We start from the raw sequence: 115,062 nt of genomic DNA, 5'->3' as shown, positions 1-115,062 counted from the left end.
ACTTCCAGTCCAAGGAATTCCTGATCCAGGGGTTCTACGACCGGATGACGCACCACCACGCGGCCGACGCCCGGGTGCGCATGCGCGGGGTGACCGACTTCGCGGAGCGCCTGGAGATCACGCTCGCGTCCTGGCTGGACACCGCGGCCGAGTACCACGAATTCGCCGCCCAGTTCTTCCGCACGGCCGCCGACCCGGACAGCTCGCTCAGCCCGTTCTCGAACGAGTCGCACCCGGCCCGCGCCACCGCCGTCGAACTCTTCCGCGACGTGCTGTCCGGCTCCGACCTCGCCCCCAAGCTCGACTCCGAACTCGCCGAGCTGCTCCCCGAACTGCTCTGGCTGCACCTCATGGTCGTCGTCCTCTACTGGGTCTTCGACCGCACCCCCGACACCGCGCGGACCCGCGAGTTCGTGCACCGCTCCACCCCCGTGGCGGCCCGCGTCATCGGCCTGTCCCGCTACCGGGTCTTCCGCCCCGTCGTCCGCGACGCCAAGTCCCTCATCCAGGACTTCATCCTCCCGACGATCGGCCGCACCGCGGTCACACCGTCGAGTCGGCCGACTCCCGATCGGCCGGGGCAGCCGGGGCAGCCGGGCTAGTCGTGGCGGTCGCTTCCGCCGGGTCGGCCGGACCGGCCGGACCGGCCTGCGCCGCCTCGCGGCGCAGCGCCCGCAGGCTCCGCGCGCCGAGGGCCGCGATGGCGGTGCCGAGGAGGAAGGAGACGATCGCGAGCGTGAGGTGGATCCAGAAGTAGGCGGTGGGCGATCCGTGGTCGCCGTCGTGGAAGGCCAGACCGCTGGTGTCCTTCCACAAATTCTTGACAAAGGTGACCCAGACGATCCACGACCACACACCGAAAGCGACCAGGAACCAGGACACGCGCCGACTGAGCTTCATGCGTCCCAGTATGTGCGGGCCCCCCGGTAGGAGGGCCGACGGGGGTGGCCGGTTCCCCGCGCGGGACGTGCGGATCGTCACGGCGGACGGCCCGCACCCGGGGGCGCGGCGGCCGGGAAAGGACATGTACGTTTCCTCGGGTGCCCATGCCTACGACCGCCGCGCGCCGCACCGCGCCGCACCGTTCCGCCCTGGCCGTTCTCGCCGTGTCCGCCGTCGCCGCGCTGCTCGGCGGCACCGTCCTGACGGGGGCCGCGAGCGCGGCTCCGGCCGCCGGCACCAAGCCCGCGCCGAGACCGCCCGAGCACATGTCCACGGTGGGCGGCGACCGGCTGGGCGTGCCGGGCACGCAGGTGGACCCGGGACAGGGCGCGCCCGCGCTGCCCGCGAAGCTGACGGCGAAGTCCTGGATCGTGGCGGACGCCAAGACCGGCGAGATCTACGCCGCGCACAACGCGCACTGGCGGCTCCCCCCGGCCAGCACCCTGAAGATGCTGTTCGCCGACACGGTGCTGCCGAAGTTCCCGAAGAACACCGTGCGCAAGGTGCTGCCGAGCGACCTCCAGGGCATGGGCGAGGGCAGCAGCCTCGTCGGCATCAAGGAGAATCTGACCTACACCGTCCACGACCTGTGGCTCGGTGTCTTCCTGCGCTCGGGCAACGACGCGGTGCACGTGCTGTCCGCCATGAACGGCGGCGTCGCCAAGACCGTCGCGGACATGAACGCGCGGGCCAAGGAGTTGCAGGCGGCCGACACACATGTGGTCACGCCCGATGGCTACGACGAGCGCGGGCAGGTCAGCAGCGCGTACGACCTCACGCTCTTCGCCCGCTCGGGGCTCCAGAACGCCGACTTCCGCGAGTACTGCTCGACGGTGAGCGCGCAGTTCCCCGGCGAGTGGAAGGTCGACAAGAACAAGAAGACCGGCAAGACCACCAAGAAGCGCGAGTCGTTCGGCATCCAGAACACCAACCGGCTGCTCAGCGGCGACTACGGCCTGTCCCCCTACCCCGGCATCGCGGGCGTCAAGAACGGCAACACCACCAACGCGGGCGCCACCTTCACCGGGGTCGCGCAGCGCGACGGCCGTACGCTGCTGGTCACCGTCATGACGCCGAAGGCCGAGCACGACCTGGTCTACCGCGAGGCCGCCTCGCTGCTGGACTGGGGCTTCAAGGCCGCCCCTACGGTCAAGCCGGTCGGCACACTGGTCCCGCCGCTGAGCCAACTGCCGCCGCCGACCGCCACGACGAAGGCGCCCGAGGGCGACAAGGGACCGGCCACCGCCTCCGCCACGGCCGGTTCCTCCCACGACGGCCTGTGGACGGCGCTGGGCGTCGCCGCCGTTTCCCTGCTCGTCCTGGCCGTGGCGTTCATCGTGGTACGGAAGCTCCGCCCGCTGCCGTCCCCGGCCGGCGGTGGTCCTCATCCTGCCCCGCGTCCTGATCCCGCTCCGCGGCCCGGTGCTGACCCTGATCCTGGCCCTGATCCCGATCCCGATCAGGCGTCCGGTCCGGCGTCCGGTCCCGACCGCCGCTCCCGGCGCCGGAAGGGCTGACGGACTCCGGGGCCCGCGTGGCCCCGTGGACCTCGATCACCTCGACGACCTCCACGGTCTCGACACCTTCCACCGGTTCCCCGGCGGCGTCACCGTCCCCGCCGTCCCCGCCGTCCTCGCCGTCCTTCTCGGGCGGCGGCGCGTGCCTGGGCGTCGCCGTCCACGCGGCGCAGTACAGCAGCAGCTTCGCCATGAAGTTGATCCAGAGCAGCAGGGCGACCGGCGTACCGAAGGCGCCGTACACGTTCTTGCCCGCGACGCCCTGGAGGTAGCCGCTGAGCAGCACCTTCAGCAGTTCGAAGCCGACCGCGCCGATGAACGCCGCCTGGACCACGGCGCGGCGCGACGGTTCGACGCCCGGCAGCAGCGTCAGCAGGTAGGTCAGGATCAGGAAGTCGGCCAGGACGGCGATGCAGAAGCCGAGGACGGTCAGCAGCGCGCGGCCGGGGCCGTGGTCGGCGAGCCCGGCCTTGTGGACGGTCCAGTCGACGGCCGCGGTCGCGAAGCCGGAGGCGGCGAGCGAGAGCAGGGCCGCCGCGCCGAGGCCGAGCAGGATGCCGCCGTCGACCAGTTTGGCGACGACGGGGTTGCGCTCCTCGTCGTCCTTGTCCCAGACCGCGCGCAGGCAGTCGCGCAGCGAGCCGACCCAGCCGATACCGGTGAAGAGCAGCGCGGCACCGGCGATCCCGCCGATGGTCCCGGCGTTGGCGACCAGGCCGTTGATGTCGAGCTGGTCGGCGATGCCGGGGATCTGGTCGGAGATCTTGTGCTGGAGGGTGTCGAGCTGATGCTGCGACAGCAGCGCGGCGCCGATCGCCGCGACGACCGCGAGCAGCGGGAAGAGCGAGAGGAAGCTGGTGAAGGTCATCGCGGCGGCCAGCCGCGTCCAGTGGACGGTCTGGAGGTGCGCGAAGGCGCGCCAGCCGTGTGTCCGCATCGCCGCGGCGATGCGCGGGCCGATCCAGGGCAACCTTGTCAACCAGTCCATAACGAGGGGCCTACCCTCCCCCGGCCCGCGCAGTCCCGCGGAACACGAAGGTGCGGGTTCCCCAGAAGCGCAGCGCGGTCGCGAGAGCCATGCCGATCCCCGCGCCCGACACGACATCGGCGCGCGCACTGGCCAGCCCGAGCACGTAGTGCGATACGCCCAGACAGCCCAACTGCACGAGCGCGCCCGCCACGTTCACCGCGAAGAAGACCCCGTACTGCCGCGCCCTGCCGACCGCGGGGGTCCGGCCCCGGTAGGTCCCCAGCGCGTTGCCGAGATACGCCACCGTGCACCCGGCGAGGAACGACAGCGCCTTCGCCCCGATCGGCCCGAACCCGCCGGGGCCGCGCAGCCAGACGAACAGCCCGAGGTCGGCGGCGTACGCGGCGCCGCCCGCGAGGGCGAAGCCGAGGACTTCCGAGCTGAGGCCCCGAGGGGAGCGCGCCCTCACCGGTTGACCGCCGCCAGGACGTAGAGGACGACCCAGGCCAGGGCGATGACGACCAGGGCGCGGTCGCGCAGGACGACGTCCTCGGGGGCGCCCGCGGAGCCCGCGTCGGCGAAGACGGCGTAGCGCAGGACGGAGAGGATGAAGGGGATCATCGAGAGCTGCCGCCAGGGGAGCCAGCCGTTGGGCGAGGCGCCGGTCTCCATCGACCACAGGCAGTAGGCGAGTACGGCGCCGCCCGCGGCGAGCTGCCAGACGAAGCGCAGGTAGCCGGTGGTGTACGCGCCGAGGAGGGCGCGGGAGGCGCCGACCTCGGAGCTCTCCGAGTCCTCGGGCGGCGTGGGGGCCGCCGGGGCGGTGGCGTCCGGCTGGGGTCCGACCGTCGGGGCCGCGGGGGCCGCCGCCGTGGCCCGTTCGGCGAGCCGCGACATCAGGACGAGTTCGGAGTAGCGCTTGGCGGCGACCATGAACAGCGCGCCGAAGCCCGAGGTGATCAGGAACCAGCGGGACAGGTCGATGCCGAGGGCGAGGCCGCCCGCCATGGCGCGCATCAGGAAGCCGGTGGTGACGATGACGAGGTCGACGACCAGCATGTGCTTGAGCCACACGCAGTAGGCGAGCTGCATGACCACGTATCCGGCGAGCAGCCCGGCCGTGTCCGGGTTGCAGAGCACCCCGGCCGCCGCGGGCGCGAGGACCGCGAGGGCGCCGCCCGCGGCGTACGCGACCGGCACCGGGACCTGTCCGCAGGCCACCGGGCGGCGGCACTTGACGGGGTGGGCGCGGTCGGCGTCGGCGTCGCGGGCGTCGTTGATCAGATAGACGGCGGCGGAGCAGCCGGTGAAGAGCACGAAGACGACGGCGAGCTGGAGTACGGCGTGCGCGGACAGCAGGCGCCCGGCGGCCAGCGGCGCGGCCAGCACGAGGACGTTCTTGACCCACTGCCGGGGCCGGGCGGTCCGCACCAGACCGGCGGGCAGGCCCCGTACGGAGACCGGGGGCGGGAAGCGTCCGGCCGAGGGGACGGCGGTCGCCGGTACGTCGTCGATGAGCGCGGCGGTGCGTTCCGTCATGACGGCCGCCCTCCGCGCAGGGCCCAGTTCCGGCCGAGCCGGGCGGTGACGGCGCCGAGCAGCGCGCCGCAGGCCACGTCGCTCGGGTAGTGGACGCCGACGACCATCCGGGACACGCACATGGCGGCGGCGAGCGGCGGGAGCGGCGCGGCGAACGGCGTACGGGGCATCAGTGCCCCGAAGGCGACGACGGCCGCGGCGGCCGAGGTGGCGTGCGAGCTGGGGAAGCTGTGCCGTCCGGCGGTGCGGACCAGCGGTTCGGCGTCCGGCAGCACCGGGCGGGGGCGGCGGACGACCCGTTTGACGCCCATGCTCGCCGCGTGGGCCGCGCCGACCAGTGTGGTGGCGCGCAGCCAGGCGCCGCGGCGGCCGGGGTCGGCGCAGGCGCCGGCGAGACCGGCGGCCAGCCAGACCGCGCCGTGCTCGCCCGCCCAGGACAGCGCGCGGGCCGCGCCCGCGACGCGGGGGTCGGTGCCGCGGCGGCGCAGCGCGGCCAGCAGGTGGTGGTCCGCGCGTTCCGCGGCGGAGTCGGGGTAGCGCACTGGTCGGTACTCCCTCGCAGCGACGGCTCGTGACCCGGGGCCGCCACAGCTGGGCGACCGGCCGCCCCACCTGGGCGAATTGTCGGGTCATCACACTTGGACCCCGAGTGCTTACCGTGCGCGACGGCTCCTCACGCACCACCACTCACCCTTTTCAGTGAGAAAAGCCGCATAACGCACTATTCGTGATCTTTCGCACCACTCAGAGCGCTACGGTCACGGACATGCCTGTACCCTCCGCGACGACCGTCCCCGTCACCGGCGAGGGCCGCACCGCCGCCGACGCCTCGGCCGACCCCACCGACGCCCCCCTCGATCGCGGCTCCGGCCCCGCCGACCTCCCCAGCCGCGTCGGCCCGGTCACCGGCTGGGGCCGCACCGCCCCCACCACCGCCCGCGTCCTGCGCCCCCTGACGTACGAGGCGGCCGTCGCGGCGGTCACCGGCAGCGACGGCCGCGGCGCCATCGCGCGGGGCCTGGGCCGGGCCTACGGGGACGCGGCGCAGAACGCGGGCGGCGCCGTCCTGGACATGACCGGACTCGACCGCGTCCACGAGATCGACGCCGTCAACGGCCTGGTCGTGTGCGACGCGGGCGTCTCGCTGCACCGCCTGATGGAGGTGCTGCTGCCGCTCGGCTGGTTCGTGCCCGTCACGCCCGGCACCCGCTATGTGACGGTCGGCGGCGCGATCGGCGCGGACATCCACGGCAAGAACCACCACGGCTCCGGGTCCTTCTCCCGCCATGTGCGCGCCATCGAACTGCTCACCGGTGACGGCGAGACCCGGCTGGTCACGCCCGAGGACGAGCCGGGCCTGTTCTGGGCGACGGCCGGCGGCATGGGCCTGACCGGCGTCATCCTGGCCGCGACCCTCCAGCTCCTGCCGGTCCAGACGTCGTTGATGACCGTGGACACCGAACGCGCCACCGACCTGGACGACCTGATGGCGCGGCTGACCGCGACCGACGACACGTACCGCTACTCGGTGGCCTGGATCGACCTGCTCGCGCGTGGCGCGAAGACCGGCCGCGCCGTCCTCACCCGCGGCGACCACGCCCCGCTCGACGCGCTGCCCGCCACGTCCCGCGCCCGCCGCGACCCGCTCGCCTTCCGCCCCGGACGGCTGCCCGCCGCCCCGCGCTTCGTCCCCGAGGGCCTGCTCGGCCGCACCAGCGTCGGCCTGTTCAACGAGTTCTGGTACCGCAGGGCCCCGCGCGAGCGGCGCGGCGAACTCCAGCGCCTGTCCGCCTTCTTCCACCCGCTGGACGGGCTGCCGCACTGGAACCGGATCTACGGCCGCAGCGGCTTCGTCCAGTACCAGTTCGTCGTCGGCCACGGCCAGGAGGAGGCGCTGCGGCGCATCGTCGGACGGATCGGCGCCCGCGGCTGCCCGTCCTTCCTCGCCGTGCTCAAGCGCTTCGGCGAGGGCGACCCCGGCTGGCTCTCCTTCCCGATGGCGGGCTGGACCCTCGCCCTCGACATCCCCGCCGCGCTCCCCGGCCTCGGCGCGTTCCTCGACGAGCTGGACGAGGAGGTCGCGGAGGCGGGCGGCCGGGTCTACCTCGCCAAGGACGCGCGGCTGCGGCCCGAACTCCTGGCCCGGATGTACCCGCGCCTCGACGAGTTCCGCACCCTGCGCGCCACGTACGACCCGCGCGGCGTGATCACATCCGACCTCGCCCGCCGCCTGGCCCTCTAGGGCCCGCCGCCACAGCCTCGAAGGAGCTTCCCGTGAAGGACGCGTTCGGCGCCCCCCAGTCCCTGCTGATCCTCGGCGGCACCTCCGAGATCGCGCTGGCCACCGCCCGCCGCCTCATCGCCCGCCGCACCCGTACCGTCTATCTCGCGGGCCGCCCCTCCGAGGCGCTGGACGCCGCCGCGACGCAGTTGCGCGCGCTCGGCGCCGACGTCCACGCGGTCGGCTTCGACGCCCTCGACCCCGCCTCGCACGAGGAGGTCCTCGGCAAGCTCTTCACCGAGGGCGACATCGACATGGTGCTGCTCGCCTTCGGCGTCCTCGGCGACCAGGCCCGCGACGAGCAGGAACCGCTCTCGGCCGTCCACGTCGCCCAGGTCAACTACACCGGCGCCGTCTCCGCCTCCCTGGTCTGCGCGGGCGCCCTCCAGTCGCAGGGCCACGGCTCGCTGGTCGTGCTGTCCTCCGTGGCCGGCGAGCGCGCCCGCCGCGCCAACTTCATCTACGGCAGCAGCAAGGCCGGGCTCGACGCCTTCGCCCAGGGCCTCGGCGACGCCCTGCACGGGGCCGGCGTGCACGTCATGATCGTCCGCCCCGGCTTCGTCCGCACCAAGATGACCGCGGGGCGCGAGGAGGCCCCGCTGGCCACCACCCCCGAGGCCGTCGCGGTCGCCATCGAGACCGGGCTGCGCCGCCGCAGCGAAACGGTCTGGGTGCCCGGCACCCTGCGCGTGGTCATGTCGGCCCTGCGGCACGTCCCGAGGCCGCTCTTCCGCCGCCTGCCGGTCTGACCCGGCACCGGCTCCGCCGCGCGCGCCGTCGGCGGCGGGCGGCCGTGTCGTACGCTCCACAGACGGTGACACCGCGTTCCGGAGGAGGGGGCCAATGGGGGCGACTCCCGCTGACGGGAGAGGACTTCGGGGTCGGCGGCTGCGGTGGCTGACCCCGCCGGTCGTGGCCTTCGCGGTCGTCGTCAGCTCCGTCTTCGCCGTCGCGGGGCTGTCCGGGACCGGTGCCAGGTCGGCCGTGCAGAGCGCGGCCCCGCCCAGGCCCGTGCTCACCCGGGTCGGCGCGTGGACGGCGGCGCTGGCGGGCGGCGGCCGGCGGGTCCACCACCGCACGGTCCGCATGGTCGTGCACCCGACGATCGGCGGGACGGGCGTACGCGTGCGGCTGTCGAACCGGTACGGGACCGGGCCGCTGCCGGTCGGGGCCGTGGACGTGGCCGTCCAGGCGCACGGCGGGGACGCCGTACCCGGCACGCATCACACCGCGACGTTCTCCGGGGCGGGCGCCACGACGATCCCGGCGGGGCGGGACGCGGCGACCGACCCCCTCGCGATGACCGTCAACGCGGACGAGAATCTGCTGGTCAGCGTCTACTTCCCCGGTGACGCGGGCGCGTCGGGGCGGCACTGGCTGGCCGCCGAGACCACGTACTACTCGGCGCCCGGCGACTTCGCCGCCGCCGACAGCACCGCGCACTACCCCGTCTCGAACGGGGTCTGGTACTACCTCAGCGGTCTCGACGTGGAGTCCGCCACCACCCGCGGCACCCTGGTCGCCTTCGGCGACTCCCTCACGGACGGCGCGGGTTCCAGCACGTCGGCCAACGCCCGCTGGCCCGACGTCCTCGCCCGGCGGCTGCGCGACCGGCCGGGCGGCCCGCTCCTCGGCGTCGTGGACGCGGGCCTGAGCGGCAACCGGGTGCTCACCGACACCGGCACCCGCTTCGGCACCAGCGCCCTGCACCGCTTCGCCCACGACGCCCTCGGCCAGCCCGGCGTCACGGCCGTGGTCCTGCTGGAGGGCATCAACGACATCAGCGTCGACCGCGGCCCGCACGGGCACCTCGCCGCGGCCGATCTCATCGACGCCTACCGCACCCTCGTCCGCCAGGCGCACGCGGCGGGCGTACGGATCTACGGCGCGACCCTGCCGCCCTTCCAGGGCTCCCGCCCCTACACCCCCGCCGGTGAGCGGACCCGCGAGACCGTCAACCGCTGGATGCTCGGCGGCCACGCCTTCGACGCCGTCTTCGACCTGTCCGCCGCGCTGCGCGACCCCGCCCGGCCGCACCGCCTGTCCCCCGCCTACGACAGCGGCGACCACCTGCATCCCAACGACGCCGGTTACCGCGCGATGGCGAACGCGATCGATCTCCGTACGCTGACGGCTCCGCTGACGCCGCGCGCGGCGGGCTGAGCGTCCGTACCCCCGCTCACAGGCGGCTGGGGGTCGCCTCGTCCGTCGTGTTCTCCGCGTCCTCCCCGGGCGGGGCGACCTCGCCGAAGCGGGCCAGGGCCAGGGCGCCGACGACCGCGAGGGCGAAGCCCGCGACCGCGACCGGGGCCCAGCCGTGGCGGGTGCGGTCGCCGAGGGCCAGGACGCCGACGAGCGCGGGGCCGACGGTCTCGCCGATGACCATGCCCGCGGTGGCGGCCGTCACCGAGCCGCGCTGGAGGGCGGAGGTCAGCAGCAGGAAGGCGGCTCCGCCGCCGACGAGGAGGCCGTACACGGCCGGGTTGGTGAGCAGCGCCACCGGGGTCATGCCGTCGATGACGCGGACGGCGACCTCGACCACGCCGAAGCCGAGGCCCGCGCCGAGGCCCAGCGCCGCCGCGCGGGAGCGTTCGGGGAGACGGCCGGCCGCCGTGCCCGCCGCGAGGACGGCGAGGGCCGTGGCCAGCGTGCCCCAGCGCAGCGCCGTGCCGCCGTGGTCCGCGCCGGCCCCCTCGCTGCCCGAGGCCATGCCCAGCAGCGCCAGGCCGCCGCACACCGCCGCGACCGCGCCCCACTCGCGCGGCGACAGCCGCGTGTCCAGCAGCCGCGCCGCGGCGACCGCCGTGACGGCCAGGCTCGCCGCCAGGGCCGCGCCCACCGCGTAGATCGGCAGCGACCTCAGCGCGACCAGTTCCAGCGCGAAGCCCACGCCGTCGAGGCCCAGGCCCGCCACGTAGCGCCACTCGCGCAGGGCCCTGCCCAGCAGCCGCGCGTCGACCGCCGAGCCCGAGCCTCCGCCCGGCTCCGCCGCCGCCCGCGCCGCCACCGCTTGCAGCACGGACGCCACCCCGAAACACACGGCCGCGCCCAGCGCACACACCATTCCCAGAAGCACGCCACTGACTCTAGGGCGTCCAGCACCCCGGGCCCCGCCCCGAGCGCTTCCTCCGCCGCGGACGGCGAGCCGTCCCTTCCCACCGGCCGGTGGCCGCAAGCCCCCCGAATCGCCCCTCCGGCCCCGGTGGTGCCCCGCACGCACGTCGTGGCGCGTCGCGCAGTTCCCCGCGCCCCTAAAAAACCGGCCCACCCCCCGGACGAAGGACGACCCACCCCGCCAGGGGCGCGGGGAACTGCGCGGCCAGCCCCCGCCGGGCCGGTAGCCCGAAGCCAACCGAATTGCCCCTCCGGGCCCGGTGGTGACCTGCGGCAGCAATGTGGCTGAGCGCGCAGTTCCCCGCGCCCCTCAAAAGATCGGCCCACCCCCCGACCGAGAGACGACCCGCCCCGTCAGGGGCGCGGGGAACTGCGCGGCCAGCCCCCACCGGCGGGTGGTCCGGAGAGGAGGGAACCGCCCCCGCCGGCGGGAGGGGGGAAGGTCAGGCGGAGAGGACCGTGCGGAGTTGGGTGAGGCCCCAGTCGAGGTCGTCCTTGGAGATGGTGAGCGGCGGCGCCAGCCGAATGGTGCTGCCGTGGGTGTCCTTGGCGAGAACCCCGAGCGCCATGAGCCGCTCGGAGATCTCGCGGCCGGTCCCCACGGCGGGATCGATGTCGACCCCGGCCCACAGCCCGCGCCCGCGCACCTCGGTGACCTTGCCGGAGCCGGTGAGGAGGGCGAGCTCGCGGTGCAGGTGGTCACCGAGTTCGGCGGCGCGCTCCTGGTACTCCCCGGTGCGCAGCATGGCGAGGACTTCGAGCCCGACGGCGCAGGCCAGCGGGTTCCCGCCGAAGGTGGACCCGTGTTCGCCGGGCCGGTAGACGCCGAGGACGTCGCGGGAGGAGACCACGGCCGAGACGGGCACGACGCCGCCGCCGAGCGCCTTGCCGAGGACGTACATGTCGGGGACGACGTCCTCGTGCTCGCAGGCGAAGGTGCGGCCGGTCCTGCCGAGGCCGGACTGGATCTCGTCGGCGATGAAGAGCGCCCCGCGCTCGGCGGTGACCCGGCGCACCCCGGCGAGATAGCCCGGCGGCGGCACGAGGACGCCCGCCTCGCCCTGGATCGGCTCCAGCAGCACGGCGACGGTCTCGTCGTCCACGGCCGCTTCGAGCGCGGCGAGGTCGCCGTAGGGGACGGTCACGAAGCCGGGGGTGTACGGGCCGAAGTCCGCCCGCGCCTCGGGGTCGGTGGAGAAGCTGACGATCGTGGTGGTGCGCCCGTGGAAGTTGCCGGCCGCGACGACGATCCTGGCCCGGCCGTCCGGTACGCCCTTGACCCGGTAGCCCCACTTGCGCGCCGTTTTCACGGCGGTCTCCACCGCTTCGGCGCCGGTGTTCATCGGCAGCACCATCTCCATGCCGCACAGCTCGGCGAGCCGCGTACAGAAGTCCGCGAAGCGGTCGTGGTGGAAGGCGCGGGAGGTCAGCGTGACCCGGTCGAGCTGCGCCTTGGCCGCCGCGATCAGCCGGGGGTTGGCGTGGCCGAAGTTCAGCGCCGAGTAGCCCGCGAGCATGTCGAGGTAGCGGCGGCCCTCGACGTCGGTCATCCACGCGCCTTCGGCCGTGGCGACCACGACGGGGAGCGGGTGGTAATTGTGCGCGCTGTGCGCCTCGGCGGCGGCGATCCGCTCACCGGTGGTGCCGGTGGTACCTGCGGTGCCGGAAGGACCTGCGGTGGTGGTGGTCACGTGCGTTCTCCGTTCGTTGTACGTCGGAGGCCAGGGCGAAGGGGCGGGGTGACGCCCCTTTCTATCGTCGCTCGCCGCGATCACGGCGAAACCTCACCGACGGCGGCCAGTGGTGTCCACCAGGGGTATGGGAGCGGGGTCACCACCTGAGAGAATGATGGACATGGCAACAGATCGCCCGCGCGCGCTTTCCGGTATCCAGCCCACCGCCGGTTCGTTCCACCTGGGGAACTACCTGGGGGCGATCCGCCAGTACGTGGCGCTCCAGGAGACGCACGACGCCTTCTACATGGTGGTCGACCTGCACGCGATCACCGTGCCGCAGGACCCGGCCGAGCTGCGGGCGAACACGCGGCTGGCCGCCGCCCAGCTCCTGGCCGCCGGGCTCGACCCGGACCGCTGCACGCTGTTCATCCAGAGCCATGTGCCCGAGCACGCCCAGCTCGGCTGGGTGATGAACTGCCTGACCGGCTTCGGTGAGGCGTCCCGGATGACGCAGTTCAAGGACAAGTCGGCCAAGCAGGGCGCGGACCGCTCGACGGTCGGCCTGTTCACGTATCCGATCCTCCAGGTCGCGGACATCCTGCTGTACCAGGCGGACGCGGTGCCGGTCGGCGAGGACCAGCGGCAGCACATCGAGCTGACCCGGGACCTGGCGGAGCGGTTCAACACGCGCTTCGGCCCGACCTTCACCATCCCGGCGCCGCACATCGTGCGGGAGGTCGCGAAGATCTACGACCTCCAGGACCCGACGGCCAAGATGAGCAAGTCGGCGGCGTCGCCGAAGGGCCTGGTCAATCTGCTGGACGAGCCGAAGACGTCGGCGAAGAAGTTCCGCAGCGCGGTGACGGACACCGGCACGGTCGTCAAATATGACGAAAGAGACAAGCCGGGCATCAGCAATCTGCTCACGATTCACTCCGCGCTCACCGGTACCGGAATTCCGGAACTCGAGGAGCGGTACGAGGGCAAGGGCTACGGTGCGCTGAAGACCGACCTCGCGGAGATCTTCGTGGAGTGGGTCACACCGTTCCGTGAGCGTACGCAGGAGTATCTGGGGGACCCGGAGACGTTGGACGCAGTGCTGGCGAAGGGTGCCGAGAAGGCGCGCGCCGTGGCGGCGGAGACGCTGGCCGGGGCGTACGACCGGGTCGGGTTCCTGCCCGCCAAGCACTGAGTACGGTACGGGGCGGTACCGAGGACGATTTTTCTGCTCTCGCATGATTGTCCCGCATGATGGCTGTATGACCATGCGGGGTCATCGCGCGGGGGTGACCACGCGGCCGGCTGAACGGGGAAAGGGGTGAGCGCAGTGGGGACCTCCACGACCACCACGATCGGCGTGTCCATCGCGGTCCCGGAGCCGTACGGGCGCCTGCTCCAGGAGCGGCGCGCCGGTTTCGGCGATCCGGCGGCGTACGCGATCCCCACCCACGTCACGCTGCTGCCGCCCACCGAGGTCGACTGCGGCGCGCTTCCGGCGCTGCGCCGCCACCTCGCGCAGGTCGCCGCCGACGGCCGCCCCTTCCTGATGCGGCTGCACGGCACGGACACCTTCCGGCCGCTCTCCCCCGTGGTCTACGTCCGCCTCGCCGACGGCGGCGACGCCTGTGCCCAGCTTCAGGAGCAGGTCCGCTCGGGACCCGTCTCCCGCGAGCTCCAGTTCCCGTACCACCCGCACGTCACGGTCGCCCACGGCATCCCCGACCCCGCCATGGACCTGGCCCAGTCCGAGCTCGCCACCTTCTCCGCCGCCTGGACCGCGATCAGCTTCGCCCTCTACGAGCAGGGCGAGGACGGCGTCTGGCGCAAGATGCGCGAGTACCCCTTCGGCCGTGAGGGCCTCTCGGCCGTCCCGCACCAGCAGTCCGCCAAGGCCGCGACGCGGCTGTAACGGCGCTGCGGGGGCGGCCCGACGGCGACTCCTGCCGCGCTTCGGCCGTGCTTCGGCCGTAAGCCGGCCCCGTCGGTCACATTCGGCCGCTTCCGTGCGACACATCAGCGCACCGCCCACCCACGGGCGGTGCGCTGATTCGTCAGGTCGGGCAGAAAGCCGGGAGTGATCATGGGTACGCGGACATCGGCCGTCGCGTTCACGGAAGCGGTGGCGGCGGAGCGGCTGGAGCGGGCGGCGGAGGCTCTGGTGCTGCACGGCTTCGACGCGGAGATCCTCGACGACGTGGCCGCCGCGCGGGTCCGGGTGGGCGAGCTGATCCCGCCGGGCGCGAGCGTGTTCACCGGGGCCAGCGAGACGCTGCGGCTGTCCGGGATCGAGGAGGACATCAACGGGAGCGGGCGGTACGAGGCGGTCAAGCCGCGCGTGCTGGCCATGGACCGGGCGAGCGAGGCGGACGCGATCCGGCGGGCGCTGGCCGCTCCGGACGTCAGCGTCGGGAGCGTCGCCGCCGTCACCGAGACGGGGTCGCTGGTGATCGCGTCGGGCAGCGGGAGCCAGTTGCCCGGGTACGCGGGCGGGGCGGGGCGCGCGATCTGGGTGGTGGGCGCGCAGAAGGTCGTGCCGGACCTGGAGACGGCACTGCGCCGGGTGGAGGAGCACTGCCTGCCGCTGGAGAGCGCCAGGACCATGGAGGTGCACGGCTGGCCGAGCACCGTGAACCGGCTCCTGGTCCTCAACGCGGAGTACGTGCCGGGGCGCGGCACCGTACTACTGCTCCGCGAGCCCATCGGCTTCTGAGGCACCGCCCGTTGACGGCCGCTCCACGGCCGGTTGACGGCCGGTCCCCTGTCGGTCCACTGGCGCGCGGTATTGCCGACAACGTGTGTGCAAAAGGAGGTGGCGGCCGGGTTTAGGGTGAAGCGGAAACGCTTGGAGGCATGGGCAATTGGCGAATGTGAAACAGGGCCGTTGCATTGTCGGATCGCGCGGGAGCGACCTCGCCAGGGCACAAGTGCGTGAATATCTGGCGCCGTTGAGGGAGCGGTTTCCCGAGGTGACCTTCACGCATCGGGTGATCGTGGAGGGCGGCGACCGCGACCGGCGCTCACCGCTGGCCAACGTGTCGGCGGTGAGCGGCGGTTCGGCGTTCAGCACCGAGCAGGAGGCCGCGCTGGCGCGCGGTGACGTGGATGTGGTCGTCCACTCCCTCAAGGACCTGCCGACGTCGAATCCGCCGGGCCTGACGCTGTTGCCGCCGCCGGGGCGGGAGGACGTGGCCGACGCGCTGTGCGGGGCGACGCTCGCCGGGCTGCCGGAGGGGGCCAGGGTCGGTACGGGGGCGGCCCGCCGGATCGGCCAGCTCCTCGCCGTACGCCCTGACGTGCGGATCGTGCCGATTCGCGGCAACGTACCGCCGCGCCTGGAGAAGCTGGCGACCGAGGGGCTGGACGCGGTCGTGCTGGCCCTGGCGGGTCTGCGCCGCCTCGGTCTCGACGGCGCTGTGAGCGAGGTGCTGCCGCTCGGCCTCTTCCCGCCGAGTCCGGGCCAGGGCGCCCTCGGCATCCAGATCCGCGCGGACGACACCGCCGTACGCGACCTGCTCGCCTGCGCGGGTGACGCCTCCGTCGACGCGCGGGTCCGCGCCGAACGCGCCTTCCTCGCCGAATTGCACGGCGGGTGCAGCGTTCCGGTCGGGGGTTACGCCGAATTGGACCCGGCCGGAAATCTGCGGCTGTTCGGACAGGTCACGTCTCTCGACGGCAGGACGCAGATTTCCGCCACCGTCAGCGGTCCGGCGCAGCGGCCGGAAAGGCTCGGAAGGGAATTGGCCGCGGAACTCGTCGCGCGGGGCGCCCATTCCCTGCTCGACGCGGCGCGCCACCCCGACGCGTGACGCGACTGGCGGCCGTACCGCCGCCCGGCGCGCGACGCGACCCGCGGCCGTACCGCCGCCCGGCGCGTGACCTGACCGGCGGCCGTGCCGCGCCTTACGCGCGGACCGCCGGGGACATCCGGCAGGAGACGCCGATCCGGTTCCAGGCGTTCATGGTGACGCACATGGCCAGGAGGCGGGGGAATTCGTCGGCGTCGAAGAGCCGGGCCGCCTCGTCGAAGACGGCGTCGGGGACGCCGTGGTCACCGAGGTGGGTGACGGCCTCGGCCAGGGCGAGGGCGGCGCGCTCGCGGGCGGTGAAGAAGGGCGTCTCGCGCCAGACGGTGACGCCGTACAGCTTCTGCTCGGTGAGGCCGAGGGCGCGGGCGTCGGCGCTGTGCTTGTCGACGCAGTAGGCGCAGCCGTTGAGCTGGGAGACGCGGACGCGGACGAGTTCGCGGACGGCGGGGTCGAGGCCGCGGGCGGCGGCCTTGTCGAGGGCGGCCATGGCCGCGTAGAAGTCGGGGGCCTTGTCGTTGAGGTCGATCCGGCGCGCGGGCGCGGGAACGGTAGCGGTGTCGTCGGTCGTCGTCATGCCTCCACCGTAGGAGGAAAGTGGCTCCATGCCGTGGTCCACTTGGAGCATGAACGACTGGGCCACTCGCGGTGAGCGCACCGCCGACTACGACCTGCTGCTCGACCTCCCCGCCGCGCGGGCCGCGGCGGGCGGCGGCGCGCGGGCCGGTCTTGAGCGGGCCCTGCGCGAGGCCGTGCGCGACGGCCGCCTCTCCCCCGGTACCCGCCTGCCGTCCAGCCGGGTGCTGGCCGGGGATCTGGGCCTCGCGCGCAACACGGTCGCGGACGCGTACGCGCAGCTCGTCGCCGAGGGGTGGCTGACCGCGCGGCAGGGCTCGGGCACGACGGTGGCGCCGCGCCCGGCCGCGGTCCCCGGCCGGGCGGGGCGCGCCCCCGTGCGCCGTACGCCCGTCACCCCGGTCGAGCTGGTGCCGGACAACGCGACCGGCCTCCCGTACAGCCTGTGGCCCGGCTCGCCCGACCTGTCGTCCTTTCCGCGCGCCGCGTGGTCGGCGGCGGCGCGGCGGGCGCTGGCGGCGGCGCCGAACGAGGCGTTCGGGTACACCGACCCGCGCGGGCGGCCGGAGTTGCGGGCGGCGCTGAGCACGTATCTCGCGCGGGTGCGCGGGGTGCGGACCGACCCGGAGCACCTGATGATCTGCACGGGGTACGTGCAGGGCGTCGGCCTGCTGGCCCGCGCGCTGTACGGCCGGGGCGCCCGCCGGATCGCCGTCGAGGCGCTGGGCTTCCCGGACACCCGAACGCTGCTGCGCACGGCGGGACTTGAGACGGTGCCGCTGGACGTGGACGGCGACGGGGCGCGGGTGGACCGCCTGGACGGCTCGGCGCAGGCGGTGCTGCTGACCCCCGCGCACCAGTTCCCGACCGGTGTGCCGCTGTCCCCCGGGCGCCGGACGGCCGTCACGGGGTGGGCGCGGAGCACCGGCGCGGTGATCCTGGAGGACGACTACGACGGGGAGTTCCGCTACGACCGGCAGCCCGTCGGCGCCCTCCAGGGCCTCGCGCCCGGACACGTCGTGTACGCGGGCACGGCCAGCAAGAGCCTCGCGCCTGGCCTGCGGCTGGCGTGGCTCGCGCTGCCGCCGCACCTGCTGGACGCGGTCGTGCGCGAGAAGCGGATGGCCGACCACCACTCGCCGGTGCTCGACCAGTTGACCCTCGCCGAATTCATCGGATCGGGCGCGTACGACCGCCACGTACGCCGCATGCGCCTGCACTACCGCGCCCGCCGCGACCGCCTGGTGGCGGCCCTGGCCGAACACGCCCCCCACGTCCGCGTCTCCGGCATCGCCGCGGGCCTGCACGCCGTACTCGAACTCCCCCCGGAGACCGGCCCGTTGCAAGCCCTCGTGGACCGCGCCCACGCCCTCGGCCTGGCCCTCAGCGGCCTCCCCGTCTACGGCGCCCCGACCGCCCACGCCCCCACTTCCCTCGTCATCGGCTACGCCACGCCCCCCGACCACGCCTTCTCCGGCGCCCTCTCCCGCCTGTGCGAGGTCCTGGCGCCCGGGTAAGTGGGCCGACGGAGACGGGAGTCGGGGTCAGGCGGAGAGGGTGAGGAGGACTTCGTCGATGTCCTCACCGCGGGCGTTCGCGAAGCCGCGGTCGGTGCCGGTGGGGTGGAAGCCGCATTTGCGCAGGACGCGGATCGAGCCGGGGTTGTCGGCGGCGGCGCGGGCGTGCAGGGGGCGTTCGGGGGCGACGGCGAGGAGTTGGCGGAGGGCGGCGGTGGCGGCGCCGCGACCCCAGAACTCGCGGCCGATCCAGTACGTGACCTCGCGCTCCTCGGGCGGGCCGTAGACGGCGGCGTGGCCGACGACCGTACCGTCGGAGGCGGCGACGACCGTGCGGTTGACGACGCCGGGGGTGGCGCGGACGCGGGCCCAGTGGGCGTGGAAGCGGGCGCTGTCCGACGGGTCCTCGGCGGTGAACGCGGCCATCCGTACCGCCTCGGGGTCCTGCATCTGAACGAAGAAGACGGGCAGGTCCGAGTCGCGTACCTCGCGCAGGATGACGTCCATGGGGCAAACGTAAGGGGCCCCGCACCAGGGCGGGACCCCTTACCGACGGAAAAGAGGCGGGACTCAGATGAGGCCCAGCTCGCGCACGGCGGCGCGCTCCTCTTCCAGCTCCTTCACGGACGCGTCGATGCGCGCGCGGGAGAACTCGTTGATCTCCAGGCCCTGGACGATCTCGAAGGCGCCGTTCTTCGTGGTGACCGGGAAGGACGAGATGAGACCGGCCGGGACGCCGTAGGAGCCGTCGGAGACGATGCCCATGGAGGTCCAGTTGCCCTCCGCGGTGCCGTTGACCCAGGTGTGGACGTGGTCGAGGGCGGCCGACGCGGCGGAGGCGGCGGAGGACGCGCCACGCGCCTCGATGATCGCGGCGCCGCGCTTGGCGACGGTCGGGATGAAGGTGTCGGCCAGCCACTGCTCGTCGTTGACGACCTCGGCGGCGTTCTTGCCCGCGACCTCGGCGTGGAAGATGTCGGGGTACTGGGTCGCCGAGTGGTTGCCCCAGATGGTGAGCCGCTTGATCTCCGAGACCGGCACGCCGGTCTTCTTCGCGAGCTGCGCGACCGCGCGGTTGTGGTCCAGGCGGGTCATCGCGGTGAAGCGCTCGGCCGGTACGTCGGGGGCGGCGGACTGCGCGATGAGCGCGTTGGTGTTCGCCGGGTTGCCGACGACCAGGACCTTGATGTCGTCGGCCGCGTGGTCGTTGATGGCCTTGCCCTGCGGCTTGAAGATGCCGCCGTTGGCCTCCAGCAGGTCGCCGCGCTCCATGCCCTTGGTGCGCGGGCGGGCGCCGACCAGCAGCGCGACGTTCGCGCCGTCGAAGGCCACGTTCGGGTCGTCGGTGATGTCGATGCCCTGGAGGAGCGGGAAGGCGGCGTCGTCCAGCTCCATCGCGGTCCCCTCCGCGGCCTTCAGGCCCTGGGGGATCTCCAGCAGACGGAGCCTCACCGGCACGTCCGCGCCGAGCAGGTGGCCCGAGGCGATGCGGAAGAGGAGGGCGTAGCCGATCTGGCCTGCCGCTCCGGTGACGGTGACGTTGACGGGGGTGCGAGTCATTGCCTTCTCCTGGCCTTTTCCTGCGGGTACCTGGCATTGCCGCCCCGGCAGTGGCCCGAGCGGCCCCGGAACGTGACTCTCTCGTCGTCAAGAGAGCCGTCTGTCAGGCTATCGCGCGGCGGCGCCGCCGGTGACGCGAGGGCGTGTGGCCCCGGTCACCGGGAAGGCCGCCGGGTGACGTTCCCGTGCCGCGCGGGACCCGCGTCCGCGCCTCCGCGCGGTGCGCCGCGGGTCCGCGCGTCTCAGCCCTGGCCGCCCAGGCAGAGGTTGACGACGAGCAGGCCGAGGCACAGGCCGCCGCGGCCGGTGGCGGTCGCGGTCGGGGACGGCGGACCCGTGGGCGTATCCGTAGGAGAAACGGTTCCTCCGGAGGCGGGCGCCGAAGGGGACCCGGAATCGGTCGGTACGGTGCCGGGAGCGCCGCCGCCCGGCGCGCTGCCGGGGCCCGCGCCGTGGGTGGCCGTGGCACCGGGTGTTCCCGGCGGACCGGCGGACGGGGAGCCGTCGCCCGTCATCACCGTCACCGAGGGCTCGGCCGCGGGGGCGGTTCTTCCCGGCGCGCCGCCCGTGCCGGGCGACGTACGTGGCGCCGCGCCCTTCGCTCCCGGCGTCAGCGGCGCGCCCGCCCGGTCGGTCACCGTCGGCGCCGCCTCGGGCGCCGGGGCCCGCCCGGTGCTCGGGCCAGCCGCGAGCAGCACCGTCACCGCCGCGCCGATCGCCAGCACCCCCGCCGTACCGAACAGCAGCGCCCTGCGACGGCGGTTGCCCGGCAGACCCTCCTCCGGGCCCAGCGGGTCCAGCGGATCGGGATGCGGTACGGGTTTGCCCCGGCCCCTGTCGCCGGTGCCGGTCGCGGCCTTCTCCGCCAGTTTCCACAGCGCGCCGACCCGGTCGTAGTCCGCGCCGCTCGCCTGCGCCAGCACCTCCACCGCGTCCAGCGGCGGCAGTTGCCTGCCGTTGAGGTACTTCTCCCACGACTCCGCGGACTGCGCCGTGCGCGCCGCCAGCGCCGGGACCGTCAGGCCGCCGCGGTCCTTCATCCGGCGTAACTGCACGGCCAGCCGCCGCACATCCACCGGAATCCGCTCCGCCAACGGCTCCCACTGCCCCATCGTGCCCCCTATCTCAACGAGTCCCCCGCCGGGGGCAACGCTAGAACGGGTGTCCCCTTGTCGGGTGGACTTTCCGGACAGCGTCCCCGAACTCGTCCGGACCTGCTATTGCCGGGTGCCGGGCCCCGGCCGCCTCCGAGGCCAGCCCTTCGTCCGCGCCACCGCAGTCGCGGCCCAGCGCCCGCCCCGGGGGATGCGCCCCGCCAGGGGCGCGAGGAACTGCGCGGCCAGCCCCCACCGGCCGGTGGTCCGGGGACAACCGAATTGCCCCGCCGGGGCCGGTGGTGACCTAAGCGGAGCGCCCACGCGGCGGCGCCCCCAAAGAACCTGGCCCCGCGTCAGCCCACCGTTCCGGGCTACCGCACCGAGAAGTGGATGATGTCCTCCAGGAACGGAATCCTGATCAGCGGATCCGGCTGCGCCATCAGCGCCAGCAGCACGATCGCGAGACCGAACAGCCCGTACGTGATCACATCAGTGAACCGGCTGCGGACCGCGAGCATGCCGACCGCCGTCACGCCCCAGCGCAGCGCGGCGCCGACCAGCAGCGACGCCCCGATCACGATCGTGCCCGCGCGGAAGGCGCCGGCCGCCGTGACGATCAGCCCGATGGCCGCGCCGCAGATGACCAGCAGGATCGGCCACTGCCGGGCGGGCGCGGGGGCGTCCTTGCCCGCCGCCCGGCCGCCGCCCTCGGGACGCGCGGTGGTCCTGCCGGGCCCGGCCTCGTGCCTGCCGTGCTCCCCGGTGAATCCGGCCGCCTGTCCGAGGGAGTGCCCAGAGGAGTGCCCGGAGGACGAGGGCGCGGGCACCGGCGCCGACGCCGGGCCCGAGCCGTTCTCACGGCCCTCCCCCGGCGTCCGGCCGGTCCCCGGCCCCCCGGCGCCGAAGTCCGCGGCCCCTGCCGCGGGACCCGGATCAGCCGACATCGCCCGCGGCCCGCTCGGACGCCTCCACCACGTTCTGGAGGAGCAGCGCCCGCGTCATCGGGCCGACGCCACCGGGGTTCGGCGAGATCCAGGCGGCCACCTCGGCCACGCCCGGATGCACGTCGCCGACGATCTTGCCGTTCTCGTCGCGGCTCACGCCGACGTCCAGGACGGCCGCGCCCGGCTTCACGTCCTCCGGCTTGATGATGTGCGGCACACCGGCGGCAGCCACGACGATGTCGGCCTGCCGCAGATGCGCGGAGAGGTCACGGGTGCCGGTGTGGCACAAGGTGACCGTCGCGTTCTCCGACTTACGGGTCAGCAGCAGGCCGATCGAGCGGCCCACGGTGATGCCGCGGCCGACCACGACCACGTCGGCGCCGTTGATCTCCACGCCGTGGCGGCGCAGCAGCTCCACGATGCCGTTGGGGGTGCAGGGCAGCGGCCCGGTCTCGTTGAGCACGAGTCGGCCGAGGCTCATCGGGTGCAGCCCGTCCGCGTCCTTGGCCGGGTCCATCAGCTCCAGCACCCGGTTGGTGTCGATGCCCTTGGGGAGCGGGAGCTGCACGATGTAGCCGGTGCAGGCCGGGTCCGCGTTCAGCTCGCGGACGACCGCCTCGATCTCCTCCTGCGTGGCGGTGTCCGGGAGTTCACGCTGGATGGAGCCGATGCCCACCTGCGCGCAGTCGCGGTGCTTGCCCGCGACGTACCACTTGCTGCCCGGGTCGTCGCCGACCAGCAGCGTGCCGAGGCCGGGGGTGATCCCGCGGGCCTTCAGCGCCTTGACGCGTTCGGCGAGTTCGGACTTGATCGCGGCGGCGGTGGCCTTGCCATCGAGAATCTGGGCGGTCATGCCCGCCATTCTCGCGGATCGGACCCGCGCCGGACCAATCCGCCCCCGGCGCGAACCCCGCCTGGGTGTCACCTGAGCGCCGCCTGTGCCGTGCCCGGCGCCCGCCGGCCCCCGCCGACGCCCGGACGGGTGCCTCGACCGGTGCCCCGGCCGCTGCCCCGACCGCCGCACCGTGGAGGCACCGTCCCGACCTCGGTCCGACACCTCTGGTCCCTTGCGCGCCGGGGCACAGGGGCCCCACGATGTGGCCTCGTCCCCCGATTGGGCCAGTACGACGGATATACGACGGATGCGGTCCGGCCGCCGCCGTCCCGACCGGCCCTGTCGTCCCAGCCGCGCGCGTAAGGAAGCAGCACGTGAGCCAACCCCCCGGCCCTCCCGGCCCCGGAAACCCGTACGGCGGACCGTCCCAGCCGCCGCAGCAGCCGCCCTACGCGCAGAACCCGTACGGCCAGGGCGTCCCGCAGCAGCCGGGCCCGTACCAGCAGCAGCCCGGCGGCTACCCCGGATACCCGCAGCAACAGCAGCAGCCCGGCGGCTACGGCTACCCCGGCGGCGGCTACCCGGGCCAGGCGCCGTACGGCTACCCGCAGGGGAACCTGCCGCCCGGCATGCCCCCGCTGGCCGGTTGGGGCGCCCGGCTCGGTGCCACGCTGCTCGACGCGCTGATGTTCAACCTCGTACCGGGCGGCCTGGTCATCGCGGGCTACACCCAGATGTCCGTCAAGCTCGCCGACCGCTGGCAGGACTGCGACGACGCGGGCATCCCCCGCGACGCGTGCCCCAACCCGCACGTCTCCGGCGGTTCCGTCGCGCTGATCCTCATCGGCGGCCTGCTCAGCCTCGTCGCCATGCTCTTCCTCTGCTACCGCGAGGGCAGCACCGGGCAGACCCCCGGCAAGAAGATCGTCGGCATCCGCCTCCTGCGCGAACACGACGGCTCCACCCTCGGCTTCGGCCTCGCCTTCGGCCGCCGCCTGCTCCACGTCCTGGACGGCCTGCCGTGCTACCTCGGGTTCCTCTGGCCGCTGTGGGACGCGAAGAAGCAGACCTTCGCCGACAAGATGGTCCACACCGTGGTCATCAAGGACCAGTCCTGACCGACCCCGCGCTGACGCGGGGCGGCGTGCGCGGGGGGGGCGGGGAACCGCGCGGCCGGCCCCACCGGCCGGTGGTCCGAAGACCACCGGTCCGCCCCGCCGGGGCCGGTGGTGACGTGCGAGCACGTCACGGCCGGGCGCGCGGTCCCCGCGCCCTGTGAAGGATCGGCGTACCGCCAGGGTCCTAGTGGAAGAAGTGCCGCGTCCCCGTCAGGTACATCGTGACTCCCGCCTTGGCCGCCGCCTCGATGACGGCTTCGTCGCGGATGGACCCGCCCGGCTGGACGACGGCGGCGACCCCGGCGGCGGTGAGGACCTCGAGCCCGTCGGGGAACGGGAAGAAGGCGTCGGAGGCGGCGTAGGAGCCGGTGGCGCGCTCGGCCCCGGCGCGCTCGACGGCGAGCCTGGCGGAGTCGACCCGGTTGACCTGCCCCATGCCGACGCCGACCGTGGCGCCGCCCTTCGCGAGAAGAATGGCGTTGGACTTGACGGCGCGGCAGGCGCGCCAGGCGAAGGCCAGTTCGGCGAGCTGGGCCGCCGTCAGCGCGTCCCCGGTGGCGAGGGTCCAGGTCTCGGGGTCGTCGCCCTCGGCCTGGAAGCGGTCCTTGGCCTGGACGAGGAGGCCGCCCTCGATGGGCTTGTACTCGGTGACGGTCTCGGGCCCGTCGGCGCAGCGCAGGACGCGGATGTTCTTCTTGCGCGCGAGGATCTCGACGGCGCCGTCCTCGTACCCGGGCGCGACGATCACCTCGGTGAAGATCTCGGCGACCTGCTCGGCCATGGCCACCGACACGGGCCGGTTGACGGCGATGACGCCGCCGTACGCGGAGACCGGGTCGCAGGCGTGCGCCTTGCGGTGGGCGTCGGCGACGTCCGTGCCGACCGCGATCCCGCACGGGTTGGCGTGCTTGATGATCGCGACGCAGACGCCCTCGTGGTCGTACGCGGCACGGCGGGCGGCGTCGGTGTCGACGTAGTTGTTGTACGACATCTCCTTGCCGTGCAACTGCTCCGCCCCGGCCAGCCCCTTTCCGCTGCCGTCGCTGTAGAGCGCGGCGCCCTGGTGCGGGTTCTCGCCGTAGCGCAGCGTCTGCTGGAGGTCGTACGTCTGCCCGCTGAACTCGGGGAACTCCTCGTTGGACGCATAGCCGTCCAGGAACCAGGAGGCGACGGCCACGTCGTACGCGGCGGTGTGCTGGAACGCCTCGGCGGCGAGCCGCTTGCGGGCAGCGAGGTCGAAGCCGCCGTCGCGGACGGCGGCCAGGACGTCGGCGTACCGGTTCGGGCTGACGACGACGGCGACCGACGGGTGGTTCTTGGCGGCGGCGCGGACCATCGAGGGGCCGCCGATGTCGATCTGCTCGACGCACTCGTCGGGGCTCGCGCCCGAGGCGACGGTCTCCTTGAACGGGTAGAGGTTGACGACGACCAGCTCGAACGGCTCGACACCGAGTTCGGCGAGCTGCCGCTGGTGGTCGGGCAGGCGCAGATCGGCGAGGATGCCCGCGTGGACGCGCGGGTGCAGCGTCTTGACCCGGCCGTCCAGGCACTCGGGGAAGCCGGTCAGCTCCTCGACCTTGGTGACGGGGACGCCCGCGGCGGCGATCTTCGCGGCGGTCGACCCGGTCGACACCAGTTCCACCCCCGCCTCGTGGAGACCGCGGGCCAGGTCTTCGAGACCCGTCTTGTCGTAGACACTGATCAGCGCGCGACGGATGGGCTTATTCACCGACATGAACCTTTCGTCCCTCAATGCGGTAGCCGTGGCGCGCCAGGCGCCCCACGGTCTCGACGAGCAGTCGTCGCTCGACTTCCTTGATGCGCTCGTGGAGCGCGTCCTCCGTGTCGTCCGGCCGGACCTCGACCACGCCCTGGGCGATGACCGGGCCGGTGTCGACGCCGTCGTCGACGAAGTGGACGGTGCACCCGGTCACCTTGGCGCCGTACGCGAGCGCGTCGCGTACGCCGTGGGCGCCGGGGAAACTCGGCAGCAGCGCGGGGTGGGTGTTGATGATCCGGCCGCCGAACCTGGCCAGGAACTCCTTGCCGACGATCTTCATGAAGCCCGCGGAGACGACGAGGTCGGGCGCGTACCGCGCCGTGGCCTCGGCGAGCGCGAGGTCCCAGGCGGCGCGGTCCTCGTGGTCCTTGACGCGGACGACGAAGGTGGGCAGGCCCGCGCGGACGGCGCGGTCCAGGCCCGCGATGCCGTCGCGGTCGGCGCCGACGGCGACCACACGGGCCCCGGCCCCGTACGAGGGATCGGCCTCGATGGCGTCGAGCAGCGCCTGGAGATTGGTCCCCGAACCGGAGACGAGGACGACGAGACGGGCGGGGGTGGAGGCGTGTGCGGGCGCGGCCACTGGCGGTGCTCTCTCGTTTAGAGGATCGTACGAGTCGGAGGCCGATCGGATGACGGGGAACCCTACGAGGCCGCCGACCGTCAGCAACGATACCGGCACTCCCGGCGGCCCCCACGGGACGGGGGAGCGCGCGGACGGTAGCGTCTGCCGGGAGAGCGGCACTTCGCGCGCCCCGCACGCGGGCGTAAGTGACGCATCTGACAGGGATGGCACATCGTCGTACGGTCGTTGCAAGACGTCAGTACACGTCGGTACAAGCCGAAGAAGGAGTCGAGCCCAAGGGGATGGCGCATCACATCATGAGCAGCGGCCGTATTCGTCTCGCGCTGCGCGCGCCCGAGGGCGATCAGCAGGACAATCCCTTCGCGCCGCCGCCGGAGGGCGCGCCCGACCGTCCGTGGCAGCCGCGACAGCAGCCCTCGGACGGTTCGTCGAAGGAGGGCTCGTCGGAGGGCTCGTCGGAAGGCGGCTCCGGGGACAAGCCGGAGGGTCCGCCCCCGCCACCGCACGGCGCGCCCACCGCGTGGGGCCACGGGTGGAGCAATCAGCAGCCCCAGGGCGGACGCCCTGACCCGTTCGGACGCAGGCCGGAGCAGGGCGGCGGTCCCACCGGACCCGCGGGCAGCGGCCCGCGCTTCGACCCCACCGACCCCGCACAGCGGCGGTCGCGCTATTCGCTGGTCTGCGGCGGCTGGGGACTGATCTTCGCCCTCCTGGGCTGGACCCCGGTCGGGCTCCTGCTCGGCGCGCTCGCCCTCTACTGGGGGATCTCCGCGCTCCGCATGAGCCCGCAGGACCGGGCCAAGGCCCGCGCCGAGGCGGCCTCCGCCCTGGCCGACGCCACCCAGACGCCCCGGCCCGCCCCGCCCGCGCCCGGGCCCGACGCCCAGCGCTCCTTCGTCACCGCGGCCTGGAGCGGCATCATCACCAGTGCCGTGACGCTCGCGCTGGTCGTCACCACGTACTCCTTGCAGTACGCCTACCGCGATTACTTCACCTGCAAGAGCGACGCCCTCACCACGCCCGCGTCGCACTCCTGCCAGAATCTCCTCCCCAGCCCCCTCCGCGACTTCCCCGGCCTCCGCTGACCCCCTCCGGGGGGCGGCGCGTGACCCCCGGTCCCGTATCCGCCGAGCGTCCGCCCGGTGGGGGCTTGTCGCGCAGTTCCCCGCGCCCCTACGGGGCTCGACCTCTTCTGCCGGGCGCAGACGAAGGGCCTGCTTTTCAGGGGCGCGGGGAACTGCGCGGCGAGCCCCCACCGGGGGCGCGGGGGAGAACCGGCCCCGGCGGGGCAGACGCTGTGGGTTCTCGGGCTGAAAGCCCGGCGGGGGGCCTACTCGGGCCCGGGGTCCGGCTCGGGCCGGGGGACGACGGGGGCCGGGGCGGCGATCGGAGCAGGCGGCAGCGTCGGCATGGGAGGAACGGCCGGAGGCGGCGGCTCCGCAGGAAGAGGCGGTGGAACCGCAGGCACCGGGACCTCGGCGGACGCCGAAACGGCGCGGGTCGGCCGCAAGGCGGCGACACGGCGCCGCACCGCGGGGCCGCACCGCCCCCAGAGCCCGCGCGCGGCGCGCGCGGTGGCGGCAGGCCAGCCGAGGGGCCGCAGGGCCCGGACCCAACCGGCCCAGGTCCGGGGACGGAAGACCGCGGCCCCGTCCCGGTGCCAGCGCAGCGCCACGGCCCCGGGCGCACCGAGCAGCAGCGTCCAGGCGAGCGCGGCGAGGCCGGCGGCCCACCAGGAGGGGCCGAAGGCGGCGAGGGTGACGGTGCCGAGGGGCCCGCCCGACACGGCGGCGAGCAGCGCGAAGGCGACCCCGGTGACGAGGGCCGCCACCGAGGCCACCGAGGCCGTACGCCGCAGGCTCCACGCGTCGGCGGCGCGCCCCACGGACCGGGCGACGAGAACCCCCGCGCAAACGGGCACGGCGAGGGTGGCCCACCCGACGAACCCCCCGCTCCCCTCGTCCGGCAACGCGGCGAGCAGCGGAAATCCGGGCAGCGTCGGATAGCCGGAGGCCCCGGCGGGAGCGACCGCGCTGCCGACGCCGACGGCGAACCCCGGCCCGAGCGCGTACGAGGCCCCCCAGACGGCGAGGTTGGGGACGAGCGCGACCGCGACGAGCAGGACGGCGAGCTGTCCGGCCGGTGGCGCGCTGAGCTGCGCGAAGGTCCGCCCGGCGGCCCCGGCGTGCCACGCGAGGGCGGCGGCGCCGATGAGCGCGCCGCCGCCGATGACGACGCCCACCGCCGTCCCGGCGGCCCGCAGCGCGACGACGGCCTCCCGGCCGTACGGCCCGACCCGCGCGAGTGACGGCCGCCCGCACCCCGACCACGCCCCGGCGGCGGTCACGGCGGTCGCGAAGAGCGGCACGTAGAGCAGCGCGGCGAGGACGTCGACGCGGAAGGACCCGCCCGCGGCGTACGCGACGGCGCCGGACGCGGCGGCCAGGTATCCGCCGAGCAGCCAGCCCGCGGTGGCGGCCACCGTACGGACGTCGGCCGCGGGCCGCGGGCCGTCCTCGCCCCCGGCCGCCGTGCGGACCGCGGAGGCCGCGGCGCGGAAGAGCAGCCAGCCCGGCAGGGCGGTGAGCAGCAGCGGGGTCACACCGATGGGCGCGGCGGCGCCGGAGAGCGTCTCCGTACGGACCAGGTCGGCGCCCTGGGCCAGCAGCCACAGGGCGGCGCCGACGTGCAGGGCGCCGCCGAGGCCGCTGTCGGGGAAGGGCGAGGCGATCCAGAGCAGGAGGACGACGGCGCCGAGGACGCCGAGGCCGAGCCCGGCGGCGACCGCTCCCCCGGCGAACGCGGTGGCGCGTGCCGCCGCGACCCGCCGGGCAGCGGCCTCGGCGGACAGTGCCGCGATGCGATCGGTCGTATGGGTCACGGCGACCCATGGTGCCAACAACACCCGTTTCGCCCCGGCAGCGGGCGAAAGGTCGTCGTGTCGCACATGATGGGCGCTATGTGTCCTTTTTTCACACTGTCACATGTACGGGTATCCGTACGAGCACGGGTACGGCGTGACGGCTCGGGGTCGCCGCGGTGAGCGCCCGCAGGCGCACCGGCGGGACACAGTCACCGCCCAAGCCCGTACCGGCCAAGCAGAAGCCGACGTCGCGGCAGCGGCAGAAACCGCCGTCGTCCGGCGCGCCCGCACCTGCCGCGGACCCGGCTCCGCCTGAGAGCCCCGCGGGTCCCGCGCCCAAGAGACCGGCGCCCGAGGGGCCGGCCGCGAAGAGCCCGCCGTCCAAGAGCCCCGCGGCGAAGACCCCTCCGCCCACGGCTCCGGCGCGCAAGAGGCCCCCGCGCTCCCCCGCGCCCACCCGTGAGCCGGTCGGTCTGGGCCGCGTGGCGGTCGTCGCCGCGCCCGTCGTGGCACAGGCCCCGCCGGTGCTCCCCGGCCCGAGCCCCGAGGCCGCCTTCGACGCGCTGTACGCGCACTGCGCGGACCCGCTCGTACGCCAGGTCCTGGTCCTGACCGGCAGTCCGCGGCTCGCCGACGACGCCGTGGCCCGCGCCTTCGACCAGGCGTGGCAGCGGTGGCCGGAGGTGGCGCGGGACGCCGATCCGGTCGGCTGGCTGCGCGCGAACGCCTACGCGTTCGCCCTCGCGCCCTGGCAGCGCTGGGTCCCGGCCCACCGCCGCGAACCCGCCGCCCCGGCCGCCCCCGCCCCCTTGGCGGCGGCCCTGCTGCGGCTGCCGCCCGAGCACCGCCGCGCCCTGCTCCTCTACGACGGCCTCGGCCTCGATCTGCCCGGCACCGCCGCCGAGACCGAGTCCAGTACGCCCATCACCGCGGCACGCATCACCCACGCGCGGGCCGCCCTGACCACGGCGCTGCCGGAACTCTCCGAGGACGGCCAGCCCCTGTCCGTGGAACTCGGCGCGCTGCTCGCCGACGAGCAGGACGACGCCGCGCCCGCGCGTACCCGGAAACCGGCCGCCGTACGGGACGCGAGCGAGCGCGGTGTACGGCGGCGTACGGTCGCGGCCTTCGCCCTGACCGCCCTGATCGTGACGGCCACCGTCGTGACCATGGCGGTCGCGCCCGACCACAGCAAGCCGGTGCCGCCCCGGCACGCCCGCGAGGCGGGCCAGAACCGCGCCGACACCCCCGGCGCCCCGGGCCACGCCCCCTCCGACGACCCGGCGCGCGCGGCAGCGGACGCACGCACCGACGTACCCCCGCGCGTCCCGCCCCGCGTCCCCCCGGCCGCACACCGCAACCCCCGCCCCGGCCTACGGGACGTGCACGGGGCACGACTCCGCCCGGACACCGGCAAACCGCCGCTGCCCTGAGGACTTGGCCGCGGGCGCGGTCCGGGCGGGGACGGGCAGCGGCGAACGGCCGCTGGGCCGAGCTCCGTCCGCGCGACGCGGAAACGGCGCGGGTCCGGCCCCTTCCGAGGAAGGGAACCGGACCCGCGCCGTGTGGCGTGCCGAGCCGACCGCAGGTCAGCCGGCCAGGATCGACCGCGCGAGGCGCGCCGTCTCGGACGGCGTCTTGCCGACCTTGACGCCCGCGGCCTCCAGGGCCTCCTTCTTGGCCTGCGCCGTGCCGGAGGAGCCGGAGACGATGGCGCCCGCGTGGCCCATCGTCTTGCCCTCGGGCGCGGTGAAACCGGCGACGTAGCCGACGACCGGCTTCGTCACGTTCTTCTCGATGAAGGCCGCGGCCCGCTCCTCGGCGTCGCCGCCGATCTCGCCGATCATGACGATCAGGTCGGTGTCGGGGTCGGCCTCGAACGCGGCGAGCGCGTCGATGTGCGTGGTGCCGATGATCGGGTCACCGCCGATGCCGACGGCGGACGAGAAGCCGATGTCGCGCAGCTCGTACATCATCTGGTACGTCAGGGTGCCGGACTTGGAGACCAGGCCGATGCGGCCGGGCTTGGTGATGTCGCCCGGAATGATGCCCGCGTTGGACTGGCCGGGGGTGATCAGGCCGGGGCAGTTCGGGCCGATGATCCGGGTCTTGTTGCCCTTGGCCTGGGCGAGCGCCCAGAACGCGGCGGAGTCGTGCACCGCGACGCCCTCGGTGATCACCACGGCGAGCGGGATCTCGGCCTCGATGGCCTCGACCACGGCGTCCTTGGTGAACTTCTCCGGGACGAAGATGACCGTCACGTCCGCGCCGGTGGCCTCGATGGCCTCCTTGACGGAGCCGAAGACCGGGACCTCGCCCTGGTCGAAGGAGACGGTGGTGCCCGCCTTGCGCGGGTTGACGCCGCCGACGATGTTCGTGCCGTCGGCGAGCATGAGCGTGGTGTGCTTCATGCCGGTGGCGCCGGTCATGCCCTGGACGATGACCTTGCTGTCCTTGGTCAGGAAGATAGCCATGGTTGTCGGTGTCCTCGTCCCTTACTTCGCAGCCAGCTCGGCGGCCTTGTCGGCCGCTCCGTCCATGGTGTCCACGCGCTGTACCAGCGGGTGGTTCGCGTCGGACAGGATCTTGCGACCCAGCTCCGCGTTGTTGCCGTCCAGGCGTACGACCAGCGGCTTCGTGACGTTCTCACCCTTGGACTTGAGCAGCTCCAGGGCCTGCACGATGCCGTTGGCGACCTCGTCGCAGGCGGTGATGCCGCCGAAGACGTTGACGAAGACGGACTTGACGTCCGGGTCGCCGAGGATGATCTCCAGGCCGTTGGCCATCACCTCGGCGGACGCGCCGCCGCCGATGTCCAGGAAGTTGGCGGGCTTCACGCCGCCGTGCGCCTCACCGGCGTAGGCGACGACGTCGAGGGTGCTCATGACGAGCCCCGCGCCGTTGCCGATGATGCCGACCTCGCCTTCCAGCTTCACGTAGTTGAGGCCCTTGGCCTTGGCCTTCGCCTCCAGCGGGTTGGCGGCGGCCTTGTCCTCGAGCGCCTCGTGCTCCGGCTGCCGGAACGCGGCGTTCTCGTCGAGCGAGACCTTGCCGTCGAGCGCGACGATCTTGCCCTCGCCGGTCTTGACCAGCGGGTTGACCTCGACCAGCAGGGCGTCTTCCTTGACGAAGACGGTCCAGAGCTGCTGGAGGACGGAGGCGACCTGGTCGGCGATGTCGGCCGGGAACTTCGCGGCGGCGACGATCTCGGCGGCCTTCTCCGGAGTCACACCCTCCAGGGCGTCGACCGGGACCTTGGCCAGCGCGTCCGGGTTCTCCTCGGCGACGACCTCGATCTCGACACCGCCCTCGACGGAGGCCATGGCGAGGAAGGTGCGGTTGGTGCGGTCCAGCAGGAAGGAGACGTAGTACTCCTCCTTGATGTCCGCGGTCTCGGCGAGCATCACCTTGTGGACCGTGTGGCCCTTGATGTCCATGCCCAGGATCGCGTCGGCCTTGGCCACCGCGTCGGCCGGGTCGGCGGCCAGCTTCACGCCACCGGCCTTGCCGCGGCCGCCCACCTTGACCTGAGCCTTGACGACCGCACGGCCGCCCAGTCGCTCCGCCACCTCGCGCGCCGCCTCAGGCGTGTCGATGACTTCACCGGCCAGCACCGGTACACCGTGCTTGGCGAAGAGGTCCCTCGCCTGGTACTCGAACAGGTCCACGCGCGTCCGTCTCCCTTTTCCCTGGTTTCCAGGGTTCCTGGTTTCCCTGGAATTCAGCATTTCGCAAGCTGCTGCCGCCTGATGTGTGCGGCGCTGCGTGCGTTTCTGCCTGATCTGCCTGGGCGTGCCGCTACGGGCAGGGCGACTGCACTGTCACAAGGGAAGCGCACACGGTGACCGAGTACGCGGCATGTCCGTCTCGCAGGTTATCGCCGAGGGCGGTGACGGGCTAAATCGCAGATCACATGTGGGCGGTGAGAACGGTCACAGATCACCGTCCGGGTCCGTTCCCGATCGTCGTTCACGCCTCCGGTATCGGAATCGGGCGTTTCTCGATCGCCGCTGCCATCACATCGGGAAAGAGGTCGGGGGTGCAGGCGAACGCGGGAGCGCCGAGGGCGGCGAGCGCGGCGGCGTGGTCGTGGTCGTAGGCGGGCGCGCCCTCGTCGGACAGCGCGAGCAGCGCCACGAACTGGACGCCGGCCGCCTTCATGGCCGCCACCCGCTTCAGCATCTCGTCGCGGATACCGCCCTCGTAGAGATCGCTGATCAGTACGACGACGGTTTCGGCCGGACGGGTGATCAGGCCCTGGCAGTACGCGAGCGCCCGGTTGATGTCGGTGCCGCCGCCGAGCTGGGTGCCGAACAGCACGTCCACCGGGTCGTCCAGCTCGTCGGTGAGGTCGACGACGGCGGTGTCGAAGACGACGAGCTTGGTGGCGATCGACCGCATCGAGGCCAGGACGGCGCCGAAGACGGACGCGTAGACGACGGAGGCGGCCATCGAACCCGACTGGTCGATGCAGAGGACGACGTCCTTCTTCACCGCCTGGTCGGCGCGGCCGTAACCGATCAGCCGCTCGGGCACGACGGTGCCGTGCTCGGGCAGGTAGTTCTTGAGGTTGGCGCGGATCGTACGGTTCCAGTCGATGTCCCGGTGCCGGGGGCGGCTGACCCGCGCCGAGCGGTCGAGCGCGCCGGTGAGGGTGGCGCGGGTCCGGGTGGCGAGCCGCTTCTCCAGGTCGTCCACGACCTTGCGGACCACCATCCGCGCCGTCTCCTTGGTGGTGTCGGGCATCGCCTTGTTCAGCGACAGCAGCGTGCCGACCAGGTGCACGTCGGCCTCCACGGCCTCCAGCATCTCCGGCTCCAGCAGCAGCGCCGACAGCCCGAGCCGGTCGATCGCGTCCCGCTGCATCACCTGGACGACGGAGCTGGGGAAGTACGTACGGATGTCGCCGAGCCAGCGGGCCACTTGCGGCGCGGAGCCGCCGAGGCCCGCCGAACGGTCCGCCCCGCGCCCCGAGGCGCTGCCCGTGCCGCCGTACAGCGCGCCGAGAGTACGGTCCATCGCCGCGTCCCTGCCGGTCAGTTCGCACCCGGTGCCGTCGGCGCCCCCGCCGCCGAGCACGAGCCGCCAGCGGCGCAGCCGCTCATCGGTGTCAGTCATCTGCCTGGTCCCCCTCGTTGGTCAGCCTGGCGGCGAGATCGGTCGTGGTGGTCGTGCCCAGCAGCAGCCGGACGGTGTGCAGGACGGCGTCGGCGCGGGCCGCGTCGAGGCCGGTGCCGAAGCCGGGCAGGCCCGGGTCCGACGCGGTGGCCGGGCGGCGCGCCGCCGAGGGGCCGCGCCGCACCAACTCCCCCACGCTGCGCCGCACTCCGGTCTCGAAGTCCGCGAAGGTCCGCCGCAGCAGGGGCAGCACGTCGTTGAACGCCGTCGCCGGTACGGCCGCCAGCCAGCCGTCGACCAGCGCCAGCAGCCGCTCGTCGTGCACCAGCAGCATCCCGCCGCCGGACAGGAACCCCTCGATCCACGCGGCCCCCTCCGCGGGCCCCGTCCCCGGCGACAGCGCCAGCCCCATCAGCCGCGCCGCGTCCTCCGCCTCGATCCGCCCGTCGTCCATGAGCAGCCGCGTCGCGGCCCCCCGCAGCAGCCCGGGTATCGCCCCGTCCCGCTCGGCCAACCCCCGCAGCGTCCCCGCCCACCGCTCCCGAAGGTCCCCCCCAGAAACATCCCCCCGCCCCCGCGCGCTGGCCCCGGAGACCAGCGCGGTGCCGGAGGCGGGTGCGGTGCCGGGTGCGGGTGCGGTGCCGGGCGCGGGTGCGGTGCCGGAGGCGGGTGCGGGTGCGGGTGCGTCCGTCTGCGCCGGGCCAACCGCAGGTCCTGGGCCGACCGCAGGGTGCGGGGTCGGGGAGGGGAGGAGGCCGATCGCGCGGTGGACCTCGTCCATGTGGGTGCGCAGCGCCGCCGCGCCGTCGGCGTCGAGGCCGACGCAGGCCGGGGGGAAGCCGACGCAGATACGGGAGGCCAGACCCTCCGCGACCTCGCCGAGGGCGGCGGAGTCGGTGCCGCGGACGTCGCCGTACCGGACGGCACGGACCAGCGCGGGCAGCGCGGCGGCGAGGTGGGAGACGTCGGCGTCGAGCGCGGCGCGGTCGGCGAGGACGCGCATGACGACGGGGAGCGCGTCGGACAGCCCGGCGAGCAGGCACTGTTCGGCGACCGAGGTGACGGCGGCCAGCGCGTCGCTGTGCACGGCGGCGTCCTCGGCCTTGGCCGTGGCGGCCGACCCCACGGTGGTGCCCCAGATCCCGGCCTCGGCGATCCGTACCGCCAGCTCCGGCTCCCAGCGCAGCCGCCACGTCTCACGGAAGGTGCCCTTGCCGTGCCGGGCGACGGCCGGTTCGCCCCAGCCGATGCCGAGCATCGTCAGGCGGTGCAGCAGGCGGCTGCGGCCCGCGTCCATCTCCTTGCGCAGGTCCAGCTCCAGCTCCTTCTCCAGCGCCTCGGGCTTGAGCCGGAGCCTGCGCTGCTCGCGGGCGAGGTCACGGGCGAGCGGCACCGCGGGCGCGTCCGGCGGGACTTCGCCGAGCACGTCGCCGACGACCAGCCGGTCCTGGATCAGCGCGAGCGGCACGTCGGAGCCGTCGCACATCACCGCGCGGACCGCGTCGGTGGTCTCGCCGAGACCGGCCAGCGGGCGGCCCCGCATCGCGGCGAGCGTGTCGGCCAGCCGTACCGCCTCGATGACGTGGGCCGAGGAGACCGGCAGGTCCTCCTCCCTGAGCAGCCCCGCCACCTTCGTCATCCAGCGGGTCACCGGGCGGTCCCGCGCGGTGAACAGGTGCCGGTACCAGCCCGGCGAGTCGATGCCCGCGCCGTAGCCGCTGGCCCTGGCCAGCCGACGGTGGGTCCACGGCACCCAGGTCGTCTCGACCTTCGCCTTGGGCAGGCCCTTGAGGAGCTGCCGGTCGGCGGTGGCCGTCGTCCGCTCCGTGAGGGCGGGCACGTGCCAGGCGCCGCAGACCACCGCCGTCCGCTCGTACGCCTTGCGCGCCTCGCGGACCCGCAGCCGCATGTGGGCCTCGCGCAGCGGGTCCTGGGCGTGGCCGCCGTCGCCGTAGGTCTCGCGGATCGCCGCCATGGCCTCGGCGAGCGCCGCGAAGGGGACGAGCGGGTCGCCGTCGCCGTCGCCGTCCGCCGTGCCGCCGCGGTGCTCGACCGCGTCCTCCCACCAGCGCTCCGGGTCGTCGTACCCGGCGGCCCTGGCGAGGACGGCCAGCGGGTCGATCCGCGCGGCAGCAGCCGCCCCGCCGTCGTCCGTATCCCCTCCGGCCGCCTCCCCCTCGGCGGGCTGCTGCCCTTCCTCTCCTTCTCGCACCGGCCCCCGTACCGGCCCTTCCGCGTCCGGGCCGCCGGCCGCGGCCTCCTCTTCCTCCGCGGCGGCGCGCAGCGCGAGGGTGTGCGCGGCCGGGAGGTCGATGAAGCGGACATCGGCGCCCGCCCGCGCGGCCCACCGGATCGCCACCCACTCGGGCGAGAATTCGGCGAAGGGCCAGAACCCGGCCCGCGCCGGGTCGTCCACCACGTGCGCCAGCAGCGCGACGGGCGGGCGCATCGCGGGGTCGGCGGCCAGCGCGAGCAGCGCGTCGGCCTCCGGCGGCCCCTCGATGAGCACGGCCTGCGGCCGGTACGCGTCGAGCGCGGCCCGCACCGCCCGCGCGGACCCGGGCCCGTGGTGCCGTACTCCGAGCAGTACGAGGTCGTCGCCGTAGTGGCCGCCCGCACCGCCGCGGACGACGGCGGCGGGCACCGCCCCGGCCCGGAGTCCTTCCGCCGTGCGGTCCTCCGGCCCGCTTCCGGCCGCCGTCGCACCGTCCTCCGCGCGACCGGGCGCCGCCGTACCGTCAGCCGTCCGCGTGCCGCCCGCCGCGCGGTCACCCGTCGTCGTGCCGCCGGTGGCGGCGTCCATGACCGTCATGCCGACACCTCGCGGCAGGCGCGGTAGAAGTCCTTCCAGCCGTCCCGCTCGCGGACGACCGTCTCCAGATACTCGTGCCAGATCAGCCGGTCGGCGGCCGGGTCGCGGACGACGGCGCCGAGGATGCCCGCGGCGACGTCACCGGCCCGCAGCACGCCGTCCCCAAAGTGGGCCGCGAGCGCGAGGCCGTTGGTGACCACGGAGATCGCCTCGGCCGTGGAGAGCGTGCCCGAGGGGGACTTGAGCTTGGTGCGGCCGTCCTCGGTGACGCCGCCGCGCAGTTCGCGGAAGACGGTGACGACCCGGCGGATCTCGGTGGCGCCCTCCGGGGCGGCCGGAAGGTCGAGGCCGCGGCCAAGCTGGTCGACCCGGCGGGAGACGATGTCGATCTCGTCCTCGGCGGAGGCGGGCAGCGGCAGCACGACCGTGTTGAAGCGGCGGCGCAGCGCGCTGGAGAGGTCGTTGACCCCGCGGTCGCGGTCGTTGGCGGTCGCGATGAGGTTGAAGCCGCGTACGGCCTGTGTCTCGGCGCCCAACTCCGGTATCGGCAGGGTCTTCTCGGACAGGATCGTGATCAGCGAGTCCTGGACGTCCGCCGGGATGCGGGTCAGCTCCTCGACGCGCGCGAGCCGGCCCTCGGCCATCGCCCGCATGACGGGGCTGGGCACCAGCGCGTCCCTGCTGGGGCCGTTGGTGAGGAGCTGCGCGTAGTTCCACCCGTAGCGGATGGCCTCCTCGGGGGTGCCCGCGGTGCCCTGCACCAGCAGCGTCGAGTCGCCGCTGATCGCGGCGGCGAGGTGTTCCGACACCCAGGTCTTCGCGGTGCCCGGCACGCCGAGCAGCAGCAGCGCCCGGTCGGTGGCGAGCGTGGTCACGGCCACCTCGACGATCCGCCGCGGGCCCACGTACTTCGGTGTGACGACCGTGCCGTCGGGCAGTGTCCCGCCGAGCAGGTAGGTGGCCACGGCCCAGGGCGAGAGATTCCACCGGGCGGGGCGCGGCCGGTCGTCCGCCGCGGCGAGCGCCTTGAGCTCGTCCGCGAACGCGTCCTCCGCGTGCGGCCTCAGGGCCTGCTCGGCGCCGGTGCCGCTGTCGGTCTCGGCACCCGTCGTACCGGTCATGGCTCTCCCCCACTCATCCGTCGGACCCGCGTGGTCCGAGCTGTTCTCCACGATGCACCCGACCACTGACAATCGGTCACAGCGCGCGATCCGCGCAGGTCAGAGCGATTGTCAGTGGGGGGTTCTACCTTCGGGGGCATGGAGACGGAAGCACGGTGGACAGCGGATCAGGTCCTGGCGCTCGCGCCTGACGCCGCATCACGCAAGGCGGGCGCGCGGCTCGCCACACCCGCGCCGTGGTCCGGTGCGGGGACGGCCGGCGGCGCGGTGTGGGGGCTGTGCGCGGGCAGCGGCAGCAAGCCGTACCAGACGGTCGTGGAGGTGAACGGGCCCGCGTACCGGTGCAGTTGCCCGAGCCGGAAATTCCCGTGCAAGCACGCGCTCGGACTGCTGCTGCTGTGGTCCGAGGGCGGGGCGGGGCCGGTCGGCGCGGGGGACGTGCCGGAGTGGGCCGAGCAGTGGATCGACGCCCGGCGGAAGAAGGCCGAGACGGTGGCCGAGACGGCCGCGGTCCGGGCGGAGTCGGGCCCCGCGGACCCGACGGCGGCGCGGCGGCGGGCCGAGCGGCGCGCGGTCCGCGTCGAGGGCGGGGCCGCCGAGCTGGAGCAGCGGCTCACCGACCTGCTGCGCGGCGGGCTCGCGGGCGCGGACCGCGCGGGCTATCAGCAGTGGGACGAGATCGCGGCCCGCATGGTCGACGCGCAGGCGCCGGGACTGGCCACGCGGGTGCGGGAGTTGGGGACGGTGGTCGCGGCGGGCGGCGACTGGCCGTCGCGGATGCTGGAGGAGACGGCGCTGCTGCATCTGCTGGCGCGCGGTTTCCTCGGCCGCCAGGGTCTGCCGGGGCCGCTGGCCGACACGGTCAGGTCGCGGGTCGGATTCACCGTCGACACGGCGGAGTTGCTGGCCGGCCCGACCGTCCGCGGCCACTGGCAGGTCCTCGCGCAGTACGACAGCGCGGACGAGCGGCTGACAACTCGGCGGATCTGGCTGTACGACCGGGAGCCCGGCCGTTTCGCGCTGCTCCTGTCCTTCGGGGCGGTCGGCCGCGCGCCCGAACTGGCCCTGCCGGTGGGCGCGGTGCTCGACGCGGAGCTGGCCTACCACCCGGCGGCGCTGCCGTTGCGGGCTGCGCTCGGCACCCGGCACGGCACGGTCGGCGCGGGAGGCGGCCCCTCCGGCGGCGGTACGGGGGGCGGTACGGGCGGCGGCCCCTCCGGCGGCGGTACGGGCGGCGCACCGGTCGGGACCGGGATCGACGCGGCGCTCGCGTCCTACGGCAGCGCGCTCGCGGACGACCCCTGGCTCGACGCGTGGCCCGTCGTCCTGTCGGGAGTCGTCCCCATACCGGGGCCGAACCGCTGGCAACTGGCGCACAGGGAAGGGCAGGACGCCGTCCCGCTCACCCCGGCCACCACCGGCCTGTGGCGCCTCGCCTCGGTCTCCGGCGGCCACCCGGTCACCGTCTTCGGTGAGTTGGGTCCGACGGGCCTGCGCGCGCTGGCGGTCTGGCCGGACGGCGGGGAGACGGTGCCGCTCTAACCGCGCCGGAAGCGCGGGGAGCCCGGAGCAGGGCCCGGCGTGGAACGCACGGTTTACGGGGGGACGGGTACGGGGGCGCGGGGCGGCCCGCCCGGGGGACGGTGCGCGACTGCGGAGGGGGCAGCCGCGCGCGGGAACCCGGCGGGCCGGACCCGGCCGGAGCAGCGGGATCAGCGGCATCAGCGCAGGGGAAGCGGACGACGCGGAGGAGATCCGCGAGGCGACGTCGTGGAGTGCGAAGGGGGAATGTGATGAGCATCGGTTGGGACGATCTGGTCGGCAGCGCGCTGCTGGGCACCGAGCGGCGGCGGCCCGCGATCGTGGCGGGCGACGCGGACGAGGCGGCGGCGGGGCTGCTGGACGCGGCGGCGGCCGGGGTGGTGCGGCGGCGTGCCGGTGTACGGCCTGGGGTGGCGCGGGAGCGGCCGGAATTGGCGCCGCCCGACACACGACGGCCGCTGCCCGAGGCCGCCCGGCAGCGGCTGGACCGGCTGCTGACGGACCGCACCGGCGGCGGTTCCGGCAACCGGCGGGGGTCGGCGCCGAATCTGGCCGAGCTGCTGCCGCAGTGGCTCGCGGAGGCCAACCTCCTCGGGTACGGGGCGCCGCCCGCTCTGCTGCCCGCACTGCTGGACGCCGCCAGGGCGCGGACGGACCTGCGGACGGACGCGGTGGCGCTGGCGGGACCGCGCGGGCTGTGGCTGGCCGGGCTGAATCCGGACTGGAAGTTCGTGCTGCGATCGGGCCACCGGGGCCTGGCGGCGGCGCCCGAGGACCCGGACGCGGCCGAACGGCTGTGGGAGGAGGGCCTGTTCGCGGAGCGGGTCGCGCTGCTCACCCGGATCAGGCTGGCCGACCCGGCCCGCGCGCTGGCGCTGCTGGTGTCCACCTGGAGCGGCGAGCGGGCCGAGGACCGGCTGATGTTCCTGGACTCGCTGCGGGTGGGCCTGTCGGGGGCCGACGAGCCCTTCCTGGAACAGGCGTTGACCGACCGCAGCCGCAATGTCCGCTCGACGGCGGCCGAGTTGCTGGCCGCGCTGCCCGAGTCGGCGCTGGCCGGGCGGATGGCGGACCGGGCCAGGAGCTGTGTGTCGCTGGGCCCCGACGGCATCACGGTGGAGGCGCCGTACGAGTGCGACGCGGGGATGGAACGGGACGGGGTGGCGCCCAAGCCGCCGAGCGGGCGGGGCGAAAGGGCCTGGTGGCTGGGCCAGTTGGTGGACGCGGCGCCGCTGGCGACCTGGGGCGCGCGGTTCGGCGACCGCGACCCGGAACAGATCATCGCCCTCCCGGTCCTGGACGACTGGCAGGCCGATCTGCACGCCGCCTGGTGCCGGGCGGCGGTACGGCAGCACGACACGGGCTGGGCGCGGGCCCTGCTCGGCCCTCCCCCGGCGCCGTCCTCGCCGGTGGCGGCGGTCGGCGACCCGGCGAAGCTGCTGTCGATCCTGCCGGAGGACGAACGGGCCACGTGGGTGGCGGAGTTCATCGCCACGCACGGGCTGTCCGAGGCGTTCCAGATGCTGGGCGTGTGCGCGGTGCCGTGGTCGGAGCCGCTGGGCCGGGCCGTGGTGGACGCCCTGGACATCGCGCGGGACGCGGGCAGTTACCCGTGGAGCTTCAGCGGCGTGATGGGTCTGGCGGAGCGCTGTCTCGATCCGGCGGCGGCCGACCAGGTCGGAGTGCTCAGCGCGGCGGCCGAGGAGCCGCCGGACGGTTCGCCGGGCGCGGGCGCGTACTGGTCGGAGGCGTTCCAGCGGCTGACGGGCACGCTGCGGCTGCGCGCGGTGATGCTGGCCGAGCTGCGCGGCGAGGCCACCGCCCCCGGGGCGCCGGGGGACGGGGGTGAGTGATCATGCGGACGGTACGGCGGGCGGCCCGCACCGCGGCCCGGGCGCTCCGGGGCCTGGCGCGGCTCGGCGGGCCCGGCGGGCTCGGGCGGACGGGGCGGCGGCGGTCAGGCGCCGGTGGCCTGGTGGACGTTGGCGCGCACCCAGTCCACGGCGGCCGTGGTCGGGGTGCCGGGGGTGAAGATCGCGGCGACGCCGAGTTCCTTGAGGGGCGCGATGTCGGCCTCGGGGATGATGCCGCCGCCGAAGACCTTGATGTCCAGGGCGTCGCGCTCCTTGAGCAGTTCGAGGACCTTCGCGAAGAGCGTCATATGGGCGCCGGACAGGATCGACAGGCCGATCGCGTCGGCGTCCTCCTGGATGGCGGTGTCGACGACCTGCTCGGGCGTCTGGTGCAGGCCGGTGTAGATGACCTCCATACCGGCGTCCCGCAGGGCGCGGGCGATGACCTTGGCCCCGCGATCGTGGCCGTCGAGACCCGGCTTGGCCACCACCACGCGGATCGGACCGGACACTCCCATCACTGCCTCCATGCGTACGGCTCGCGGGCCGGGAATTCGGGGCTGCGGTCGCGGAGAGCGTCCCACAGTGTGAACGAACGTTATCGCCCCGCTCCGCCGCCCGACAGTTTCGCGGGACCCAGGGAGGGGGAAATCACACAGTGGGACACATTCACCACGGGTGGGACCCCGGGAAACGGCTCGTCACGGTGTGGGACACGCCGGAGCCGTCGCTCACCGGTCCGGCCCGCTGTGGAGGAGCCGCTGCCAGGATGCCGTGTTCCCGCGCTCGCAGCCGCAGAGCACGGGGACACGGCCTCCGCTCCGGCCCTCGACAGGGCACGCCGGGCCACCGGGCCGCACGGAGCGTGCCGTGACGGGAGGTGGGCCATGACCGTCGGACCAGCCGATTCGCCGGACGCCACGACACCGGCCGGCACCCCGGCCGCCACCGGCCCTCCGCGGGCCGCGGAGGACCCGCAGGCGGACCGTCCGTCCGCCGGGGCGGCGACGGCCCCGCTGGCCCGGCTGCTGCACGGCGCGGCGCTGGTCAAGGCCACCGCGTTCGACCTGGCGATCCTGGCGGGCCACCTGCTGCTCTACCCCACGGGGATACTCCCCGCGCGGACGGCCGCCCCCTCACCGAAGACACCCGCGATAGGCCGGGCGCCCGGCGGGGCGCTGCGGCTGCCGACCGAGGGCAGGGCCCACCCGCCCGTGGTGATGCTGCACGGCTTCGTGGACAACCGGTCGGTCTTCACCCTGCTGCGCCGCTCCCTGCTGCACCACGGCTGGACACGGGTCGACGCGCTGAACTACTCACCGTTGACCTGTGACATACGCGGAGCGGCCGAGCTGCTGGGGCGGCACGTCGAGCGGATCTGCGCGGAGTCCGGGCACAGCCGGGTCGACCTGGTGGGACACAGCCTGGGCGGACTGATCGCGCGGTACTACGTGCAGCGGCTGGGCGGTGACGCGCGGGTGCGGACGCTGGTCACGCTCGGGACGCCGCACACCGGGACCAGGGTCGTGCCGCTGCTGACGCCGCTGCCGATCGTGCGGCAGATGCGGCCCGGGTCGGCGCTGCTGGAGGAGCTGTCGCAGCCCGCGCGGGGGTGCGGGACGCGCTTTGTGTCGTTCTGGAGCGACCTCGACCAGTTGATGGTCCCGGTGGCCGCGGCGCGCCTCGAACACCCGGATCTTTCGGCGGAGAACATCCGGGTGAGCGGGATCGGCCACCTGGCACTGCCCGTGCACCGGGGTGTGGCCGCCGAGATACGGCAAGCGCTGAGCGGGAAGGAGCTCTGGAGGGGCGCGATCGACGCCGCATAACGGACACGTAACGGTCGAATATCAACCGAACACCGGGCAAGGCGGACGCCAGGTCACCGCAGAAGATTGTCGGCTCCCCGTACGGGGAGCTACAGTCACCGCTAATTCTCCTGCTGCCTAGGCGAAAGAGAAGCTGGCGGTGAACGAACGTCCTGCGTCGGGGTACGCCCCCGACTACGACGCCTACGGGTACGACGCTTATTCCACGGGCGCCTACCAGACCGTCGGCACCACCTTCGCTGACGCCGATCCGCTGTACGGCCACGCGCCCGACGCGACCGGTAGTTACGCGTATGCCCCGCAGCCCCCGCAGTACACACACGGGTACGGCTACGACACCGGTTACGGCTACGACCAGGGGCAGCCGCAGGCCCAGACCCCGGTCCAGCAGCCCCACGTACCGGCGCAGTCCCAGCCCGCCGACGCGTACGACACCGGCACGTACACCTCGTACGACACGGGCACGTACGACACGGGCGTCTACGACACCGGCATGTACGCGGCCGGGACCGGGACGTACGACACCGGGACGTATGACACCGGCGGCTACGCGGCGTACGACCCGTACGCGACGCAGGCCGCGGGGACGTACTACGACACGGGGACGTACGACAGCACGGCGTTCTACCAGCAGCCGTATCAGGAGCCGCAGGCTCCGGCCCAACAGCCGCAGCAGGACTGGGACTCGGGCGCGTATCCGACGTACGGCTACGGGTACGGCTACGACGCCAGCGGCGACACCGGTGTGTACGAGCAGATGGCGCCGGTCCACGAGGAGCCGCAGCCGCACCCGCGGGTCGAGGAGCCGGTGGCGGAACCCGCCGCGACGACGGCCGAGTTCGAGGCGGTCGACGCGGTCGAGCCCGTGACGGCGACGGCGACGGCCGAGGCGGCCCGCGACGACGAGCCCGCCGTGGAGCACGCCTACGCGGACGCGTTCCCGGCGGACGGCGAGCCGGTGGCGCGCAGCCGACGACGAAAGCCCGCCCGGCGGTCGGCGCTGCTGACCGTGGCGGTCCCCTCCGTCGCGGTGATGGGCGTGGCGGCCGTGGGCGCGGCGGCGGTCTCCGGGGTCGGCGTCGCCGAATCCTCGAAGACGCAGGCCGACGGCGGGAGCGCGGCGACGGACGCGAACGCGCCGACGACGCAGTTCGACCGGCAGCTCGCCGGGGTGAGCGCCGACGCGAACGACTTCGCGGACCGCGCGAGCCGGACGCAGGAGCGGATCGACCTCAAGGACCGCGAGGCGGCGGCGAAGAAGGCCAAGGCGGACGCGGCGGCCCGCAAGGAGGCGCTGCGGCCGAAGTTCCTGCTGCCGGTGACGGAGAAGGGCCTCAGCGCGTACTTCGGCCAGGCCGGCGTCAACTGGATGGCGCTGCACACCGGCATCGACTTCCCCGTGTCGGTGGGGACGCCGGTCATGGCGGTCACGGACGGCACCGTCCGCACGCAGTGGAACAGCTCCTACGGCAACATGGCGATCGTCACGGCGGCCGACGGCACGGAGACGTGGTACTGCCACCTCAGCAGTACGAAGATTCGCAGCGGGTCGGTCAAGGCGGGCACCGTCATCGCCTACTCCGGCAACACCGGCAACACCACCGGTCCGCACCTGCACCTCGAGGTGCGGCCCCACGGGGGATCTCCGATCGATCCGCTGCCCTGGCTTCTGGCCCACGGGCTCGACCCCCGCTGACGCCCTGCGGGCGGGCCCACTCGCGACGTCCACCCTGCGCATGACGGTGCGCCCCGTCAGGGGCGCGGCCCCTGTGCGTTCACCCTGCGGGTGGGCTGTGCCCCGTCTGGGGCGCCGGGGGCACCCCCGGCCGGAGGTTGGGGGAGGAACTGCGCGGCCGGCCGCCGCGCTCCCGCAGGTCACCACCCGCCCCGGCGGGGCAGTCCGGTTGTCGCCGGACCACCCGCCGGTGGGGGCTTGTCGCGCAGTTCCCCGCGCCCCTAAAAACCAGGCCCCGCGTGGGAGGGGCTAGAGCTTTTCTACGGGGGCGTAGCGGAGAAGAAGCTGTTTGGGGCGTTCGTCGCCGAAATCGATGGTGGCCTTTTCGTCGCCCGGCTGGCCGGTGACGGAGATGACGGTGCCGAGGCCGAACTGGTCGTGGGTGACGCGGTCGCCGACCTTGAGGGAGATGACGGGGCGGTCACCGGAGGAGCGGCGGGTGGCGAAGCCGCCGGCGGCGCCGGACCGGCCGCGGGCGGTGACGGAGGAGGCCGCGGAGGCGGACTTGGTCATGGGCCCCGAGGACCCCCCGGCGGAGCCGAGCCGCTTCCATTCGATCAGCGTCGGCGGAATCTCCTCCAGGAAGCGCGACGGCGGGTTGTAGGAGGGCTGGCCCCAGGCGCTGCGCATCGTCGAGCGGGTCAGGTAGAGCCGTTCGCGGGCGCGGGTGATGCCGACGTAGGCGAGCCGCCGCTCCTCCTCCAGCTCCTTGACCTGGCCGAGCGCCCGCATGTGCGGGAAGACGCCGTCCTCCATGCCGGTGAGGAACACCACGGGGAATTCCAGGCCCTTGGCGGTGTGCAGGGTCATGAGGGTGATGACGCCGCCGGAGTCGTCCTCGTCGGGGATCTGGTCGGAGTCGGCGACCAGCGCGACCCGTTCCAGGAAGTCGGCGAGGGTGCCCGGCTCGTCCGCGTCCCGCTCCTGCTCGAACTCCAGGGCCACGGCGGCCAGTTCCTGGAGGTTCTCCACGCGGGTCTCGTCCTGCGGGTCGGTGGACGCCTGCAACTCGGCCAGATAGCCCGTGCGTTCCAGGACGGCCTCCAGGACGACCGCGGGGCCTGCGCCGGACTCCACGATGGTGCGCAGCTCCTCCAGGAGGGTGTTGAAGCGCTTGACGGCGTTCGCCGAGCGGGCCGCCATCCCGTACGCCTCGTCCACCCGCCGCAGCGCCTGCGGGAAGGTGATCCGCTCGCGCGCGGCCAGCGCGTCGATCATCGCCTCGGCGCGGTCGCCGATGCCGCGCTTGGGCACGTTGAGGATGCGGCGCAGCGGCACGGTGTCCTCGGGGTTGGACAGCACCCGCAGATACGCCAGGACGTCGCGGACCTCGCGCCGCTCGTAGAAGCGGACGCCGCCGACGACCTTGTAGGGCAGGCCGACGCGGATGAAGACTTCCTCGAAGACACGGGACTGCGCGTTGGTGCGGTAGAAGACGGCGACGTCGCTGGGGCGGGCGTCGCCCGCGTCCGTGAGCCGGTCGATCTCCTCGGCGATGAACTGCGCTTCCTCGTGCTCCTGGTCGGCGACGTAGCCGACGATGACCGGGCCGTCGCCGGACTCGGTCCACAGGTTCTTCGCCCGCCGCCCCGCGTTGCGCTCGATGACGGCGTTGGCGGCCGTGAGGATCGTCTGCGTGGAGCGGTAGTTCTGCTCCAGCAGGATCGTGCGGGCCTGCGGGTAGTCCTCCTCGAACTGGAGGATGTTGCGGATCGTCGCGCCGCGGAAGGCGTAGATCGACTGGTCGGCGTCACCGACCACGCACAGCTCGGCCGCGTCCTCGTCCTGGTCGGTGCCGACCAGCTCGCGGACCAGCGTGTACTGGGCGATGTTGGTGTCCTGGTACTCGTCGACCAGGACGTGCCGGAAGCGCCGCCGGTAGTGCTCGGCGACGTCGGGGAACGCCTGGAGCAGATTGACGGTGGTCATGATGATGTCGTCGAAGTCCAGCGCGTTGGCGTCCCGCAGCCGCGACTGGTACATCGCGTACGCCTCGGCGAGCTTCTTCTCGAAGGGGTTCTCCGCGGTGGCCGCGAAGGTCTCCTCGTCGATCAGCTCGTTCTTCAGATTCGAGATCTTCGCGCTGAACGACTTCGGCGGGTACTGCTTGGGGTCCAGGTCGAGGTCCCGGCAGACCAGCGCCATCAGCCGCTTGGAGTCGGCGGCGTCGTAGATCGAGAACGACGAGGTGAAACCGAGCGACTTGGACTCGCGGCGCAGGATGCGCACGCACGCGCTGTGGAAGGTGGAGACCCACATCACATTGGCGCGCGGGCCGACCAGCTCCTCGACGCGCTCCTTCATCTCGCCCGCGGCCTTGTTGGTGAAGGTGATGGCGAGGATGGAGCCGGGGTGCACGTGCCGGGCGCCGAGCAGATAGGCGATCCGGTGGGTGAGCACCCGGGTCTTGCCGGAGCCCGCGCCCGCGACGATGAGCAGCGGGCCGCCCGCGTGCTCGACGGCGGCGAGCTGCTGCTCGTTGAGCCCTTCCAGGAGCTGCGCGGGGTCGGTGGCGGGCCGCGGCGCGCCGTCACGGTAATACGCGTCCCGCCCGGTGGCCTGCGGCGGCGGTCCGTCGAACCGGCCGCCGAACAGGTCGTCCGGTACGTGCTCGCCGCCGGGGCCCCCGTCCTCCGGGGGCGGCGGAGCGGTGGGGTCGGCGGGCTCGGGGGCCACATGCAGACCGTTCAGGAAGTTGTCGTCAAAGAGGCTGCTCATCGCTCCCCGAGTCTAGAGCCCGGCACCGACAGCCCACGGCCCTTCCCCGCACAGCCCCCGGCCGCCCCCCCCGGCCCCCGTACGACGGCCCCCCGGCGACCCCCCACGGACCCTTCGCCCGGAACCCCGGCCGACACCCCACGACCCCCGCCCGACGGCCGCCTCCGGGGCAACCACGTACCTTTACCCCGTAGTCCCGTTACCACGCACCGTGACAATGGGAAATGATTACGAAAAGGTATCGGGCCTATCGGACACCGCTCTTCCCAGCAGCCCGGAGCGTTGGCTACGGTCTCGCTCCAGCAGCGTCCGGATGGGCGTCCGAAAGGAGTCCGCGCGCCATGGCGACACACCGTAAGGCTCGCGCCGCGATCCTCAGCACCCCCGGCCCGCGTGCGGCCGTGGGGATCACGACGGCCGCGCTGGCCACCGTGACCCTCTTCGCGGAGAGCGCCAGCGCCGAGCCGGCCAAGCCGAAGCAGCCGAGCATCGCCGAGGTGAAGGCGAAGGTCGACGGGCTGACGCACCAGGCCGAGGTCGCCACGGAGAAGTACAACGGCATCAAGGAGTCGACCGACGCGCAGAACGCGAAGGTCAACCGGCTCCTGGAGCAGGCCGCGAAGAAGACGCAGGCGCTGAACGACTCGCGCCGGGTCCTCGGGCAGTACGCCGCCGCGCAGTACCGCACCGGGGGCGACGACTCGACCGGCCGCTACCTGCTGGCCACCGACCCGCAGTCGATGCTCGACCAGGTGCACCTGTCGGACGTGCTCGGCAAGCGGCAGCAGAAGGCCGTCGAGTCGTACCGGGTGCAGCAGGCCGCGGCCACGCAGCAGCGCATCGAGGCGGCCAAGAGCCTGGCGACGCTCACCACCCAGCAGGGCGAACTGCGCACCGCCAAGCGGGATGTGCAGGCCAAACTGGGCGAGGCGCAGAAGCTGCTCAACAGCCTCAACGCGCAGGAGAAGGCGCGGCTCGCGGCGCTGCGGGCCAAGCAGGAGGAAGAGGCGCGCGTCAAGGCCGCCGCCATCGCGGCCAAGGAGAAGGCCGCGGCCGAGGCCGCGGCGAAGGCGGCGAAGGCCGCGAAGGACTCCTCGACGCCGACCGTGCCGAGCACGGGTTCCTCGAAGGCCGACGACGCCATCGCCTTCGCGCGCAAGCAGCTCGGCAAGCCGTACGTGTGGGGCGCGACCGGGCCGACGTCGTACGACTGCTCGGGGCTCACCCAGGCGGCGTGGAAGGCGGCCGGGGTCGATCTGCCGCGCACGACCTGGGACCAGGTGAACGTCGGCACGCGGGTGTCGGAGTCGGATCTCCGGCCGGGCGACCTGATCTTCTTCTACAGCGACATCAGCCACGTCGGCCTCTACATCGGCGGCGGCCAGATGATCCACGCGCCGCACACCGGCACCGTGGTCAAGATCGCCCCGATTACCGAAATGCCGTTCTACGGGGCGGTCCGTCCCGCATAGTCCACCCGGCATAGTCGGACTTGTCCGGACGCCGCCGCGCTCACAAACGGTAAGATCACAAAGCGATTTCGGTCACATTGCAATCCAAACTTCCCAAGGCTCGCACAAGTTGACTACGGTAGCCCGCTAGGTGGTGAGCTTCCCCGTCGGCTGAAGAGCCGACAGCGAATCACCTCCGCTCAATCCGGCCCAGGCCGGAGCCGGGGACCCAACAGCACGTGGGGTGAATCGGAACGGACGCCGCAGCAGGCGTCGGGACCGTAGGGCGACCTTCAGCCCGAACCCGTCAGCTAACCCGGTCGGCGGTATTCGGAAGGAGTCGCCTCCCTTGGCGTCGCACCGCAAGCCGCGCAATCGCATACTGTCCACGGCCGGTCCACGGGCCGCCGTCGGGATCACCACAGCGGCCCTCGCGTCGGTCACCCTGCTCAGCGAGAGCGCCAGCGCGGCGCCCGCGAAGCCCTCGATCACCGAGGTCAAGGCGCAGATCGACCAGCTCAACCAGGACGCCGAGGTAGCGACGCAGCACTTCGACGCCGCCAAGGAGAAGACCGACAACCAGCGGGCCAAGGCCAATCAGCTCCTGGAGCAGGTCGCGCAGAAGACCGCGAAGATGAACGAGACGCGGCGGGTGCTCGGGCAGTACGCCACCGCGCAGTACCGCGACGGCGGCCTCGACCAGACGACGCAGTTGCTGCTGACGGACGACCCCCAGAAGTTCTTCGACCAGTCGCACATGATGGACCGCATCTCCACCACGCAGGAACAGGCGCTGGAGACCTTCAAGGTCCAGCAGGAGCAGGCGTCCATCCAGCGCGCGCAGGCCACCAAGAGCCTCAACGAGCTGACCAGCGCGCAGAACAAGCTCGCGGCGGCGAAGAAGAACGTCCAGACGAAGCTGGCCGCCGCGCAGAAGCTGCTCAACAGCCTCAACGCGCAGGAGCGCGCCAAGCTCGCCGCGATGCGGCCCACCGCCCCGACCAACACCGCGGGCTCCTCGAATTCCTCGAACTCCTCGAACTCCACGGCGAGCAAAGTCAGTTACACCTACAACGGCCCGGCGTCCGGCCGCGCCGCCGCCGCCATCCAGTTCGCGATGTCGCAGCGCGGCAAGCCGTACGGCTCCGGCCGCACCGGCCCCGACGCGTACGACTGCTCCGGGCTCACCCAGGCCGCCTACCGCGCCGCCGGTATCTCCATCGGCCGCACCACGTGGGACCAGGTCAAGGACGGCACGGCGGTCTCGCAGTCCGACCTGCGCCCCGGCGACCTGGTGTTCTTCTACTCCAGCATCAGCCACGTCGGCATGTACATCGGCAACGGCCAGATCGTGCACGCCCCGCACAGCGGCGCGGTCGTCGAGGTCGCCCCGATGAGCTGGATGCCCTTCGCGGCGGCCCGCCGCATCGCCTGAGCCCGCGTCCGCGGAGCCTCAGGATCGCCGGGCTCACAGCCCCGCATAGCACCCCGTGCCCGGTCGGACCTCCCGACCGGGCACTTTGGTCAGCAGGCGCGCGCATATGACCGGGTCACCCGTCGAACGGCGGTCGTTTACGGTCACGGGCCGGTCGAATCGGAGCAGTCCCGGTCTCCTTCCCCTGGCGCACCCCCGGTCAGGTTTAGCGTCGCTCCCCAGGTGACCGATCCCCACAGCCGTCAGGACCGTGGCGGCGCGGTCACCCCCGCCGAAGGTCCGGCGGCGCTCTGCTCCCCCGTGCAGGCGTCGCCGGGCCTCCGCGCGGGCCCGTCGGAGCACTGGAAGGAATGACGGCCGCATGGCCTCCCACAGTCCCGCCTCACACCGCAGAACCTCGGCGGCGCGTACGTCCGCCCGCACGTCGGCGCTCACCGCGACCCGCGCCGCCCTCACCGTGGCGCTCGCGTCCGCCGCCTCCGTGAGCCTGCTCGGCGAATCCGCCCTCGCGGACCCGCGGCCGCAGGCACCGGCCTCGCTCAGCGAGGTGAAGGACCAGGTCGACACGCTCTACCGGCAGGCGGAAGCCGCCACCGAGCAGTACAACGGCGCGAAGGAGCAGGCCGATCAGGCCCGCGCCGCGGTCGCCGATCTGCAGAACGAACTGGCCCGCAAGACCGCGCGGCTGAACGCCACCCGCGACACGATCGGCGCCCTCGCGGCGGCGCAGTACCGCACCGGCTCGCTCGACCCCAGCGTGCAGCTCGCGCTCAGCTCCTCGCCCGACACGTATCTGGACCGGGCCGGGATGCTCAACCGCCTCGACTCGCGGACGGCGACCGCGCTCGCGCAGCTCACCGAGGAGCAGCGGGACGTCACCCGTACCCATGACGCGGCCGACGCGAAACTCGACGCGCTCAAGGAGGCGCAGTCCAAGCTGGCCGCGCGCAAGGCGACCGTGCAGGGCAAGCTGCGGGCGGCGCGGGCGCTGCTCGACCGGCTGACGGCCGCCCAGCGCGCGGCCGTCGAGGCCGCCGACACCCCGTCGTCGGGACCGGCCGCCGCGACCCGCGCCAGCGCCCGTACGCCGCTGCCCGGCGACACGACGCCCGTCGCCGCGCCGTCCTCGCGCGCCGCCCAGGCCGTCGCCTTCGCCTACCGCGCGCTCGGCCTGCCGTACGTCTGGGGCTCCACCGGGCCCCACTCGTACGACTGTTCCGGCCTCACCCAGGCCGCCTGGAGGGCCGCGGGGGTCTCGCTCCCGCGCACCACGTACACCCAGATCAACGCGGGCACCCGGGTCTCCGAGTCCCAGCTCCAACCCGGTGACCTGGTCTTCTTCTACTCCGGAATCAGCCACGTGGGCCTCTACATCGGCAACGGCCAGATGATCCACGCCCCGCACCCGGGCGCCCCGGTCCGTATCGCCCCGATCTCCGAGATGCCCTTCGCGGGAGCCACCCGCCCCACCTGACCGAGGCCGCCCGCCCGCTGAGCCCGGCCGTCGGCCCGTCCGCCCCGCCCACCGGTCCGCACGTCAGATGTTGATACGAAATCCGGACAAGCTCTTCTCCTGACGAACCGCCCGACTCCGGGCAGACTTGCCCCATGACGTCTACGCCGCTGAGCAAGGGTGCGAATGTGCCGGTCGCCGTGCCCGCCGTACGGGCCGAACTGGCCTGGGGAGCGGGCGGCGGGCCCGACGCCGACGCGTCGGCGCTGCTGCTGGCGGGCGGCGGGAAGGTGCGGGACGACGCCGACTTCGTCTTCTACAACCAGCCAGGACACGCGTCGGGGGCCGTACGGCACGCGGGGAAGCGGCAGGCGGCCGTGGTCACCGACACCATCGAGGTGGACCTGGCGCGCGTCGAGCCGGGGATCGAGCGGATCATGCTGTGCGCGTCCGCCGACGGCGGCACCTTCGGCGCGATGACCGGCCTCGGACTGCGGCTGCTGGACGCGGCGTCCGGCGCCGAACTGGCGTACTTCCCGGTCACCGCGACATCCGAGACGGCGCTCGTCGCGGGTGAGCTGTACCGGCGCGGGGACGGCTGGAAATTCCGCGCGATCGGCCAGGGGTACGCCTCGGGCCTCGCGGGGCTCGCCACCGATTTCGGCATCAGCGTGGACGCGGAGGAGGAGGAAGCGGCGCCCGTTCCCGTGACGGCGCCCGCCGCCGCGCCGCCGATGCCCGCCGCGCCCCCGCCGCCCGCGTCCCCGTACGCGGCGCCCTCGCCGTACGGCTCTGCGCCCGCCCAGCCCGCTTCCCCGTACGGCTCTGCGCCCGCGCAGCCCGCTTCCCCGTACGGCTCTGCGTACGGCGCGCAGCCCGCGTCCGGATACGCGTCGGCGCCTGCCCCCGGCTCCGGCGCGCCCTCGCTCGTCAAGGGCGAGGAGCACCTGCCGGTCGACATGCGCAAGCGGCTGTCGCTGCGCAAGGAGCAGGTCGCGGTGAGCCTGCGCAAGCACGGCGCCGACAACGTCCGGGCGCGGGTGATCATCGTGCTGGACGCGTCGGGGTCGATGTCCCACCTGTACTCGCGGCGCGTGGTGCACGACGTGGTGGAGCGGATGGCGGCCGTGGCCGCCGCGCTCGTACCGGACGGCGTCATGCAGGCGTGGACCTTCGCCAGCAACCCGGCGCGGCTGCCCGACCTCGACCTCGGCTCGCTGCCGCAGTGGCTGGAACTGCACGTCCGGGTCGGCGCGATCGGCATCTTCAAGCGCCGCAAGCCGTCTCCGAACGGCCAGGTGGACATGAAGCTGGTCGGCTTCGGCAACGAGGAGCAGAAGGTCATCGCGCAGGTACGGGACTACGTGCGCGGCGAGCCGTCCGCCGCCCCGACCCTCGTGCTCTTCTTCTCCGACGGCGGTGTCTACCGCAACGCGGAGATCGAGCGCGAGCTGCGCGGGGCCGTCGAGGAGCCGCTGTTCTGGCAGTTCGTCGGACTCGGCCAGTCCAACTACGGCGTCCTGGAGCGCTTCGACACCATGACCGGCCGCCGCGTGGACAACGTCGGCTTCTTCGCCGTCGACGACATCGCCAGCCTCTCCGACGCCGAACTGTACGACCGCCTGCTCACCGAGTTCCCGTCCTGGCTGAAGGCCGCGACGGCCGCGGGCATTCTGCGCTGAGCGCGCGCCCGCGGGCATCCTGCGCTGAGCGCGGCGACGGCCGCGGGCATTCTGCACTGAGCGCGCGCCCGCGGCCGTACGCCTCCACCGGTCGCCGGGTCAGTACCGCCCGGCGACGAGCAGCAGCAGCGCGCCGAGGACGGCCAGCCCGGCCGCCGAGGCGAGCGACGCCAGCCAGGCCCGCGTCCACCGCGGCGCCGGTACGGACCCGTCCCCCGAGGTGCCGGTGCCGGGGCCGCCTCCCGGCTCCGCCCACAGGTAGCCGAAGAAACCGGCCCCCGTCACCGCGCACGCCAGCAGCCACGCGGGGCCGCTCGCGCGCCGGTGCCGGGTCACCGCCAGCGTCCGTACGACCACCAGGAGACCGGCGAGCAGCGCCGCCGCCCGCAGCCACGCCCACGGGGTGAGCAGGACGTAGGCGACGGGCACCAGCAGCGTCAGGCCCCCGGCGCCGTAGGAGCTGTCGAAGCTCCGTACGGCGAGGCCGTCGGCCGCGGGTCCCGCCTGCCGCCTGATGTCCGCGGTGAACTCCCCGACGACACCGTTCCGGCCGCCGGGGAAGGGGTTCGCGGGCCGGTAGGTGTACTGCCGTTCGGTCAGCGGCCCGGCGCTCCAGCGGACGGTGATCCCGGCGGAGCCCTGGTCGTCGACCCGTACCGAGTGGGTCCGCCCGGCCTCGATGTCCCGTGCCAGGGCGCCGGTCGACCCGCCGCCCGGCACGATCCGCAGCAGGACGGTGGCGAACGACAGCACCAGCACGGCGAGCAGCGCCCAGCGGGCGGGCCCCCAGAGCCGGTCGAGCCGGGCGGCGGGCCCGGAGCCGTGACCGCCGGAGCCCGGCCCCCCGGGCTCCCCGCCGTCCGGTGCGGCGGGGAGCGTGGCCTGCGGACCGGTGGTCACTCGACGCTCACCGTGACGGACCAGTAGTACTCCTGGTACACGCTCGCTCCTCCGTAGCCCTGCTTGATGTCCGGGACCCCGAAGTGGAAGGCGGACGCGGTGCCGGTGTCGTTGAACGCGGCGAAGGCCACGGTCATGGAGTGGTCCTTCTTGTTCTGGTTGATCACCTGGTACACGAGGTCGTAGCCGCCGGTGAAGGCTTCGGGGACCTTGGTGCCCACGCGCCCCCTGGTGGCCATGCCGCTGAGGTCCTTGGGCAGATTCTTCATCTTCTCCCCGAGGTTCTTCCCGTCGACATAGTCGTCCTGGCCTCCGAGCGCGTCAATGTCGGCCCCGAAGTCGGCGTCCGAGACCGCCCTGGCCAGATTCTTGATGATCTGGAGACTGTGGCCGTTGAACGCCAACTGCTTGGTGAGCAGGCTGTTCGCGTCGAAGGGCACATTGGCGCCCTTGCCGCCGAGCCACAGTTGCAGCAGGTCGGTCCAGGTCAGTTGCGGCGAGTTGCCGCCCATCTGGTTGCAGGCGGCCATGGTGCCGGAGGTCACGGACGCGCCGACCTTGCAGGGGTTGGTGTTCCCGGCGAGGGCGAGGACGTAGTCGCGCAGTTCCTTGGCCAGCGCCGCGTGGACGTTCTTCTCGTTCTTGTCGTCCTTCCAGGTGTTCTGCTGGAGCGCGGCGAGCGCGTTCTGGCAGGCCCGGTCGCAGCCGCCGCTGCCACTGCTGTTGCTGTTGCCGTTGCCTTTGCCGCCGCTGTGGGACGGCCGGTTCCCCGGGTCGCGGTCCGGGTGGTAGACCGAGCCCTTGCCGGGCACGCCGTTGTGGCAGCCGGTGATGACACCGGTCATGCACTCGGGAACGCCCTCGCCGGTCGGGTCGGCGAGCCCGGTGGGATTGTCGGCGGCGTAGACGTAGCCGTTGAGGGTCTGCGCCTTGTCGGTCTGGAGCAGCGGGTCGACGCTGATGAAGCGGCCGGTCGACGGGTCGTACTCGCGGGCGCCGATGTGGACGAGTCCGGTGCCGGTGTCCGCGGGCTTGCCGAGGAAGGTCTTGTCGTCGGGCCACGCCGTCGCGGGCGCGCTGCCGCGGGCGGCGCCGAACGGGTCGGTGTAGCGCTTGGTGACGGCCTGCGTGCCGGCGTCCACCGCGAGGCTGCTGGTGCCGTGGTTGTCGCCCGCGAGCCAGGTCAGAATGGTGGCGCCGGACTGGGTGGAGCGCACCGCGATCGCCGGTCCCCCGGCGCCCGCGGTGTACGTGCGGACCGCCCAGGTGGTGGTCTTCCCGGCGCTGACCTTGCTGTGGATCTCGGTGGCGCCCAGGTAGACGACGCTCTCGCCGTCGCCCGCGGACGCCCGGCGGATCAGCAGGTTGTCACCCGCGTCGTAGAGGTAGTCGGTGACCTTGGCGCCCTCGGTGGTCCTGGTCAGGTCGCCTTCGCTGTTCCAGGCCAGCGTCTGCGAAGTGCCGCTCGGGCCGGGCCGCTTGGTGGTGTCGCCCGCCTCGTCGTAGCCGTACGTGGCGGTCGCCCCGGTGCAGCTCGCCGCCGCTGTGACGGTGGTCAGGGCGTGCGGGTGGGCGGAGTCGTTGTAGCAGGACTGGGCGGTGCTGTCGCCGGTCGCGGTGTGCTGGGTCCGGGTGAGCCGCAGCCCCGCCGGGTTGTAGGTCCAGCCGGTGGAGTACGGGGCCGCGCCGCCGGTCGTGGTGCTCGCGCAGTCGGCGTTGGCGGGCGTCCAGGCGCTGGTCATCCGCTGGTAGCCGTCGTAGCCGAAGCACTGCGTGTCGGCCTGCGCGGTGCCGCCCTGCGTGGTCGGGTCGGCGATCTTGGTGACGTTCCCGGCGTCGTCGTAGCTGTAGTTGAGGTCCTGCGTCATGTACGCGTGGGTCTGGTCGGTGACCGAGGAGCGGGTCAGCCGGCTGGTGCCCTCCTCGTAGACGTTGGTGATGTACGCCTTCTTCACCCCGGACGCAGCGGTGGCCAGGGTGAGTTGCTGCGGTTCGCCGAGCGCGGAGTAGGCGGTGTCCTGGAGGTAGCCGCTGGTGCCGGTGGCGGTCTCGATCTGGCCGGTCGGCGTGTAGCCGTAGCTGACCGACTCCTGCGGCAGGCCGCCGACGGCGGGCTCGGTGGTGTGCTGGAGGCTGCCGTCGACGTTGTAGAAGGCGGAGTAGCTGTAACTGGCCTTCGCCGCACCGGACTTCACCAGCGGGTCGTTGGCGTCGAGGTCGATCTCGCTGCCGGTGACGTGGTAGGCGTCGTCGTACGCGGTGACCTTCTGGGTGTACGCCTTCCCGGCCAGTCCGCCGTCGTAGCGGGTGGAGGTGTCGAGCTGTCCCGCGGCGGCCGTGTCGTACGTCCACGCGGCGATCTTCGTCGCGTCGGTCCTGGCCGTCTCCCACTCGCCGGTCTTGCGGCCGAGCGTGTCGTACTCGAACAGCAGCGTCTTGTGCGTGGAGCCGGTCGTCGTGGCGATCTGGTCGAGCGCGTTGTACGTGGTCGACGTGGCGCCCATGTCCGGGTCGTTCGCGGAGACCTGACGGCCGAACAGGTCGTAGCCCCAGCTCCACTTGGCGTTGTCGGGGCCGGTGGCGGTGGACTGCTTGCCGTCCCTGGTCAGGCCGTACAGGGTGCTGGTGTGCGCGGGCAGCGGGGCGGCGCCGCCGTAGTCCGCGTCGGCGGGCGAGGCGCCCGAGTAGTCGCGGCGCTCGACGGTGCGGCCGAGCGCGTCGGTGATCACACGGGATGCGGTGCCGCCCGGCTGGGCGCTGGTGGCCGTCGAGTCGCCGGTGTACGTCGAGGTGACGGTGACGCCCTTCTGCACGCCGTAGACGAGCAGCTTGTCGGAGGTGGTGCGGCCCGCGCCGTCGAAGGTGATCTCGTGCTGGGTGGGCGCGCCGCCGTATTCGGCGCGGGCGTACGTGCCGCTCGGCGTGTGGTCCTGGTCGAAGATCCCGGCGAAGGTCTCGTACGCCAACCCCCGTGAGTCGTAACGGGTGTCGGTGAGGACCCGGCCGCCCAGCGGGCTCGGCGACTGCGTCTGGAGCGGGCGCAGCAGCGCGTCGTCGATCTGGTAGGTGACCCTGCGGACGTTGTTCGGGCCGAGCGTGGAGGTGCTGACGTACGGCGCCGAGCCGCGCTCCATGCGGTAGCCGTAGACGATGCTGGCGCTGTCGCCCGCCGACTTGACGCGGCCCGGCTGCCACACGCCGGTCAGCCGTCCCAGACCGTCGTAGGTCAGCTCGGTCTTCTTGGTGTTGACGTCGTAGGTGGTGGTCGGCAGGCCGCGCAGACCGTCGTAGAAGGTCGTGGTCTTCTGGCTCTTGGCGTTGGTGATCACCGAACGGGTCGGGACGCCCGCGCCGGTCGGGGTGTAGGTGTTGGACGTCGGGTTGCCCGCGCCGTCCTTGGCGAGGGTCATCCGGCCGAGGGTGTCGTAGGCCGAGGTGCCGGTGGTCTGCCAACTACTGGGGTTGCGGTCGCCGTTGGCGTCCGCGCCCGCCGGGTACGCGGCGGCCCGGCCCTTCCACATCGCGTCGCCCTTGGCCGGGCTCTGGTTCGCGGTCCAGGCCGTCGCGGCCGAACTGTCGTAGACGGTCGCGGTGTCGGCGAGCACATCGCCGCGCGTGGTGCTGTTCGCGGGCAGCGACAGCGACGCGTCGGCGGTGCCGCACGGCTGGCCGACCGTACGGACCCTGGAGGTCAGGGAGTTGATGCCCGCGCTGTCGTTGCGGGCGTACCAGGTGCGGGTGCAGGTCTCGTCGCCGCTCTTGGCGGTGTCGCCCGCGTCGTCGACCGTGACCGGCATGCCGTAGGAGTCGTAGGTGCTGGCCGTGGTGCTGGTGCGCCACTTGGCGGGCACGGTCAGATAGGTGTCGGAGTACGTCTTCGCGGTGCGCACGTAGTACGCCTCGACGTCGGCGTACGACTTGTGCTGCGTGGCGGTCCTGACCGACCACGGGTCGTTGACGGTCGCCGAGACGGGCGTGTCCCCGTTGTAGGTGACCTGTTGGCGCTGGAAGCCCGCGTACTGGTCGGAGTCGGTGAGCGCCGCCGTGGTCAGTCCCGGCACGGTCAGCCCCGCCACGGTGACCGTACGGGTGCCGCCCGCCTTCACCTTGTCGCCGTTCATGCCCTGCATGTAGCGGGTGACGGTCCTGAGCCGGTTGCCCGCGCCGGTCCCGGAGTACGAGGTGACCGTGCCGTAGCCGCGGAAGACCGACCAGGTGCGCTCGTCGTCGGGTGTGAACGGGCTGTCGTTGTAGTGCCAGGCCGGGTCGGTGTAGACGTAACTCTGCTCCAGCGCCTCGTTGTTGCCCGCCGGGTCGGAGGTGGTGACGTCCACGACGCGGTACTTGTGGAACCAGTCGAGCCCGGCGTCCTCGGCGCCGTTGATGTGCCAGTACTGCGGATAGCAGTTCATGGTGTCGCTGTCCTCGGCGGCGGGCATGTGCGAGCCGCGCACGCACTCCGGCGTCGACATCGTGACGCTGGTGACCGCGCCGGTCTCCGAGGTGACCGACTGGATGCGGGGCCGGTGCAGCGGCAGGATGTCGTCGGTGGCGTCGACCCGGTTCGCCAGCATCTGGTAGGTGAACGACACCGGGTCCAGCGGGACCGCGGTGCCGGCCTCGCCGGTCCGCTTGATCGAGTCGAGCACCAGCGTCTGGTCGCTGCTGTCGCCGAGGTCACCGGCGTCCAGGTACTTCTCCGCCAGCGCCCAGGTGTCGACGGGCGTGTACGAGGTCCCCGACAGCACCAGGGCCTGCACCGAGGTGAGGCGCTTGCGGGTGAAGAACGACGGCGCCTGGGCGGCGCAGTCGGTGTCGGACGCGCCGGAGGCGCAGATCGCGTCGAAGGGCACGTCGGGCCAGTTGTGCGCGGTGTCCTTGGTCAGCTTCGAGCAGTCCGAGGCGGTGCAGCGCTCGGTGTAGCCGAAGGTCACCTCGTAGGGCGCGGTGGCGCTGAAGAGCGTGTCGGAGCGCTGCCCGTAGAGGATCTTGTCGAGGTGACCGCCGCGCGTGTAGGAGGCGTTGGCGGTCTTCGAGCCATTCTTCTTGTAGAAGTTGGACTCCGCCGTGTACCAGTACGACTCGGCGTTGCCGTGGGTGTCGACGACGTAGTCGAGGTTCCAGCGCCACGCCTGGTTGTAGGAGCGGTCGGCGAAGGCGCTGCCCTTGGCGTAGCCGGGCTCGCCGGAGTCGTCGCCGAACACCGGGACGGTCCATACGGAGTTGGTGCGCTGTGAGCCCGCGCCGGTGAGCTTGTTGAGGCCGAAGACGTACTGGGTGCCGTCACCGGTCGTCACCGTCCAGTACTCGCCCGCGCCGTCCACGCTGTCTCCCTCGTCGCCGTTGTCGGCGCCCGTGGAGTGGGTGACGGTGGAGGCGTCGTCGTCGGCCAGCCGCCACTTCCCCGTGGTGTCGTCCTTGACCAGCTCCGTGGACTTGCCGTTCAGGACGACCGAGGCGTTGTCGAACTTCCAGCACTGGTCGAAGACCTCGGCGTGCCCGTCCTTGTCGCAACCGCCGTACTGGCGCTCGACGTAGGAGTCGGCGGAGACGGTGAAGCCCTCACCGACCTGCGAGCCCTGGTTGTTGGTCGAGGCGGTGCGGCCGTCGATGCTGCCGGAGTCGTAGGTGAGCGTCACCGCGGGCACCGGGCCCGCGACGGACGGGGCGACCTCCATCGGGTACGACCAGTCGAAGGAGCCGGAGGAGGTGCCCGCCGACCACTTGGAGGACGCCGACAGGGGGGTGGCGCCGTAGTCGCCGCTGCCCTTGGCGGACTCGCCGCTGTCGGCGGTGACGGCGAAGGCGCTCAGGGTGCCGGCGTCGGTACCGGCCGTGGCGGGGGCGTCGTCGGTGGCGTCAGCACCGGCGTCACCACTGGCACCGGCACCGGCATCGGCGCTGACGTCGGCCGAAATCGTCTGCCGGGCAAGGTCGTTGACGGACGAAGGGACCGGGGTCCGGGTCCTGCACCGCGCCTTCTGCGGGGTGGTCAGGGCGCACGCCGGGAGCCGCACCAGGCGCAGGCGGCCGGACCAGTCGCCGCCGTAGGCGGAGGCGAAGGAGGAGTAGTCGACGGAGACGTGGACGCGTGCGCCGGCCGGGCCGGTGTGCGCGGCGGAGGCCGAACTCGCGTCGCGCGCCCGCGGTTTGACGGCGAGCAGCACACCTCGTACGCCTGCCGCGTCCGTCGCGGCCCGGTCCAGGACGGTGACCTCGGAGGTGCCGGACGCGGCGCTCTTGAGGGTGCTGCCCTTGGGCCAGGTCGTGTGCTGCTCGGCGAGCGCGCGCCGCGCGCTCCGGTCGTCGGCCGCCTTGCCCGCCGCGGCCTTCGCGCGGGCCTGCTGCGCGCCGAGGCCCGCGGTGTGCACCGTGCCGTTGCGCGGCGCGGGCAGATCGGGGCGGCCCAGCGGCCCCGGCGCGGCGTGGGCGAGCGGGCTCAGCCCGACCGGCACGGTCAGCGCGGCGGCGAGCGCCACGACGAACAGCTTGGCGCGCCTGCCCGGCAGGTACGCGCGGGCGCGTGCCCGCCGCCCGCGGCCGGCGAATCCCGATCTCACGATGACAACCCCCTGGTGAATGACGGCCGCGGACCGGAGCACCGCGGCACGAGCAGTCCCGACACCGGCCGCGGACGGACATCCCGCCCCGCGGCCGTACAACCCCACGAACGATCACCACGCGCCCGGCCGGGCCGGTCCGTCCCGCCCCGCCCGGCGGCCGTCACCCGCCGACGGCCGCGTCGGCCCGTTCCCGACGCGCCGCCGCCCCGGCCGTGTCGCCGCCGCCGGAGGAGAGGACCATGCGCGAGGCGACGGCCCCGGGCGGGGCGGAAGCCGTGGACGCTTTTGTATTCGCGCGGGAATCCGGACGGGCGGAATCCGGACGGGCAGAATCCGTATAGCCGGAATCCGGAGCGGCGGAATCCGGACGACCGGAATCCGGACGGCCGGAATCCGTAGGTGACGGCAGGGGCGGCACTCCCGGAATGGCTCCCGCCGTCGGCGGTACGGCGGCGCTCTCACGCACCGCACCCGCCGCGCGCGGCCTCAACCGCCCCTCGCGCACGCCGAACAGCCCCGCTCCACCCCGAGCCATTTCCCCCACCCCACGCTCAGCGATACCTACAGCCGCGTATCGAATCACCGGTCGCCGGGTGGTGACTACGAACCCCCGTGTTCGTAAGGATTGGCGCGGAACGGCGAGGCCGGCCGAATAGCGGAGCGCGCCGGAAAGGCATACGTGCCGGGGGCACCTTCCCGGCGGCCGGAATAACCGGTTGGCCGCGGACGGCCGCGCCTCAATACTGTCCCGGTGTTCACCGACGACGACGATGCCGTGCTCTACGACCTGCTCAATCAGTGGGACCCCGAGCGGTCACCCGGCGACCGGTTCTACACCGACCTGGTCATGGCCGCCGACTCCGTTCTCGACGTGGGCTGCGGCACCGGCATGACGCTGCATCACGCGCGGGCGCTGGGCCACCGCGGCCGTCTGGTCGGCCTCGACCCGCACCCCCCGTCCCTGCGCCGGGCCCGGCGCCGTACCGACATCGAGTGGCTCGACGGCCGCGCCGCCGACGCCCCGCCCGGCGCCGGTTTCGACCTGGCGATCATGACGGGGCACGCCTTCCAGTGCCTGCTCACCGACGACGACATCCGCGACTCGCTCGCCGCCGTCCGCGCCGCCCTGCGCCCCGGCGGCCGTTTCGTCTTCGAGACCCGCCACCCCCAGGCCCGCGCCTGGCTGTCCTGGACCCCCGGTCACCCCGTCACGACCACCCACCCCACCGCCGGTCCGCTCCGCGTCTGGCACAGCGTCGACTCCGTCACCCCCGACCTCGTCACCTTCACCACCACCACCGCCGCCCCGGACGGCACCCCCCTCCATACCGACCGCTCCACCCTCCGCTTCCTCTCCGAGCCCGCCCTCGACGCCTTCCTCAGCGCCGCGGGCTTCCGCACCGAGTCCCGCTACGGCGACTGGCCCCGCACCCCGGTCACCCCGGCCAGCCGCGAGATCATCACCGTCGCCCTGGCCTGACCCCCGCCCTTCAGACGGGCCTGGCCGCCAACAGGTAGCCCTGGGGCTGGCGTTCGTCCGGGGCCGGAGCGCGGGTCGTGGTGGCGGTGACGGTGAGGCCGGCGGATTCGGCGAGGGCGGTGATACGGGCGGGGGGATGCCAGTAGACGTCGAGGGAGATGGGGTGGCCGTAGCCGTGGGAGAGGTGGTGGCGGGTGTCGCCGATCTTGTAGGCCACGGCGAGCGGGGCGCCGGGGGCCAGGACGCGGTGGAATTCGGCGAAGACGCGCGGCAGCAGGCGCGGGGGCAGGTGGATGATCGAGTACCAGGCGACGAGGCCGCCGAGGGAGCCGTCCGGGAGGTCCAGGTCGGTCATCGAGCCGACGTCGAAGCGCAGTCCGGGCAGATCGCGGCGGGCCACGGCGACCATCTCGGGCGAGAGGTCGACGCCGAAGACGTCGAGTCCCAGCTCCGCCAGATACCCGGTGATCCGGCCGGGGCCGCATCCGATGTCCGCCACCGGCCGTCCCCGCTGGGCCAGTTCGGCGAACGCCCCCAGCGTCGCGCGGTCCAGGACGCCGGCCGCCAGCGCGTCCCGCAGCAGGTCGGCGTAGCTGTCGGCGACGGTGTCGTAGGCCGCGCGGATGTCCGTCAGGTCGGTGGATTCCGTCATGCGGGCGACCGTATCGCCGCCCTCTGACACCGCTTATCCGACGCTGCCGTCCGTCAGCGACCTGCGGTCACCGCCCGGCGGACCGCCGCGGCGACGGCGGGCGCGTCGTTCCAGGGAGGTCAGGACGGCGGCCAGGAAGGCCAGCGGGATCACCAGGCCGAAGAGCGTCCACCAGGCGGCGGTACGGTCGTCGGCCCGGCCCTGGTAAGGGGTGTCGGACGCGCTGGCGACGAAGGCGACGACGTCCAGCACCCCGGCCAGCAGCAGCAGCGCCCACACGAGGACCAGGCACGCCAGCCACAGCACACGCCCGGGCGTGACGCGACGCTCGCGTGCGGGCTCGCGTACAGGTTCGCGTACGGGCTCTCCTGCGGGCTCGCGGCCAGGTTCGCGTACGGGCTCTCCTGCGGGCTCCGGCATGCGCGCCCGGCTCAGACCAGGCGCCGTGCCGTCGCCCACCGCGTGAGCTCATGGCGGTTGGAGAGCTGGAGCTTGCGCAGGACGGCCGAGACATGGGACTCGACGGTCTTGACCGAGATGAAGAGCTGCTTGGCGATCTCCTTGTACGCGTAGCCGCGCGCGATCAGGCGCAGGACCTCGCGCTCGCGCTGGGTGAGCCGGTCCAGGTCCTCGTCGACCGGCGGGGCGTCGGTGGACGCGAAGGCGTCCAGCACGAAACCGGCCAGCCGCGGGGAGAAGACGGCGTCTCCGTCGCGCACCCGGAAGATCGAGTTGATCAGGTCGGGCCCGGTGATGGTCTTGGTGACATAACCGCGCGCGCCGCCCCGGATGACACCGATGACGTCGTCGGCCGCGTCGGAGACCGAAAGGGCCAGGAAACGCACCGGGTTGTCGGGGTCGGCGGCCAACGGGGCGCAGCGGCGCAGGACTTCGACACCGCCGCCGCCGGGCAGGTGCACGTCGAGGAGGACGACCTCGGGCCGGGTCGCGGTAACGACACTGACCGCCTGGTCGACGTCGGCGGCCTCGCCGACGACCTCGACACCGGTCTCCTCGGTGGCGCCGATCTCCGCCTGGACCCCGGTACGGAACATGCGGTGGTCGTCGACGAGCACCACCCGTACCCGCCGCTCCCCCGCCAAAGGCGCACTCGGTGTGCTCATGCCGCCACCCTCTCCATCTCCAGTTCGACTTCCGTACCGCCGCCGGGTGCGGCCCGCAGCCGGGCCTCGCCGCCGTTGCGCTGCATCCGGCCGATGATCGACTCGCGGACGCCCATGCGGTCGTCCGGCACCTGGTCGAGGTCGAATCCGGGGCCGTGGTCGCGCACGGAGACGAACACCTTGACGCCCTCCACCTCCGCGTAGACCTGAACGGGTCCGCTGCCACCGTACTTGGCCGCGTTCACCATCGCCTCCCGCGCGGCCTGCATCTGCGCCGCCAGCTTCTCGTCCAGCGGGCAGTCGCCGACGCAGACGACCTCGACCGGGACGCCGTGCGCGTCCTCGACCTCGGCGGCGGCGGCGCGTACGCCCTCGGCGACCGTCGTCGGCTCGTCGTCGCGCCCGGTGCCCTCGGGGCGGTAGAGCCAGGCGCGCAGCTCGCGTTCCTGGGCGCGGGCCAGCCGGTTGACCTCGCGGGGTTCGTCGGCGTGCCGCTGGATGAGGGTCAGGGTGTGCAGGACCGAGTCGTGGACGTGGGCGGCGACTTCGGCGCGCTCCTGGGCGCGGATGCGCATCAGCCGCTCCGCCGACAGGTCCTGTGTCATACGGACCAGGTACGGGCCCGCGATCAGGGCGACGCCGACGAGGACGGCGAGCGCGGCCTGGAGGATGCCGCCGAGGTGGCTGCCGGAGCCGCGCACCACGATGAAGCCGGTGACGCCCGCGACGACCAGGGCGACACCGGCCGCCGCGCGGGCCAGCGGCCAGAACCGCTTGCCGTGGCTCATCTCGACCCAGCGGGCCTTGCGGGCGTTGTCGGCCTGCCGCCAGACCAGCGCGACACCGAGGCCGATGACCAGCAGCGGCCACACGGCGCGGTTGGCGGCGCCGAGGTTGAGGTTGTCGATGAGGATGCCCGCGCCGACGGCCAGCGCGATCAGGGCCATGATCTGGCCCTTGTCGGGCCGCTTGCCCGCCAGCCACGAGCGGGCGTCGCGCGGCTCCTTGGCCATGGCGACACCGCCGACGCCGAGCGGTACGAAGAACCAGAAGACGGCGTAGAGGAGCACACCGATGCCGTTGAAGCAGGCGAGCAGCACGAACAGGCCGCGCACCCACAGCACGGGCAGGCCGAAGTGCCCGGCCAGGCCGCGCGCGACGCCGCCGACCATCCGCCCCTCGGAGCTGCGGTAGAGCTTGCGCACCCCGGAGTCCCCCGGCTCGTGCGAGGACAGGGGCGAGGAGAGGAAGGACGCCCCGCTGGGACCGCCGGGACCGCGCGGAGCACCGGGCCCGCCGAGGCCGGGACCACCGGAGCCGCCCAGGCCGGGACCGCCGGGACCGGGGCCGCCCGGCACGCCGGGTCCGCCGGACCCGCCCGGCATACGGGACGCTCCGGGCATGCCGGACGCTCCGGCCGGGCTGCTCGCTGACATACCCCGATCGTCACACGTCCGGGCCGCCCGGGGCATCAGGGTTGTCCCCCCAGGGGTAGGGCAGGGTACGGATCAGGGACGTACCAGGGTCGGGGCCGATGCCGGCCGCCCCCGCGAACCGTCACCATGGTCGTATGACGGACCAGCCACCCGAAGAGCCGAGCGACGTGCCGCGCGACCGGCCGAGTGCACCGCGCGCCGACGACGCCGACGGCAGCGACCTCGGCACCGGCGGCACCGGCGGCCCGGACGGCGACAGCGCCGCGCCCAAGCGGCGGCTGACCCGTGGCCGCGACCACAAAGTCCTCGCGGGCGTGTGCGACGGAGCGGGCCGCTACTTCGACATCGACCCGGTGATCTTCCGCGTGGTGCTGGCCGTCCTCTCCCTCACCGGCGGCATAGGTCTGATCATCTACGGCATGGGCTGGCTGGTCATCCCGCTGGAGGGCGAGCGGCAGAGCGAGGCGCAGCGGCTGCTGTCCGGCCGGATCGAGGGCGCGCCGCTGACCGCCGTGCTGATGGCGCTGGTCGGCTGCGGGCTGTACGCCTCGATGCTGGACAACGGCGACGACCAGGCGTTCTCACTGATCCTGCTGGCCGCGACGACCGGCGCCGTCTACTACTGGGCCCAGGTACGGCGTCGGCAGGCCGCGGGCGAGGCCGCCTCCCCGTCGGGCGCGGCGAGCGCGGTGGTGGACGCGCCGCCCGCCGTGCAGGCGCCGCCGGAGCCCGGCGGCTCCGCGTCCTGGTGGCGCGGCCCGCTGACCAAGGAGCCGTCGTATCTGTGGGGCCCGGACGACGGCCCCTACGGCGACGAGGACAAGGTCGCCTGGCGGGAGCGCAAGCGCGCGGCCCGCAAGAAGGAGAGCTCGTGGGTCTTCGGCCTGACCGTCTTCGTGCTGGTCGTGGCGGCGGGCGCGATCGGCACCGGGGCCGCGGCGCCGTACCAGTCCCCCGCCGTGAGCGTCGAGATCGGCCTGATCGCGGTGCTCGGCGTCTTCGGCCTGGCCTTCGTCGTCGCGTCGTTCGCCGGGCGGGCGCGCGGCGGCACCGTCTTCTTCACCCTGCTGACCCTCGCCGGGCTGATCGCCACCGCGTCGGTGCCGCACGACAACGCCGGGTGGCGCGACACCTGGAGGCCGATGACCGCCGCCGCCGTCCAGCCGACGTACGAACGCGGCAGCGGACAGGGCGTCCTCGACCTGACCGACCTGACGCTCGACGGCAGGACGGTCAACACACGGGTCGACCTGCGCGTCGGCGAAGTGCTGATCAGACTGCCCAAGGACGCGACCGTGCAGCTGACCTACCACGTCGCCGTCGGCGCCATCCGCCTGCCGGAGAAGGACCACGGCGGGCTGAACGTCAACAGCGAAGGGGCCGTGCCGGTCGTCTTCGCCCCGCCCGCGGGCACCATGAACACCGGCACGGTCAACGTCCACGTGCGGATCGGCGCCGGTGACCTGCGGATCGAGCCCGCCACGGCCGGGACCGGTACGGGGACGGCCCCGCTCGCGCCGACCGCGCCCGCCGTACCCGGCGCGCGCCACGTGCCCGTACCCGGCGTGCCCGGCCCGCCCGCAGGACAGGTGAACCGATGAGAAGGCACCGCTTCGAACCCGCCGTCCTGGTCATGGGCCTGGTGCTGCTCTGGCTGACGGCGTGCTTCATCCTCGACGCCTGCCAGGTCTGGGACCTGCGGCCCGAGGACTCCGTCCCGCTCGTCGTCAGCGGTCTGGCCCTGACGGTGGCCACCGCGATCGTCACACAGGTCGTGAGGGCGGTACGGGGGCGCCGGAAGCGCCGCCGCGCGTAGCGGAGCCCGAGCCGTCGGCGGCGTGCGCGCCGGGCCCCGGCACCGCGCCGCCGCCCTTGCCGCGCCGCCGCGCGAGCAGCGCGTCCAGCGACAGATAGGGCGTGCCCGCGAGCACCAGCGGCAGCCAGGCCATCAGATACGCGAGGTCGTTGCCGTAGTAGTACGGCGTCGAGGACCAGCTCACCGTCAGCCACAGGCTGAGCGAGACCAGCGCGCCGCCGAGGGCGGCGACCCGGCCGAGGAGCCCGAACAGCGTGCCGAGCCCCGCCGCTGTCTCACCGAGCGCGATGGCGTACCCGAAGCCGTGCGGCGCCTTTAGCGCGAGGTCGATCATCGCGGGGATCGCCGCGGTGTCGTGGGCGCCGTGCAGGATCTGCACCAGCGAGCCGTTCGCGGAGTCGGTGAAGAAGGTGTCGCTGGTCAGCTTGTCGAGCCCGGCGTAGATGAACGTGACGCCGAGGAAGATCCGCAGCGGCAGCAGTGCGTAGCGACGGGCGGTGTCCCGCCGGACGTCGAGCCGTTCGAGCATCGTGTTCCGCCAATCCCGCCGCCCGTGCGTTCCCTGATGAGAACGATTCTGCCGGTACGGCGCCCTCGGGGGGACATACGTACGCCCGGCGGCTGTCACTCAAGGCGGCGGGCGGAAACCGTGGGACCCGCAGAAAGACCCGCACGTCTCTGGCAGTACGCGGCCCCGCCCCCGATACTCAGGCATCGCACGGACCCGACGGGTGGAGGTATCCGAGTTGCCGTACGACCTGACGATCTACCTGGCCCACCGCGACGACTACGCGGACTTCCTCACCGCGACCGACGAGGAGGCGTCCGTCGTCTGGCACCGCAGGCAGGGCGACCACACCGACAGGGCCGACCTCCTGGAGCGTACGGAGGCCGCGTACGGCAGGACCCAGGCCGCCCTCAATGTGCTGGACATCGAGGGCGGCGGCCCGCTCACCGAGGCGAAGGCCCTGGTCGGCCGCATCCGGTCCTTCTACGACATGGACGAGATCCCGGACAGCGCGTGGGAGGAGTACAAGGCGGCCAGGAGCCGCTACGTCACCGCGGCCCGCGAGAGCCTGGCGGCGCACTGACCGCGCGTCACTCCCACTCGATGGTGCCCGGCGGCTTGCTCGTCACGTCGAGCACCACGCGGTTGACGTCGGCCACCTCGTTGGTGATCCGGGTGGAGATCTTCGCCAGCACCTCGTACGGCAGCCGCGACCAGTCCGCGGTCATGGCGTCCTCGGAGGAGACCGGGCGCAGCACGATCGGGTGGCCGTAGGTGCGGCCGTCGCCCTGGACGCCGACGGAGCGGACGTCGGCGAGCAGCACCACCGGGCACTGCCAGATGTCGCGGTCGAGCCCGGCCGCGGTCAGCTCCTCGCGGGCGATGGCGTCGGCCTCGCGCAGCAGGTCGAGCCGGTCGCGGGTGACCTCGCCGACGATCCGGATGCCGAGCCCGGGGCCGGGGAACGGCTGCCGCTGCACGATCTCCTCGGGCAGGCCCAGCTCCTGGCCGACCATCCGCACCTCGTCCTTGAACAGCTTGCGCAGCGGCTCGACGAGCGTGAACTGGAGGTCTTCGGGCAGGCCGCCGACATTGTGGTGCGACTTGATGTTCGCGGTGCCGGTGCCGCCGCCGGACTCGACCACGTCCGGGTAGAGGGTGCCCTGGACCAGGAACTCCACCGGCTCGTCGCCGGGCGCCTCGGCGACGATCTCCGCCTGCGCCTGCTCGAAGACCCGGATGAACTCCCGGCCGATGATCTTCCGCTTCTGCTCCGGGTCGCTGACCCCGGCGAGCGCGTCCAGGAAGCGGTCGGTGGCGTCCACGACCTTGAGCTGGACGCCGGTCGCGGCCACGAAGTCCTTCTCGACCTGCTCGGTCTCGCCCTTGCGCATCAGTCCGTGGTCGACGTACACGCAGGTGAGCCGGTCACCGATGGCCTTCTGGACGAGGGCGGCGGCGACCGCGGAGTCCACGCCGCCGGACAGCCCGCAGATGGCCCGGCTGCTGCCGACCTGCTCGCGGATCAGCGCGATCTGCTCGTCCACGACATTGACGGTCGTCCACGTCGGCGCGAGGCCCGCGCCGCGGTAGAGGAAGTGCTCCAGGATCTGCTGGCCGTGCGTGGAGTGCAGCACCTCGGGGTGGTACTGGACGCCGTACAGCCGCTTCTCGTCGTTCTCGAACGCGGCGACCGGCACCACGTCGGTGGACGCCGTCACGGCGAAGCCCTCGGGCGCGGCCGAGCAGGCGTCGCCGTGCGACATCCACACCGACTGCTCGGCGGGGGTGCCCTCGAAGAGGGTGGAGCCGGGCTTGGAGACGGCCAGCGCGGTGCGGCCGTACTCCCGCGCCCCGGTGTTGTCGACGGTCCCGCCGAGCGCCGTCGCCATGAGCTGGAAGCCGTAGCACATGCCGAAGACGGGGACGCCCGCCGTGAAGATCGCCGGGTCCAGGGTGGGGGCGCCCGGCTCGTAGACCGAGGACGGGCCGCCGGACAGGATGATCGCGCTCGGCCGCTTCGCCAGCATCTCGCTCACCGGCGTCGTGGAGGGCACGATCTCGCTGTACACCCGGGCCTCACGGACCCGGCGCGCGATCAGTTGCGCGTACTGCGCACCGAAGTCCACGACCAGGACCAGGTCCGGTGTATCCGGTGTGCCCGACGAGGGGGCGGGGGCGACTGGCGTTACCACGGTGTGCCTTCCGGCGGTTCCAACGGGGATAGGACCCGATTCTACCGGGGCGGCGGACTCCCTCCTTCCCCCGGCTTGCCCCGCGGGAGGCGAGGGGGGCACACTGACGCCATGCACACGCGCAGCGTCACGTTTACCTATGGCACCGGCTGGTCCGGCTGCCATGGTCGCGTCGCGTGAGCTGACGAGCGACTTCCCAGGCGCCCCGGGCCGGACGGCCCGGGGCGCCTGTCGTTTCGCTCCCCCGGGACCCGAGGCCCGCGGCGCCGCCCGCCCCTCCCGAGGAGAGCAGACATGACGACCCCGACCCCGACACCTATCTCCGTCCCGGCCCCCATTCCGGCCCCGGCCCCCGCGACCGCGACCGCGGGCACCGAGAGCGCCCCGGACGCCCCGGACACCCACGGCGTCCCGGAGTCCGCGGACGCGGTCATCGCGCGCAAGCGGCGGCGGATCGACGATCTCGACACCCGGATCATCGGCCTGGTCAGGGAACGGATGACCGAGTCGGCCGACATCCAGCGCGCCCGCATGACGTCCGGCGGTCGCCGGGTGAGCCTGAACCGCGAGATGGAGGTGCTGACGCACTACAGCGCGGAGTTGGGGAGGCCGGGCACGTCACTGGCGATGACGCTGCTGGAACTGTGCCGCGGCAAGGTGTGAGCGGCGCGGCCGGAGCGGCCCGCGAGGCGTGACGTTTCGCCCTTTCGAGCGGCATCACCCGTACGGCACGTGACCGGCCCGCGATGGCTTCGTTGGAGGTGGTGTCCGTGCCATCCAGGGGCGGTAACCCAACACCACGCGTGGAACTGGACACCGCCTAGACGCAGCTAGGCGGGGTGTGACCGATGCGATGAGGCGACCGCAGGTGTGCGGTCGCCGTGGGACCTCGTGTCGGTGCTATGTGACCGGACGGCAGGGGACAGCAGCCCGGTCACGACTCAAAGAGGCGGTCGGCTCCGGGGACGCTTGGATCCGGCCGCTCTGCGAGAACCCACATTACTCATGTACGGCTCCCGGCACGGACTTCCCGTCCACGATCGGGTGACACAGCGCGTGCCCGTGCGCACGGGTACGCGTCGGCGCGCGCGGACGCGTCACCCGAACACGTCAGTCACCGCAGTCAGTTCAGGCAGTTCAGCCGGTTCAGCCGGTTCAGCCGCGTCACTCTGCCACGGACCTGGGCGGCACCGCGGGGACCGGCAGCATCGGAAGCCGCAGCGCGCCGAAGGCTCCCTCCGGCACCACCGGGGCGGCGGGCCGTACCGCGGCGATCCTGCGGTAGCCCTCGCCCTGGGCCGGACGCGGGTCCGCCTCGCCCTTGTTGGGCCACAGCGACATCGCGCGCTCCGCCTGCGCGGTGATCGTCAGCGACGGATTGACGCCGAGATTCGCCGAGACGGCCGAACCGTCGACCACATGGATGCCCGGGTGCCCGTAGAGCCGGTGGTACGGGTCGATGACGCCGTGGTCCGCGTCCTCGCCGATCGGGCAGCCGCCCAGGAAGTGCGCGGTCATGGGGCGTTCGGTGGCCTCGCCGACATTGCTGCCCGCGAAGCCGTTGATCTCCTCGGCTATCAACTCCGCGGCCCGCGCGCCCTCCGGGATGTGCGTCGGGTTGGGAGCGCCGTGACCCTGACGGGCCGTCAGCAGCCCTTTGCCCAGGCCCTTGGTCTTGCGGTAGGTGGTCAGCGAATTGTCGCTGGTCTGCATGACCAGGCCGATGATCGTCCGCTCCGACCAGTGGAAGTTGGACAGCGAGCGGAGGCCGACCGCCGGGTGGCGCAGGTAGTTGACGGCGAATTCGGCCCAGCGCGGCACCTTCCCGCCGTACGGCGCCGCCATGATCGACAGATTCCCCATCGCGTTGGAGCCCTTGCCGTAGCGGACCGGCTCGATGTGGGTGTGGTCGTTGGGGTGCACGGACGAGGTGATCGCGACGCCCTTGGTGAAGTCCAGCGCGCGGTCCGGGTGCCGCTTGCGGTAGCGGCGGGTGGAGGTCTGCGCGCCCACCAGCGCCTCGGAGTTGGTACGGGTCAGCTCGCCGAGCTTCGCCGAGATGCCGGGCAGCCGGCCGCCGTCGCGCATCGCGTGCAGCAGCGTCTGCGTCCCGTACGTGCCCGCCGCGACCACGACCTGACGGGCCCTCAGCACCGCCCGCTCGCCCTTCTTGCGCTGGTCGGTGGGGACGGCGGTGACACGGTAGCCGCCCTCGGGGTCCTCGGTGAGGTCGGTGACGGTGGTCATCGGGTGGATGACGGCGCCCGCGCGCTCGGCGAGGTGCAGATAGTTCTCCGTGAGGGTGTTCTTCGCGCCGTGCCGGCAGCCGGTCATGCACTCGCCGCACTCGGTGCAGGCCCGCCGCGCGGGGCCGGTTCCGCCGAAGTACGGGTCGGACACCTCGCCGCCGGGCGCCGCCTTCGACGCGCCGCCCGCGTCCTGGCCGTCGCCGAAGAACACCCCGACCGGCGCGAGGTGGAAGCTGTCGCCGACGCCCATCCGCTCGGCCGCCGCCTTCAGATGCTCGTCCGAGGGGGTGAGCGTGGGGTTGGTGCGCACCCCGAGCATCCGCTGGGCCTGGTCGTAGTACGGCGCCAATTCCTGCTGCCAGTCGGTGATCGCGCCCCACTGCCGGTCCTCGAAGAACGCCTTCGGGGGCACGTACAGGGTGTTGGCGTAGTTCAGCGAGCCGCCGCCGACGCCCGCGCCCGCCAGCACCAGGACGTTGCCGAGGACGTGGATGCGCTGGATGCCGTAGAGGCCGAGCGCGGGCGCCCACAGGTAGTTGCGGACGTCCCAGGAGTTCTTCGGCAGTTCGTCGCGGGCGAAGCGGCGGCCGGCCTCCAGCACGCCGACCCGGTAGCCCTTCTCGGTCAGCCGCAGCGCGGAGACGGAGCCGCCGAAGCCGGAGCCGATGACGACGACGTCGTAGTCGTAGCCGTCTTCCTGTGACACGTGATCCTCCGTGCGTCGGTGCGGGACTCGTCCGGTCCGGTCCGGTCCGGCCGGGTCGGCGGGCAGGGCGTGGGCGGGGCGCGGGCGGCGGGAGAGGGCCGGGCAGCGCGCGGGCGGGCGGGGGTCAGCGCATCCGCAGGGCCTTCATCGCCTTCAGCGAGACGGTGAGGAACTTCGCGTACGTCTCGTCGGTCATGCCGAGCGAGGGCGCCATCGGCAGAAGGCGCTGGGTGGCGACGGTCTGGGCCTCGGTGTGCTTGAGGATGCCCTCGGAGCCGTGCCTGCGGCCGAGCCCGGAGTCCTTCATGCCGCCCATCGGCGCTCGGACGCTGCCGTACGCGGCGGCGTACGCCTCGTTGATGTTGACCGTGCCGGAGCGCAGCCGGGCCGCGATCCGCGCGCCGCGCCGGGTGTCCTTGGTCCACACACTGGCGTTGAGGCCGTAGTCGGTGTCGTTGGCGCGCTCGATCGCCTCCTCCTCGTCGCGGAAGCGGTAGACGGACACGACGGGGCCGAAGGTCTCCTGCGCGCAGACGGCCATCGGGGCCTCGACGCCGTCCAGGATCGTCGGCTCGTAGACGTACGGGCCGATGTCGGGGCGGGCCCGGCCGCCGGCCACCACCGTGGCGCCCTTCTCGCGGGCCTCCTCAACGTGCCGGACGACGGTCTCCAACTGCCGTTCCCCGGCCAGCGATCCCATGCCCGCGCCGTACGCGAGGGCCGTGCCGAGCCTGATCGCCTTCGTGCGCGCGGCGAACTTCTCCAGGAACGCGTCGGCGACCGACTCGTCCACCAGCAACCGCTCGACGGAGACGCAGAGTTGACCGGCGGAGGCGAAGCAGGCGCGGACGGCGCCGTCGGCGGCCTTGTCGAGGTCGGCGTCGCGCAGCACCAACAGGGGGTTCTTGCCGCCGAGTTCGAGGGAGGCGCCGATCAGCCGGGCGGCGGCGCGCTGGGCCACGTCGCGGCCGGTGCGCGTCGAGCCGGTGAAGGACACGTAGTCGGCGTGCTCGACCAGGGCCGGGCCGACGACCGGGCCCTCGCCGATCACGATCTGCCACACGTCGGCGGGCAGTCCCGCCTCGACCAACTGCTCGCGCGCCCACAGCGCGGTCAGCGCGGTCTCGGTGTCCGGCTTCATCACCAGGGCGTTGCCCGCCACGAGTCCGGGCAGCGCGTCGCCGACGGACAGCTCCAGCGGGTAGTTCCAGGGCGCGATCTGGCCGACGACCCCGCGCGGCTGCCGCAGCTCCACGGCCTTGGTCAGCGTCGGGATGGCGCCGGTGTGCCGCTTGGGCTTCAGGTACGCGGGGGCCTTGCGGCCGTAGTGCCGGGCCGCCATCGCGACCACCTGCACCTCTTCGTGCGCGTGCATGCGCGCCTTGCCGGTCTCCACCTGGATCAGGTCGAGCACCTCGGCCTGCCGGGCGAGCACCAGGTCGTGGAAGCGGAGCAGGACCGCGGCGCGCTGCCGTACGGGGGTGGCGGCCCACGCCTTCTGCGCCGTGCGGGCGCGCGCGAACGCCTCCGCGACCTCCTCGGGCGTGGTCTCCGGCAGGTCGGCGAGCTTGTCGCCGGTCAGCGGGGTGTGGCTGGCGGTACGGCCTCCCCCTGCTTGCCAGCGGGGGGACCCCCAGCCGATGACGTCGCGGGTGAGGCGGGCGACCAGATCGGGGGTGACGACGTCCTTCGGGCCGCGCGCCGTGGTGGGCGCGACCGGGTTTCCGTCGGTGGGGCCGTCGGTGGGGCGGCCGTCTGCGGGGGGCGTGCTGCGCTCCAGCGAATCCGTCATGCCGGTGAGATTACGACCGTCCGGCACCGATTGGATACCCGTGAGTAAGTATTTTCCTCGTGATCCGTGCAACTAAGCCAGCAATCGGTGGCGTCATACGGATCTTCGCAGGTCACGAGGGTTGCCCGGAGGGGCAGTGGCGGCAGGTGCCGGGCGCCCTCGGGGCGCGTACGTGTCGGTGGAACATCAGTGCGGACGGAAGGCGGCGCGCGCCGCGTCGAAGGTGTCCCGTGCCCGCTCGACCTGCTCGATCGGCGCCGACAGCCACATGTCGTACATCCGGCCGCCCTCCGTCCAGCACAGGTCGAACGTCCGGCGCGCGCCGTTGCCGTCCGCGAAACCGTCGTACGTGAACTGCCACAGCGCGGCGGGCCGCCCGCGCTGCGTGGTCTCGGTGATCACGCCGTCCCGGTACCCGGGATAGACACTGCCCGCCTGGGGACCGGCCAGATCCTGGTCGCGCAGCACCGCGTACGGGCCGCGCGGGTCGGGCGACTGCTCGCGCTCGCCGAAGCGGAAGGCACGGTCGGGCGACCAGTAGTACACCCGCAGGACGCCGCTGCTGTCGCGCTGCGCGTCGCGTACGTATCCGGCGGGCAGCGCCAGCGAGAAGCCGGTCGGATCGGTGACGCGCTCGTACCCGGCCGGGAGGGCCGGGGCCGTCGGCGGGGGTGTCGTCGGGCTCGGCGTCGTGGGCGGCGGGGTCGTGCCCGTCACCGGCGCCGTGCTCGGCGGGGGCGACGCGGCGCGGGCGCCGCCGTCGTCGTGCCGGACGACCAGCACCGCGGCCAGCGCGCCGCCGCCGACCGCGAGGGCCGCCACGCTCACGGCGGCGGCGAGGACACGGCGCCTGCGGCCCTTCGGGCGGGGGGTCGCCCGCGGCTCGGGCTCCGCGTCACGCGGGGGTTCGGCCGCCGGGACCACCGGTACGTGCTGGGCGGGCGGCGGCTCACCGGTCTCCGCGTACGCCGTCAGCAGCGTCTGCGCCCGCGCCGCGCCCATCCGGCGGCCCGGGTCCCGGTCGAGCAGCGCCGTGACCACCGGCAGCAGCGGCTCCGCCGCCTCGGGCGTCCTGATCGTGTCGATCGCGACCGCGTGCACGATCTCGCCTATCGACTCGCGGTGGAACGGGGACTCGCCGTCCACCGCCGCGCACAGCAGCGCGCCGAGCGACCACAGGTCGGACTCCGGGCCCGCCGCACGGCCCGACATCCGCTCGGGCGAGGTGTACTCCGGCGACCCCACGAAGGACCCGGTCTCGCTGATCGTCGCGCTGCCCGCGACCCGGGCGATTCCGAAGTCCGTCAGCACGACGCGTCCGGTGCCGCGCTCGAGCAGTACGTTCGCCGGTTTCACGTCACGGTGCTGGACCTCGCTCGCGTGCGCCGCCCGCAGCGCGCCCGCCACGGCCGCGCCGATCCGCGCCGCCTCCCGCGGTTCCAGGGGGCCGTCCTGTGCCAGCACGTCCGCCAGCGAACGGCCGTCCACCAGCTCCATCACGATCCACGGGCGGCCGTCCTGCTCCAGCACGTCGTACACGACGATCACATGCGGGTGCCTGATCCTGGCCACGCTGCGCGCTTCGCGCAGTGCCCGGTCCTGGCCGCCCTCGGGCAGGTGCAGCTCCTTGACCGCCACCGGTCGGTGCAGCAGCTCGTCCTCCGCCCGCCACACCGTCCCCATCCCCCCGCGGCCGAGCCGCCCCGTGATGCGGTACCTCCCCGCCACCACATCCCGAGGCTCCGCCTCCGCCGTCCACCCCCCGTCACTCCCCATACCCCCCAGGCTATCCACCCTCCCCACCCCGGCCCACCCTCCAGGGCCCCCTCCCCGAACAGCCCCTCCCCGCAGGGCGTCCGCTCCCAGGGCCTCCTCCCCAGCGCGCCCCCCTTTGCGCAGGGCCTGTCTTCCAGGGGCGCGGGGGGACTTCGCCTAAAGACAAGGCCCGTTCTACCGGCGAGAAGTCGCTCTGAACAGGAAAAATGAGACATTCACGCTGGTCAGTTGGGGTGCGCGCATTGCTGGGTGCGCGTGCGGGATGGCGGTTGGGCGGGGCTTTGGGCGGGAGCTGCCATGGGGCGAGAGATCGGGGCCCGTAAGCTCGCGCGACTCGGGCAGGCTGTGGACCTGCCCGCAATAGCCCGAAGTGGGCCCCGATCTTAGAGGCTCGCCCCATGGTGGCTGCCTAAAGCCCCGATCAGCCGCCCATCAGCCGTAGCTGCTTGAACCGGTGTGCGGTCCGTCGACGGCAGCATCGAGTGCTACAGGCCGAGGCGGTAGAAGACCTTCCCCGCCTTCTGTTCCACGCCCAGTGCCTCGTAGAACGCGAGGGCCGGGGGGTTGTCGGTGTCTGCCGTCCATTCGATCCGGGAGCACGCGGATTCGGCGGCGATCCTCTTCAGCTCAGCCAGCAGCGCACGACCTACGCCGCGACGCTGAGCGCTCTCGCGTACGTAAAGCTCCTTGAGGTACAGCGACGTGTCCGCGCCCGCTGCGGGCCAGAGGAACGTGTAGGACGCGAGCGCGACGACGTTGCCGTCATTCCGGGCGAGGAGAACGGTCGCGGCGGGCCTGGAGGAGAACAGGGCCCGGCGGATCTGCTCGGGATCGGCGGCGGTCGGCTCGCCGCCGTAGTAGTGCTCTATCTCTCCGAGGATCACGGAGATTTCGTCCGTGTCCGCCTCGGTCGCCTCGCTGATCTGCACCGCGCCCGCCCTTTCTCACTCCGAAGGTTGCGCGAGGATCTCACGCAGCGCCTTCACCTCCAGCACTCTTCGAGCCTCCGGCACCCTATCGGCGACATCTCGGGCGCGGCACATGATCAGTGCGGTCCTGTGCTCCTCGGGCAACTCGACCACGGTGTTCATGGCCTGTTCGGCGGCCGAGGCGGGATCGCCCGCAATCGCCGTGCACATGGCCAAGTCCAGCCGGACGAGAGCCCGGTCCGTGTGATCGGAGCATGGGTAGAGATCGAGAGCGCGGGTCAACTCCGCGCTGGCACGGTCGGTGTCTTCAAGGTGCGTCCAGGCGTTCCCGGCGTGGAAGGCCATCTGCGATTCGGAGTAGCTGAACGCGGACTCCTCCCGGTCTTCGTCCGGAAGCCGGTTCAGCGCATCTTGAGCATGAGCCAGCGCCACCGCCGTGGCGTCGGGTCGGGAGAGCAAGGCGTGGGCACGTGCTTCAAGCGGCGCGGCGAGAGCAGGCCCGACGCAAGGGAGGCCACCGGCCCAATGCTGGGCCCGTACAGCCAGTTCGACCGCCCCGTAGAGGTCACCGCTGTAGTAGAGCTGGTACGCCTCCTGCGCGTAGATCCACGAGAGGGTGGCCCGGTCTTCGGCGGACGCCGCTGCGGCACGCCCCGTGCGCCACCAACTCTTCGCTCGCTCGTCTCCCATCTTGAGCAATGTCAGGGCGACGAGACCGGACATACGTGCGGCGGCGATGGTGAGCCGCTTACGTACGCGCTCCGACTGACGCCCCGTCATTAAGAGGCGGAGATCTGCGAAGTCGGTGATCAGATCTGGCAACAGCTCGGACTCCGGACGGTATCGGGTGGCTCTGCCGTGGCGTGCGACCGTCCATTCCACCTCGTCCAGGCTCACACCTGAGAGGGGACCAGCGGCGAAGGCTTCGTGCAGCCCGCGTTGCAAGGAGTCCGCTTGCTCAAGTGACGACGGACCGGACTCCGCTTCGGCCAGGACCACCAGCTCTCCGTGTGCCTCCAACGCCCGATCAAGTGCCGCCGCTGACTGTGCGGTTGGCTTACGCCGACCGTTTTCGAGATCAGACACCTGACTCTTGCTGACACTTGCCAATCGGGCTACGTCTCGAAGCGACCGGCTTCCGCGAAGCCGCTTCAACGCCTGACCGAATGACTCGCTCATGAGTCCTCCGCTGTCCGCCGTGTCCGCAGAGGTGCGGACGAGCGCGGACACGTAACTACTGCACCGGACTTTGCCGACAAGCAACGCTACTCGGGTCAGGACGTGCAAGCCGCGCTCCTGGCGGATTCGCCGTACGACCCCCGCAACCGCGTGAACGGTCCGGGGCGTGGCCAACCTGAGAGAGCAGGCTGACATGCGTGAGTTTAACCGGCGTTCGTTCGTGTGGGTGGGGGCAGTGCGGTGACGTTGACTGTGCCGCCCGCTGCGGAGGGGCGTTCCCTGGTCGTGAAGCGGTGGGCCCACCATCCGAGGTGTGTACCGGTGGCTCGGCATGAGCTGCGGGGGCATTTGGGAGCTTGGGGGATGCCCACGCTCGCCGACCGCGCTGAGGTCGTCCTCTCGGAGTTACTGACCAATTCTCTGCGCCATGCGCGTTCCCCGCAGGGGCGGCTGATCGAGACGCGGTACGAACGCCTCGACGGCGGCGTGCAGATCGAGGTGCATGACGCCAACGAGTCCTGGCCCGTACTCCGGGAGCCGTCGGCGGACGCGGAGTGCGGCCGGGGGCTGGCGCTGGTGGACGCGATTACCGGGGCACGTTGGGGTGTGAGCGCGCGAGAAGGCGTCGGAAAGCGGGTATGGGCGGTGGTCGCGCAGGACGACGCGGACGCCGAGGGCGAGGTGCCGGGCCGGTGAGCGGAATGAAGACCGTCTCCCGTGGCCCTGCCGCCGAAACCGACGTTCCCGCACGCCCTGGCCGGACGTGGGAGATCGCCAGCACGGACAACTGCACCGCTACGGGTTACCTGCCGACCTGGGCCGAGGACGATCCGAGCACGTCCGGCGTATCGCTCGCACGGCTCTTCGTCCTGCTGGGAGACATGTGCCACCAGGCTCACTTCGACGGTCAGCGGATGCGCGTCGCGCATGCCCGCGAACCGGGCGAGGAGTCGGCGGTGTTCAGCGGGACCATCGACTGCACGCCGTACGCCGAAGACACTGCGGGGCGTCTTCCGGTGGCGAACGTCTGGATCGTTGACGACTACTGGGTCAACGGGCTCGATCCGACCGGCCTGGCGACGTTCGCCGCCCAACTGCGCGCTCAGGCCGACTACCTCGACCGCGAGGTATACCCCCTGCTTGTGGCGGCGCGTGCGGAGTGGACCGCCCAGCATGCGGGCCCTCCCAGTCGTCCGCCCAAGCGATGATGTGACCACCGACTCTCGCCGCCGCCTTGAGGTCCTGAGCCTCCTGCCTCTCCGGCGACGACGTCGCGTCCTTCTTCCGGCTCAGACTGCGCACCGCCACCAGACACTTCCCACACCCGTCATAAGCCGTCACCGGCCCCGCCGGAATCCGCGCCCTCCTACCCCGACCACGACCGCGCCCGCCCGCACGGCCCCCGCCGCCGTCATCGCCAGCAATAGCCGTCGCGTACATGCTCTCCATGGTCCGCCTACCCCTCCCGCACGTCACGTGCGTTTTGAGGAATCCCCTCCGGGGAACTGCGCGGCCAGCCACTGGCAGTGGCGCGGGCGAAAATCCCGCCCCAGCGGGGCAGTTCGGTTGTCTCGGGACCACCGGCCGGTGGTGGGTTGCTCGCGCAGTTCCCCGCGCCCCTGACGGGGCGAACCCAACCGCGCAAGGTGAACGGGCCGGGGCGGCGAGCCCTTGGCGTGGGGCGGGCGTCAGCTCGCCGCGTAGGTTTCGACGGCTTTGTCGAAGGCACGCTGGACATCGGCGCGCCGAGCGTCCGGCCCGCTGACGACGACGACGTGGTACGAGCCGTCGATGATGACCGCGAGATTGAGGGCGTAGATCTGCGTGTCGTTGGCGTCGCGGTAGCTGTACTCGCCCTCGGCAGCACTGTGCCCGCGCAGGTCGAGCGTGTGGAGACCGGAGGCGGCGGACCAGGAGGAGCCGCGGAAGGCGGCCAGCTCGGGCTCTTCGAGCTGGTAGGCGAGCGGATCGCTGCCGTGGTCGGAAACCTTGTCACGGCCGGGCACGACGGTGAGCTGGAGGTCGCTGCCGGAGTAACGGACCTGCCCCTGACCGTTCTTGCCGGAGCGCTGCCACCCGGTGTGGACGGCGACGGTGAACCCGGCGGAGTCGGTCCGCATGACGAAGTCGCTGCCGAGGTCCGGCGGCGGCACCGCCGTACTCGGCGGCGGAGCCGGCTTCGTGGTGGCCGGCTTCGTCGTCGGCGCCGCGGTCGTACGAGTGGGCGTCGGCGTCGGCTTCTTGCCGCCGCTGTGCCCGCCCGGCACCTCGGCCGGGACCGTACGGTCGCCGCCCTTGGCCCCGTTGTCCGACGTGTCGCCGTTGCCGGGCATGGCGAGCACCGCGTACGCGACGACGGCCGCGAGCACCACCAGGACCGCGATCAGCAGCCGCACGCCCAGCTTGCGCGGTGCCTCGTCGCCGCCGCGCGGAGGCTTGCGGTAGACGACCTCCTGCTCCTGGTGGATCTGCTCCTGCCGCATCTCGCTGCGCCGCGCCTGCTCGCGCTTGGCCTTGGTGACCCTGGCCTGCTTACCGCGGGCGTGCCTGCGGTGCTGAATCCCGGCGACGTCGGCCTCGGCGGCGGCCTTGCGGCGCCGCCGCCGTACCAACTCGCCCTTGCGGCGCACGATCGGCAATTTGGCCGGATCCGTCGGCACCTGGACCATGTCGAGGCCGAGATCGGGCTCGGGCGCGGAGCGGATCAGCGACCGCAGCCAGCCGCCCAACTCCTCGGCCTCCGGCCGCTCCTCGGGGTCGGGCCGGAGCAGCGACTCGACGATCGGCCGCAGCGCGCCGCACTCCTCGGCGAAGGCGGGCGGCTCGGCGCACACCATCTGCACCAGTTCGGCGGCGCTCTCCTCGGGGAACGGCGGATGCCCCTGCACGGTACGGAAGAGCAGCGAGCCGAGCGCCCACAGGTCGGCGGCCGGGCCGACCGGCGGCGACAGCCGCCAGTTCTCGTGCACCTCGTGCGCCTGCTCCGGCGCCCAGCGCTCGGTGACGGCGCCGATGACGGTGATCCGGTTCTGCCGGGCCCGCTCCTGTTCGAGGGCGGACTCGGGGCCGTGCCACGACTGGTCCTCACCCGCGCCCGACAGGCCGCCGCCCGCGAGGACCTGGATGTGCTGCGGCACGGGGTCGTAGCCGCACAGCGCCTCCTGGGCGGCGCCCGCGGCGAGCCCGGCGAGCATCGCCCGGCCGTCGTCGCAGACCAGCACGGTGCTCGCGGTCACATTGCGGTGCGTCCAGCCGTACGCGTGCACGGCGCGCAGCGCGGTGAGCACGTCGGAGGCGACCTCGGCGGCGCGGTAGGCGTCCAGCGGCCGGTCGGCGAGTAACGCGGCGAGCGGCCGGGCGGACACCAGTTCGCTCGCGATCCAGAGACTGCCGCCCTCGATGAAGATGTCGAAGACCTGGACCAGGCGGGGGTGGTCGGGTATCGCCGCCGCCGCGCGGGCGGCCTCAAGGGCGCGCCGGGCGCTGTCGCTCAGCGCGTCCTGGTCGCCGTAGCCCCGGTCGTCGCCCGGGTCCTCGGCCGTGACGACCTCGGGCAGCAGCACCTGCCGGACCAGGACCTCCTGGCCGCTGTAGGTGTCGAAGGCACGCGTCTCGACCAGTTCGAACTCGTCGGCGGGCGGCCGGGGCAGCCGGTACCGGTCGGCGAGCACGCGGCCCGCGTATTCGTCCACGACGCCCCCTCTCCGGCCCTTCCCGACCCGATGCCATCCGTGCGGGAACCCTCGCCCGCACCCCACCTTGTACCCGAAGCGGTCCGATCCGAACGGAATCCGGCTGCGGACAGTCCACGGCTACTCACAATACGTGCTGCGGAAGGCTCACTTGGCCGGTTTGAAGGTAGCGAAGAAGGTCGTGAGGGCCTTGGTGCTGGTATCGCTGGTCCACGCGTCGGCCGGAGTCGTGAACATGATGGCGTACCCGTGCTTCGGGTCCGTCACCATGCCGCGATTCAGGACGTGTACCTGCTTACCCTTCACGTCCCGCTTGTACTCCCAGTCGGCCGCGTCGTACGAGCGGTACTGCGTCTGGGCCACCTTGAGTTCCTGGTAGCCGGGCATGCCGTTCCGGCCGGACTTGGCGGTCTTCGCCGCGTTCTGCCAGTCCTTGAGCGCGCTCGGCCCCGGCGAATGCGTCCAGTCCACGAGCAACTCGCTGCCGTCCGAGCCCCGGAACTTCGAGCCGCTGCCGTACCCGTTGTCCCCCACGCGCTTCCAGCCGTTGGGCAGGGCTATCGAGAAGCCCTCGGAGTCGTCGTAGCGGTAGAAGCCCGCCGGTACGGCGTCCGAGCCGCCGGTGGCCGGCGGGGACGAGGCGGGGGTGGTCGGCGCGGAGGCCGAACTGCCCGGCGACGACGGCGACTTGCCGTCGTCCGTGCCGCCCTTGCTGTCGTCGTCGTTCTTCGCGCCGGTCGACGCGGACGCGGAGGCCGAGGCCCCGCCCTTCGGCTTCGACGCCGATCCGTTCCCGCCGTCGCCGCCACCGGAGTTGGCGAGCGCTATGCCGATCACCGTGCCCAGCAGGACGATCACGATCGCCGCGGCCACGATGACCATCGTGCGGCGCGGTACGACGTCGGTGAGCGACGCGCGCGGCGGGGCGGGCGGCGGGACGGGGCCGCCGGGCTCAGGGGCGGCGGCCGATGTCGCGGGCTTCGCGGGGATCTTGGCGGCGGCGGCCTTGCGGACCGAGCGCAGTGCGTCGCGGACCCGGGCCTGGTCGGCGGCGGCTTCGCCTCCGGCGGTGGGGGTCCCCCCGCCGGAGGCAGCGGGAGCGTCGGTCGGGGTGGGCTGCGGGTCCACGTTCAGCACGACGGTACGGGCGTCGGAGGTGGGCGGCGCGACCGGGCGTTCGGGGGCGTGCGCGACGGTGGACAGCAGGGCGTACGCGGCGTCGTGGTCGAGGCGTTGGGCCGGGTCCTTGACCAGCAGGCCCTTGATCGCCTCGGCGAGCGGCCCGGCGTTGGTCATCGGCCCGACCGGCTCGGTCATCACGGCGGTCAGGGTGGCGATGGCCGACCCCTTGTCGTAGGGCGGGCGGCCCTCGACCGAGGCGTAGAGCAGCGCGCCGAGCGACCACAGGTCGGCGGGCGGGCCCGGCTTCTGGCCGCGCGCGCGTTCCGGCGAGATGTACGAGGGGGCGCCGACGAGCATGCCGGTGGAGGTGACGGACGGGTCGCCGTCGATCTGGGCGATGCCGAAGTCGCTGAGGACCACGCGCCCGGCGCCGCGGCCCGCGGGGTCCGAACCGCGGTCGGCGAGCAGGACGTTGGAGGGTTTCACGTCGCGGTGCAGGATGCCGGCGTTGTGGGCGGCCTTGAGGACGTCGAGTATGACGAGGCCGACCTCGGCGGCGCGCTTGGGCGTGAGCGGGCCGTCCTCACGGATCGCGTCGGACAGCGAGCGGCCCTCGACCAGCTCCATGACGATCCACGGCCGGTCGTCCTCCTTGACCACGTCGAAGACGGTGATCGCGCCGGTGTTGCGAATCCGCGCGGTGGCCTTGGCCTCGCGCAGGGTCCTGGTGACCAGGCGCTGTTTCTCGTCCTCGTCGACGTTGCCGGGGAAACGCAGCTCTTTGACCGCGACGGTACGGCCCAGCGTCTCGTCGACGGCGCGCCACACCGTGCCCATGCCGCCTTTGCCGAGGACTTCGCCGAGGCGGTACCGGTCGGCGAGCACGCGTCCGTCGGTACTTTCGACCTCGCTCATGGGATCCCTCTGGAGTGCTGGACGTGTAAACACCCATCATCCCCGAACGGGGGACGCGGAAGCGAACCCGGCTTATGGGTTCGATAGCCGGAAACCGGCCACAGCGTTCGTGAACACCGGTCGGTAGGTGTCCCATTCGGCGTCCGGAGCCGACAGGTAGACCGCGTACTCACGACCACCCGGCTTGCCGAATCCGAGGTCGATCGCATGGAACTTGCGGACCGAGCCCTGGAAGGTGAACTCCCACAGCGCGGCGGGCATCCCCAACTGCACGGTGCGGATCATCCGTTCACGGTGGTACTCGTCAACCTGCTCCTGGGTCTGCGGCTCCAGAGTCAGCCAGTGCTCGTACGGGTCGTCGCTGCCGAAGTCCAGCGAGCTGATCTTCAGGCCGATCTTGCCGGTCGGGTCGATGAAGTCGACCTCGTCGCCGTCGTTCTTGACCTGCCGCGTCCAGCCGTCGGGCACCGGCACCGCGTAACCGTGGTCGGCCTCCGTGACCAGGTGGTAGCCGTCGGGGACCGGCGGGGGCGGCGCCGTGGTGCTCGGCGTCGGACCGGCCGAGGACGTGGTGCCGGTGGGCGGTGTGCTGACCGCCGTGGTGGGGCCGGGGCTCGCGTCCGTACCGGAGCCGCCGTTGTGGATGACGGCGAAGGCGGTGCCCGCGGCCACGAGGGCGAGGACGGCGACGCCCGCGATCCACGCTCCGGTACGGCGGCGCGGCCGTTCGGGGCGGTGCGCGCCGGAGTGCGGGCCGGTGTCGGGGCCTGAACCGCCCGCGCCCGTACCGAAACCGGCGGCCGTTCCCGTCCCGGTTCCCGTGGAGTAGGGCGGCGGGGGCCCGAAGGAGTCGGCGTACGGAGGGGAGTGCGCGCCGCCGGGGGGCGGGGCGCCGGGCACCTGGGTCACGGTGGCGGTCCGGCCGTCGCCCGCGGGGTAGGTGAACCGGTCGGTGTCGACCTGCCCGGTGTCGGGTTCTGCCAGCGGAATCCGCAGCAGCCGCTCGGTCTCGGCCGCGGACAGCCGCTCGGCCGGTTCCTTGGCGAGCAGCCCGGCGATCACCTGGGTCAGCGCGCCCGCGTTGGCGGCCGGCAGCACCGGCTCCTCGGCGATGGCGTACGCGGTCTCGATCGCGGTCGGCCGCCGGAAGGGCGACTCGCCCTGGACGGCCTGGTAGAGGGTGGCGCCCAGCGCCCACAGGTCGGCCTCGGGTCCGGGCAGGGCGCCCCTGATCCGCTCGGGCGACAGGAAGTCGATGGAGCCGATGAGTTCGCCGGTCCGGGTGAGGGTGGAGGTGCCGGACGCCTGGGCGATGCCGAAGTCGGTGAGGACCACGCGCCCGCTGCCGTAGCCCTGTTCCGCGGAAGCGCCCTCGACGGGCGCGCCGCCCTCGACGCCGAGCAGGACGTTGCCCGGCTTGACGTCGCGGTGCAGCACTCCGGCGCGGTGCGCGGCCCGCAGCGCGGCGACCATGCCGCGGCCGATCCTGGCGACTTCGGCGACCGGCAGCGGTCCGTGCTTCTTGAGCTGTTCGCCGAGCGTGACCGAAGGGACGTACTCCATGACGATGGACGGCAGTCCCTCGTCGTCCACGACGTCGTGCACGACCACCACGTTGGGGTGGCTGATCCGGGCGGCGGCGCGCGCCTCGCGGCGGGTGCGTTCGAAGAGGGTGGCCAACTCGTCGTCGTGCATGTGCGGCTGGGGCGGGTGCAGCTTCTTCACCGCGACCTGCCGGCCGAGGAGTTCGTCCTCGGCCCGCCACACGGTGCCCATGCCGCCCCGGCCGATGCGTTCGAGCAGCCGGTACCGGCCCGCGACCAACCGCCCCTCGTCGGCCTGTCCCGTCATCTCGCGCCCTTCCGCCCGCTCCCCCGACGCGCGCCGCGTCTCCCCCGAGACGCACCGTGCCTAGAGGGGAACGATATCGGGCGCGCCCAGCCTGGCCGCATCCGCGGTCAGATCATCAGGCTGGAGCTGCGACTCGCGCTCGGCCTCCACGCGCTTCTCGTAGTAGGCCACTTCCTTGTCGATCTGGTCCTTGTCCCAGCCCAGGACGGGTGCCATCAACTCGGCGGCCTCGCGGGCGCTGCGGGTGCCGCGGTCGAAGGTCTCGATCGAGATCCGGGTCCTGCGGGCGAGCACGTCGTCCAGGTGGCGGGCGCTCTCGTACATCGCCGCGTAGACGATCTCGGCCCGCAGGTAGTCGTCGGCCGAGGTCAGCGGGGCGCCCAGCGACGGGTCCTCGGCGATCAGCGCGAGCACCTCCTCGGCGAGCGAGCCGTACCGGTTGAGCAGGTGCTCCACCCGGGCGACGTGCAGTCCGGTGCGGGCGGCGGTGCGGGCGCGGGCGTTCCACAGCGCGTGGTAGCCCTCGGCGCCGACCAGCGGCACATCCTCCGTGCAGCACTCGGCCACCCGGTGGTCCAGGCCGTGCACGGCCTCGTCGACCGCGTCCTTGGCCATCACGCGGTACGTCGTGTACTTGCCGCCCGCGACCACCACGAGTCCCGGCACCGGGTGCGCCACGGTGTGCTCGCGCGAGAGCTTGCTGGTGGCGTCCGACTCCCCGGCCAGCAGCGGACGCAGGCCCGCGTAGACGCCCTGGACGTCGTCCCTGGTCAGCGGGGTGGACAGCACCGAGTTGACGTGTTCGAGCAGGTAGTCGATGTCGGCGCTGGACGCCGCCGGGTGGGCCTTGTCCAGGTCCCAGTCGGTGTCGGTGGTGCCGATGATCCAGTGCCTGCCCCAGGGGATGACGAAGAGCACGCTCTTCTCGGTCCGCAGGATGAGCCCGGTGGTGGAGTGGATCCGGTCCTTGGGGACCACCAGGTGGATGCCCTTGGACGCGCGGACGTGGAACTGGCCGCGCTCGCCGATCAGCGCCTGCGTGTCGTCGGTCCACACCCCGGTGGCGTTGACGATCTGCTTGGCGCGGATCTCGTACTCGCCGCCCTGCTCGCCGTCCTGCACCCGCGCGCCGACGACGCGCTCGCCCTCGCGGAGGAAGCCGATCACCCGCGCCTGGTTGGCGACCTGCGCGCCGTAGGAGGCGGCGGTACGCACCAGGGTGGTGACGAAGCGCGCGTCGTCGACCTGCGCGTCGTAGTACTGGAGCGCGCCGACCAGCGCGTCCTTGCGCAGCGCGGGCGCGACCTGGAGGGCGTGCTTACGGGTGAGGTGGCGGTGCACCGGCAGGCCGCGGCCGTGCGCGGAGGAGACCGACATGGTGTCGTACAGCGCGACGCCGGAGCCCGCGTAGAGCCGCTCCCACGCCTTGTGCTGCAAGGGGTAGAGGAACGGGACCGGCCGCACCAGGTGCGGGGCGAGGCGTTCCAGGAGCAGGCCGCGCTCCTTGAGGGCCTCGCGGACCAGCGCGAAGTCCAGCATCTCCAGGTAGCGCAGGCCGCCGTGGATCAGCTTGCTCGACCGGCTCGACGTGCCGGACGCCCAGTCGCGGGCCTCGACCAGACCGGTGGACAGGCCACGGGTGACGGCGTCCAGCGCTGTTCCCGCGCCGACCACCCCGCCGCCCACGACCAGCAGGTCCAGCTCGTGCTCGGCCATCCGGGCCAGTGCCCCGGCCCGCTCGGCGGGGCCCAGTGTTGACGTACGCATCCGTGTGCCTCCCATGGTGGCGGCGCTCTCGCGTGCCGCCGCGGTGGATAGCCCTCCACTCGATAGTGACCGCCACCGCCGCGAGCGGCCACCCTTGACCCGCCGTCGAGGGGGGTGCCGGGGCGCGCCCGCGGTGCGGCGAGGCGGTGAACGCCCTGCGGGCAGGGCGTCCGGGCCGTCCCTCTCCTACCCGGCGATCCCGTGCCTCTTCTGCCCGTAACCCGGATGACTGCACGGCGCGCCGTGCGGTCATATCAGTCATTTGTCTGGTTAGCCTGATTTAAAGCCATCCGTGGAGCCATCCGTGGAGTCCCCGTGGTGGTCGCAAGGGAGAGGACTGAACCGCATGCCCGCAGACCTCGCAGTGCTCGGACTCGGCCGCACCGGACTTCCCCTCGCCCAGGCGGCGACCGCCGCGGGCGTCGGCGTCATCGGCTACGAACCCGACCCGGCCGCCGCGGCCGACATCAACGCGGGCCGCGTACCGCCGGGCACGCTCGCCGCCGCCGACCTGCGCCGGATGCTCGCGGGCGGCTTCCGCGCGACCGCGGACCCGGCGGTGCTCGGCCGGGTCAGGACCGCCGTGATCTGCGCGCCCACCCCGCTAGGCGAGGACCGCGCCCTGGACCTGACGGCGGTGTCCGCCGCCGCCCGCGCGCTCGCCGGGCACCTGCGCCCGCACACCACCGTCGTCCTGGAGTCGGCGGTCTACCCCGGCACCACCGAGGGGTTCCTGCGCCCGCTGCTGGAGGCCGACGGGCTGCGCGCGGGCCGGGACTTCCACCTCGCCTACTCCCCCAGCCGCCTCGACCCCGGCAACCGGGACTTCCACCTCGCCAACACCCCCAAGGTGATCGGCGGTTGCACCCCCGCCTGCACCGAGGCCGCCGCCGCCTTCTACGGCCGCTTCACCGAACGCATCGTGCGCGCCCGCGGCCCCCGCGAGGCCGAGGCGGTCAACCTGCTGGAGACCAACTACCGGCACGTCAACATCGCCTTCGCCAACGAGATGGCGGTCTTCTGCCACGACCTCGGCGTCGACCTGTGGGACGTGATCCGCTGCGCCGAGACCAAGCCGTTCGGCTTCCAGGCGTTCCGACCGGGACCCGGCGTCGGCGGCCCGGCCGCCGCCCTCGACCCCAACGCCGTCCCGCTCTTCGCCGCCATGCCCGCCCAGGGCCAGGTCCGCATGCTCGGCCACCCGCTGCGGATGGTCGAACTGGCCCAGGAGGTCAACTCCCGCATGCCGCGCTACGTCGTCCAGCGCGCCGCCGCGCTGCTCAACGAGCACGGCAAGTCCCTGCGCGGCGCCCGCGTCCTGCTGCTCGGCGTCACCTACAAGGCCGACCTGGCCTCCCAGGAGGGCGCCCCCGCCCGCGAGATCGGCACCCGGCTCATCGAACTCGGCGCGCAGCTGTGCTACCACGACCCCTACGTACCGCAGTGGCGCGTTCTCGACCGTCCGGTGCCGCGCGCCGACTCCCTGTGGGAGGCCGCCTCCGAGGCCGATCTGACGGTGCTGCTCCAGCACCACCGCACGTACGACCTCCAGGGTCTGGCGGTCAAGGCGCAACTCCTGCTGGACACAAGGGGGGCGACGCCCGCGGGCGCGGCGGCGCGGCTGTAGCGGCCCGCCGCGGCGGGGTTCCCGATCCGCGTGTAGTGGTCATGTAACGACCGGAAGAACAACTTGTCCGATTGTCACCCCCTGCTGCTAGATTTCGGCGTCCATCGTTGAATGCCGTATCCCGGGGGACCCCATGAGCGCCAACTACCCGCCGCCGCAGCAGCCGCAGCAGCCCGGCGGCCAGAATCCGTACGGACCGCCGCCGGGCGCCGGATACGGCTACCCGCAGCAGCCCCAGGCCCCGTACGGCCAGCAGCCCCAGGCGCCCTACGGTCAGCAGCCCCAGCAGCAGTGGGGCGCGCCGCCCGCGCCCGGCGCCTTCAACCCGGCCGCCTACCCGCCGCCGGTGCCGGTCGCCCGCCGCGACAACCCCGGACTCGGCTTCCTGGTCGGCCTGCTGGCCGCGATCGTCGCCGCGCTCGCGTACGGCGGCATCCTGCGCGCGCTGTCCAGCGACGACGGCAGCACCCACGAATTCCGGCTGATGGCGATCGGCGTCGGCGCGCTCGTCGGCCTCGCCGTCGGCAAGGCCGGCGGACGCAACCCGGCCCTGCCGTTCGTGGCCGTCCTGCTCGCACTGTTCGCGGTCGTCTTCGGCGAACTCTTCGGCGGCGCCCTGGTGATCAGCCACTACGTGTCGGGCCAGGGCGGCTCGATGCCGGTCACCGACATCTTCTTCCACCACTTCGGCGACCTGCTCGACTCGTGGAAGCAGGACTTCAGCTTCATGCGCTTCCTCTTCCTCGCCGTCGCCGCGTTCATCTCCTTCGGCGTCGCGAAGCACGCGGGCGACAACTGACGACAACCGCCCCGGCGCGGTGCCGCGTACCGCGCCGTGACGCGACGAGGGGCCGTACCGCCTACGCGGTACGGCCCCTCGTGCGTTCTCCGGCGTGTGCGGTCTAGGTGTATTGATCATGAGCGTTGTTGACGCTCGTGGGTCTTGATCATGGCGAAGACCTCCGGTGTGGTGGAGCTGTCTAGGAACGCACCGCCCGGAGGTCTTCGTGTCTCACCGTAATGCCCGGCTGACCATTCATGGCAGACGGATCCTGGTCGAGCGGGTGCTGTCGGGTCGGCCGGTCGCCCATGTCGCTGCTGAGATGGGCATCTCACGGGCGACCGGGCACAAGTGGGTGGCCCGCTGGCGGGCCGAGGGGGATGCGGGCCTGGCCGACCGCCCCAGCCGGCCGCATTCGACACCGCACCGCACCCCGGCCTCAGTGGAGGCCCGGGTCTGCGAACTGCGCCGGACACGCAAGCTGGGCCCGGCCCGGATCGGGCCGATCCTGGGCCTGCCCGCCTCGACCGTGCACCGCATCCTGAGCCGACACGGCCTTAACCGGCTCGCCTGGATAGACCGGCCCACGGGCCAGCCCATCCGCCGCTACGAACGCTCACGGCCCGGCGAACTCGTCCATGTCGACATCAAGAAACTCGGCAACATCCCCGACGGCGGCGGCTGGCGCACCGTCGGCAGAAGCGCCGGCGCCCGCAATCGGCAAGCAACCACCAGTCAGCGCAAAAGCAGCAAACCGGTCATCGGCTACAGCTACATCCACTCCGCCGTCGACGACCACTCCCGCCTGGCCTACAGCGAGGCCCTGCCCGACGAACGCCAGCACACCGCGATCGCCTTCTGGACCAGAGCCCACGCGTTCTTCACCGCCCACGGCATCACCGTCGAACGCGTCCTGACCGACAACGGCTCCTGCTACAAATCCAAGCTCTTCACCCAGGCTCTGACAGCGGCCGGCATCACCCACAAGCACATCCGCCCCTACCGCCCGCAGACCAACGGCAAGGTCGAACGCTTCAACCGCACCCTGCTCGACGAATGGGCCTACCAACAGCCCTACACCACCAACGACCAGCGCACCGCAGCCCTGGCAGACTTCCTCCACACCTACAACCACCACCGCACCCACACCGCACTCGGCGGCCAGCCACCCATCACCCGCGTCAACAACCCTCCAGGTCAATACATCTAGGGCGTGTCCGTAAAGTCGCGTCGTCCGCCCGGAGGGCGGGGCTGGCGGTGTCTGGTGCGTGCGATCGCAAGGCGGAGGGTCGTCCTCATAGTGGGCCTATTCGGATGAGCCCGACAACGCAGCGAGCGTGCGTGCCAGGCGCCGCCAGCCAGGCGAGACTTTACGGACACGCCCTAGCGGTGGTGGGTCGGGGAGACCGTCACCTCGACGCGCTGGAACTCCTTCAGGTCCGAGTAGCCGGTGGTGGCCATCGAGCGGCGCAGGGCACCGAAGAAGTTCATCGAGCCGTCGGGCGCGTGGGACGGGCCGAGCAGGATCTGCTCGGTGGTGCCCGCGGTGCCGAGGTTCATCCGCTTGCCGCGCGGCAGTTCGGTGTTGACCGCCTCCATGCCCCAGTGGAAACCGCGGCCCGGCGCGTCGGTGGCGCGGGCCAGCGGGGAGCCCATCATCACCGCGTCCGCGCCGCACGCGACCGCCTTGGGCAGGTCACCGCTGGCGCCGAAGCCGCCGTCCGCGATGACGTGCACGTACCGGCCGCCGGACTCGTCCATGTAGTCCCTGCGGGCGGCAGCGACATCGGCCACCGCGGTCGCCATCGGCACCTGGATGCCCAGCACATTGCGCGTGGTGTGCGCGGCGCCGCCGCCGAAGCCGACGAGGACGCCCGCGGCGCCGGTCCGCATCAGGTGCAGCGCCGCCGTGTACGTGGCGCAGCCCCCGACGATCACCGGCACGTCGAGTTCGTAGATGAACTGCTTGAGGTTCAGCGGCTCGTGCGAGCCGGAGACGTGCTCGGCGGAGACCGTGGTGCCGCGGATCACGAACAGGTCGACGCCCGCGTCCACGACCGCCTTCGAGAACTGCGCGGTGCGCTGCGGCGACAGCGCGGCGGCCGTCACGACGCCCGCGTCCCGGACCTCCTTGATCCGCTGCCCGATCAGCTCCTCGCGGATCGGCGCCGCGTAGATCTCCTGGAGGCGGGCCGTCGCCCGGGTGTCGTCCAGCTCCGAGATCTCCGCGAGCAGCGGCTCCGGGTCGTCGTACCGGGTCCACAGCCCTTCGAGGTTCAGCACCCCGAGGCCGCCGAGGTTCCCGATCCTGATCGCCGTCTCCGGCGACACCACCGAGTCCATGGGCGCCGCGAGGAACGGCAGCTCGAAGCGGTACGCGTCGATCTGCCACGCGATCGAGACCTCCTTCGGGTCCCGGGTGCGCCGGCTCGGCACGACGGCGATGTCGTCGAACGAGTACGCCCTGCGGCCTCGCTTGCCCCGACCGATCTCGATCTCTGTCACGTCCTGCGCCTTTCTTTTGACCTGCGGCCCCTCAGTATCCCCGTTCGGCCCGCGGGCGGCCCGTGCCCCGTCGGGGATGCGCCCCCGCGCGCTGCCTCGGCACAGGACCTGTGCCCCGTGGGGGCACGGGGAGAAGAACCGCCCGGGGCCGCGCCCCTTGGAACAACGTCCAGCGCGTGGCGGACGCACAGGGGCCGCGGCCCGGAGGACCAGGGTCCGCGCAAGCGCGGGGTCAGCCGTGGTAGTTGGGGGCCTCTACGGTCATCTGGATGTCGTGGGGGTGGGACTCCTTGAGCCCGGCGGCGGTGATGCGGACGAACCGCCCCTTGGACTCCATCTCGGAGACGGCGGCGGCGCCGACGTAGCCCATGGTCTGCCGGAGACCGCCGATGAGCTGGTGGAGGACGGCGGACAGCGGTCCGCGGTACGGCACCTGGCCCTCGATCCCCTCGGGCACGAGCTTGTCGTCGGAGGAGACCTCGGCCTGGAAGTAGCGGTCCTTGGAGTAGGAGCGGCCCTGGCCGCGGGACTGCATCGCGCCGAGCGACCCCATGCCCCGGTAGGACTTGAACTGCTTGCCGTTGATGAAGAGCAGCTCCCCGGGGGACTCCTCGCACCCGGCGAGCAGGCTGCCGAGCATGACGCTGCTGGCGCCCGCGGCGAGCGCCTTGCCGATGTCGCCGCTGTACTGGAGGCCGCCGTCGCCGATGACCGGCACCCCGGCCTCGATGCACGCCTGCGCGGCCTCGTAGATCGCGGTGACCTGCGGGACGCCGATGCCCGCGACGACGCGGGTGGTGCAGATGGAGCCGGGTCCGACACCGACCTTGACGCCGTCGACACCGGCGTCGATGAGGGCGCGGGCGCCGTCACGGGTGGCGATGTTGCCGCCGACCACGTCGACCCCGCCGACGCTGGACTTGATCTTCGCCATCCAGTTCAGCGCGTTGCTGTTGTGGCCGTGCGAGGTGTCCACGACGAGGAAGTCGACGCCCGCGCCGACCAGCGCCTGGGCGCGGTCCAGCGCCTCGGGGCTGGCGCCGACGGCGGCGCCGACCAGCAGCCGGCCCTCGGAGTCCTTCGCCGCGTTCGGGTACTGCTCGGCCTTGACGAAGTCCTTGACGGTGATGAGCCCGCTGAGCTTGCCGTCGGCGTCGACCAGCGGCAGCTTCTCGATCTTGTGGCGGCGCAGCAGCGCCATCGCGTCGACCCCGGAGATCCCGACCTGGCCGGTGACCAGCGGCATCGGGGTCATGACCTCGCGGACCTGGCGGGAGCGGTCGCTCTCGAAGGCCATGTCGCGGTTGGTGACGATGCCGAGCAGCCGCCCGGACGCGTCGGTGACGGGCACGCCGCTGATCCGGAACTTCGCGCAGAGCGCGTCCGCGTCGGCGAGCGTCGCGTCGGGCCTGACGGTGATCGGGTCGGTGACCATGCCGGACTCGGACCGCTTCACCAGGTCGACCTGGTTGACCTGGTCCTCGATCGACAGATTGCGGTGCAGCACGCCGACGCCGCCCTGGCGGGCCATCGCGATGGCCATCCGGGCCTCGGTGACCTTGTCCATGGCGGCGGACAGCAGCGGGATGTTCACCCGGACGTTGCGGGAGATGAGGGAGGAGGTGTCCACCTGGTTGGGCAGCACCTCTGACGCCCCCGGAAGCAGCAGCACATCGTCATAGGTCAGCCCGAGTGTGGCGAACTTCTCAGCTACTCCGTCGGCGTTCAGCGTCATGACACCTTCCCGAATGGTCTTGCCCGGCGAGTTGTTCAATGGTAGTGGCTTCGCCGCTATTCCCATGACGCCCTCGGCCGGGCCCGTACACCCGTACGGTCACCAGGTGTCGGACCGCGCGGCCGGACCGCGCCGTCGCACCCGGGTGCCGGGCCCGGTGCCGGGCCCGCCCGTCCGTTTCCGCCCGTCCGTTTCCGCGTGTCCTACGCCGAGAGACCCGGCGCGTCCCCGGCTGCGGGCGCCCCCGCCGTCTGTTCCGCGATGGCGCGCAGCCGGCTGAGCGCGCGGTGCTGCGCCACCCGTACGGCCCCCGGCGACATGCCGAGCACCTGGCCGGTCTCCTCGGCGCTCAGCCCGACGGCGACCCGCAGCAGCACCAACTCGCGCAGGTGGTCAGGGAGGTTGTCGAGCAGCTTCTTGGCCCAGGCGGCGTCGCTGTTGAGCAGCGCGCGCTCCTCGGGGCCGAGCGAATCGTCCGGTTTCTCCGGCATCTCGTCGGACGGAACGGCGGTGCTGCCGGGCCCGCGCATGGCGGCCCGTTGCAGATCGGCGACCTTGTGGGCGGCGATGGAGACCACGAAGGCCTCGAACGGCCGCCCCAGGTCGCGGTAGCGGGGCAGGGCGCACAGCACCGCGAGACAGACCTCTTGGGCGAGGTCGTCGACGAAGTGCCGGGCGTCGCCCGGAAGACGGGACAGTTTGGTGCGGCAGTACCGCTCGGCGAGCGGGTGGACATGCGCGAGCAGGTCGTGTGTCGCCTGCTCGTCGCCGTCGACTGCGCGCCGGACAAGGGCACCGATGGCCGGAGTGTCGTCGTCGCGCATCCACCCATGGTGCCTCGCCGCGGCGCGATCCGCGTCATCGCGGCCGTACTTCTGCACCGAAGCGTTATGAGCGGCCGAACCCGACGCTGTCATCTCCGCCATCTGAGGCCCCCGCCGATCCCCGAGGAAGTCCATACGTCAAGCATGCGTCCTCCCCCGGGAAACCGAGGACTTGTGGGCGACTTCGCCGGAACGGCCGCCCTCTCGGGCGTACGACACGACGGCTCAGCGAACCAGGCCCCAGCGGAAGCCGAGCGCCACGGCGTGGGCCCGGTCGGACGCGCCGAGCTTCTTGAACAGCCGCCTGGCGTGCGTCTTCACGGTGTCCTCGGAGAGGAACAGCTCGCGGCCGATCTCGGCGTTGGAGCGTCCGTGGCTCATGCCTTCGAGCACCTGGATCTCGCGGGCGGTGAGGGTGGGCGCGGCGCCCATCTCGGCCGAGCGCAGCCGCCGCGGGGCGAGCCGCCAGGTGGGGTCGGCCAGCGCCTGCGTCACGGTCGCCCGCAGTTCGGCGCGCGAGGCGTCCTTGTGCAGGTAGCCGCGGGCACCGGCGGCGACGGCCAGCGCCACGCCGTCCAGGTCCTCGGCGACCGTGAGCATGATGATCCGGGCGCCGGGGTCAGCCGACAGCAGCCGCCGTACGGTCTCGACGCCGCCGAGGCCGGGCATGCGGACGTCCATCAGGATCAGGTCCGACCGGTCGGCACCCCAGCGGCGGAGGACTTCCTCGCCGTTGGCCGCGGTGGTTACGCGCTCGACACCGGGCACGGTGGCCACCGCGCGGCGCAGGGCCTCTCGGGCGAGCGGGGAGTCGTCGCAGACGAGGACAGAAGTCATGACCGCCCTCCGCAGCTGAACCGCGTCACGTTGTGCCTCCAGGCTGTACGAATGTTCACCGTTGAGGCTGACGGCCTCGGGCACCTGCCCGATTCACTTGTCCGCCAACCGCTTCCGCCAGACTCAACGACCCTCACCCGAAAGAGTTACGAAGTTTGCCGACGGTCATCGGCACTCTACGTGATCATGCGCACACGGATCGCCCAGGCCGCAGGTCAGACGGGTGAGAGAGCCGGTATTTCGGAGGCGGAACGATTCCTCTACGGCCGAGCGGCCCTGCCCGGATGCTGCCGAACGGGTGTTATGCCAGATTTTTCACTGTTTGGACGCTCTTTCGCGCCTTGTGGGCTATTCGCCACTAGATTGGCGATGAGTCATATTTACATCTACTACGACAGTAGATGTACGGTCGAGACGCTGACTCTTCACGGCCTCCCAGACCGACACACACCCTCCGAGGGGATAAGCAATGGCAGACTTCTCCCGCCTTCCCGGCCCCAACGCCGACCTCTGGGACTGGCAGCTCGTGGCCGCCTGCCGAGGCGTCGACAGCTCGCTCTTCTTCCACCCCGAGGGCGAGCGGGGCGCCGCCCGGAGCGCGCGCGAGGCCTCCGCCAAGGAGGTGTGCATGCGCTGTCCCGTACGGGCCGAATGCGCCACCCACGCCCTCGCCGTCCGCGAGCCCTACGGGGTCTGGGGCGGCCTCACCGAGGACGAGCGCGAGGCGATGATGGGCCGCTCGCGGTCGCGGATGCCCTCGGCGGACGCCGAAGCGGGCCGCTCCGAGCGCGAGCCGTCGGACGTGCGCGACGCGACCGACCTGCATGACGCCGACCTGGACGACGCCGACCTGCACGACAGGTCCGAGCTGCACGACGCCGACCTGCACGATTCTGACCTGCACGACGCCGACCTGCACGACGCCGACCTGCACGACGCGTCCGACATCCGCGACGCGTCCCACGTGTGAGCGCGCTTCCGCGAGACGCCAGCAGAATCGTTCCTGCACTCCCGGTGCCGTCGGAACTCCCGGTTCCATCGGCCCCGCCGGGCCCGTCGGCCGCGTCGGCCCCGTCCGCCCTGCCGCGTACGGCACGCGCGGCGCGCCGCCCGCCGGGCCCGGCTGACGGGCGACCGGTGCCCTGAGATCAGCGGGCCGCCGCCTGCGCAAGGCGGCCGAGCATCATGTCCACCGCCGGGACGTTCGCCAGATCGGGCAGCGTGAGGGCCACCACCTCGCGCTGCACGGCCGGACGCACCTCCACCACGGCGACGCCCTTGGGACGTACCGACTCCAGCGCCAGCTCCGGCAGCACCGCGACCCCGAGACCGGCCGCCACCAGGCCGACCACCGCCGGGTAGTCGTCGGTCGCGAAGTCGATCCGCGGGGTGAACCCGGCCCGCTCGCACACCTCCACGAGGTGGCGGCGGCAGCGCGCGCACCCCGCGATCCACTGCTCCTGCTCCAGCTCCGCGATGTCCACCGGGCGCCCGCCGACAGCGAGCGCGTGCCCCTCGGGCACGACGCCGACCAGCCGGTCGGTGAGCAGCGAGCGCACGACGAGGTCGTCCCACGACTCCTCGGCCGGGGTCGGCAGATCCACGTAGCGGAACGCCAGGGTGATGTCGCAGTCGCCCGCGCGCAGCATCTCCACCGAGCGCGGCGGCTCGGCCTCCTCCAGCGACACCTTCGTGCCCGGGTACTGCGCGCGCATCGCCGCGACCGCGCCCGGCACCAGCGTGGAGCTGCCCGAGGGGAACGAGGTGAGGCGTACGCGTCCGGCCCGCAGCCCCGCGATCGCCGCGACCTCCTCCTCGGCCGCCGTCAGCCCGGCCAGGATGCCGACGGCGTGCCTGACCAGCACGTCACCCGCCTCCGTCAGCCGGGTCTCGCGGGCGCCGCGGACCAGCAGCGGGGTGCCCGCGGAGTGCTCCAGCGCCTTCATCTGCTGGCTGACGGCGGGCTGGGTGCAGCCCAGTTCGCGGGCCGCCGCGGAGAACGAACCGGTGCGGGCGACGGCCCGCAGCACCCGGAGATGACGTGCCTCGATCATCCGCCCACCATAAGCGGAACTTAGGGATACCCGACAGATATCGGTAATGGACTTTGAGGCGGGCCCGCGCCACGCTGAGGAGCCATGGACGCCATCGCATTCGGCAGCACAGGCACAGGCAGCGGTACGGGCAGGGGTACGGGCGCGGGCAGGGGTACGGGCGCGGGCACCGGCGGCACCTCGGGGGGCGGCCTCGCCGCGGACCGCCTCATCCGTGCCGAGTATCCGGACCTCGACCCCGCCGCGCCCTACCTCAACACCGCCACCGTCGGGCTGCTCCCGGCCCGCACCGCGGCGGCGCTGCGCGGGGCCGTCGACGAGTGGGCGGCGGGCCGCCCCGACACCGACGCCTTCGAGGCGGCCGTCGTCTCGGCGCGCGCCGCCTACGCCCGGATCGTCGGGGTGGCGGTGGAGCGGGTGGCGCTGGCCAGCACGGTCGCCGAGAGCGTCGGGCTGATCGCGGCGCGGCTGCCGCCCGGCGCCGAAGTGGTCGTCGCCGACCGGGACTTCAGCTCCCTCGTGCAGCCCTTCGCCGCCCGCGAGGACCTGGACCTGCGGATCGTGCCGCTGGACGCGCTCGCCGACGCGGTGCGGCCGGGCACCGCGCTGGTCGCCGTCAGCGCCGTGCAGTCCGCCGACGGCCGGGTCGCCGACCTGCCCGCGATCCGCGCCGCCGCCGCGGCCCACGGCGCCCGTACGCTCCTGGACGGCACCCAGTCCGTCGGCTGGCTCCCGCTGTGCGCCGACGACTACGACTACGTGGTCTGCCACGCCTACAAGTGGCTGCTCAGCCCGCACGGCGCCTGCTTCCTGACCGTGCGCGCGGGCGCCGAGCCGACCCTCTCCCCCGGCTTCGCGGGCTGGTACGCCGCCGACGACCCCTGGGAGTGGTGCTACGGCCCCGTCACCCGGCTGGCCCCCGGCGCCCGCCGCTTCGACGCCCGCCCCGCCTACCTCCCCCTCGTCGGCGCCGCCGCCTCCCTCTCCCTGATCGAGGAGATCGGCGTCCCCGCGATCCACGCCCACGACACCGCCCTCGCCGCCCGCTTCCGCGACGGACTCACCGCCCTCGGCCACACCCCCGTCCCCGGCCCCTCCGCCACCGTCACCGTCGCCCTCCCCCCGACCGCCCCCGCCCGCCTCACCGCCGCCGCCGTCCGCTTCTCCACCCCCACCACCTCCCTCCGCTTCGCCTTCCACCTCTACAACACCCCCTCCGACATCGACCACACCCTCGAATCCCTCGCCTGACGCCTCTCCCGGCGGGGCGCGTCGCGGGGGGAAATCGGTTGGGGGTGGGGGGGTGGGCGTGTTGGGATGGGGGGATGGATCGCGCTTATGTACTCGGGTTGTTCGATGCTCAGATGCGGCGGGACGCTCCGCCGGAGGGGGCGGGGACGCGGGTGGAGCGGGGCGGCGGGGTGGTGCGGCAGGTGGGGGCCGCGATGCACGACTGGAGCGGGGTGCTCTGGTCGGAGCTGGACGAGGACAGCGCGGGCCCCGCGGTCCAGGCGCAGCTCGCGTGGCTGAAGTCGCCCGAGGGGGCGGGCCGGGAGTTCGAGTGGAAGCTCTACTCGCACGACCGGCCGGCCGATCTGGGCGAGCGGCTGCGCGCGGCGGGGTTCGTGCCGGAGGAGCCGGAGACGCTGATGGTCGCGGAGGTCGCGGCGCTGCCCGGCGAGCCCGTCCCGCCGGACGGCGTACGGCTGGTGGAGGTGACCGACGCCGCCGGGGTGGACCTGCTGGCCGCCGTGCACGAGGAGGCGTTCGGTACGGGCGCGGAGCAGTTGCGCGAGCGGCTGCTGGACGCGCTCGCGCAGGCGCCGGACGAGATCGCGCTGGTGCTGGCGATGGCGGGCGACCGGCCGGTCTGCGGGGCCCGCATGGAGATGCCGCCGGGCAAGGACTTCGCGAGCCTGTGGGGCGGCGGGACCGTCACCGAGTGGCGCGGACGCGGCGTCTACCGCGCGCTGATCGCCCACCGGGCCCGTATCGCCGCCGCCCGCGGCTACCGCTACCTCCAGGTCGACGCGATGGACGCCAGCCGCCCCATCCTCCAGCGCCTCGGCTTCAGCGCCCTGAGCGTCACCACCCCGTACCTCTACCAGCCCTGAGAGCGGAGGCGCGCCCCGCATGGGACTGCTGCTGAGCGTCAACATCGGCCACCCGCGCCCCAACCCGTGGAAGCGGCTGCCGGCGACCGGTATCGACAAACGGCCGGTCACCGGCCCGGTACGGGTCACCGCGCCGGGTCCGAAGGGGGACGGCGCGGTCGGTCTGGCCGGTGACCGCGCGCACGACGTCAAGCACCACGGCGGCGCCGACCAGGCCGTCTACGCGTACGCCCGCGAAGACCTCGACCACTGGGGCCGCGAGCTGGGCCGTACCTTCGCCAACGGCTTCTTCGGCGAGAATCTGACCACCTCCGGCATCGACGTCAACGCCTCGCTGATCGGCGAGCGCTGGCGGATCGGCGCGCGCGGACCCCTCCTGGAGGTGTCCTGCCCGCGCATCCCGTGCGCGACCTTCGCGGGCTGGCTCGGCGAGGACCGGTGGCTGCGGCGCTTCACCGACGCGGCGCTGCCGGGCCCGTATCTGCGGGTGATCGAGCCGGGCGAGATCCGCGCGGGGGACCCGGTCGAGGTCGTGCACCGGCCGGACCACGAGGTCACCGTCGCGCTGTCCTTCCGGGCCTTCACCACCGAGCCCGAGCTGCTGCCGCTGCTGACCGGCCTCGACGCCCTCCCCCGCGAGGACCGCGACGCGATCCGCCGCCGCCTCGCCCACGACCCGAAATAGGCTGCCTCCCATGTCCCGAGTGCGCTCCGTGAACGTCGCCCGCCCCCTCGTCGTGCCCTACACCGACGGCGAAGGCGGCCTCACCGGCATCGGGAAGCTCCCGGCGACCGGACCCGTCGCCGTCACGGCGCCCGGACCGCGCGGCGTCGCGGGCGGCGGCCTCGCCGGGGACACCGTCTGCGACCTGCGCTTCCACGGCGGCGACGAACAGGCGGTGTACGCGTACGCCCGCGAGGATCTCGACCGCTGGGAGCGGCGGCTGGGGCGCGAGCTGCCCGACGGCCGCTTCGGCGAGAATCTGACCACCACCGGCATCGACGTCAACGCCGCGCTGATCGGCGAGCGCTGGCGGATCGGCGCCGCGGGGCTCGTCCTCGAAGTGACCTCGCCCCGCATCCCGTGCCGCACCTTCGCCGGGTGGCTGGACGAACGCGGATGGGTCAAGCGGTTCACCCAGGAGGGGCTGCCGGGCCCGTTCCTGCGGGTGATCACACCGGGCGAGGTCCGCGCCGGGGACCCGGTCGAGGTCGTGCACCGGCCGGACCACGAGGTCACCGTCGCCTTCCTCTTCCGGGCGATGACCCTGGAGTCCGAGCTGCTGCCGCGGGTCATGGCCGCGGCCGACACCATGAACCGTACGTATCTGGAGGCGGTCAACAGCCGCTTGAGTCCGGCGCGTTGACGAAGGGTCCGGCGGCGGCCCGTACGCTGCCGGGATGACGACTTCACTGGTCACCGGCGCGACCTCCGGCATCGGAGCGGCCTTCGTACGACGGCTCGCCGCCGACGGACACGCCCTCGTCCTCGTCGCCCGCGACGAACAGCGGCTCGCCGACACCGCGGCCGGGCTGCGCGAGCGGTACGGGGCCGACGTCGAGGTGCTCCCCGCCGACCTCACCACCGACGACGGGATCGCCGCCGTGGAAGCGCGGCTGCGCGACCGGGAACGGCCTGTCGACGTCCTCGTCAACAACGCCGGTTTCGGCAACCACGGCACCTTCCTCGACGCCCCCATGTCCGACGAGCTGCGCATGCTCAAGCTGCACTGCGAGGCCGTGCTGCGCCTCACCGGCGCGGCCGTCGAGACCATGCGCCCGCGGGGGCGCGGGTACGTGATCAACGTCTCGTCCGTCGCGGCCTACATGCCTCGCGGCACGTACGGGGCCAGCAAGGCGTGGATCGTCCACTTCACCGAGGGCGTGGCCGCCGAGACGGCCGGGTCCGGCGTGCGGCTCCTCGCCCTGTGCCCCGGCTTCGTCCGCACCGAATTCCACGCCCGGGCCGGGATGGACGCCTCCCGGCTGCCCTCCTTCGCCTGGCTCGACGCCGATGCCGTGGTCACGGCGGCCCTGCGTGATCTCGCCCGCCGGCGCATTCTCAGCGTGCCCTCCGCCCGCTACAAACTCGCCGTGTCCCTTGCCCGGCACCTTCCTCCCGGCCTCTACGCAGCCGCCTCCACCCGCGCCGGCCGCCGCTTCGACCCCCGCCGGTAGGCCATCCGGCCACGGTTCGCCCTCCAAGGTCGCGCCCCCTACACCCCTGCCCTCCCCACGAGGGCGCCCCCCAGGGTCACGGGTACGCGCGCCGCGCCGACGCAGGGCCTGTTTTTCAGGGGCACGGGTACACGCGCCGGGCCGACGCAGGGCCTGTTTTTAGGGCCGCAGGTACGCGCGCGGCGCCGACGCAGGGCCTGTTTTTAGGGGCGCGGGGAACTGCGCGACCAGCCCCCACCGGGCTTTCAGCCCGAGAACAACAGCGACTGCCCCGCTGGGGCCGGTTTTCACCCGCGCCACCGCGCGGACTGAGCGCGCAGTTCCCCGCGCCCCTAACTACACGGCGTGCCGCCTCGGCAGAAGAACCGCCCCGGGGCCGCGCCCCGAAAAAGATCGGCGTGACGCCCAACGCAAGGAAACCGCCCCGGGGCCGCGCCCCGAAAAAGATCGGCGTGACGCCCCGCGCAAGGGAGCCGTCCGGGGGCGCGTCGCGGGGAAGGCGGTGTGCCGCCTGTCGGGGAGGCGACGTAGGGCGGGGGCGGGGAAAGGGGGCGGCCCCGGCACCCTCGTGAGGGTGCCGGGGCCGCCCCGGTGGAACCGACGGACGTCACTCAGTGGGAGTGACCGTGCCCACCGTGCCCCGCGTCAGCGGGCTCCTCTTCCTTCTTCTCCACGACCAGCGTCTCCGTCGTCAGCAGCAGCGACGCGATCGAGGCCGCGTTCTCCAGCGCGGAGCGCGTGACCTTGACGGGGTCGATGACGCCGGCCTTGACGAGGTCGCCGTACTCACCGGAGGCGGCGTTGAAGCCGTGGTTCTTCTCCAGCTCGGCCACCTTGGCGGTGATGACGTAGCCCTCGAGACCGGCGTTCTCGGCGATCCAGCGCAGCGGCTCGACGGCGGCGCGGCGGACGACGGCGACACCGGTCGCCTCGTCGCCGGTCTTGCCGAGGTTGCCCTCCAGGACCTTGACGGCGTGGACGAGCGCGGAGCCGCCGCCGGAGACGATGCCTTCCTCGACCGCGGCGCGGGTCGCGGAGATGGCGTCCTCCAGACGGTGCTTCTTCTCCTTGAGCTCGACCTCGGTGGCCGCGCCGACCTTGATGACGCAGACGCCGCCGGCGAGCTTGGCCAGGCGCTCCTGGAGCTTCTCGCGGTCCCAGTCCGAGTCGGTGGTGCCGATCTCGGCCTTGATCTGGTTGACGCGGCCCTCGATCTCGGCCTTGTCACCGGCGCCGTCGACGATCGTGGTGTCGTCCTTGGTGACGGTGATGCGGCGGGCGGTGCCGAGCAGGTCGAGACCGGCCTGGTCGAGCTTGAGGCCGACCTCCTCGGCGATGACCGTGGCGCCGGTCAGCGTCGCGATGTCGCCCAGCATGGCCTTGCGGCGGTCACCGAAGCCGGGCGCCTTGACCGCGACGGCGTTGAACGTGCCGCGGATCTTGTTGACGACCAGGGTCGACAGGGCCTCGCCCTCGACGTCCTCGGCGATGATCAGCAGCGGCTTGGACGCGCCGGACTGGATGACCTTCTCCAGCAGCGGCAGCAGGTCCTGGATCGAGGAGATCTTGCCCTGGTGGATGAGGACGTAGGGGTCGTCGAGGACCGCTTCCATCCGCTCCTGGTCGGTGACGAAGTACGGCGACAGGTAGCCCTTGTCGAACGCCATGCCCTCGGTGAAGTCCAGCTCCAGGCCGAAGGTGTTGGACTCCTCGACGGTGATGACACCGTCCTTGCCCACCTTGTCCATCGCCTCGGCGATCAGGTCGCCGACCTGCTTGTCCTGCGCGGACAGCGCGGCGACGGCGGCGATGTCCTCCTTGCCCTCGATCGCGCGGGCGGTGGCGAGCAGCTCCTCGGACACGGCCTTGACGGCGGCGTCGATGCCCTTCTTCAGGGCGGCCGGGGAGGCGCCCGCGGCCACGTTGCGCAGGCCCTCGCGGACCAGGGCCTGGGCCAGCACGGTCGCGGTGGTGGTGCCGTCACCCGCGATGTCGTTGGTCTTGGTCGCCACCTCCTTGACGAGCTGGGCGCCCAGGTTCTCGTAGGCGTCCTCCAGCTCCACCTCACGGGCGATGGTCACGCCGTCGTTGGTGATGGTGGGGGCGCCGAACTTCTTGTCGATGACGACGTTGCGGCCCTTGGGACCGATCGTCACCTTCACGGTGTCGGCGAGCTTGTTGACGCCGCGCTCAAGGGCGCGACGGGCGTCCTCGTCGAACTTCAGGGTCTTGGCCATGCCTGTGAACTACCTCGTCTACTCGTCAAATCACGTCGTCAAGGACGGCAGGAGCAGGCAACGAAACCACCCCGGGCGCCCGGTCCGTAGGACGCGGAAACCCGGGGCGGGATCACTGCTGCGGTAAAAGCGGTGCTTACTTCTCGACGATCGCGAGGACGTCGCGAGCCGAGAGGACGAGGTACTCCTCGCCGTTGTACTTCACCTCGGTGCCGCCGTACTTGCTGTAGAGCACGACGTCGCCCACGGAGACGTCGAGCGGCAGGCGGTTGCCGTCCTCGAAGCGGCCCGGACCGACGGCCAGGACGACGCCCTCCTGGGGCTTCTCCTTGGCGGTGTCCGGGATGACCAGGCCGGAGGCCGTGGTCTGCTCGGCATCCAGCGGCTGGACCACGATGCGGTCCTCGAGCGGCTTGATGGCAACCTTGGTGCTGGCGGTCGTCACGATCCGACCTCCCCCTTCAAAGGGCTCACGGAAGAGTGTCTGTCTGGGTCGGCGACCTGGTAGGCCCGTCGTCGCGGGTGCCGGACCTGCCCGTCGCTGAGTGCTGGCACTCAGCGGTGCCGAGTGCCAGAACCGAGACTAGGACGCGCTTAGCACTCGGTCAAGCGGAGTGCCAGGCGACGCCCTCCAAAGGGGTACCCCTCGGGGGTACCAGGCCCCGTCGTCCGGCGCATGGCGGGCGGGGACAATGGCCGGGTGGACCTCCAAGGATTTGCCGGGCTGCTGTCCGGCGACGGACAGGCGCTGCTCGCGGAGTTGCGGGAGCACAGCCCCGCCGACGAGCTGGCGGCGGCCACCCGGCTGCGGCGTACGTACGACGCCGGGCTGGTGTCGGCGGCGCTGGGGCAGGCGCGGCTGCGGCAGCGGGCCGTGGCGAAATTCGGCGAGGAGGACGCGTACCGGATGTACTTCACGCCGAACGGCGTGGAGCAGTCCACCCGGAAGAGTGTCGCGACGCACCGCGCGGAGCGCTTCAGGGCGCTCGGCGTGCGGCGGCTGGCGGATCTGTGCGGGGGCATCGGCGGGGACGCCCTCGCGCTGGCGCGGGCCGGGATCGAGGTGCTGGCCGTGGACCGGGACCCGTTGGCGTGCGCGGCGGCGCGGGCGAACGCGGCGGCGCTGGGCCTGGCCGACCTGATCGAGGTGCGCTGCGCGGACGTGACGGAGGTGGACACCGCCGGGTTCGACGCGGTGTTCGTGGACCCGGCGCGCCGGACCGGCGGACCGGGCGGGGCCGCGCGCGGCACGTCGATGAGGGGTGGCGGCCGGGCGGCGGGCGGGCGGACCTTCGACCCCGAGGCCTACGCGCCGCCGCTGTCCTGGGCGTTGGCCGCGGCCCGTGCGGTGCCGTTCGCCGCGGTGAAGGTCGCGCCCGGCATTCCGCACGAGGCGGTGCCGCCGGAGGCCGAGGCGGAGTGGGTCTCGGACCGCGGTGACGTGAAGGAGGCGGCGCTGTGGTTCGGCACCGAGCCCGGCTCCGTACGCGCCACGCTGCTGCCCGGCGGGGCCAGTCTGCGCACGGCGGCGCCGCTGCCCGACCCGGAGGTCCGCCCGGTCGGCCGGTATCTGTACGAGCCGGACGGCGCGGTGATCCGCGCGCATCTGGTGGCGGAGGCGGCGGCCCCGCTGGACGGCGGCCTGATCGACGAGACCATCGCGTACGTGACGGCGGACGAGCTGCGGCCGACGCCGTACGCGACGGCGTACGAGATCGGCGATGTGCTGCCGTTCGGGCTGAAGCGGCTCAAGGCGCTGCTGCGGGAGCGCGAGGTCGGCGTGCTGACGGTGAAGAAGCGCGGGTCGGCGGTGGAGCCCGAGGAGGTGCGGCGCCGGGTCAAGCCGCGGGGGCCGCACGCGGCGACCGTGTTCCTGACCCGGGTGGCGGGCGCGCCCTCGATGCTGCTCGGGCGGCCGGTGACCGGGACCTCTCAGACGTAGTCCTCCAACCGGGCCACGGTGAAGCCCTGTTGGGCGATCTGCCGGAGCATGTTCGCGGTCATCCTCGTCATCGACTCGCCCTTGAGCTCACTGGGCCCGCGGAAGTGCGCCAGGATGATGTCGCCGGGGTGGAACATGTGGTCGGGCCGCTGGAACTGCACCTTCTTGATCTGCATCGACTCGCGCCACAGGATGATCGCGCGCAGGCCTCCGCAGGACCGCACGGCCTCCTTGGTGGCGGCGTTGTGGTTGCCGTAGGGCGGGCGGAAGAGGCCGGGCGCGGTGCCGTACTCGTGGGTGAGTTTCGTCTGCTGGCCGCAGATCTCGTGCTTCTGCGCGGCGAGCGACTCGGTGTTCAGGTTGGGGTGGGTCAGGGTGTGGTTCTCGATCGAGTTGCCCAACGCCTGGAGCGGTTTGAAGAAGCCGTAGTCGTTCTGGATGATCGCGTTCGTCAGGAACATGGTGAAGGGGATCTTCAGGTCCTGCATCATCCGCACGAACTTCGGGTCCTTCTCCGCGCCGTCGTCGAAGGTGACGAAGACGATCTTCCGCGTCGTCGGGACGTCGCTGACCACCGGCAGCAGCCCCTTGCCGGTCTTGACCGGCTTCACCGCGGGCGGCGGGGGCGGGTCCGCGAGCACGGGTATGCCCCACTTGCGGAAGGCGGCGGCGCGCTCGGCCTGCGCGGAGCCGGCCGGCGTGGTGGGCTTCCCGGTGCCGCCCGCGCTCGTGGCCGTGCCCGTCGGCGCGGACGGGCCGGGCGTCGAGGCGGACGTCGGGCTGCTGCCCGAGCAGCCCGCGACGAGCAGCAGGCAGGCCGCCGCCAGCAGCGGGAGAGCGGCCCTGCTGCCGGTACGGGCCGGGCGACCGCCGGGGCGGCGACGGGCGCGGGTGGGGACGGGGGTCAGGGGATCGTGGTGCACACCCTGGCTGATGCGACTTTCAGGCGCCGGGTTCCACCGACACCGAGGTGAAGCGCCAGCGGTGCACCTGGCGGCGCACCAACGCCCCGTCCGGGTCGGGCAGTTCCGGCAGTACGGCGTCGTAGGGCGCGTCCCACCACGTGAGGATGAGCACCCGGTCGTCGGGCGCGGTGAGGAATTCGCGGCGGGTCGGCGTGCCGGGGAGCGTACGGGCCTGCTTCCTGGCCCAGTCGAGGAGGTCGGGGCCGCGGCCTTCTGCGGCGGCGGCCTCCCACATCAGCGTGACGGTCATCCGTACAGGTTGTCCTTGCTCAGCTCGTGCACATGGTCGTGGTCGTGCGCGTGGCCCGGCCCGTGGTCGTGTGCGTGCGGGTGCCCGTGGCCCGGCCCGTGGCCGTGCGGGCCGGGGTGGGTGTGGCCGGGCACCGACACCTCCGTGACCGGCAGCGAGGAGTCGGCGGGCAGGTCGAGGGTGGAGGAGGCCCGGCCGCGCGCGACCATCTCGGCGCCGAGGGCCGCGACCATCGCGCCGTTGTCGGTGCACAGGCCGGGGCGCGGCACCCGCAGCCGGATGCCCGCGTCCTCGCAGCGCTCCAACGCCAGTGACCGCAGGCGGGAGTTGGCGGCGACACCGCCGCCGATCATCAGGTGGTCGACGCCGTTGTCCCGGCAGGCGCGGATCGCCTTGCGGGTCAGCACGTCCACCACGGCCTCCTGGAAGGACGCGGCCACATCGGCGATCGGCACGTCCTGGCCGTCCCTGCGCCGGGCCTCGACCCAGCGCGCCACGGCGGTCTTCAGGCCGGAGAAGGAGAAGTCGTAGACCGGGTCGCGCCCGCCGGTCAGGCCGCGCGGGAAGGCGATGGCCCCGGGGTCGCCCTCGCGGGCGTGCCGGTCGATCGCCGGGCCGCCGGGGAAGCCGAGCCCCAGCACCCTGGCGACCTTGTCGAACGCCTCGCCCGCCGCGTCGTCGATGGTCGCGCCCAACGGCCGTACGTCGCTGGTGATGTCGGGCGCGAGCAGCAGCGACGAGTGCCCGCCGGACACCAGCAGCGCCATCGTCGGCTCGGGCAGCGCGCCGTGTTCGAGCTGGTCGACGCAGATGTGCGAGGCCAGGTGGTTGACGCCGTACAGCGGCTTGCCGAGCGCGTACGCGTACGCCTTCGCCGCCGACACCCCGACCAGCAGCGCGCCCGCGAGCCCGGGGCCCGCCGTGACCGCGATGCCGTCCAGGTCGCTCGCGGCGACCCCGGCGTCCTTCAGCGCGCGCTGGATGGTGGGGACCATCGCCTCCAGGTGCGCGCGGCTGGCCACTTCGGGGACCACACCGCCGTACCGGGCGTGCTCGTCGACGCTGGAGGCGACCGCGTCGGCCAGCAGCGTGTGGCCGCGCACGATGCCGACGCCGGTCTCGTCGCACGAGGTCTCGATGCCGAGGACAAGGGGTTCGTCAGCCATGGATCTCAGTTTCCTGTACGGGTGGGAGGCGGGGCGGCCGGGTCGGTTTCGTCGGTCTGCGCGAAGGCGGCGGGGGCGACGGGGGTGGCGGCCGGGTCGGCGAGCCGCATGACGAGGGCGTCCACGTTGCCCGGCTGGTAGTAGCCCTTGCGGAAGCCGATCGGCTCGAAGCCGAAGCGCTGGTAGAGCCGCTGGGCGCGGGTGTTGTCGACCCGTACCTCCAGCAGCACCTCGTGGCACTCGGCGTCGGTGGCGGCGCGCAGCAGCGTGGTGAGCAGCCGGGCGCCGAGCCCGGTGCCCCAGTGGTCGCGGGCGGCGGCGATGGTCTGCACATCACCCGTTCCGGCGATGGCGGCGAGCCCCGCGTAGCCGACGAGCCGTCCCCCGGCGTCCTGCGCGACCACGTAGAAGCGGGTCGCGGCCGGGTGCCGGGCGTCGGCCAGCTCCGACCAGAACATCGCGCGCGACCAGGCGTCCTCGGGGAACAGGTCGTGTTCCAGGGCCAGTACGGCGTCCAGGTCCCACCAGCGCATCTCGCGCAGCGTCACGGCGGTGGCGCTCCCGTGAGCGGCCCCGGTCACTTCGGCAGTACCGCCTTGTACCCGGCGGGCACCTGCGCGTCCGGCCGCCGCAGGTACAGCGGCAGCGGCGGGTCGAAGGGCTCGTCGGCGGCCAGCCGGTACGCGGCCAGCGCCGCGAGCGCGCCCGCCGACTGGTCCTCGGTGCCCTGACGGCGGTCGGTGAAGACCTCCGGGTACAGCGCGGCGCCCGCGCCGACCGACGGCAGGCCGCGTACCGCGTCCGCGATATCGGCCGGGCGGTCCACGGCGGGCTCGGTGGCGCGGTGCCGCGGGTCGTCGTAGCGCGCCCAGTACACCTCTTTGCGGCGGGCGTCGGTGGCCACGGTGAACGGCCCGTCGAGCCCGGCCGCGCCCGCGGCCCAGGCCAGCCCGTCCAGGGTGCACACGCCGTGCACGGGGACGCCCAGCGCGTCCCCGAAGGACGCGGCCGTCACCAGGCCGACGCGCAGCCCGGTGTACGGTCCCGGGCCGACGCCGACCACGACGCCGGTGACGTGGGCGAGCGTACGGTCGGCGGCGACCAGGACCCGGTCGATCGCGGGCATCAGCAACTCGCCGTGCCGGCGCGCGTCGACGACGGTCGACTCGGCGAGGACCCGCTCCCCGTCGTGCAGGGCGGCGGTGACGGCGGGTGTGGCGGTATCGAAGGCAAGCAGCAGCACGTCCCCAAGGGTACGGCGCGCGCCCGTACGGTCGTGGCCGCGGGCGGCGCGGCTGCTACCGTCAACCGGGAGCATGTGCGAACCCCATCCGGAGGACAACCGTGGCGCGGATCAAGTCGAGCACCCTGGTCTCGGGGCTCACTGCGGCTGCCCTGGTCGTCATCGCCGTGCTCGCCGCGCAGGCGGCGGGCTCCGCGCCCGACCAGCCGCCGCAGGCCAGGCCCTCCACCTCGGCCGTGAAGTCGCCCAGCACGAAGCCGACGCCGAAGACGTATCCGCTGCCCGCCGCCTCCGGCACCGGCAGGCGCGTGGTCTACAGCATCTCCGCCAAGCGGGTGTGGCTGGTCGGTGACGCGGAGAAGGTCGACCGCACCTACGCGGTGGTCGCGGGCAATGTGGCGCCGAGCGTGGGGATACACCGCGTCTTCTCGCGGCGCGCCTCCGGCATAGGAGGCGACGGCGCCCAGGTCGAGCACGTGGTGCTCTTCGCGACGACCGACGGGATAAACGTCGGCTTCAGCGCGGCCGCGGACGGGTCGCTGGCGAAGCCCGATCCCTCGAAGCAGACGGCGGCGATCCGCGAGACGCGGCTCGACGGCACGGCGCTGTGGCAGATCGCGACGATCGGCAGCAGTGTTTTCGTCGTGAAGTAGCCGCGCGGAGTAGGCGCGTCGTGAAGTAGCCGCGCTGTGAAGTAGCCGCCCTGTGAAGTAGCCGCGCGTCTCACGCGCCGGTTTCTGCCTCCGGCGCGTCCGTCGTCCTGCCCGTCGCCGTGGTGACCGGCGGGTCCGCCGGCGCGGGCTCCTCGCCGTCGTCCGGCGGGGTCGACAGTGTGCGGGCCGCGGCTCCGGCGGCCAGCAGGGCGCCGACGTTGGGCGGCGGGGTGTCCCGCCGCGGGTCCCGCGTGTCCTGGGTCCGGATCTGGGCCGGCATGTGCGCCTCCCCGAAGAGACGTAGTTAGGGCGCCCTAACCAGGTACCCGCAACCAGCAGACCACGCCCGGCCGCCCTCGCGCAACATCTTGCCGACAGCCTGTCGGAACGGAGGGCGGAGCGGGGGCCGAACGGGGGATCGGAGCGAGGGTCAGGCGCGCAGCGCGGTGAGGTCCTGGCCGGTCCAGCGCGGGCCGACGCCGGTGACGGTCACCTCGCGTACGTCGTCGCCCTCGCCGTCCCCGTCCGCCGGGCCGCCGACCGTACGGGCGATGACGACCTGGAGCCGCGCCTCCGACAGCTCCTCGACCTTGCCGTCGCCCCACTCCACGACGACCACGGACTCGGGGAGCGACACGTCGAGGTCCAGGTCCTCCATCTCGTCCAGGCCGCCGCCCAGGCGGTACGCGTCCACGTGCACCAGCGCGGGACCCGCGGTCAGGGAGGGGTGGACGCGGGCGATCACGAAGGTCGGGGAGGTGACGGCGCCGCGTACGCCCAGACCCTCGCCGAGGCCGCGGGCCAGCGTGGTCTTGCCCGCGCCCAGCTCGCCGCTGAGCAGCACCAGGTCGCCGGGGGCGAGCAGCGCGGCCAGGCGGCGGCCCAGGTCGCGCATCAGGTCGGGGGTGGGGACGGTGATCCCCACGGAGCCCGGTTCGTGCGGTGTCGCGCCGCGCCGCACCGCCTCGTGCTCGGCGGCGTTCTGCGCGGCGGTCTCGTGCGGGGGCGTGGCATCGTGCGGTGTGGCCATGAACGCGAATGTTACGCGTCGGCGGCCGTCGTACGGGTCGACGCCCGCGCCGCCGCCAGGTCGCGCAGCACCTGCGGGACCGGTGCGCGCACCGAGTCCGCGGCCTGCGCGATCAGCAGCGCGAGCGCCGCGTTCACCACCTCGGGGCGCTCCATGATGACCAGGTGCCCCGCGCCCTCCACGATCACCAGTTCGGCGTCCGGCAGCTTCTCGGCGATCTCCGTACTGTGCGCGCTCGGCGTCAACAGGTCCTTGTCCCCCGCCAGTACGAGACCGGGCAGCCCGTCGAGCACCGACAGCGCGTCGCCCTTGTCGTGGTCGGTGAACGCCGGATAGAACTCGGCGACCACGTCGATCGGCGTCGACTCGATCAGCCGCTCGGCGAACCGGCCGACCGCCGGGTCCACGTCGGAGCCGAACGAGTACCGCTTGATGATCCCCGCGAACAGGTCGGCGGTGGCCTGCCGCCCCCGCTCGACCAGATCCGCCTGGCTGCCCAGCGCCCGCAGCACCGCGGGCGCCAGCGCCCGGAACGCCCGCGCGCCCGCGGCGGGCAGCCCCAGCGTCACCGCGGCCAGCTTCCCCGCCGACGTCGAGACGAACGCGACGCCGACGACCCGCTCCTCGACGTACTCGGGGAACTGGTCGGCGAACGCCATCACCGTCATCCCGCCCATCGAGTGCCCGACCAGCACCACCGGGCCCTCGGGCACCGCCGCGTCCAGCACCGCCTTCAGGTCGCGGCCCAGCTGGTCGATGGTGGCGGGCCCGCCCGCCACCTGGTCCCGGCCGCGCTCGCTGCGGCCGTGACTGCGCTGGTCCCAGTACACCGCCCGTACGGTGCCGCGCAGCGCCGCCCGCTGGAAGTGCCAGGAGTCCTGGTTCAGGCAGTACCCGTGCGAGAACACCACCGTCACCGGCTGCGGCGCCTCGGCGCGGCGGCGCAGCCAGCCGCGGCTGCGGCGCGAGGGCGGTGTCTGCGGCTCGGGCTCCGGCGGCGCGACGTCCTCGGTCTCGTAGTACAGCTCCGTGCCGTCCTCCGCCGCGACCGTGCCGGGCTGTCCGCGCAGCGTTCCGTACGGGCCCGCCGAGTCCAGCGCCAGCCGGGCGCGGCGGCGCATCCCGCGGCCGACGGTCACCCGCTCGATCGCCACGCCCGCCGCGGCGCCCGCCGCGACCACCCCGATCGCCGCGCCGACCAGCCCTGCCTTCTCCCACTTCACGCCTTCTGGCACGGTGCTCCATCGCTGTCGCCTGCGCCGGGACCGGCGCCTTCCCCCACGTATACCCGCGGGACCCGCGCGCCGATCACGCCGTGGGACACGGGGCGCCGTCGCTGCCGCCTGTGGTCTCGCCCGCCGAGACCAGGGGGCCGGTCACGCCTACCGGGACGGCGCGCCGTCGCTGGCGCCCACGTATACCCGCGGGACCCGCGCGCCGATACGGGTGACGATCTCGTACGCGATCGTGCCGCACGCCCGCGCCCAGTCCTCGGCGGTCGGCTCGCCCTGGTCGCCGGGGCCGAACAGCACCGCCTCGTCGCCGGGCTCGGCCGCGTCGCCGCCGAGGTCCACCACGAACTGGTCCATCGCGACCCGGCCCGCGACCGTCCGCCACTTGCCCGCGACCAGCACCGGGCCCGCGCCCGAGGCGTGCCGCGGCACGCCGTCCGCGTAGCCCAGCGGCACCAGCGCCAACGTCGTCTCGCCCGGCGTCACGTACTTGTGCCCGTAGCTCACCCCGTGCCCGCCCGGCACCCGCTTCACCGACGCCAGGCGGCCGACGACCGTCATCACCGGCCGCAGCCCGAAGTCCGCGGAACCGCCGATCTCGGGCACCGGCGAGATGCCGTACATCGCCACGCCCGGCCGCACCAGGTCGAAGTGCGCCTCCGGCAGCGTCAGGGTGCCCGGCGAATTCGCGAGGTGCCGCACCTCGGGGGTGAGGCCCGCCGCCTCGGCCTGCGCCAGGGCCTCCTTGAAGACGTTCAGCTCCCGCTCGATGGAGGGGTGGCCCGGTTCGTCGGCGCAGCTGAAGTGCGCCCACACTCCTGTCACCCGGATCAGGCCGTCGCGCTCGGCCGCGCGGGCCCGTGCGACCAGTTCGGGCCACTGGGCGGGCTGGGCGCCGTTGCGGCCGAGGCCCGCGTCGATCTTGAGCTGCACTCTGGCCGGGCGGCCGGCCGCCTCGGCCGCCGCCGTGGCTTCGCGGAGCGCCCACATCGCGCTCACCGTCACGTCGATGTCGGCTTCGACGCACTCCCGCCAGGGTCCTCCGGGGGTCCACAGCCAGCACAGGGTGCGGGCCTTCAGGCCCGCTGCCCGCAGGGTCAGGGCTTCCTCGGGGGTGGCCACGCCGAGCCAGGTCGCTCCGGCCTCGACGGCCGCCTTGGCGCACGGGACCATTCCGTGGCCGTAGGCGTCGGCCTTCACGACGGCCATGAACGCGGCCGTGGGTGCCTTTGCGCGCAGCGCTCTCACGTTTGCTCGCAGCGCGGTCAGGTCCACTTGTGCCCAGCCGCGCATCCGCTTCTCGTCCATTGCGGTCAGTGTCTCAGGTCGGGTGCTGGGCGTGTCTTGCCCGCCCGCCCACCCGTGCGGGTGCTTTCTCCGTCTGCGGGTGCCGCTTGTGCCTGGGTCGGTGCCGGTCCGGGGCACCTCCTCGGGCGACGAACGTGCACCCACTTCGGATACGTCCAGCCCCTTTCCGTTCGTCCCCCTGCGGGGGCACCCCGGCCCGTCCCCTCCCGGTACGTCGGCGTCCGCCCGCCGGTGGGGGTGGCCGGGGAGGGGGTGGGTGGGC

94 protein-coding genes, 3 pseudogenes and 1 riboswitch (1 of these 98 only partly in view) are annotated in these 115,062 nt (G+C 73.0%); of the genes and pseudogenes, 41 read left to right on the top strand and 56 right to left on the bottom strand.

The window, feature by feature from the left end; translation table 11 throughout:
- On the top strand, nt 1-602 hold the 3' portion of the coding sequence (locus ABZX65_RS11430) for a TetR family transcriptional regulator (RefSeq protein WP_355336864.1). 241 nt of this gene lie to the left of the window's left edge; 602 of the gene's 843 nt are visible here — the last part of the coding sequence; the start codon falls outside the window, past its left edge; it ends in the stop codon at nt 600-602.
- Here ABZX65_RS11430 and ABZX65_RS11425 read toward each other — a convergent pair.
- Nucleotides 544-900: a hypothetical protein gene (locus tag ABZX65_RS11425; protein WP_355336863.1), complete on the bottom strand. Its 357-nt coding sequence runs from the start codon at nt 898-900 to the stop codon at nt 544-546. The two genes, ABZX65_RS11430 and ABZX65_RS11425, sit on opposite strands and share 59 nt — an antisense overlap.
- Nucleotides 901-1,046: 146 nt before the next feature.
- Here ABZX65_RS11425 and ABZX65_RS11420 point away from each other — a divergent pair, with 146 nt between their 5' ends.
- On the top strand, nt 1,047-2,459 hold the full coding sequence (locus ABZX65_RS11420; protein ID WP_355336862.1) for a D-alanyl-D-alanine carboxypeptidase: 1,413 nt from the start codon (nt 1,047-1,049) through the stop codon (nt 2,457-2,459).
- A 151-nt stretch (nt 2,460-2,610) separates the two neighbouring features.
- Here the strand turns inward: ABZX65_RS11420 and ABZX65_RS11415 are convergent.
- The 4 genes and pseudogenes from ABZX65_RS11415 to ABZX65_RS11400 form a co-directional block, all read right to left on the bottom strand.
- A pseudogene (locus ABZX65_RS11415) lies at nt 2,611-3,447 on the bottom strand (YihY/virulence factor BrkB family protein); the annotation flags it as partial.
- A gap of 10 nt (nt 3,448-3,457) precedes the next feature.
- Complete coding sequence (locus ABZX65_RS11410) at nt 3,458-3,898, bottom strand: GtrA family protein (protein ID WP_355336861.1); 441 nt, start codon at nt 3,896-3,898, stop codon at nt 3,458-3,460.
- Complete coding sequence (locus tag ABZX65_RS11405; protein WP_355336860.1) at nt 3,895-4,968, bottom strand: decaprenyl-phosphate phosphoribosyltransferase; 1,074 nt, start codon at nt 4,966-4,968, stop codon at nt 3,895-3,897. Before ABZX65_RS11405 ends, ABZX65_RS11410 begins: the two co-directional genes overlap by 4 nt.
- Nucleotides 4,965-5,510, bottom strand: a complete 546-nt coding sequence (locus tag ABZX65_RS11400; RefSeq protein ID WP_355336859.1) for a phosphatase PAP2 family protein — start codon at nt 5,508-5,510, stop codon at nt 4,965-4,967. The genes ABZX65_RS11405 and ABZX65_RS11400 overlap by 4 nt, the downstream gene beginning before the upstream one ends.
- Before the next feature lie 224 nt (nt 5,511-5,734).
- Between ABZX65_RS11400 and ABZX65_RS11395 the strand changes: the two genes are divergently transcribed.
- From ABZX65_RS11395 to ABZX65_RS11385, 3 genes are all read left to right on the top strand, one after another.
- Nucleotides 5,735-7,210 (top strand): FAD-binding oxidoreductase, encoded by a 1,476-nt coding sequence (locus ABZX65_RS11395; protein ID WP_355336858.1) that lies wholly within the window; start codon nt 5,735-5,737, stop codon nt 7,208-7,210.
- A 32-nt stretch (nt 7,211-7,242) separates the two neighbouring features.
- A complete protein-coding gene (locus tag ABZX65_RS11390) occupies nt 7,243-7,998 on the top strand; it encodes a decaprenylphospho-beta-D-erythro-pentofuranosid-2-ulose 2-reductase (protein ID WP_355336857.1) in 756 nt (251 codons plus the stop codon).
- Nucleotides 7,999-8,092: 94 nt separating this feature from the next.
- Entirely contained in the window at nt 8,093-9,412 is a 1,320-nt protein-coding gene (locus ABZX65_RS11385; protein ID WP_355336856.1) for an SGNH/GDSL hydrolase family protein, read from the top strand.
- Nucleotides 9,413-9,428: 16 nt separating this feature from the next.
- Here ABZX65_RS11385 and ABZX65_RS11380 read toward each other — a convergent pair whose 3' ends face one another.
- Both ABZX65_RS11380 and rocD read right to left on the bottom strand, forming a co-directional pair.
- Nucleotides 9,429-10,313, bottom strand: a complete 885-nt coding sequence (locus ABZX65_RS11380) for a hypothetical protein (protein WP_355337201.1) — start codon at nt 10,311-10,313, stop codon at nt 9,429-9,431.
- Nucleotides 10,314-10,806: 493 nt separating this feature from the next.
- Nucleotides 10,807-11,991 carry an ornithine--oxo-acid transaminase gene (gene rocD / locus ABZX65_RS11375; RefSeq protein ID WP_355337199.1) on the bottom strand — a complete coding sequence of 395 codons (1,185 nt, stop codon included), beginning with the start codon at nt 11,989-11,991 and terminating at the stop codon, nt 10,807-10,809.
- A 226-nt stretch (nt 11,992-12,217) separates the two neighbouring features.
- Here rocD and trpS point away from each other — a divergent pair, with 226 nt between their 5' ends.
- The 4 genes from trpS (at nt 12,218) to hemC (ending at nt 15,845) form a co-directional block, all read left to right on the top strand.
- Nucleotides 12,218-13,231, top strand: coding sequence for a tryptophan--tRNA ligase (gene trpS, locus ABZX65_RS11370; RefSeq protein WP_355336855.1), 1,014 nt, complete (start codon nt 12,218-12,220; stop codon nt 13,229-13,231).
- 135 nt (nt 13,232-13,366) lie between these two features.
- Nucleotides 13,367-13,948 (top strand): 2'-5' RNA ligase family protein, encoded by a 582-nt coding sequence (locus ABZX65_RS11365; RefSeq protein WP_355336854.1) that lies wholly within the window; start codon nt 13,367-13,369, stop codon nt 13,946-13,948.
- A 171-nt stretch (nt 13,949-14,119) separates the two neighbouring features.
- Complete coding sequence (locus ABZX65_RS11360) at nt 14,120-14,749, top strand: LUD domain-containing protein (RefSeq protein WP_355336853.1); 630 nt, start codon at nt 14,120-14,122, stop codon at nt 14,747-14,749.
- A gap of 157 nt (nt 14,750-14,906) precedes the next feature.
- The gene (hemC, locus tag ABZX65_RS11355; RefSeq protein ID WP_355337197.1) at nt 14,907-15,845 is read left to right on the top strand and encodes a hydroxymethylbilane synthase; all 939 of its coding nucleotides are present in this window, start codon (nt 14,907-14,909) and stop codon (nt 15,843-15,845) included.
- Between the two features lie 94 nt (nt 15,846-15,939).
- Here hemC and ABZX65_RS11350 read toward each other — a convergent pair whose 3' ends face one another.
- On the bottom strand, nt 15,940-16,419 hold the full coding sequence (locus ABZX65_RS11350) for a carboxymuconolactone decarboxylase family protein (RefSeq protein ID WP_355336852.1): 480 nt from the start codon (nt 16,417-16,419) through the stop codon (nt 15,940-15,942).
- Between the two features lie 28 nt (nt 16,420-16,447).
- On the opposite strand from ABZX65_RS11350, the gene ABZX65_RS11345 reads away from it, so the two are divergent.
- Nucleotides 16,448-17,935, top strand: a complete 1,488-nt coding sequence (locus ABZX65_RS11345) for a PLP-dependent aminotransferase family protein (protein WP_355336851.1) — start codon at nt 16,448-16,450, stop codon at nt 17,933-17,935.
- A 27-nt stretch (nt 17,936-17,962) separates the two neighbouring features.
- Here ABZX65_RS11345 and ABZX65_RS11340 read toward each other — a convergent pair whose 3' ends face one another.
- The 5 genes from ABZX65_RS11340 to ABZX65_RS11320 all read right to left on the bottom strand — a co-directional run bounded on the left by ABZX65_RS11340 (nt 17,963) and on the right by ABZX65_RS11320 (nt 22,389).
- Nucleotides 17,963-18,442 carry a GNAT family N-acetyltransferase gene (locus ABZX65_RS11340; RefSeq protein ID WP_355336850.1) on the bottom strand — a complete coding sequence of 160 codons (480 nt, stop codon included), beginning with the start codon at nt 18,440-18,442 and terminating at the stop codon, nt 17,963-17,965.
- 63 nt (nt 18,443-18,505) lie between these two features.
- Nucleotides 18,506-19,495, bottom strand: coding sequence for a malate dehydrogenase (locus ABZX65_RS11335; protein ID WP_355336849.1), 990 nt, complete (start codon nt 19,493-19,495; stop codon nt 18,506-18,508).
- A gap of 242 nt (nt 19,496-19,737) precedes the next feature.
- Nucleotides 19,738-20,607, bottom strand: coding sequence for a helix-turn-helix domain-containing protein (locus ABZX65_RS11330; RefSeq protein ID WP_355336848.1), 870 nt, complete (start codon nt 20,605-20,607; stop codon nt 19,738-19,740).
- A gap of 356 nt (nt 20,608-20,963) precedes the next feature.
- Entirely contained in the window at nt 20,964-21,536 is a 573-nt protein-coding gene (locus ABZX65_RS11325) for a DUF3017 domain-containing protein (RefSeq protein ID WP_355336847.1), read from the bottom strand.
- A complete protein-coding gene (locus tag ABZX65_RS11320; RefSeq protein WP_188283507.1) occupies nt 21,526-22,389 on the bottom strand; it encodes a bifunctional methylenetetrahydrofolate dehydrogenase/methenyltetrahydrofolate cyclohydrolase in 864 nt (287 codons plus the stop codon). Before ABZX65_RS11320 ends, ABZX65_RS11325 begins: the two co-directional genes overlap by 11 nt.
- 356 nt (nt 22,390-22,745) lie before the next feature.
- On the opposite strand from ABZX65_RS11320, the gene ABZX65_RS11315 reads away from it, so the two are divergent.
- Nucleotides 22,746-23,489 carry an RDD family protein gene (locus tag ABZX65_RS11315; protein WP_355336846.1) on the top strand — a complete coding sequence of 248 codons (744 nt, stop codon included), beginning with the start codon at nt 22,746-22,748 and terminating at the stop codon, nt 23,487-23,489.
- 184 nt (nt 23,490-23,673) lie between these two features.
- Here the strand turns inward: ABZX65_RS11315 and purH are convergent, their stop codons facing one another.
- Both purH and purN read right to left on the bottom strand, forming a co-directional pair.
- On the bottom strand, nt 23,674-25,224 hold the full coding sequence (gene purH / locus ABZX65_RS11310; RefSeq protein WP_355336845.1) for a bifunctional phosphoribosylaminoimidazolecarboxamide formyltransferase/IMP cyclohydrolase: 1,551 nt from the start codon (nt 25,222-25,224) through the stop codon (nt 23,674-23,676).
- Nucleotides 25,211-25,852 (bottom strand): phosphoribosylglycinamide formyltransferase, encoded by a 642-nt coding sequence (gene purN / locus ABZX65_RS11305; RefSeq protein ID WP_355336844.1) that lies wholly within the window; start codon nt 25,850-25,852, stop codon nt 25,211-25,213. The genes purH and purN overlap by 14 nt, the downstream gene beginning before the upstream one ends.
- Before the next feature lie 284 nt (nt 25,853-26,136).
- Here purN and ABZX65_RS11300 point away from each other — a divergent pair, with 284 nt between their 5' ends.
- Nucleotides 26,137-26,940 (top strand): hypothetical protein, encoded by an 804-nt coding sequence (locus ABZX65_RS11300; protein WP_355336843.1) that lies wholly within the window; start codon nt 26,137-26,139, stop codon nt 26,938-26,940.
- A 245-nt stretch (nt 26,941-27,185) separates the two neighbouring features.
- On the opposite strand, the gene ABZX65_RS11295 is transcribed toward ABZX65_RS11300, so the two are convergent.
- A complete protein-coding gene (locus tag ABZX65_RS11295) occupies nt 27,186-28,736 on the bottom strand; it encodes a DUF6350 family protein (RefSeq protein ID WP_355336842.1) in 1,551 nt (516 codons plus the stop codon).
- A gap of 464 nt (nt 28,737-29,200) precedes the next feature.
- On the opposite strand from ABZX65_RS11295, the gene ABZX65_RS11290 reads away from it, so the two are divergent.
- A complete protein-coding gene (locus tag ABZX65_RS11290) occupies nt 29,201-30,151 on the top strand; it encodes an RNA polymerase subunit sigma-70 (protein WP_355336841.1) in 951 nt (316 codons plus the stop codon).
- 156 nt (nt 30,152-30,307) lie between these two features.
- Here the strand turns inward: ABZX65_RS11290 and sucD are convergent, their stop codons facing one another.
- The 5 genes from sucD to ABZX65_RS11265 form a co-directional block, all read right to left on the bottom strand.
- The gene (sucD, locus tag ABZX65_RS11285; protein ID WP_355336840.1) at nt 30,308-31,192 is read right to left on the bottom strand and encodes a succinate--CoA ligase subunit alpha; all 885 of its coding nucleotides are present in this window, start codon (nt 31,190-31,192) and stop codon (nt 30,308-30,310) included.
- Nucleotides 31,193-31,213: 21 nt separating this feature from the next.
- Complete coding sequence (gene sucC / locus ABZX65_RS11280; protein ID WP_355336839.1) at nt 31,214-32,386, bottom strand: ADP-forming succinate--CoA ligase subunit beta; 1,173 nt, start codon at nt 32,384-32,386, stop codon at nt 31,214-31,216.
- Between the two features lie 301 nt (nt 32,387-32,687).
- Nucleotides 32,688-33,836 carry a VWA domain-containing protein gene (locus ABZX65_RS11275; protein WP_355336838.1) on the bottom strand — a complete coding sequence of 383 codons (1,149 nt, stop codon included), beginning with the start codon at nt 33,834-33,836 and terminating at the stop codon, nt 32,688-32,690.
- Nucleotides 33,829-36,648 carry a DUF5682 family protein gene (locus ABZX65_RS11270; RefSeq protein WP_355336837.1) on the bottom strand — a complete coding sequence of 940 codons (2,820 nt, stop codon included), beginning with the start codon at nt 36,646-36,648 and terminating at the stop codon, nt 33,829-33,831. The genes ABZX65_RS11275 and ABZX65_RS11270 overlap by 8 nt, the downstream gene beginning before the upstream one ends.
- Entirely contained in the window at nt 36,645-37,769 is a 1,125-nt protein-coding gene (locus ABZX65_RS11265; RefSeq protein ID WP_355336836.1) for an AAA family ATPase, read from the bottom strand. Before ABZX65_RS11265 ends, ABZX65_RS11270 begins: the two co-directional genes overlap by 4 nt.
- A 138-nt stretch (nt 37,770-37,907) precedes the next feature.
- Between ABZX65_RS11265 and ABZX65_RS11260 the strand changes: the two genes are divergently transcribed.
- Together ABZX65_RS11260 and ABZX65_RS11255 are read left to right on the top strand one after the other, a co-directional pair.
- Nucleotides 37,908-39,311 carry an SWIM zinc finger family protein gene (locus ABZX65_RS11260; protein WP_355336835.1) on the top strand — a complete coding sequence of 468 codons (1,404 nt, stop codon included), beginning with the start codon at nt 37,908-37,910 and terminating at the stop codon, nt 39,309-39,311.
- A gap of 251 nt (nt 39,312-39,562) precedes the next feature.
- Nucleotides 39,563-41,164, top strand: a complete 1,602-nt coding sequence (locus tag ABZX65_RS11255) for a DUF5691 domain-containing protein (RefSeq protein WP_355336834.1) — start codon at nt 39,563-39,565, stop codon at nt 41,162-41,164.
- 104 nt (nt 41,165-41,268) lie between these two features.
- Here ABZX65_RS11255 and ABZX65_RS11250 read toward each other — a convergent pair whose 3' ends face one another.
- On the bottom strand, nt 41,269-41,682 hold the full coding sequence (locus ABZX65_RS11250; protein ID WP_355336833.1) for a cobalamin B12-binding domain-containing protein: 414 nt from the start codon (nt 41,680-41,682) through the stop codon (nt 41,269-41,271).
- Between the two features lie 369 nt (nt 41,683-42,051).
- Here ABZX65_RS11250 and ABZX65_RS11245 point away from each other — a divergent pair, with 369 nt between their 5' ends.
- Together ABZX65_RS11245 and ABZX65_RS11240 are read left to right on the top strand one after the other, a co-directional pair.
- Entirely contained in the window at nt 42,052-42,993 is a 942-nt protein-coding gene (locus ABZX65_RS11245) for an alpha/beta fold hydrolase (RefSeq protein ID WP_355336832.1), read from the top strand.
- Nucleotides 42,994-43,132: 139 nt separating this feature from the next.
- Nucleotides 43,133-44,689 carry a M23 family metallopeptidase gene (locus ABZX65_RS11240; RefSeq protein ID WP_355336831.1) on the top strand — a complete coding sequence of 519 codons (1,557 nt, stop codon included), beginning with the start codon at nt 43,133-43,135 and terminating at the stop codon, nt 44,687-44,689.
- Between the two features lie 288 nt (nt 44,690-44,977).
- On the opposite strand, the gene pcrA is transcribed toward ABZX65_RS11240, so the two are convergent.
- A complete protein-coding gene (gene pcrA, locus ABZX65_RS11235; RefSeq protein ID WP_355336830.1) occupies nt 44,978-47,446 on the bottom strand; it encodes a DNA helicase PcrA in 2,469 nt (822 codons plus the stop codon).
- A 341-nt stretch (nt 47,447-47,787) separates the two neighbouring features.
- Here pcrA and ABZX65_RS11230 point away from each other — a divergent pair, with 341 nt between their 5' ends.
- The 5 genes from ABZX65_RS11230 (at nt 47,788) to ABZX65_RS11210 (ending at nt 53,467) form a co-directional block, all read left to right on the top strand.
- On the top strand, nt 47,788-48,918 hold the full coding sequence (locus ABZX65_RS11230; RefSeq protein WP_355336829.1) for an NlpC/P60 family protein: 1,131 nt from the start codon (nt 47,788-47,790) through the stop codon (nt 48,916-48,918).
- 166 nt (nt 48,919-49,084) lie between these two features.
- Nucleotides 49,085-49,239, top strand: a riboswitch (cyclic di-AMP (ydaO/yuaA leader).
- Between the two features lie 7 nt (nt 49,240-49,246).
- Nucleotides 49,247-50,332, top strand: a complete 1,086-nt coding sequence (locus ABZX65_RS11225; RefSeq protein WP_355336828.1) for an NlpC/P60 family protein — start codon at nt 49,247-49,249, stop codon at nt 50,330-50,332.
- A gap of 222 nt (nt 50,333-50,554) precedes the next feature.
- Nucleotides 50,555-50,686, top strand: a complete 132-nt coding sequence (locus ABZX65_RS11220; RefSeq protein WP_355336827.1) for a hypothetical protein — start codon at nt 50,555-50,557, stop codon at nt 50,684-50,686.
- Between the two features lie 7 nt (nt 50,687-50,693).
- Nucleotides 50,694-51,806 (top strand): NlpC/P60 family protein, encoded by a 1,113-nt coding sequence (locus ABZX65_RS11215; protein ID WP_355336826.1) that lies wholly within the window; start codon nt 50,694-50,696, stop codon nt 51,804-51,806.
- Nucleotides 51,807-51,940: 134 nt separating this feature from the next.
- The gene (locus ABZX65_RS11210) at nt 51,941-53,467 is read left to right on the top strand and encodes a VWA domain-containing protein (protein WP_355336825.1); all 1,527 of its coding nucleotides are present in this window, start codon (nt 51,941-51,943) and stop codon (nt 53,465-53,467) included.
- Nucleotides 53,468-53,566: 99 nt separating this feature from the next.
- Here the strand turns inward: ABZX65_RS11210 and ABZX65_RS11205 are convergent, their stop codons facing one another.
- Together ABZX65_RS11205 and ABZX65_RS11200 are read right to left on the bottom strand one after the other, a co-directional pair.
- The gene (locus ABZX65_RS11205; RefSeq protein WP_355336824.1) at nt 53,567-54,367 is read right to left on the bottom strand and encodes a hypothetical protein; all 801 of its coding nucleotides are present in this window, start codon (nt 54,365-54,367) and stop codon (nt 53,567-53,569) included.
- Entirely contained in the window at nt 54,364-60,927 is a 6,564-nt protein-coding gene (locus ABZX65_RS11200) for an RHS repeat-associated core domain-containing protein (RefSeq protein ID WP_355336823.1), read from the bottom strand. The genes ABZX65_RS11205 and ABZX65_RS11200 overlap by 4 nt, the downstream gene beginning before the upstream one ends.
- 754 nt (nt 60,928-61,681) lie before the next feature.
- Here ABZX65_RS11200 and ABZX65_RS11195 point away from each other — a divergent pair.
- Nucleotides 61,682-62,410, top strand: a complete 729-nt coding sequence (locus ABZX65_RS11195; RefSeq protein ID WP_355336822.1) for a class I SAM-dependent methyltransferase — start codon at nt 61,682-61,684, stop codon at nt 62,408-62,410.
- A gap of 10 nt (nt 62,411-62,420) precedes the next feature.
- On the opposite strand, the gene ABZX65_RS11190 is transcribed toward ABZX65_RS11195, so the two are convergent.
- From ABZX65_RS11190 to ABZX65_RS11175, 4 genes are all read right to left on the bottom strand, one after another.
- Entirely contained in the window at nt 62,421-63,062 is a 642-nt protein-coding gene (locus tag ABZX65_RS11190; protein WP_355336821.1) for a class I SAM-dependent methyltransferase, read from the bottom strand.
- Nucleotides 63,063-63,095: 33 nt separating this feature from the next.
- Nucleotides 63,096-63,368, bottom strand: coding sequence for a hypothetical protein (locus tag ABZX65_RS11185; RefSeq protein ID WP_355336820.1), 273 nt, complete (start codon nt 63,366-63,368; stop codon nt 63,096-63,098).
- A gap of 125 nt (nt 63,369-63,493) precedes the next feature.
- Complete coding sequence (locus ABZX65_RS11180) at nt 63,494-64,186, bottom strand: response regulator transcription factor (RefSeq protein WP_188281968.1); 693 nt, start codon at nt 64,184-64,186, stop codon at nt 63,494-63,496.
- Nucleotides 64,183-65,622, bottom strand: coding sequence for a PspC domain-containing protein (locus tag ABZX65_RS11175; protein WP_355336819.1), 1,440 nt, complete (start codon nt 65,620-65,622; stop codon nt 64,183-64,185). Before ABZX65_RS11175 ends, ABZX65_RS11180 begins: the two co-directional genes overlap by 4 nt.
- A 134-nt stretch (nt 65,623-65,756) precedes the next feature.
- Here ABZX65_RS11175 and ABZX65_RS11170 point away from each other — a divergent pair, with 134 nt between their 5' ends.
- Nucleotides 65,757-67,223: a PspC domain-containing protein gene (locus ABZX65_RS11170; protein WP_355336818.1), complete on the top strand. Its 1,467-nt coding sequence runs from the start codon at nt 65,757-65,759 to the stop codon at nt 67,221-67,223.
- Nucleotides 67,220-67,438, top strand: coding sequence for a hypothetical protein (locus ABZX65_RS11165; RefSeq protein WP_355336817.1), 219 nt, complete (start codon nt 67,220-67,222; stop codon nt 67,436-67,438). Before ABZX65_RS11170 ends, ABZX65_RS11165 begins: the two co-directional genes overlap by 4 nt.
- 49 nt (nt 67,439-67,487) lie before the next feature.
- Here the strand turns inward: ABZX65_RS11165 and ABZX65_RS11160 are convergent.
- Nucleotides 67,488-67,967, bottom strand: a pseudogene (locus ABZX65_RS11160) (DoxX family protein); the annotation flags it as partial.
- Nucleotides 67,968-68,169: 202 nt separating this feature from the next.
- Between ABZX65_RS11160 and ABZX65_RS11155 the strand changes: the two are divergent.
- Nucleotides 68,170-68,529 (top strand): hypothetical protein, encoded by a 360-nt coding sequence (locus ABZX65_RS11155; RefSeq protein ID WP_355336816.1) that lies wholly within the window; start codon nt 68,170-68,172, stop codon nt 68,527-68,529.
- A gap of 7 nt (nt 68,530-68,536) precedes the next feature.
- Here ABZX65_RS11155 and guaA read toward each other — a convergent pair whose 3' ends face one another.
- A complete protein-coding gene (gene guaA / locus ABZX65_RS11150; protein WP_355336815.1) occupies nt 68,537-70,141 on the bottom strand; it encodes a glutamine-hydrolyzing GMP synthase in 1,605 nt (534 codons plus the stop codon).
- Nucleotides 70,142-70,435: 294 nt separating this feature from the next.
- On the opposite strand from guaA, the gene ABZX65_RS11145 reads away from it, so the two are divergent.
- Entirely contained in the window at nt 70,436-70,804 is a 369-nt protein-coding gene (locus ABZX65_RS11145; protein WP_355336814.1) for a chorismate mutase, read from the top strand.
- A 501-nt stretch (nt 70,805-71,305) separates the two neighbouring features.
- Here ABZX65_RS11145 and ABZX65_RS11140 read toward each other — a convergent pair.
- The 5 genes from ABZX65_RS11140 to ABZX65_RS11120 all read right to left on the bottom strand — a co-directional run bounded on the left by ABZX65_RS11140 (nt 71,306) and on the right by ABZX65_RS11120 (nt 78,772).
- Nucleotides 71,306-73,096, bottom strand: a complete 1,791-nt coding sequence (locus ABZX65_RS11140) for a GMC family oxidoreductase (protein ID WP_355336813.1) — start codon at nt 73,094-73,096, stop codon at nt 71,306-71,308.
- 124 nt (nt 73,097-73,220) lie between these two features.
- Entirely contained in the window at nt 73,221-74,888 is a 1,668-nt protein-coding gene (locus ABZX65_RS11135; RefSeq protein WP_355336812.1) for a succinic semialdehyde dehydrogenase, read from the bottom strand.
- A 186-nt stretch (nt 74,889-75,074) separates the two neighbouring features.
- On the bottom strand, nt 75,075-76,619 hold the full coding sequence (locus tag ABZX65_RS11130; protein ID WP_355336811.1) for a serine/threonine-protein kinase: 1,545 nt from the start codon (nt 76,617-76,619) through the stop codon (nt 75,075-75,077).
- A gap of 530 nt (nt 76,620-77,149) precedes the next feature.
- Nucleotides 77,150-77,593, bottom strand: a complete 444-nt coding sequence (locus ABZX65_RS11125; protein ID WP_355336810.1) for a GNAT family N-acetyltransferase — start codon at nt 77,591-77,593, stop codon at nt 77,150-77,152.
- A 15-nt stretch (nt 77,594-77,608) separates the two neighbouring features.
- Nucleotides 77,609-78,772: a helix-turn-helix domain-containing protein gene (locus ABZX65_RS11120; RefSeq protein WP_355336809.1), complete on the bottom strand. Its 1,164-nt coding sequence runs from the start codon at nt 78,770-78,772 to the stop codon at nt 77,609-77,611.
- A gap of 222 nt (nt 78,773-78,994) precedes the next feature.
- Here ABZX65_RS11120 and ABZX65_RS11115 point away from each other — a divergent pair, with 222 nt between their 5' ends.
- Both ABZX65_RS11115 and ABZX65_RS11110 read left to right on the top strand, forming a co-directional pair.
- Nucleotides 78,995-79,468, top strand: a complete 474-nt coding sequence (locus tag ABZX65_RS11115) for an ATP-binding protein (RefSeq protein ID WP_355336808.1) — start codon at nt 78,995-78,997, stop codon at nt 79,466-79,468.
- On the top strand, nt 79,465-79,980 hold the full coding sequence (locus ABZX65_RS11110; protein WP_355336807.1) for a hypothetical protein: 516 nt from the start codon (nt 79,465-79,467) through the stop codon (nt 79,978-79,980). The genes ABZX65_RS11115 and ABZX65_RS11110 overlap by 4 nt, the downstream gene beginning before the upstream one ends.
- A gap of 480 nt (nt 79,981-80,460) precedes the next feature.
- Here the strand turns inward: ABZX65_RS11110 and ABZX65_RS11105 are convergent, their stop codons facing one another.
- The 4 genes from ABZX65_RS11105 to ABZX65_RS11090 form a co-directional block, all read right to left on the bottom strand.
- Complete coding sequence (locus ABZX65_RS11105; RefSeq protein ID WP_355336806.1) at nt 80,461-82,464, bottom strand: protein tyrosine kinase; 2,004 nt, start codon at nt 82,462-82,464, stop codon at nt 80,461-80,463.
- 147 nt (nt 82,465-82,611) lie between these two features.
- Nucleotides 82,612-84,501 (bottom strand): serine/threonine-protein kinase, encoded by a 1,890-nt coding sequence (locus ABZX65_RS11100; protein WP_355336805.1) that lies wholly within the window; start codon nt 84,499-84,501, stop codon nt 82,612-82,614.
- A gap of 72 nt (nt 84,502-84,573) precedes the next feature.
- Nucleotides 84,574-86,352 carry a serine/threonine-protein kinase gene (locus ABZX65_RS11095; RefSeq protein ID WP_355336804.1) on the bottom strand — a complete coding sequence of 593 codons (1,779 nt, stop codon included), beginning with the start codon at nt 86,350-86,352 and terminating at the stop codon, nt 84,574-84,576.
- A 60-nt stretch (nt 86,353-86,412) separates the two neighbouring features.
- Nucleotides 86,413-88,119: a glycerol-3-phosphate dehydrogenase/oxidase gene (locus tag ABZX65_RS11090; RefSeq protein ID WP_188281981.1), complete on the bottom strand. Its 1,707-nt coding sequence runs from the start codon at nt 88,117-88,119 to the stop codon at nt 86,413-86,415.
- 346 nt (nt 88,120-88,465) lie between these two features.
- On the opposite strand from ABZX65_RS11090, the gene ABZX65_RS11085 reads away from it, so the two are divergent.
- The 3 genes from ABZX65_RS11085 to ABZX65_RS11075 all read left to right on the top strand — a co-directional run bounded on the left by ABZX65_RS11085 (nt 88,466) and on the right by ABZX65_RS11075 (nt 91,737).
- Nucleotides 88,466-89,746, top strand: coding sequence for a nucleotide sugar dehydrogenase (locus ABZX65_RS11085; RefSeq protein ID WP_355336803.1), 1,281 nt, complete (start codon nt 88,466-88,468; stop codon nt 89,744-89,746).
- A gap of 133 nt (nt 89,747-89,879) precedes the next feature.
- Entirely contained in the window at nt 89,880-90,545 is a 666-nt protein-coding gene (locus ABZX65_RS11080; protein WP_355336802.1) for a hypothetical protein, read from the top strand.
- Nucleotides 90,546-90,753: 208 nt separating this feature from the next.
- Nucleotides 90,754-91,737 carry an IS481 family transposase gene (locus ABZX65_RS11075; RefSeq protein ID WP_355336801.1) on the top strand — a complete coding sequence of 328 codons (984 nt, stop codon included), beginning with the start codon at nt 90,754-90,756 and terminating at the stop codon, nt 91,735-91,737.
- Between the two features lie 173 nt (nt 91,738-91,910).
- Here the strand turns inward: ABZX65_RS11075 and ABZX65_RS11070 are convergent, their stop codons facing one another.
- The 4 genes from ABZX65_RS11070 to ABZX65_RS11055 all read right to left on the bottom strand — a co-directional run bounded on the left by ABZX65_RS11070 (nt 91,911) and on the right by ABZX65_RS11055 (nt 96,428).
- On the bottom strand, nt 91,911-93,032 hold the full coding sequence (locus ABZX65_RS11070; RefSeq protein ID WP_355336800.1) for a GuaB3 family IMP dehydrogenase-related protein: 1,122 nt from the start codon (nt 93,030-93,032) through the stop codon (nt 91,911-91,913).
- A 232-nt stretch (nt 93,033-93,264) separates the two neighbouring features.
- Complete coding sequence (gene guaB, locus ABZX65_RS11065) at nt 93,265-94,767, bottom strand: IMP dehydrogenase (RefSeq protein WP_355336799.1); 1,503 nt, start codon at nt 94,765-94,767, stop codon at nt 93,265-93,267.
- A 203-nt stretch (nt 94,768-94,970) separates the two neighbouring features.
- A complete protein-coding gene (locus ABZX65_RS11060; RefSeq protein ID WP_355336798.1) occupies nt 94,971-95,591 on the bottom strand; it encodes a sigma-70 family RNA polymerase sigma factor in 621 nt (206 codons plus the stop codon).
- A 225-nt stretch (nt 95,592-95,816) separates the two neighbouring features.
- Nucleotides 95,817-96,428: a response regulator transcription factor gene (locus ABZX65_RS11055; RefSeq protein ID WP_003948568.1), complete on the bottom strand. Its 612-nt coding sequence runs from the start codon at nt 96,426-96,428 to the stop codon at nt 95,817-95,819.
- A 469-nt stretch (nt 96,429-96,897) separates the two neighbouring features.
- Between ABZX65_RS11055 and ABZX65_RS11050 the strand changes: the two are divergent.
- Nucleotides 96,898-97,191: pseudogene (locus tag ABZX65_RS11050) on the top strand (WhiB family transcriptional regulator); the annotation flags it as partial.
- Complete coding sequence (locus ABZX65_RS11045; RefSeq protein WP_355337195.1) at nt 97,180-97,398, top strand: pentapeptide repeat-containing protein; 219 nt, start codon at nt 97,180-97,182, stop codon at nt 97,396-97,398. The pseudogene ABZX65_RS11050 and the gene ABZX65_RS11045, both read left to right, overlap by 12 nt.
- A 178-nt stretch (nt 97,399-97,576) precedes the next feature.
- Here the strand turns inward: ABZX65_RS11045 and ABZX65_RS11040 are convergent, their stop codons facing one another.
- Nucleotides 97,577-98,482 carry a LysR family transcriptional regulator gene (locus ABZX65_RS11040; RefSeq protein ID WP_355336797.1) on the bottom strand — a complete coding sequence of 302 codons (906 nt, stop codon included), beginning with the start codon at nt 98,480-98,482 and terminating at the stop codon, nt 97,577-97,579.
- Between the two features lie 84 nt (nt 98,483-98,566).
- Between ABZX65_RS11040 and ABZX65_RS11035 the strand changes: the two genes are divergently transcribed.
- The 5 genes from ABZX65_RS11035 to ABZX65_RS11015 all read left to right on the top strand — a co-directional run bounded on the left by ABZX65_RS11035 (nt 98,567) and on the right by ABZX65_RS11015 (nt 102,774).
- Nucleotides 98,567-99,733, top strand: coding sequence for an aminotransferase class V-fold PLP-dependent enzyme (locus ABZX65_RS11035; protein ID WP_355336796.1), 1,167 nt, complete (start codon nt 98,567-98,569; stop codon nt 99,731-99,733).
- Nucleotides 99,734-99,807: 74 nt separating this feature from the next.
- The gene (locus ABZX65_RS11030; RefSeq protein ID WP_355336795.1) at nt 99,808-100,596 is read left to right on the top strand and encodes a GNAT family N-acetyltransferase; all 789 of its coding nucleotides are present in this window, start codon (nt 99,808-99,810) and stop codon (nt 100,594-100,596) included.
- A 19-nt stretch (nt 100,597-100,615) separates the two neighbouring features.
- Nucleotides 100,616-101,281 (top strand): MOSC domain-containing protein, encoded by a 666-nt coding sequence (locus ABZX65_RS11025; RefSeq protein WP_355336794.1) that lies wholly within the window; start codon nt 100,616-100,618, stop codon nt 101,279-101,281.
- Nucleotides 101,282-101,291: 10 nt separating this feature from the next.
- Entirely contained in the window at nt 101,292-101,963 is a 672-nt protein-coding gene (locus ABZX65_RS11020) for an MOSC domain-containing protein (RefSeq protein WP_355336793.1), read from the top strand.
- A gap of 34 nt (nt 101,964-101,997) precedes the next feature.
- On the top strand, nt 101,998-102,774 hold the full coding sequence (locus ABZX65_RS11015) for an SDR family oxidoreductase (protein WP_355336792.1): 777 nt from the start codon (nt 101,998-102,000) through the stop codon (nt 102,772-102,774).
- Nucleotides 102,775-103,385: 611 nt separating this feature from the next.
- Here the strand turns inward: ABZX65_RS11015 and groL are convergent.
- Nucleotides 103,386-105,011, bottom strand: coding sequence for a chaperonin GroEL (gene groL, locus ABZX65_RS11010; protein WP_355336791.1), 1,626 nt, complete (start codon nt 105,009-105,011; stop codon nt 103,386-103,388).
- Nucleotides 105,012-105,147: 136 nt separating this feature from the next.
- Nucleotides 105,148-105,456: a co-chaperone GroES gene (groES, locus tag ABZX65_RS11005; RefSeq protein ID WP_093740451.1), complete on the bottom strand. Its 309-nt coding sequence runs from the start codon at nt 105,454-105,456 to the stop codon at nt 105,148-105,150.
- Nucleotides 105,457-105,687: 231 nt separating this feature from the next.
- Between groES and ABZX65_RS11000 the strand changes: the two genes are divergently transcribed.
- On the top strand, nt 105,688-106,953 hold the full coding sequence (locus ABZX65_RS11000; RefSeq protein ID WP_355336790.1) for a class I SAM-dependent methyltransferase: 1,266 nt from the start codon (nt 105,688-105,690) through the stop codon (nt 106,951-106,953).
- Here the strand turns inward: ABZX65_RS11000 and ABZX65_RS10995 are convergent.
- The 5 genes from ABZX65_RS10995 to tsaB are packed head-to-tail and all read right to left on the bottom strand — an operon-like array spanning nt 106,944 to nt 110,577.
- Nucleotides 106,944-107,876 (bottom strand): polysaccharide deacetylase family protein, encoded by a 933-nt coding sequence (locus ABZX65_RS10995; RefSeq protein WP_355336789.1) that lies wholly within the window; start codon nt 107,874-107,876, stop codon nt 106,944-106,946. The genes ABZX65_RS11000 and ABZX65_RS10995 overlap by 10 nt on opposite strands.
- A 19-nt stretch (nt 107,877-107,895) precedes the next feature.
- A complete protein-coding gene (locus ABZX65_RS10990) occupies nt 107,896-108,168 on the bottom strand; it encodes a hypothetical protein (protein WP_355336788.1) in 273 nt (90 codons plus the stop codon).
- Nucleotides 108,165-109,334, bottom strand: a complete 1,170-nt coding sequence (gene tsaD / locus ABZX65_RS10985) for a tRNA (adenosine(37)-N6)-threonylcarbamoyltransferase complex transferase subunit TsaD (protein ID WP_355336787.1) — start codon at nt 109,332-109,334, stop codon at nt 108,165-108,167. Before tsaD ends, ABZX65_RS10990 begins: the two co-directional genes overlap by 4 nt.
- 5 nt (nt 109,335-109,339) lie before the next feature.
- Nucleotides 109,340-109,867, bottom strand: coding sequence for a ribosomal protein S18-alanine N-acetyltransferase (gene rimI / locus ABZX65_RS10980; protein ID WP_355337193.1), 528 nt, complete (start codon nt 109,865-109,867; stop codon nt 109,340-109,342).
- Nucleotides 109,868-109,911: 44 nt separating this feature from the next.
- Nucleotides 109,912-110,577 (bottom strand): tRNA (adenosine(37)-N6)-threonylcarbamoyltransferase complex dimerization subunit type 1 TsaB, encoded by a 666-nt coding sequence (gene tsaB, locus ABZX65_RS10975; protein WP_355336786.1) that lies wholly within the window; start codon nt 110,575-110,577, stop codon nt 109,912-109,914.
- A 101-nt stretch (nt 110,578-110,678) separates the two neighbouring features.
- Here tsaB and ABZX65_RS10970 point away from each other — a divergent pair, with 101 nt between their 5' ends.
- Nucleotides 110,679-111,230 carry a hypothetical protein gene (locus ABZX65_RS10970; protein ID WP_355336785.1) on the top strand — a complete coding sequence of 184 codons (552 nt, stop codon included), beginning with the start codon at nt 110,679-110,681 and terminating at the stop codon, nt 111,228-111,230.
- A gap of 70 nt (nt 111,231-111,300) precedes the next feature.
- Here ABZX65_RS10970 and ABZX65_RS10965 read toward each other — a convergent pair whose 3' ends face one another.
- The 4 genes from ABZX65_RS10965 to alr all read right to left on the bottom strand — a co-directional run bounded on the left by ABZX65_RS10965 (nt 111,301) and on the right by alr (nt 114,800).
- Nucleotides 111,301-111,510, bottom strand: a complete 210-nt coding sequence (locus ABZX65_RS10965; RefSeq protein ID WP_355336784.1) for a hypothetical protein — start codon at nt 111,508-111,510, stop codon at nt 111,301-111,303.
- A 150-nt stretch (nt 111,511-111,660) separates the two neighbouring features.
- Complete coding sequence (gene tsaE / locus ABZX65_RS10960) at nt 111,661-112,125, bottom strand: tRNA (adenosine(37)-N6)-threonylcarbamoyltransferase complex ATPase subunit type 1 TsaE (RefSeq protein WP_355337191.1); 465 nt, start codon at nt 112,123-112,125, stop codon at nt 111,661-111,663.
- Nucleotides 112,126-112,271: 146 nt separating this feature from the next.
- A complete protein-coding gene (locus ABZX65_RS10955) occupies nt 112,272-113,495 on the bottom strand; it encodes an alpha/beta hydrolase (RefSeq protein WP_355336783.1) in 1,224 nt (407 codons plus the stop codon).
- 147 nt (nt 113,496-113,642) lie between these two features.
- On the bottom strand, nt 113,643-114,800 hold the full coding sequence (alr, locus tag ABZX65_RS10950) for an alanine racemase (protein ID WP_355336782.1): 1,158 nt from the start codon (nt 114,798-114,800) through the stop codon (nt 113,643-113,645).
- Between the last annotated feature and the right edge of the window lie 262 nt (nt 114,801-115,062).

The organism is Streptomyces sp. NPDC003300 (assembly GCF_040610915.1).
In the GTDB taxonomy this organism is placed as follows: Bacteria; Actinomycetota; Actinomycetes; order Streptomycetales; family Streptomycetaceae; genus Actinacidiphila.
The sequence above is the reverse complement of the archived record's forward strand: the minus strand, read 5'-3'. Positions and strand labels throughout refer to the sequence as shown.

Coding starts and splice junctions, on each gene's coding strand:
- ABZX65_RS11260 (WP_355336835.1), top strand. CDS start 37,908: ATGGAGACGGAAGCACGGTGGACAGCGGATCAGGTCCTGGCGCTCGCG.
- tsaD (WP_355336787.1), bottom strand. CDS start 109,334: ATGGCTGACGAACCCCTTGTCCTCGGCATCGAGACCTCGTGCGACGAG.
- ABZX65_RS11030 (WP_355336795.1), top strand. CDS start 99,808: ATGGATCGCGCTTATGTACTCGGGTTGTTCGATGCTCAGATGCGGCGG.
- ABZX65_RS11265 (WP_355336836.1), bottom strand. CDS start 37,769: ATGACCGGTACGACGGGTGCCGAGACCGACAGCGGCACCGGCGCCGAG.
- ABZX65_RS11340 (WP_355336850.1), bottom strand. CDS start 18,442: ATGGACGTCATCCTGCGCGAGGTACGCGACTCGGACCTGCCCGTCTTC.
- pcrA (WP_355336830.1), bottom strand. CDS start 47,446: ATGAGCAGCCTCTTTGACGACAACTTCCTGAACGGTCTGCATGTGGCC.
- ABZX65_RS11080 (WP_355336802.1), top strand. CDS start 89,880: ATGAGCGCCAACTACCCGCCGCCGCAGCAGCCGCAGCAGCCCGGCGGC.
- ABZX65_RS11345 (WP_355336851.1), top strand. CDS start 16,448: ATGCCGTGGTCCACTTGGAGCATGAACGACTGGGCCACTCGCGGTGAG.
- ABZX65_RS11350 (WP_355336852.1), bottom strand. CDS start 16,419: ATGACGACGACCGACGACACCGCTACCGTTCCCGCGCCCGCGCGCCGG.
- ABZX65_RS11360 (WP_355336853.1), top strand. CDS start 14,120: ATGGGTACGCGGACATCGGCCGTCGCGTTCACGGAAGCGGTGGCGGCG.
- ABZX65_RS11245 (WP_355336832.1), top strand. CDS start 42,052: ATGACCGTCGGACCAGCCGATTCGCCGGACGCCACGACACCGGCCGGC.
- ABZX65_RS11060 (WP_355336798.1), bottom strand. CDS start 95,591: ATGCGCGACGACGACACTCCGGCCATCGGTGCCCTTGTCCGGCGCGCA.
- ABZX65_RS11275 (WP_355336838.1), bottom strand. CDS start 33,836: ATGACTGACACCGATGAGCGGCTGCGCCGCTGGCGGCTCGTGCTCGGC.
- guaB (WP_355336799.1), bottom strand. CDS start 94,767: ATGACGCTGAACGCCGACGGAGTAGCTGAGAAGTTCGCCACACTCGGG.
- groL (WP_355336791.1), bottom strand. CDS start 105,011: ATGGCCAAGACCCTGAAGTTCGACGAGGACGCCCGTCGCGCCCTTGAG.
- ABZX65_RS11420 (WP_355336862.1), top strand. CDS start 1,047: ATGCCTACGACCGCCGCGCGCCGCACCGCGCCGCACCGTTCCGCCCTG.
- trpS (WP_355336855.1), top strand. CDS start 12,218: ATGGCAACAGATCGCCCGCGCGCGCTTTCCGGTATCCAGCCCACCGCC.
- ABZX65_RS11335 (WP_355336849.1), bottom strand. CDS start 19,495: ATGACTCGCACCCCCGTCAACGTCACCGTCACCGGAGCGGCAGGCCAG.
- ABZX65_RS11385 (WP_355336856.1), top strand. CDS start 8,093: ATGGGGGCGACTCCCGCTGACGGGAGAGGACTTCGGGGTCGGCGGCTG.
- ABZX65_RS11165 (WP_355336817.1), top strand. CDS start 67,220: ATGAGAAGGCACCGCTTCGAACCCGCCGTCCTGGTCATGGGCCTGGTG.
- ABZX65_RS11170 (WP_355336818.1), top strand. CDS start 65,757: ATGACGGACCAGCCACCCGAAGAGCCGAGCGACGTGCCGCGCGACCGG.
- ABZX65_RS11145 (WP_355336814.1), top strand. CDS start 70,436: ATGACGACCCCGACCCCGACACCTATCTCCGTCCCGGCCCCCATTCCG.
- ABZX65_RS11045 (WP_355337195.1), top strand. CDS start 97,180: ATGCCCTCGGCGGACGCCGAAGCGGGCCGCTCCGAGCGCGAGCCGTCG.
- ABZX65_RS11120 (WP_355336809.1), bottom strand. CDS start 78,772: ATGAGCGAGTCATTCGGTCAGGCGTTGAAGCGGCTTCGCGGAAGCCGG.
- ABZX65_RS11320 (WP_188283507.1), bottom strand. CDS start 22,389: ATGACCGCCCAGATTCTCGATGGCAAGGCCACCGCCGCCGCGATCAAG.
- ABZX65_RS10990 (WP_355336788.1), bottom strand. CDS start 108,168: ATGACCGTCACGCTGATGTGGGAGGCCGCCGCCGCAGAAGGCCGCGGC.
- ABZX65_RS11085 (WP_355336803.1), top strand. CDS start 88,466: ATGCCCGCAGACCTCGCAGTGCTCGGACTCGGCCGCACCGGACTTCCC.
- ABZX65_RS11380 (WP_355337201.1), bottom strand. CDS start 10,313: ATGGTGTGTGCGCTGGGCGCGGCCGTGTGTTTCGGGGTGGCGTCCGTG.
- ABZX65_RS11190 (WP_355336821.1), bottom strand. CDS start 63,062: ATGACGGAATCCACCGACCTGACGGACATCCGCGCGGCCTACGACACC.
- rimI (WP_355337193.1), bottom strand. CDS start 109,867: ATGCGCTGGTGGGACCTGGACGCCGTACTGGCCCTGGAACACGACCTG.
- tsaE (WP_355337191.1), bottom strand. CDS start 112,125: ATGCGCGACCTGGGCCGCCGCCTGGCCGCGCTGCTCGCCCCCGGCGAC.
- ABZX65_RS11100 (WP_355336805.1), bottom strand. CDS start 84,501: ATGAGCGAGGTCGAAAGTACCGACGGACGCGTGCTCGCCGACCGGTAC.
- purH (WP_355336845.1), bottom strand. CDS start 25,224: ATGTCGGTGAATAAGCCCATCCGTCGCGCGCTGATCAGTGTCTACGAC.
- alr (WP_355336782.1), bottom strand. CDS start 114,800: ATGGACGAGAAGCGGATGCGCGGCTGGGCACAAGTGGACCTGACCGCG.
- ABZX65_RS10965 (WP_355336784.1), bottom strand. CDS start 111,510: ATGCCGGCCCAGATCCGGACCCAGGACACGCGGGACCCGCGGCGGGAC.
- ABZX65_RS11395 (WP_355336858.1), top strand. CDS start 5,735: ATGCCTGTACCCTCCGCGACGACCGTCCCCGTCACCGGCGAGGGCCGC.
- ABZX65_RS11180 (WP_188281968.1), bottom strand. CDS start 64,186: ATGAGCACACCGAGTGCGCCTTTGGCGGGGGAGCGGCGGGTACGGGTG.
- ABZX65_RS11095 (WP_355336804.1), bottom strand. CDS start 86,352: ATGACGGGACAGGCCGACGAGGGGCGGTTGGTCGCGGGCCGGTACCGG.
- ABZX65_RS11230 (WP_355336829.1), top strand. CDS start 47,788: ATGGCGACACACCGTAAGGCTCGCGCCGCGATCCTCAGCACCCCCGGC.
- ABZX65_RS11255 (WP_355336834.1), top strand. CDS start 39,563: ATGAGCATCGGTTGGGACGATCTGGTCGGCAGCGCGCTGCTGGGCACC.
- ABZX65_RS11330 (WP_355336848.1), bottom strand. CDS start 20,607: ATGGGGCAGTGGGAGCCGTTGGCGGAGCGGATTCCGGTGGATGTGCGG.
- ABZX65_RS11090 (WP_188281981.1), bottom strand. CDS start 88,119: ATGCGTACGTCAACACTGGGCCCCGCCGAGCGGGCCGGGGCACTGGCC.
- ABZX65_RS11040 (WP_355336797.1), bottom strand. CDS start 98,482: ATGATCGAGGCACGTCATCTCCGGGTGCTGCGGGCCGTCGCCCGCACC.
- ABZX65_RS11015 (WP_355336792.1), top strand. CDS start 101,998: ATGACGACTTCACTGGTCACCGGCGCGACCTCCGGCATCGGAGCGGCC.
- ABZX65_RS11035 (WP_355336796.1), top strand. CDS start 98,567: ATGGACGCCATCGCATTCGGCAGCACAGGCACAGGCAGCGGTACGGGC.
- ABZX65_RS11020 (WP_355336793.1), top strand. CDS start 101,292: ATGTCCCGAGTGCGCTCCGTGAACGTCGCCCGCCCCCTCGTCGTGCCC.
- ABZX65_RS11300 (WP_355336843.1), top strand. CDS start 26,137: ATGGCGCATCACATCATGAGCAGCGGCCGTATTCGTCTCGCGCTGCGC.
- ABZX65_RS11325 (WP_355336847.1), bottom strand. CDS start 21,536: ATGTCGGCTGATCCGGGTCCCGCGGCAGGGGCCGCGGACTTCGGCGCC.
- ABZX65_RS11250 (WP_355336833.1), bottom strand. CDS start 41,682: ATGGGAGTGTCCGGTCCGATCCGCGTGGTGGTGGCCAAGCCGGGTCTC.
- ABZX65_RS11425 (WP_355336863.1), bottom strand. CDS start 900: ATGAAGCTCAGTCGGCGCGTGTCCTGGTTCCTGGTCGCTTTCGGTGTG.
- ABZX65_RS11405 (WP_355336860.1), bottom strand. CDS start 4,968: ATGACGGAACGCACCGCCGCGCTCATCGACGACGTACCGGCGACCGCC.
- ABZX65_RS11210 (WP_355336825.1), top strand. CDS start 51,941: ATGACGTCTACGCCGCTGAGCAAGGGTGCGAATGTGCCGGTCGCCGTG.
- ABZX65_RS11215 (WP_355336826.1), top strand. CDS start 50,694: ATGGCCTCCCACAGTCCCGCCTCACACCGCAGAACCTCGGCGGCGCGT.
- ABZX65_RS11270 (WP_355336837.1), bottom strand. CDS start 36,648: ATGACGGTCATGGACGCCGCCACCGGCGGCACGACGACGGGTGACCGC.
- ABZX65_RS11025 (WP_355336794.1), top strand. CDS start 100,616: ATGGGACTGCTGCTGAGCGTCAACATCGGCCACCCGCGCCCCAACCCG.
- ABZX65_RS11135 (WP_355336812.1), bottom strand. CDS start 74,888: ATGACGGATTCGCTGGAGCGCAGCACGCCCCCCGCAGACGGCCGCCCC.
- ABZX65_RS11055 (WP_003948568.1), bottom strand. CDS start 96,428: ATGACTTCTGTCCTCGTCTGCGACGACTCCCCGCTCGCCCGAGAGGCC.
- sucD (WP_355336840.1), bottom strand. CDS start 31,192: ATGGCTATCTTCCTGACCAAGGACAGCAAGGTCATCGTCCAGGGCATG.
- ABZX65_RS11000 (WP_355336790.1), top strand. CDS start 105,688: ATGGCGGGCGGGGACAATGGCCGGGTGGACCTCCAAGGATTTGCCGGG.
- ABZX65_RS11175 (WP_355336819.1), bottom strand. CDS start 65,622: ATGTCAGCGAGCAGCCCGGCCGGAGCGTCCGGCATGCCCGGAGCGTCC.